Annotated in this window: 93 protein-coding genes (2 of these 93 cut by a window edge); 49 read left to right on the top strand and 44 right to left on the bottom strand. The window is 50.0% G+C overall.

All coding sequences use genetic code 11. The annotated features are described in order from the left end of the window. A protein-coding gene (locus ACTZWV_RS00980) for a TonB-dependent receptor domain-containing protein (RefSeq protein ID WP_444784738.1) crosses the window boundary here: on the top strand, positions 1-1,669 show its 3' portion. The gene continues 755 nt to the left of window position 1, outside the view; the window shows 1,669 of its 2,424 coding nt (coding positions 756-2,424); its start codon lies beyond the left edge, outside the window; its stop codon occupies positions 1,667-1,669. A 52-nt stretch (positions 1,670-1,721) separates the two neighbouring features. Here the strand turns inward: ACTZWV_RS00980 and ACTZWV_RS00975 are convergent, their stop codons facing one another. Continuing rightward, the gene (locus ACTZWV_RS00975; RefSeq protein WP_444784737.1) at positions 1,722-3,800 is read right to left on the bottom strand and encodes a M13 family metallopeptidase; all 2,079 of its coding nucleotides are present in this window, start codon (positions 3,798-3,800) and stop codon (positions 1,722-1,724) included. A gap of 222 nt (positions 3,801-4,022) precedes the next feature. On the opposite strand from ACTZWV_RS00975, the gene ACTZWV_RS00970 reads away from it, so the two are divergent. From ACTZWV_RS00970 to ACTZWV_RS00925, 10 genes are all read left to right on the top strand, one after another. Then, entirely contained in the window at positions 4,023-4,436 is a 414-nt protein-coding gene (locus ACTZWV_RS00970) for a DUF350 domain-containing protein (protein WP_444784736.1), read from the top strand. A 10-nt stretch (positions 4,437-4,446) separates the two neighbouring features. Continuing rightward, positions 4,447-5,094 carry a DUF1190 domain-containing protein gene (locus ACTZWV_RS00965; RefSeq protein WP_444784735.1) on the top strand — a complete coding sequence of 216 codons (648 nt, stop codon included), beginning with the start codon at positions 4,447-4,449 and terminating at the stop codon, positions 5,092-5,094. Between the two features lie 6 nt (positions 5,095-5,100). After that, a complete protein-coding gene (locus tag ACTZWV_RS00960) occupies positions 5,101-6,249 on the top strand; it encodes a glutathionylspermidine synthase family protein (RefSeq protein WP_444784734.1) in 1,149 nt (382 codons plus the stop codon). A gap of 365 nt (positions 6,250-6,614) precedes the next feature. Next, on the top strand, positions 6,615-8,765 hold the full coding sequence (locus tag ACTZWV_RS00955; protein ID WP_444784733.1) for a glycosyl hydrolase family 18 protein: 2,151 nt from the start codon (positions 6,615-6,617) through the stop codon (positions 8,763-8,765). A gap of 197 nt (positions 8,766-8,962) precedes the next feature. Next, on the top strand, positions 8,963-11,578 hold the full coding sequence (locus ACTZWV_RS00950; RefSeq protein ID WP_444784732.1) for a glycosyl hydrolase family 18 protein: 2,616 nt from the start codon (positions 8,963-8,965) through the stop codon (positions 11,576-11,578). Between the two features lie 158 nt (positions 11,579-11,736). Then, complete coding sequence (locus ACTZWV_RS00945; protein ID WP_444784731.1) at positions 11,737-12,963, top strand: lytic polysaccharide monooxygenase; 1,227 nt, start codon at positions 11,737-11,739, stop codon at positions 12,961-12,963. Positions 12,964-13,380: 417 nt separating this feature from the next. Next, positions 13,381-16,584, top strand: a complete 3,204-nt coding sequence (locus ACTZWV_RS00940) for a dockerin type I domain-containing protein (RefSeq protein ID WP_444784730.1) — start codon at positions 13,381-13,383, stop codon at positions 16,582-16,584. Between the two features lie 62 nt (positions 16,585-16,646). After that, a complete protein-coding gene (locus ACTZWV_RS00935) occupies positions 16,647-17,315 on the top strand; it encodes a hypothetical protein (RefSeq protein WP_444784729.1) in 669 nt (222 codons plus the stop codon). A 219-nt stretch (positions 17,316-17,534) separates the two neighbouring features. After that, complete coding sequence (argA, locus tag ACTZWV_RS00930) at positions 17,535-18,854, top strand: amino-acid N-acetyltransferase (RefSeq protein ID WP_444784728.1); 1,320 nt, start codon at positions 17,535-17,537, stop codon at positions 18,852-18,854. Between the two features lie 88 nt (positions 18,855-18,942). Continuing rightward, the gene (locus ACTZWV_RS00925) at positions 18,943-21,057 is read left to right on the top strand and encodes a DUF6351 family protein (RefSeq protein ID WP_444784727.1); all 2,115 of its coding nucleotides are present in this window, start codon (positions 18,943-18,945) and stop codon (positions 21,055-21,057) included. On the opposite strand, the gene ACTZWV_RS00920 is transcribed toward ACTZWV_RS00925, so the two are convergent. From ACTZWV_RS00920 to ACTZWV_RS00910, 3 genes are all read right to left on the bottom strand, one after another. Next, the gene (locus ACTZWV_RS00920; RefSeq protein ID WP_444784726.1) at positions 21,040-22,119 is read right to left on the bottom strand and encodes an FAD-dependent oxidoreductase; all 1,080 of its coding nucleotides are present in this window, start codon (positions 22,117-22,119) and stop codon (positions 21,040-21,042) included. The genes ACTZWV_RS00925 and ACTZWV_RS00920 overlap by 18 nt on opposite strands. 13 nt (positions 22,120-22,132) lie before the next feature. Then, positions 22,133-23,239 carry a glutamate 5-kinase gene (gene proB / locus ACTZWV_RS00915; protein WP_444784725.1) on the bottom strand — a complete coding sequence of 369 codons (1,107 nt, stop codon included), beginning with the start codon at positions 23,237-23,239 and terminating at the stop codon, positions 22,133-22,135. Positions 23,240-23,301: 62 nt separating this feature from the next. Continuing rightward, a complete protein-coding gene (locus tag ACTZWV_RS00910) occupies positions 23,302-23,820 on the bottom strand; it encodes a DUF4124 domain-containing protein (protein WP_444784724.1) in 519 nt (172 codons plus the stop codon). A gap of 200 nt (positions 23,821-24,020) precedes the next feature. Between ACTZWV_RS00910 and ACTZWV_RS00905 the strand changes: the two genes are divergently transcribed. Continuing rightward, the gene (locus ACTZWV_RS00905; RefSeq protein WP_444784723.1) at positions 24,021-24,659 is read left to right on the top strand and encodes an OmpA family protein; all 639 of its coding nucleotides are present in this window, start codon (positions 24,021-24,023) and stop codon (positions 24,657-24,659) included. An 81-nt stretch (positions 24,660-24,740) separates the two neighbouring features. Here the strand turns inward: ACTZWV_RS00905 and ACTZWV_RS00900 are convergent, their stop codons facing one another. From ACTZWV_RS00900 to speE, 4 genes are all read right to left on the bottom strand, one after another. Beyond that, positions 24,741-25,865: a M12 family metallopeptidase gene (locus tag ACTZWV_RS00900; RefSeq protein WP_444784722.1), complete on the bottom strand. Its 1,125-nt coding sequence runs from the start codon at positions 25,863-25,865 to the stop codon at positions 24,741-24,743. A gap of 90 nt (positions 25,866-25,955) precedes the next feature. After that, on the bottom strand, positions 25,956-28,544 hold the full coding sequence (locus ACTZWV_RS00895) for a TonB-dependent receptor (RefSeq protein WP_444784721.1): 2,589 nt from the start codon (positions 28,542-28,544) through the stop codon (positions 25,956-25,958). A gap of 184 nt (positions 28,545-28,728) precedes the next feature. Further along, positions 28,729-29,175 carry a DUF4124 domain-containing protein gene (locus tag ACTZWV_RS00890; RefSeq protein ID WP_444784720.1) on the bottom strand — a complete coding sequence of 149 codons (447 nt, stop codon included), beginning with the start codon at positions 29,173-29,175 and terminating at the stop codon, positions 28,729-28,731. 137 nt (positions 29,176-29,312) lie between these two features. Further along, entirely contained in the window at positions 29,313-30,167 is an 855-nt protein-coding gene (speE, locus tag ACTZWV_RS00885) for a polyamine aminopropyltransferase (protein WP_444784719.1), read from the bottom strand. A 135-nt stretch (positions 30,168-30,302) separates the two neighbouring features. Here speE and speA point away from each other — a divergent pair, with 135 nt between their 5' ends. From speA to ACTZWV_RS00865, 4 genes are all read left to right on the top strand, one after another. After that, positions 30,303-32,189, top strand: a complete 1,887-nt coding sequence (gene speA, locus ACTZWV_RS00880) for a biosynthetic arginine decarboxylase (protein ID WP_444784718.1) — start codon at positions 30,303-30,305, stop codon at positions 32,187-32,189. A 102-nt stretch (positions 32,190-32,291) separates the two neighbouring features. Next, positions 32,292-33,185 (top strand): acyltransferase, encoded by an 894-nt coding sequence (locus ACTZWV_RS00875; protein ID WP_444784717.1) that lies wholly within the window; start codon positions 32,292-32,294, stop codon positions 33,183-33,185. Beyond that, positions 33,185-34,114, top strand: coding sequence for an acyltransferase (locus tag ACTZWV_RS00870; protein ID WP_444784716.1), 930 nt, complete (start codon positions 33,185-33,187; stop codon positions 34,112-34,114). Before ACTZWV_RS00875 ends, ACTZWV_RS00870 begins: the two co-directional genes overlap by 1 nt. Then, the gene (locus tag ACTZWV_RS00865) at positions 34,108-35,322 is read left to right on the top strand and encodes a mechanosensitive ion channel family protein (RefSeq protein ID WP_444784715.1); all 1,215 of its coding nucleotides are present in this window, start codon (positions 34,108-34,110) and stop codon (positions 35,320-35,322) included. Before ACTZWV_RS00870 ends, ACTZWV_RS00865 begins: the two co-directional genes overlap by 7 nt. Here the strand turns inward: ACTZWV_RS00865 and ACTZWV_RS00860 are convergent. After that, complete coding sequence (locus ACTZWV_RS00860; protein WP_444784714.1) at positions 35,319-36,506, bottom strand: class I SAM-dependent methyltransferase; 1,188 nt, start codon at positions 36,504-36,506, stop codon at positions 35,319-35,321. The two genes, ACTZWV_RS00865 and ACTZWV_RS00860, sit on opposite strands and share 4 nt — an antisense overlap. Positions 36,507-36,581: 75 nt before the next feature. Between ACTZWV_RS00860 and ACTZWV_RS00855 the strand changes: the two genes are divergently transcribed. After that, entirely contained in the window at positions 36,582-38,441 is a 1,860-nt protein-coding gene (locus ACTZWV_RS00855; RefSeq protein WP_444784713.1) for an ATP-binding protein, read from the top strand. After that, the gene (locus tag ACTZWV_RS00850; RefSeq protein ID WP_444784712.1) at positions 38,438-38,824 is read left to right on the top strand and encodes a response regulator; all 387 of its coding nucleotides are present in this window, start codon (positions 38,438-38,440) and stop codon (positions 38,822-38,824) included. The genes ACTZWV_RS00855 and ACTZWV_RS00850 overlap by 4 nt, the downstream gene beginning before the upstream one ends. Positions 38,825-38,849: 25 nt before the next feature. On the opposite strand, the gene ACTZWV_RS00845 is transcribed toward ACTZWV_RS00850, so the two are convergent. Next, a complete protein-coding gene (locus ACTZWV_RS00845; protein WP_444784711.1) occupies positions 38,850-39,695 on the bottom strand; it encodes a co-chaperone YbbN in 846 nt (281 codons plus the stop codon). A 354-nt stretch (positions 39,696-40,049) separates the two neighbouring features. Between ACTZWV_RS00845 and ACTZWV_RS00840 the strand changes: the two genes are divergently transcribed. Both ACTZWV_RS00840 and ilvN read left to right on the top strand, forming a co-directional pair. After that, positions 40,050-41,819 (top strand): acetolactate synthase 3 large subunit, encoded by a 1,770-nt coding sequence (locus ACTZWV_RS00840; protein WP_444784710.1) that lies wholly within the window; start codon positions 40,050-40,052, stop codon positions 41,817-41,819. 1 nt (position 41,820) lies between these two features. Next, entirely contained in the window at positions 41,821-42,312 is a 492-nt protein-coding gene (gene ilvN, locus ACTZWV_RS00835; RefSeq protein WP_444784709.1) for an acetolactate synthase small subunit, read from the top strand. A gap of 131 nt (positions 42,313-42,443) precedes the next feature. Here ilvN and ACTZWV_RS00830 read toward each other — a convergent pair whose 3' ends face one another. After that, complete coding sequence (locus ACTZWV_RS00830) at positions 42,444-43,682, bottom strand: NRAMP family divalent metal transporter (protein ID WP_444784708.1); 1,239 nt, start codon at positions 43,680-43,682, stop codon at positions 42,444-42,446. A gap of 152 nt (positions 43,683-43,834) precedes the next feature. Here ACTZWV_RS00830 and ACTZWV_RS00825 point away from each other — a divergent pair, with 152 nt between their 5' ends. Continuing rightward, entirely contained in the window at positions 43,835-44,101 is a 267-nt protein-coding gene (locus ACTZWV_RS00825; protein ID WP_305551864.1) for a hypothetical protein, read from the top strand. Further along, positions 44,098-44,346, top strand: a complete 249-nt coding sequence (locus ACTZWV_RS00820) for a GNAT family N-acetyltransferase (RefSeq protein WP_444784707.1) — start codon at positions 44,098-44,100, stop codon at positions 44,344-44,346. Before ACTZWV_RS00825 ends, ACTZWV_RS00820 begins: the two co-directional genes overlap by 4 nt. Positions 44,347-44,367: 21 nt before the next feature. On the opposite strand, the gene ACTZWV_RS00815 is transcribed toward ACTZWV_RS00820, so the two are convergent. Together ACTZWV_RS00815 and ACTZWV_RS00810 are read right to left on the bottom strand one after the other, a co-directional pair. Further along, positions 44,368-45,027, bottom strand: a complete 660-nt coding sequence (locus ACTZWV_RS00815; RefSeq protein WP_444784706.1) for a GGDEF domain-containing protein — start codon at positions 45,025-45,027, stop codon at positions 44,368-44,370. Positions 45,028-45,041: 14 nt separating this feature from the next. After that, positions 45,042-45,188 (bottom strand): lmo0937 family membrane protein, encoded by a 147-nt coding sequence (locus ACTZWV_RS00810; RefSeq protein ID WP_305551861.1) that lies wholly within the window; start codon positions 45,186-45,188, stop codon positions 45,042-45,044. 203 nt (positions 45,189-45,391) lie between these two features. On the opposite strand from ACTZWV_RS00810, the gene ACTZWV_RS00805 reads away from it, so the two are divergent. From ACTZWV_RS00805 to ACTZWV_RS00790, 4 genes are all read left to right on the top strand, one after another. Continuing rightward, the gene (locus ACTZWV_RS00805; protein ID WP_444784705.1) at positions 45,392-45,703 is read left to right on the top strand and encodes a BON domain-containing protein; all 312 of its coding nucleotides are present in this window, start codon (positions 45,392-45,394) and stop codon (positions 45,701-45,703) included. A 90-nt stretch (positions 45,704-45,793) separates the two neighbouring features. Further along, positions 45,794-46,573, top strand: coding sequence for a Crp/Fnr family transcriptional regulator (locus ACTZWV_RS00800; protein ID WP_444784704.1), 780 nt, complete (start codon positions 45,794-45,796; stop codon positions 46,571-46,573). Between the two features lie 108 nt (positions 46,574-46,681). Next, positions 46,682-55,564, top strand: coding sequence for a GH36-type glycosyl hydrolase domain-containing protein (locus ACTZWV_RS00795; protein ID WP_444784703.1), 8,883 nt, complete (start codon positions 46,682-46,684; stop codon positions 55,562-55,564). A gap of 123 nt (positions 55,565-55,687) precedes the next feature. Further along, on the top strand, positions 55,688-56,446 hold the full coding sequence (locus ACTZWV_RS00790) for a Crp/Fnr family transcriptional regulator (protein ID WP_444784702.1): 759 nt from the start codon (positions 55,688-55,690) through the stop codon (positions 56,444-56,446). A gap of 78 nt (positions 56,447-56,524) precedes the next feature. On the opposite strand, the gene ACTZWV_RS00785 is transcribed toward ACTZWV_RS00790, so the two are convergent. From ACTZWV_RS00785 to ACTZWV_RS00765, 5 genes are all read right to left on the bottom strand, one after another. Beyond that, on the bottom strand, positions 56,525-56,899 hold the full coding sequence (locus ACTZWV_RS00785) for a hypothetical protein (RefSeq protein WP_444784701.1): 375 nt from the start codon (positions 56,897-56,899) through the stop codon (positions 56,525-56,527). Positions 56,900-57,006: 107 nt separating this feature from the next. Then, positions 57,007-57,969 carry an OmpA family protein gene (locus ACTZWV_RS00780; RefSeq protein WP_444784700.1) on the bottom strand — a complete coding sequence of 321 codons (963 nt, stop codon included), beginning with the start codon at positions 57,967-57,969 and terminating at the stop codon, positions 57,007-57,009. Further along, on the bottom strand, positions 57,966-58,385 hold the full coding sequence (locus tag ACTZWV_RS00775; protein WP_444784699.1) for a DUF4398 domain-containing protein: 420 nt from the start codon (positions 58,383-58,385) through the stop codon (positions 57,966-57,968). The genes ACTZWV_RS00780 and ACTZWV_RS00775 overlap by 4 nt, the downstream gene beginning before the upstream one ends. A gap of 127 nt (positions 58,386-58,512) precedes the next feature. Further along, positions 58,513-59,235: a diguanylate cyclase domain-containing protein gene (locus ACTZWV_RS00770; protein WP_444784698.1), complete on the bottom strand. Its 723-nt coding sequence runs from the start codon at positions 59,233-59,235 to the stop codon at positions 58,513-58,515. Between the two features lie 131 nt (positions 59,236-59,366). Further along, positions 59,367-60,209, bottom strand: coding sequence for a BON domain-containing protein (locus ACTZWV_RS00765; RefSeq protein ID WP_444784697.1), 843 nt, complete (start codon positions 60,207-60,209; stop codon positions 59,367-59,369). A 167-nt stretch (positions 60,210-60,376) separates the two neighbouring features. Here ACTZWV_RS00765 and ACTZWV_RS00760 point away from each other — a divergent pair, with 167 nt between their 5' ends. The 6 genes from ACTZWV_RS00760 to ACTZWV_RS00735 are packed head-to-tail and all read left to right on the top strand — an operon-like array spanning position 60,377 to position 65,836. Beyond that, the gene (locus ACTZWV_RS00760; protein ID WP_444784696.1) at positions 60,377-61,693 is read left to right on the top strand and encodes an APC family permease; all 1,317 of its coding nucleotides are present in this window, start codon (positions 60,377-60,379) and stop codon (positions 61,691-61,693) included. Between the two features lie 60 nt (positions 61,694-61,753). After that, a complete protein-coding gene (locus ACTZWV_RS00755) occupies positions 61,754-62,326 on the top strand; it encodes a diguanylate cyclase (protein ID WP_444784695.1) in 573 nt (190 codons plus the stop codon). Continuing rightward, positions 62,323-63,429, top strand: a complete 1,107-nt coding sequence (locus ACTZWV_RS00750) for a beta-ketoacyl-ACP synthase III (RefSeq protein WP_444784694.1) — start codon at positions 62,323-62,325, stop codon at positions 63,427-63,429. Before ACTZWV_RS00755 ends, ACTZWV_RS00750 begins: the two co-directional genes overlap by 4 nt. Next, entirely contained in the window at positions 63,430-64,116 is a 687-nt protein-coding gene (locus tag ACTZWV_RS00745) for an iron-containing redox enzyme family protein (protein WP_444784693.1), read from the top strand. Beyond that, entirely contained in the window at positions 64,106-64,954 is an 849-nt protein-coding gene (locus ACTZWV_RS00740; protein WP_444784692.1) for a DUF6999 family protein, read from the top strand. The genes ACTZWV_RS00745 and ACTZWV_RS00740 overlap by 11 nt, the downstream gene beginning before the upstream one ends. Positions 64,955-64,957: 3 nt before the next feature. After that, positions 64,958-65,836 carry a hypothetical protein gene (locus ACTZWV_RS00735; protein ID WP_444784691.1) on the top strand — a complete coding sequence of 293 codons (879 nt, stop codon included), beginning with the start codon at positions 64,958-64,960 and terminating at the stop codon, positions 65,834-65,836. Here ACTZWV_RS00735 and ACTZWV_RS00730 read toward each other — a convergent pair. The 3 genes from ACTZWV_RS00730 to ACTZWV_RS00720 all read right to left on the bottom strand — a co-directional run bounded on the left by ACTZWV_RS00730 (position 65,826) and on the right by ACTZWV_RS00720 (position 68,004). Next, a complete protein-coding gene (locus ACTZWV_RS00730) occupies positions 65,826-66,587 on the bottom strand; it encodes an ABC transporter permease (RefSeq protein ID WP_444784690.1) in 762 nt (253 codons plus the stop codon). The two genes, ACTZWV_RS00735 and ACTZWV_RS00730, sit on opposite strands and share 11 nt — an antisense overlap. Continuing rightward, a complete protein-coding gene (locus ACTZWV_RS00725) occupies positions 66,584-67,510 on the bottom strand; it encodes an ABC transporter ATP-binding protein (RefSeq protein ID WP_444784689.1) in 927 nt (308 codons plus the stop codon). The genes ACTZWV_RS00730 and ACTZWV_RS00725 overlap by 4 nt, the downstream gene beginning before the upstream one ends. A gap of 290 nt (positions 67,511-67,800) precedes the next feature. Further along, positions 67,801-68,004: a hypothetical protein gene (locus tag ACTZWV_RS00720; protein WP_444784688.1), complete on the bottom strand. Its 204-nt coding sequence runs from the start codon at positions 68,002-68,004 to the stop codon at positions 67,801-67,803. Between the two features lie 73 nt (positions 68,005-68,077). Between ACTZWV_RS00720 and ACTZWV_RS00715 the strand changes: the two genes are divergently transcribed. Together ACTZWV_RS00715 and ACTZWV_RS00710 are read left to right on the top strand one after the other, a co-directional pair. Next, a complete protein-coding gene (locus tag ACTZWV_RS00715; RefSeq protein WP_444784687.1) occupies positions 68,078-70,132 on the top strand; it encodes a S8 family serine peptidase in 2,055 nt (684 codons plus the stop codon). An 18-nt stretch (positions 70,133-70,150) separates the two neighbouring features. Continuing rightward, positions 70,151-70,705 (top strand): hypothetical protein, encoded by a 555-nt coding sequence (locus ACTZWV_RS00710; protein WP_444784686.1) that lies wholly within the window; start codon positions 70,151-70,153, stop codon positions 70,703-70,705. Between the two features lie 37 nt (positions 70,706-70,742). Here ACTZWV_RS00710 and envZ read toward each other — a convergent pair whose 3' ends face one another. From envZ to ACTZWV_RS00695, 3 genes are all read right to left on the bottom strand, one after another. Continuing rightward, positions 70,743-72,047 carry a two-component system sensor histidine kinase EnvZ gene (gene envZ, locus ACTZWV_RS00705; RefSeq protein ID WP_444784685.1) on the bottom strand — a complete coding sequence of 435 codons (1,305 nt, stop codon included), beginning with the start codon at positions 72,045-72,047 and terminating at the stop codon, positions 70,743-70,745. Beyond that, positions 72,048-72,773, bottom strand: coding sequence for an osmolarity response regulator transcription factor OmpR (ompR, locus tag ACTZWV_RS00700; RefSeq protein ID WP_444784684.1), 726 nt, complete (start codon positions 72,771-72,773; stop codon positions 72,048-72,050). 93 nt (positions 72,774-72,866) lie between these two features. After that, positions 72,867-73,073 (bottom strand): hypothetical protein, encoded by a 207-nt coding sequence (locus ACTZWV_RS00695; protein WP_305551839.1) that lies wholly within the window; start codon positions 73,071-73,073, stop codon positions 72,867-72,869. A gap of 258 nt (positions 73,074-73,331) precedes the next feature. On the opposite strand from ACTZWV_RS00695, the gene ACTZWV_RS00690 reads away from it, so the two are divergent. Both ACTZWV_RS00690 and ACTZWV_RS00685 read left to right on the top strand, forming a co-directional pair. After that, complete coding sequence (locus tag ACTZWV_RS00690) at positions 73,332-73,478, top strand: hypothetical protein (RefSeq protein WP_444784683.1); 147 nt, start codon at positions 73,332-73,334, stop codon at positions 73,476-73,478. A 184-nt stretch (positions 73,479-73,662) separates the two neighbouring features. Further along, positions 73,663-74,136, top strand: a complete 474-nt coding sequence (locus ACTZWV_RS00685) for a hypothetical protein (protein ID WP_444784682.1) — start codon at positions 73,663-73,665, stop codon at positions 74,134-74,136. 93 nt (positions 74,137-74,229) lie between these two features. Here the strand turns inward: ACTZWV_RS00685 and ACTZWV_RS00680 are convergent, their stop codons facing one another. Further along, a complete protein-coding gene (locus ACTZWV_RS00680; RefSeq protein WP_444784681.1) occupies positions 74,230-74,616 on the bottom strand; it encodes a helix-turn-helix domain-containing protein in 387 nt (128 codons plus the stop codon). Positions 74,617-74,672: 56 nt separating this feature from the next. Here ACTZWV_RS00680 and ACTZWV_RS00675 point away from each other — a divergent pair, with 56 nt between their 5' ends. Both ACTZWV_RS00675 and ACTZWV_RS00670 read left to right on the top strand, forming a co-directional pair. Further along, entirely contained in the window at positions 74,673-75,191 is a 519-nt protein-coding gene (locus tag ACTZWV_RS00675) for a hypothetical protein (RefSeq protein ID WP_444784680.1), read from the top strand. Beyond that, complete coding sequence (locus ACTZWV_RS00670) at positions 75,191-76,552, top strand: DEAD/DEAH box helicase (protein WP_444784679.1); 1,362 nt, start codon at positions 75,191-75,193, stop codon at positions 76,550-76,552. The genes ACTZWV_RS00675 and ACTZWV_RS00670 overlap by 1 nt, the downstream gene beginning before the upstream one ends. A gap of 63 nt (positions 76,553-76,615) precedes the next feature. On the opposite strand, the gene ACTZWV_RS00665 is transcribed toward ACTZWV_RS00670, so the two are convergent. The 4 genes from ACTZWV_RS00665 to ACTZWV_RS00650 all read right to left on the bottom strand — a co-directional run bounded on the left by ACTZWV_RS00665 (position 76,616) and on the right by ACTZWV_RS00650 (position 86,137). Further along, on the bottom strand, positions 76,616-81,151 hold the full coding sequence (locus ACTZWV_RS00665) for an AAA family ATPase (RefSeq protein ID WP_444784678.1): 4,536 nt from the start codon (positions 81,149-81,151) through the stop codon (positions 76,616-76,618). Between the two features lie 92 nt (positions 81,152-81,243). Further along, positions 81,244-82,809 carry an SAVED domain-containing protein gene (locus ACTZWV_RS00660; protein WP_444784677.1) on the bottom strand — a complete coding sequence of 522 codons (1,566 nt, stop codon included), beginning with the start codon at positions 82,807-82,809 and terminating at the stop codon, positions 81,244-81,246. An 18-nt stretch (positions 82,810-82,827) separates the two neighbouring features. Then, complete coding sequence (locus ACTZWV_RS00655) at positions 82,828-85,044, bottom strand: ThiF family adenylyltransferase (protein ID WP_444784676.1); 2,217 nt, start codon at positions 85,042-85,044, stop codon at positions 82,828-82,830. Next, entirely contained in the window at positions 85,037-86,137 is a 1,101-nt protein-coding gene (locus ACTZWV_RS00650; RefSeq protein ID WP_444784675.1) for a nucleotidyltransferase domain-containing protein, read from the bottom strand. The genes ACTZWV_RS00655 and ACTZWV_RS00650 overlap by 8 nt, the downstream gene beginning before the upstream one ends. 592 nt (positions 86,138-86,729) lie before the next feature. Here ACTZWV_RS00650 and ACTZWV_RS00645 point away from each other — a divergent pair. Together ACTZWV_RS00645 and ACTZWV_RS00640 are read left to right on the top strand one after the other, a co-directional pair. After that, positions 86,730-87,449, top strand: coding sequence for an AHH domain-containing protein (locus ACTZWV_RS00645; protein WP_444784674.1), 720 nt, complete (start codon positions 86,730-86,732; stop codon positions 87,447-87,449). Further along, positions 87,449-88,042 (top strand): hypothetical protein, encoded by a 594-nt coding sequence (locus ACTZWV_RS00640; RefSeq protein ID WP_444784673.1) that lies wholly within the window; start codon positions 87,449-87,451, stop codon positions 88,040-88,042. The genes ACTZWV_RS00645 and ACTZWV_RS00640 overlap by 1 nt, the downstream gene beginning before the upstream one ends. Positions 88,043-88,107: 65 nt before the next feature. On the opposite strand, the gene ACTZWV_RS00635 is transcribed toward ACTZWV_RS00640, so the two are convergent. Further along, positions 88,108-88,692: a hypothetical protein gene (locus ACTZWV_RS00635; protein ID WP_444784672.1), complete on the bottom strand. Its 585-nt coding sequence runs from the start codon at positions 88,690-88,692 to the stop codon at positions 88,108-88,110. Between the two features lie 502 nt (positions 88,693-89,194). Between ACTZWV_RS00635 and ACTZWV_RS00630 the strand changes: the two genes are divergently transcribed. The 3 genes from ACTZWV_RS00630 (at position 89,195) to ACTZWV_RS00620 (ending at position 91,402) form a co-directional block, all read left to right on the top strand. Next, complete coding sequence (locus tag ACTZWV_RS00630) at positions 89,195-90,106, top strand: hypothetical protein (RefSeq protein ID WP_444784671.1); 912 nt, start codon at positions 89,195-89,197, stop codon at positions 90,104-90,106. A 2-nt stretch (positions 90,107-90,108) separates the two neighbouring features. Next, positions 90,109-90,642: a hypothetical protein gene (locus ACTZWV_RS00625; RefSeq protein WP_444784670.1), complete on the top strand. Its 534-nt coding sequence runs from the start codon at positions 90,109-90,111 to the stop codon at positions 90,640-90,642. 97 nt (positions 90,643-90,739) lie between these two features. Continuing rightward, positions 90,740-91,402: a hypothetical protein gene (locus ACTZWV_RS00620; RefSeq protein ID WP_444784669.1), complete on the top strand. Its 663-nt coding sequence runs from the start codon at positions 90,740-90,742 to the stop codon at positions 91,400-91,402. Between the two features lie 144 nt (positions 91,403-91,546). Here the strand turns inward: ACTZWV_RS00620 and ACTZWV_RS00615 are convergent, their stop codons facing one another. The 5 genes from ACTZWV_RS00615 to gmtY form a co-directional block, all read right to left on the bottom strand. Further along, positions 91,547-95,158 carry a YobI family P-loop NTPase gene (locus tag ACTZWV_RS00615; RefSeq protein WP_444784668.1) on the bottom strand — a complete coding sequence of 1,204 codons (3,612 nt, stop codon included), beginning with the start codon at positions 95,156-95,158 and terminating at the stop codon, positions 91,547-91,549. 300 nt (positions 95,159-95,458) lie between these two features. Further along, positions 95,459-95,932, bottom strand: a complete 474-nt coding sequence (greB, locus tag ACTZWV_RS00610; protein ID WP_444784667.1) for a transcription elongation factor GreB — start codon at positions 95,930-95,932, stop codon at positions 95,459-95,461. A gap of 22 nt (positions 95,933-95,954) precedes the next feature. Continuing rightward, positions 95,955-96,575 carry a gamma-mobile-trio protein GmtX gene (gene gmtX / locus ACTZWV_RS00605; RefSeq protein ID WP_444784666.1) on the bottom strand — a complete coding sequence of 207 codons (621 nt, stop codon included), beginning with the start codon at positions 96,573-96,575 and terminating at the stop codon, positions 95,955-95,957. 1 nt (position 96,576) lies between these two features. Beyond that, entirely contained in the window at positions 96,577-100,032 is a 3,456-nt protein-coding gene (gene gmtZ / locus ACTZWV_RS00600) for a gamma-mobile-trio integrase GmtZ (RefSeq protein ID WP_444784665.1), read from the bottom strand. Further along, a complete protein-coding gene (gene gmtY / locus ACTZWV_RS00595; RefSeq protein ID WP_444784664.1) occupies positions 100,029-101,330 on the bottom strand; it encodes a gamma-mobile-trio recombinase GmtY in 1,302 nt (433 codons plus the stop codon). The genes gmtZ and gmtY overlap by 4 nt, the downstream gene beginning before the upstream one ends. 206 nt (positions 101,331-101,536) lie before the next feature. Here gmtY and ACTZWV_RS00590 point away from each other — a divergent pair, with 206 nt between their 5' ends. Together ACTZWV_RS00590 and ACTZWV_RS00585 are read left to right on the top strand one after the other, a co-directional pair. Then, positions 101,537-101,815, top strand: a complete 279-nt coding sequence (locus ACTZWV_RS00590) for a GreA/GreB family elongation factor (RefSeq protein ID WP_444784663.1) — start codon at positions 101,537-101,539, stop codon at positions 101,813-101,815. Between the two features lie 106 nt (positions 101,816-101,921). Beyond that, positions 101,922-104,240, top strand: a complete 2,319-nt coding sequence (locus tag ACTZWV_RS00585) for a Tex family protein (protein ID WP_444784662.1) — start codon at positions 101,922-101,924, stop codon at positions 104,238-104,240. A gap of 30 nt (positions 104,241-104,270) precedes the next feature. On the opposite strand, the gene ACTZWV_RS00580 is transcribed toward ACTZWV_RS00585, so the two are convergent. The 3 genes from ACTZWV_RS00580 to bioH form a co-directional block, all read right to left on the bottom strand. Continuing rightward, complete coding sequence (locus ACTZWV_RS00580) at positions 104,271-105,203, bottom strand: putative metalloprotease CJM1_0395 family protein (RefSeq protein WP_444784661.1); 933 nt, start codon at positions 105,201-105,203, stop codon at positions 104,271-104,273. Between the two features lie 5 nt (positions 105,204-105,208). Then, positions 105,209-105,514 carry an excinuclease ATPase subunit gene (locus ACTZWV_RS00575; protein ID WP_444784660.1) on the bottom strand — a complete coding sequence of 102 codons (306 nt, stop codon included), beginning with the start codon at positions 105,512-105,514 and terminating at the stop codon, positions 105,209-105,211. Positions 105,515-105,610: 96 nt separating this feature from the next. After that, positions 105,611-106,372, bottom strand: a complete 762-nt coding sequence (bioH, locus tag ACTZWV_RS00570; protein WP_444784659.1) for a pimeloyl-ACP methyl ester esterase BioH — start codon at positions 106,370-106,372, stop codon at positions 105,611-105,613. Positions 106,373-106,418: 46 nt separating this feature from the next. On the opposite strand from bioH, the gene ACTZWV_RS00565 reads away from it, so the two are divergent. Further along, positions 106,419-107,132 (top strand): ComF family protein, encoded by a 714-nt coding sequence (locus ACTZWV_RS00565; RefSeq protein WP_444784658.1) that lies wholly within the window; start codon positions 106,419-106,421, stop codon positions 107,130-107,132. On the opposite strand, the gene ACTZWV_RS00560 is transcribed toward ACTZWV_RS00565, so the two are convergent. After that, positions 107,129-109,666 carry a M14 family zinc carboxypeptidase gene (locus tag ACTZWV_RS00560; protein ID WP_444784657.1) on the bottom strand — a complete coding sequence of 846 codons (2,538 nt, stop codon included), beginning with the start codon at positions 109,664-109,666 and terminating at the stop codon, positions 107,129-107,131. The genes ACTZWV_RS00565 and ACTZWV_RS00560 overlap by 4 nt on opposite strands. Before the next feature lie 124 nt (positions 109,667-109,790). On the opposite strand from ACTZWV_RS00560, the gene nfuA reads away from it, so the two are divergent. Next, positions 109,791-110,369, top strand: a complete 579-nt coding sequence (nfuA, locus tag ACTZWV_RS00555) for a Fe-S biogenesis protein NfuA (protein ID WP_305551824.1) — start codon at positions 109,791-109,793, stop codon at positions 110,367-110,369. Between the two features lie 81 nt (positions 110,370-110,450). Further along, positions 110,451-111,473, top strand: coding sequence for a polysaccharide deacetylase family protein (locus tag ACTZWV_RS00550; protein WP_444784656.1), 1,023 nt, complete (start codon positions 110,451-110,453; stop codon positions 111,471-111,473). Here the strand turns inward: ACTZWV_RS00550 and ACTZWV_RS00545 are convergent. From ACTZWV_RS00545 to ACTZWV_RS00525, 5 genes are read right to left on the bottom strand one after another with little or no spacing between them, the layout of a single operon-like run. Further along, positions 111,460-112,101 (bottom strand): SCO family protein, encoded by a 642-nt coding sequence (locus ACTZWV_RS00545; RefSeq protein WP_444784655.1) that lies wholly within the window; start codon positions 112,099-112,101, stop codon positions 111,460-111,462. The two genes, ACTZWV_RS00550 and ACTZWV_RS00545, sit on opposite strands and share 14 nt — an antisense overlap. Then, positions 112,091-113,002 (bottom strand): heme o synthase, encoded by a 912-nt coding sequence (gene cyoE, locus ACTZWV_RS00540; protein ID WP_444784654.1) that lies wholly within the window; start codon positions 113,000-113,002, stop codon positions 112,091-112,093. The genes ACTZWV_RS00545 and cyoE overlap by 11 nt, the downstream gene beginning before the upstream one ends. Then, positions 112,999-114,003 carry a COX15/CtaA family protein gene (locus tag ACTZWV_RS00535; protein ID WP_444784653.1) on the bottom strand — a complete coding sequence of 335 codons (1,005 nt, stop codon included), beginning with the start codon at positions 114,001-114,003 and terminating at the stop codon, positions 112,999-113,001. The genes cyoE and ACTZWV_RS00535 overlap by 4 nt, the downstream gene beginning before the upstream one ends. A 17-nt stretch (positions 114,004-114,020) precedes the next feature. After that, positions 114,021-114,533 (bottom strand): hypothetical protein, encoded by a 513-nt coding sequence (locus tag ACTZWV_RS00530; RefSeq protein WP_444784652.1) that lies wholly within the window; start codon positions 114,531-114,533, stop codon positions 114,021-114,023. Further along, a complete protein-coding gene (locus ACTZWV_RS00525) occupies positions 114,526-115,257 on the bottom strand; it encodes an SURF1 family protein (protein WP_444784651.1) in 732 nt (243 codons plus the stop codon). The genes ACTZWV_RS00530 and ACTZWV_RS00525 overlap by 8 nt, the downstream gene beginning before the upstream one ends. A gap of 26 nt (positions 115,258-115,283) precedes the next feature. On the opposite strand from ACTZWV_RS00525, the gene ACTZWV_RS00520 reads away from it, so the two are divergent. Further along, a protein-coding gene (locus ACTZWV_RS00520) for a DUF2909 domain-containing protein (protein WP_444784650.1) crosses the window boundary here: on the top strand, positions 115,284-115,343 show its beginning. It continues 150 nt past the right edge of the window; 60 of the gene's 210 nt are visible here — the first part of the coding sequence; the start codon lies at positions 115,284-115,286; its stop codon lies off the right edge, out of view.

Below are 115,343 nucleotides of genomic sequence, written 5' to 3'. Positions count from 1 at the left end.
CGATAACGAAGTGTTCGGCGGCCGTTTAAGCTGGACCCCGGCCAGCAACCAAAGCATTTGGTTTGATATTGAAAGCTCTACGCAGCAGTACGACAACACTCCGGTAATTAACGACGACGGCTCCAGAGAATATCCGGTGGGTACCGTAGATAATATCGACAGCGTGTGGGCTGCCGGTGATTTTTGTAAGGGTGCTGTGGGCCGAAATCAGCAAGCCTGTATCGACGCCGGCGGTGAGTGGGCGCGCCGTGCTAACCCGCGCATCGGTTACAGCCCAACCCAGGAATTCAGCCGCGATACCTGGTCAATAACTCATGAGGGTAAATGGGATTTTGGTAACAGCTTTGTGTCGTTGTCTTATGTCGATACGCAAAACCACGGCCGTACCCTGCCCTTTACTACGGCAGAACGTGAACTGTTGCTGGCGATGTTTGATGGCACCGGTGTTTATGCCGGTATCAGTGAAGAAGAGCGTAAGGACTTAGCTGAAGCCACCTTCTTACCACGGGCGAAACGGGTTATGGCCAGCAACCAGTATACGCTGGATGCTAAACTGGATATGCCGTTTGAGCTGGCCGGCCAACATATTGCTGTGGTAGGTGCTCAGGTGATCCGCGGCGAGCTGGAAGACGGCGTCTTTGGCATGGAAAGCGGTACCCCTGGTGCTGTGCAAGAACACAATATGTGGTCGGTATTTGCTGAAGACACCTGGGATGCTACGCAAGATTTCTCTGTTACCGCCGGCTTGCGCCGTGATGATCATGAAGTATTCGGTAGTCAGCTTAGTCCGCGTTTGTATGGTGTATATACCCTAAGCGAAAGCTGGACCATTAAAGGTGGTGTCAGCACCGGCTACAAAACACCAAAAACTACCCAGCTGTACAATGGCGTAATTGGTTTTGGCGGTCAGGGCACCTCACCGTTTTTTGGTAACCCGGATTTAAAAGCAGAAACCAGCGTATCAAGCGAGATCGCCGCTTACTGGCAACACCAGAACGGCCATAACTTCAATGCCACCATCTTTAAGAACGATTTTGACGACAAAATTGCTTCGCAGCCTTGTGGCACCGGCACCAACATTGAATGTGTGCCAACCGGCGAATATGCCGATCTTGGCTATGCCACCAGCAGCAAAACCGTCAATATTGATAAAGTCACCATTCAGGGGGCTGAGCTCGCCGGACGCTGGCAAGCCACTGATAGCCTGGCAATGCGCGCTAACTACACCTATACCGACAGTGAGCAAAAAAGCGGTGCAAACAAAGGCCAACCGCTGGGTAACAGCGCCAAACATATGGCTAACCTGACGCTTAGCTGGGATGCGACTGATGAGCTGAATGTATTTTTAACCTCAGAGTACCGCACCAAGCGTTTCCGCTCGTGGGATGTCGAGCACGATAAAGCCCTACATTACAAAGCTTATAATGTGCTCCATTTAGGTGCATCTTATCAGGCCAGCGAGTCGGTTACCTTTAATGCGCGTATCAATAACCTGTTAGACCGTGATTTTACTACCTACAACATCGCCTTTACCGAATGTAGCGAAACAGCCGCGAGCTGTGTGTACGACGCCAACGGTGAAAACGGTTACTCCGCCAGTTTTGTTGATCACTACAACAACAAAGATAAGGCACGTAACTTCTGGGTGGGTGTAAACGTAAGGTTCTAACTGCACTTTGCAATAAAAAAGCCGCGATAAACGCGGCTTTTTACTGTCAGCTTTACCAGATTTTTACCCGCACTTTGTCGTCACGGTACATGCCGTCACCTGGTTTCACCTCGTACGCCTGGTAAAACTGCGGCATATTCGACAAGGTACCCAGCACGCGGTACATACCCGGCGAATGTGGCCCGGTAATGACTTGCTGGCGCAGTGCTTCGTCGCGGAATTTAATCCGCCATACCTGGGCCCAGCCTTTAAAGAAACGCTGTTCAGCACTAAAGCCATCAATAACCGCACCAGGCTTGCCTTGCAGCGAATTCTGATAAGCCCTGTACGACACCGTTAAGCCACCCAGGTCAGCGATATTTTCGCCTAAGCCCAGTGCGCCCTGCAGATGTAAATCGTCTATCGGGTTAAAGCTGCTGTACTGATCAACCATTAACTGGGCCCGGGCCTGAAACTGCGCCGCATCTTGCTCGGTCCACCAGTCACGCAGGTTGCCGTCACCGTCAGAGCGGCGGCCCTGATCGTCAAAACCGTGGGTAAACTCGTGGCCGATAACGCCGCCAATAGCGCCGTAATTTACCGCATCATCGGCGTCGACATTAAAAAACGGCGGTTGCAGAATAGCGGCCGGAAACACAATTTCGTTCATGGTAGAGCTGTAATAGGCATTAACCGTTTGCGGCGTCATACCCCACTCAGTGCGATCGACCGGTTTACCTAAGCGGTCAATAGTGCGCTGGTATTCGCATTCGGCACTGCGGCGCAAATTACCAATTAAATCAGCGGCATTAATTTCTACACAGCTATAGTCACGCCATTTATCCGGATAACCGATTTTGGTATTAAATTTGGCCAGTTTAATTTGTGCCTGTTTTTTCGTTACCGGGCTCATCCATTCCAGCTCGTCTATAGACTGGCGAAAAGCACCGCGCAGATTCTCAATCATCTGGTCCATCCGCGCTTTGGCTTCGGGTTTAAAGTATTGTTCAACATACTTTTTACCCACCATAAAGCCGAGGTTGTTGTCCACCAGGCTAACGGCGCGTTTCTCCCGACTGCGCTGTTCCTGCAGGCCGTTTAGTGTTTTGCCGTAAAAATCGAAGCTGGCGTCAACAAAAGCCTGGTTCAGGTTATTAGCATTGCTACGCAGCAAGTGAAACTTCAGATACTGCTGCCACTGCGCTACCGGTGTGTTTGCCTGCAGTTTGGCAAACTCAGTAAAGTAGGTCGGTTGACGTACTACCAACTCGTTAATGCTGCCAAGGCCGGCAGCAGTTAAAAACGCCTGCCAGTCAAAGCCCGGCGCCAATTTGCTAAGCTCAGCTACTGTCAGCTTATTGTAAGTCGCATTGCGGTCACGGTTTTGTACCCGGCTCCACTGCGCAGCGGCAAGCTGCTTTTCCAGAGCGACGATATCGGCCGCCACTTGCTCAGCGTTATCAAACCCGGCCAGGGTCCATAACTGCGCAATAAAGGCCTGATACTTTTGCAGCAGCTCAATTGAACGCGCATCATCTTTTAAATAGTAATCCCGGTCCGGCAAGCCTAAGCCGCTTTGCGACGCGCCGGTAATGTACTGATCGGATTGCTTTTGATCCTGGCCAACATAAACCGCTACCGGGGTGCCGACGCGATAACGCTGCCAGTTGCCCCACAAGGCGGTTAGTTCTTTATGGTTACTTACGTTTTCAATTGCTGCCAGCTCGCCGCGCAGTGGGTTCAGCCCCAGCGTTTCAGCCAGCTGTTGATCCAGAAACGATTGATATAAATCAGCAATTTTCTGCCCGTCAGAGCCTTTAGCATGCTGCTCAGCAGCCAGTTGTTGCACTATTGCCAGCACCTGCTTTTCGGCGTTTTCACGCAGTTCATCAAAGCTGCCCCAACGTGCTTTATCCGCCGGAATTTCAGTGTTTTCCAACCAATTACCGTTCACATAACGGAAGAAATCCTGCTGTGGCGCCACATTGGTATCCATGTTGGCCAGTGTAATGCCCGAGCTTAAAGCCGCCGGGTTTTGTACAACGGTAATTTGCTCTGCAGCGCTATTGCCGGAGGGTGTTGTGCTGTTAGAGCAGCCAACAACACCTAACGCCAACGCTATGCTTAGCGCAACGGTGGTGATTTTTTTCATTTTGGGTTCCTGGTTAGGTTAAACACTGTTGTTATTATTTAATACTGTTGTTCTGATAAATACAGCGCCAGTGTAGAGCGCGGATCAGCGCTGTCCAGCCATTAGCGGTTAAGCGCAGGCCCGGCTGCGATAAATAACCATGCGCCAACGGCCGATTTAACTTGAACTACGTAGTGTTTTTGCGCAGGATCAGCGCCAGACGTTTTAACTACAGGACTTACCATGTTAGATACCGCTTTAACTTCACTTGCCGGCTTACCCGCCTTTGCTGCCTATTTTGCGCTGGCCATCGTGTTATTGCTGTTGTTTATCCGCCTGTATACCTGGGTAACACCACATGACGAGTTTGGTCTTATTCGCGCCAATAACCCCGCTGCAGCCATTGCTTTTGGCGGTGCGTTAATCGGTTTTGCCTGGCCGCTGGCCAGCGCCATAACGCATTCGATGTCATTGCTCGATTGCGCTATCTGGGGCGGTGTAGCCTTAGTGGTGCAGGTGCTGACTTTTGTACTGAGCAGCGTCGCGCTAAAACAGCTGCCACAACGTATTACGCAAGGCGAGCTGGCTGCCGGCATTTTCTCTGCCGCCTGCTCTGTTACTGTCGGTATGTTAAACGCCGCCTGTATGAGTTATTAAGGAGTACTGCATGAGCAAAACTTTTAAGCGCAGCAAAACTGCCCGGTTGATTATGATGGTGCCGGCCGCCGGCATAGTACTGGCGGGTTGTGGTGAGAAACCGGTTGAAGTACAGGTATTTAATACCCCGGACGAATGCGCCGCCTTTTACAATCCACCGGCCGAATGTAAAGCGGCTTTTGCCGAGGCTAAAGCATTGCACCCGCAGGTTGCGCCGCGCTATGCCAGCAAACAGGAATGTGAAACTGACTTTGGTAACGGCCAGTGTGAAACAGCCCCGGCGCTGGCGGCAAATAATACCGCTGCAGTAAACGGCACTGAGCAAACTCAGCCACAAAGCCAGCAAAGCAGCGGTTTTTTTATGCCAATGATGATGGGTTTTATGGCCGGGCAAATGTTAAACCGTGGCGGTATGGCTGGTGCACCGCAGCAGCAAACGGCTAATGCCACGCGCAGCCCGGTCGCCAACCAACCGCTGTATAAATCACGTGATGACCGTGGCACTTTTCGCACTGCCACTAATACGCCGGTTGCGTCACAGCCCGGCGCCACCAGCATCCGTCCTTCTGCCGTGCAACCCAAACCGGCCACCATGGCACGCCGTGGCGGCTTTGGCGCTCAGGCGGCTAAGCGTAATGTTGGCAGCTATGGTGGTTAAAGCCTGATGAAACGCGTTAACAGTAACCCCAGACCGGGCTGGAAAGCCTTTGCCGAAAGTGTTGGCTTTAGTTTTCATACCTTTGACGGCGAACCCTACTGGGACGAAAGCGCTTATTATCAGTTCAGCATGCAGCAGATCGAGCAAGATCTGGAAGACCCTACCGAACAGCTGCATCAGATGGCGCTGGATCTGGTTGAGGACATCGTTAGCGATGAGCAAAAGCTGCAGCAACTGGCCATACCGCCGCAGTTTTGGGATGCCGTGCTGGCCAGTTGGCGCGCAAAAGACCCGCACTTATACGGCCGGATGGATTTTAGCTATAACGGCAGCGGCCCGGCCAAACTGCTGGAGCTGAACTACGACACGCCAACTTCATTGTATGAAACCGGCTTTTTCCAGTGGGTTTGGCTGGAAGATCAGCTGATGCGTGGCGAGTTGCCGCAAGGTGCCGATCAGTTTAACTCGTTGCAAGACAAGCTGCAGCAAGCCTTTAGCGAGCTTAGCCTGCCTCAGCCTTTCTATTTCGCCAGCGTAACAGAGAGCATTGAAGATAAAGGCACGGTAGATTACCTGATGGATATCGCGCTGCAGGCCGGGCTTAACTGCCGTTATATTCAACTGGAGCAACTGGGTGATATCGACGGCCAACTGGTGGATTTAGACGGCTTTCCCATTCACGGCTTATTTAAGCTGTACCCGTGGGAATTTATGTTGCAGGAAGACTTTAACAATACCATTTTAACCAGCCAAACCCGGTTTATTGAACCGCTATGGAAATGCTTGCTGTCAAACAAAGGCATACTGCCTCTGTTATGGCAAAAGCATCAGGGCCACCCTAACCTGCTGCCGGCGTTTTTTGATGATGGCAGTACGCTGCAAAACGGCTGGGTACGCAAACCGCTGTTATCACGTGAAGGCGCTAATATTCAGCTAGTTACCGCTGATGGCCAGGCACTGCAGCAAGACGGCCCTTACACCGACAGCGGCTTTATTCGTCAGCAACTGGCAGCGCTGCCAAAATTTGGCAATAACTATACGCTGATTGGTAGCTGGGTAGTTGGCGACAGCGCCGCCGGCATCTGCATCCGCGAAGATAACAGCCTGATCACCAAAGACAGCTCGCGCTTTCTGCCGCATATTATTCTCGACTAAGCTGCCGTTTTACGCGGAGTGCCGGCTACAGCACTTCGCGTAACTTTAACATTCTTCCCGATAAACGCCATTTTGGCCCGATAATATGTAAAATAACCGGGCACTATGCTGTAAAAAAATTTCGTCTTACTTCAGTCATTTAAGCTTAACTCAAAAAATTATCAGCAAAAAATCCGTTGTTATTTTTGACAACGCTGTCATTTTTGCCATAGTCAATACCGCTCATTTTCTAAACCACACGGAGCAGTAGCGTCAGGCGGACAATAAATAAAATGTGCCGAGCAATGCGTTGCCGTACTGCAGTAACTTGCAGCGCATCCTCAATAAAAAAGATAACAAAATAAGCAACACCATTGGAGGAAGTTATGTTTAAACAAGCAGTTAAAAGCTGTGGTGGCGTATCGCTACTACTGCTGGCAGCCAGTGTTCAGGCGGCCACACCCAATGCCCCGGTACTTAGCTGGATGCCGACAGATTATCAACTGCAGAACGGCAGCGTACAGGTACCTGTCAGTTGGGATATGTGGTGGGGCACCAACGGCAACAAGTGGTATTTGCATCAAAATGACAGCGTTGTCTTTGAAGGTGCGCTGACACCAAATGGCCAGAATGCGCAAACCGGCAGCACCAGCCTGACGTTCAACCAGCCAGGCAGTTATCAGCTGCAAGTCAGCTTATGTCAGGTTAGCGGCAGCACGGAAGAATGTGCGCAAAGTGGCGTTACCACAGTAAACATCAGCGGTACCGGCGGCACCAACCCCGACCCGGTTGAGCCAGACCCAACAGATCCGGATCCTGTTGAACCCGATCCGGTAGAGCCGGACCCGGTTGCACCCGATAACCCGGCCGCACCGGCCAAACCGGCTTTTGCCTGGAGCGAAAACAGCGTAGCGCTGAACGGCGGTACTGCCAGCCTGAACCTGGCGTGGAATATGTGGTGGGGCACTAACGGCAACCTGTGGCAGTTAAAACAAAATGGTGTGGTAGTACACAGCGCCAGCCTCAGCAGCGCCAGCCCCGCCGCGCAAAGTGGCAGCACCAGTGTGAGCTTTAACAGCACCGGCAGCTACAACTTTGTCGTTAGCCTGTGTCAGCAAAGCAGCGATGCCCTGCTGTGTACCGACAGTGATGTAAAAACCGTAGCAGTAACGGCCGGCTCCGGCGGCGGAGATGGTGGTGATGGTGGCGACGGCGGCGATGGCAGCTTCGACCCCTGGACCGATCTGGATATGACCGCCTGGCCTCATCCGCTTAAGCAAAATAATGTGGCTTACAACAACACCAGCGGTAAAAAAGTCGGTGCTTATTTTGTTGAATGGGGCATTTATGGCCGCGCCTTCCATGCTGCCGATATTCCGGCGCAAAACCTGACGCATATTTACTATGGTTTTATCCCGCTGTGCGGCGACAACCCGTCACTGCAAGCCGCTAATCCGGAAGGTTATGCCGCGCTGAACAGCCAATGCGCCGGCAAGCCGGATTATTCTGTGGTGGTGCATGATAAATTCGCCGCACTGGAAAAAGGCTATCCGGGTGATGTATGGGATCAGCCAATCCGCGGTATTTTTGCTGAGCTGTACCGGCTGAAGCAAGCGCATCCGCATGTAAAAATTTTGCCTTCCGTTGGCGGCTGGACCTTATCCGACCCACTGTATCAGGTTGGCGTAAATCCGGCAGCACGGGCGGTATTTATTGATTCCATTATCGATTTTATCCGCACTTACGACTTCTTTGACGGCATTGATATCGACTGGGAATTCCCGGGCGGCGGCGGTGCTACACCGGAGCTGGGTAGCCCACAGGACGGCGCCGGTTTTGCCACCTTAATGCAGGAACTGCGTGCTGCGCTGGATGCACTTGAAGTGGAAACCGGTCGCGAATACGAGCTGGCGGCGGCGATGTCGGGCGGCGTGGAGAAACTCAGCGTAGTGGACTGGGAAGATGCCGCACCCTATATGGATTACATCAACCTGATGACCTACGACTACTACGGCGCCTGGAATGGCGTACTGGGCCACCAAACCGGTCTGTATCCGTCGCCAAATTCACCTATTGTTGGTTTTAGTGCCGATGAAGCCGTGCAGTATCTGCTGAACCGGGGTGTACCGGCAGGCAAAATAGCGCTGGGTGCGGCGATGTATGGTCGCGGCTGGCAGAATGTGTCGGGCACAACAGGTGGTAATCCATTTACCGGCACTGGTGGCGATGGCATTAGCGGCGGCTGGGAACGCGGCATTATGGACTACAAGAAAATTGAAACCGACTTTATGGGCGGGCCGGAAGCGACAGGTGTCAACGGCTTTACCGTAGGCTGGGATGACACTGCCAAGGCCAGTTATGTCTGGAACCCGGCTACCAATACGCTGGTAAGTTTCGATACCAAGCGTTCGGTACGCGAAAAAGGCGCCTATGTTCTGCAGCACCAGCTGGGCGGTATCTTCGCCTGGGAAATCGATGCCGATAATGGCCATATTTTAAACGCGATGCATGAAGGCTTAGGCCATACGCAGCAATAACAACTATTGCCGCAGGCCCTATGCTACTTAGTTAGCTCGGGCTCTATAGCCTAAGTGATTGGCGTTGCAGTGAGGCGACAAGCGAGCGAGCCCCCATGAGCATAGACACACTATGTGATTGGGGCGAGCAAGCGAAGTCAACAAAGCTGCAGCTTCAAGCACGACGGCTATAGCAGGCATTTTGCAGGAACTTTGATATGAAACTCACTACAACTTTGTCGCTGCTGGCGTTGGCCAGCACAGCGGCATTTTCTGCCCGCGCCGTTGATTGCACGGCGCTGCCAAACTGGCAAAGCGATGCCGCCTATGGCGGCGGCGCTCAGGTACAACAGCAACAACAGGCGTTTCAGGCTAACTGGTGGACGCAGGGCAATGACCCGCTCAGCCACTCTGCACCGTATCAGGAGTGGAGCTTACTCGGCAGCTGTGATGGTGCTGAGCCGGAACCAGATCCGGAGCCCGAACCGGACCCTGAACCCGAGCCAGACCCGGAGCCTGAACCAGAACCTGAGCCCGATCCGGGCGTACCGGGTGATAACAGCTGCCGGCCGGATGGCCTGTATCAAACGCCCGGCGTCAATGTGCCTTACTGCAGTGTGTATGATGCCGACGGCCGTGAAATTATCAGCCCCGATCACCCACGGCGCATTATTGGCTACTTTACCAGCTGGCGTCATGGCAAGAATGGCCAGCCGGCCTATTTAGCCTCCGATATTCCGTGGGATAAAATCACCCATATCAACTACGCCTTTGCTCATGTTAATGGCAGCAACCAGATCTCCATCGGCGATGCAACCGACCCCGACAATGCCTCCACCGGCATGGAATGGCCCGGTATTGCAGGGGCTGAGCTCGACCCTGCCTTGTCATACAAAGGCCACTTTAACCTGCTGCAAAAATACAAACAGCAGCACCCGCATGTAAAAACGCTGATCTCGGTTGGTGGCTGGGCAGAAAGCGGCGGTTATTTTGACGCCGACGGCAACCGCGTTGCCAGTGGTGGTTTTTATACTATGACTACCAACAGCGATTTAAGCATTAACCAACAGGGTATTAATACCTTTGCCGACTCGGCCGTAGCCTTTATCCGCCAGTATGGTTTTGACGGCGTCGATATTGACTACGAATACCCTACCAGCATGAATGACGCCGGCAACCCGGACGACTTTGCGCTGGCAAATGGTTTGCGCGGCGGCTTGATGCGCTCTTATGTTGAGCTGATGAAGGTGCTGCGGCAGAAACTGGATGCCGCCGGGGCGGCTGACGGTAAGCACTATTTGCTGACGATCGCCTCGCCATCTTCCGGTTACTTACTGCGTGGTATGGAGGCATTTCAGGTAACCCAGTATCTGGATTACGTTAACATTATGAGCTATGACCTGCACGGAGCCTGGAACCAGTTTGTCGGCCACAATGCCGCGCTGTTCGACACCGGTGAAGACGCAGAGCTGGCAGCCTGGAACTACTACAACACCAGTCAGTACCAGCAAATTGGCTACCTGAACACCGATTGGGCTTACCGTTATTTTCGCGGCACTATGCCGGCCGGGCGGATTAACATTGGTATTCCGTATTACAGCCGCGGCTGGAAAGATGTGCAAGGCGGTAGCTTTGGCTTATGGGGCACGGCGGCGTTACCAAACCAGAGCCAGTGCCCACCGGGCACCGGTGGCAGCACGGTAAGTAAATGCGGCAATGGCGCTGTCGGCATTGATAACCTGTGGCACGATAAAAACACTCAGGGCAGCGAAATGCCGGCCGGTTCTAACCCATTGTGGCATACGATGAACCTGGCCGAAGGTATCAGTGCCAGCTACTTCAGCCTGTATGATCTGGACCCAACTAACCCTGAGCATCAACTAAGCGGCAGTTACAGCCGCCACTACGATGCTACTGCAGTGGCGCCCTGGTTGTGGAATGCGCAAAAGCAGGTGTTTTTATCGGTAGAAACCGAGCAAAGCATCGCCGCCAAAGCGCAGTACGTGATTGATAACGGTATTGGTGGTGTGATGTTCTGGGAGCTGGCAGGCGATTATGGCTGGGACGCCGCCAAAGGCGAGTACTTTATCGGCAATACGCTAACCACGCAGTTTTATAACAGCTTTAATAGCGCCAGCCCTTATGGCGCGGTTAAAGCTGAACGCACTATGCCAACCCAGGCGGCCGATATCCGCCTGAGTATCAGCGACTTTAAACTGGGCGATCAGAATTTCCCGATCAACCCCAAAATTACGCTAACCAATCACAGCAACAGCACTATTCCGGGCGGCAGCAACATCAGCTTCGATGTGCCGACAGCGATACCGGATAGCATCAGCGATCAAAGCGGTTTTGGCTTAACGGTAATTGACAGCGGCCGCAACGCCAGTGGTAATAATATTGGTGGCCTGGAGAATAACTTCCACCGTGTCGCCTTTACCCTGCCGGCTTACTTAACTGTCGCCAGTGGTGACAGCGTCACCGTGACGCTGAATTATCAGCTGCCGATGCCAATGCCATCGAACTGGGTGTTAACCGCTAATGGCAGCGACTATGCCTTTGCCGAAGAGTACCCGCAGTTGCCTGTGGTGGACATTGGTACCGGTGATGGCGGTGACGGTGGCGACGGAGGTGATGGCGGCGACAGCTGCGGTGGTATTACCGCCACTATCTACCCTTATCCACAGTGGCCGCAAACCGACTGGGCCGGCAACCCCAGCCATGCCACTGGCGGTGACCATTTGTCGTACCAGGGCGGCGTGTATAAAGCCAATTGGTGGACTAACTCGGTGCCCGGTAGTGATGGCAGTTGGAGTTTTATCTGTAATTTATAACGTGCTACAGAGTGCAAGGCGGTAAGCCGCAAACTTACCGCTTTTCCTTGCGAGGGTCGGGTTTGGAGTAATGCGGTGAGCGGGTAACGCTTGTCAGGCTCGTCACCAATGTCAACTAAGCTGCAGCCGGAGGGTTCTCTGGCTGTAGAGGAGATCCAATGATGAAAGCAAAATATGTAATGCCTGTATTACTGACAACCAGCCTGCTATTTGTCAGCCTGCAGGTCAGCAGCCATGGCTATGTTGATTATCCAAAAGCCCGACAACAAATTTGTAAAGACGACGGCGGCTATTGGTGGCCGGCCGATGGCAGCGGCATACCCAATGCCGCCTGCCGTGCTGCTTACCAGCAATCCGGCGGTTATATGCTGACCCAGCACCATGAGTTTTCCGCCAATGTCGGCGATTACCGCAATATGGCCGCGGTACAAAGCGTGGTCAGCGATGGCAGCCTATGCGCCGCCGGCGACAGTAACAAAAGCGGTATCGATATTCCGTCAGCCGACTGGCAGCGCACCACTATCGATCTGGCGCAAAGCAGCGAGTTAACCCTGCGCTTTCGCGCCACTACGCCACATAACCCCAGCTTCTGGCAAATTTACCTAAGCAAACCCGGCTTCGATGCCGCCGCAGAGCCACTTAGCTGGAACCAGTTGGAGCTTATTCACCAGCAAAGTGATGTGCCGGCTGATGCCGGTTACTACACCCTGCAGGTGCCGCTGCCCACTGATCGCAGCGGGCCGGCTGTGTTGTATACGCGCTGGCAACGGGTTGATGTGGTTGGCGAAGGCTTTTATAACTGCTCGGATATTGAACTGGTAAACGGCAGCGGCGATACCCCGCCACCGCTGTGGTTTGATAAAGGTGCTTACGTTAACTTGCAAACCCCTGCTGAAGTCGGCGGCTATGCTCAGCTACGGCTATTTAATGCCGATGGCCAGGAGCTGATAGACGAAAGCTGGCAAATTACCGACGCCAATATCGGCAATGCACTGTGGGCCACGGAACTGGCGGCACAGGTAAACAGCCAATACAGCAACCTGCTGCAACTTGGGCTGCTAAACGGCGATAATGTGGTATTTAGCAGCGATCTGGCAGCCAACCGCGCCTATGTGCGGGATAACAGCCATTTTTACAACCTCGACCTGCGTCCGGCGCCTGACGATGGTGGTGATGGCAACAATCCGCCCGGCAATTGTCCTGGTTATGATTTAACGCAGATAAACACTTACCCAAACTGGCCACAATTGGACTGGCAAGGTCAGCCCAGCCATGCGGCTGCCAGCGATAAGCTGATTTACCAAAGCGCGTTATATCAGGCCAATTGGTGGACGCAAAGCTTGCCAGGCAGTGACAGCAGCTGGACGCAGTTATGTAGTTGGTAATTGTCTAAAGCAAAACAGGCCGCAATTGCGGCCTTAAATTGTCAGTATGCTTTACAGGTATCTCCCCCACCCTTTTGGTTAACAATTTCAATTCAATGTTTTTATTAATGTTAATTCAAATGGTGTGATTATTGCTTGATTCGCACTCTTGGATCACCAGCCGGGGGCTCTATGCAGTACTTTCATCCGGCCATTTTCATCAGCAACTGTTTGCCTGCAGTATTAAGCAAACCATACTAGCGGAATCTGACGATGCTATATCAAACACTGGGTTTAGTGGCCGTTCTATTAACATCAGCTGTCAGCTTTGCAGCTGATCAACCTGCCCAAGACGGCGACAGGCAGGTAAAAGCAGGGAGTCAGTTTAGCATACTGTCCCGTTCTTCCCCGTTTGATCCGCCCACCGAACATAGTTTTGTGGCAGATTCCGGGCACGGGTTAGACACCGGTTGCACCTTTAATACCGATCCAGCCCATCCACTGTTAATCAATGTACTGATTGACAAAGCGGTGGGGCCGGTGGACGCAAACGGCTATCTGCTCAATGCCGATGCCCTGATTGCTCAAGGTATTATTCCCTCTACCGTAGGCATTTTGATGCCGGCTTATGATGTTGACGTTAATGGCACACCGCCGCCGGAGCGCAATGAAGTCATCTTTAACGGCGAATCTTTAGGCACCCTAACCGGCGACAACAATATCTGGATGCTGAATAACTTTACTGTTGATGTCCGTAAGATCAAGTTCCCGGTGCCCGGCAGCAATACACCCAGGGCTAATCAGGTGCAAATCAATATCGATACTTTATCCAGTGGCCGCTGGTGCACGGCTATTGATTGGGTAGCAGTTATGCTGGAAATTAAACCCGTTATTGCGCTGGAACTGACGCCGGACAACGGCAACCCGGTTTGGAAAGATAATACAACTCAAGTTACTGATATTTTCACACAAAGCCTCGATGCTAATTGTAACCTCACCGACGATACGTCATCTCCTGCAGATAAGCCGTTTTCTGCTGCTATTGATGCCGCACTGGTGGATGTGGATACCCGGCTAAGTTCCTGCCCCGGCGATTTACTCAACGATGCTGAAGTGCAGGCGCAATGGGCCATCCAGGGCGCGTCTAAGCAAGGTAGCACATCCTGGACCGGGTCTGCCGGTACGGTGTCTCTGGATGTGCCGGCACAAATAGGCGCCTATAACGTGACCTTTGACTACCAGGTAAACGGCGAGGCATTACCTACCGTCACCCGTACTTTGTATGTCACCAAAAGCGCACCTACCCTGCCTAAACCGCTGTCATATTGGTACGAACAGGCTACCACCTGGGCCAGCGGTGAATCTGATGACCAGCAGATCCTGAGCAAAGTATTGCAAGGACTATACGGCTATGGCAATAGCCATTGGGAATATGGCTACGGTGCTCATGCCGGCGCATTTGGGCCAGTGGTAAAATGTTTGTGGACAGAGCTGATGGCTGATCCCCTTAGTTGCAACTATTCTGATTGCTATGTATTCAGCGATGTGTTTGAAAATATGTCCGGTTTGCTTGGTGTAAGCGGTCTGGGCCCGGTCACAAAAATTGGTAATGCTGCCGATGGCTATTTTATTACCAAGGTAGCGCCGTCACTCGATCCGGCTTTTCCCGGCAGTGCCAGGCCGATAGGTGGTAGTTACGACAGATATTGGTTCAGCAGCCACAGCCTGCGCTTAAGGTCCGGTACTTACTATGATGCTACCTTTAATGGCCGATACAGCCAGGATAATGAATTTATTGCCTGGAATATCAACGGCTCAGCTGTCGATGGTAGGGGATGGCATGAAACCACTGTGGAAGGTGCGAAAATTTATCCTTATGCTCCGGCCATACCAAACAAGTATGAACAAACCTGGGGCGCTTATGAATATCTGGCACCGGTGCCTTTTGCTCCTGGTGTGCCGCTGGCAAACAATCCGCAGCAGAAAACTGTATCTGTGCAAGCTGAAGCCATATTTGAACCGCTGGATCAGGATGGCAATGGCGTGTTTGAGCAATTACAGGCCAGGCTGTTACTGGATTTCCCCGGCGCTGGTTTTTACTTTATCCGTGCATCACTGACTAAAAACGGCTTACCAATAGCCAACCGTGCCAGCGATGAGGACTCAAGACCGGTAAGTTTGTTTTTTGATGTGCCGGCAGCGGGTTCACACGAAATCAGCCTGCGTTTCTCCGGCCAACAGATCCTCGAATCCGGTGTTGATGGCCCTTATGAACTCAATCTGCTGGCCGTAGGACCAGGTGGTGGCCACTTTGAGGTATCTGTAGTGTCACCGGCACTGGATCATAGCCTGTTTGGCGAACGGCCGTTGTCTATACTGTCTGGTACCGATCAGGGTATTGATACCGACGCTGACGGCTTATTTGATCTGCTGCGCGTTCAGGTTGAGCTGAATGTTGTGACAGCAGGCGAGTATCAGGCCAAAGCCACGCTGCTCGGCGCCGGCAACGGTGTGCAAAATATCCTGCAGCCGGTAATCCTGGCACAGGGCAAACAAAGCCTTAGCCTGGATTTCTCCGGGGTTGCCATCTACCGCGCCCAAACGGACGGGCCTTTTGAGATTGTCATCAATGTCACCGATCTGAACGACCGCACGCTAGCCAGCAAGGTCCTGACCAGCCAGCCCTACCAATACCTGCAGTTTGAAGGGCTGATTGAGTTCGACGGCAACCTGCAGGCGCAAGGAATTGACAGCAATGGCAACGGCAAGTTTGAGCAGTTGCAGGTGGATATTCCGGTACTGGCCCGAACCACAGGGAACTTCCATATTCGCGCCACGCTGAAGGACAACAGCGGCAATAAAACTCTGGTAGCAGAGCAAAGCATCCTTTTTGACAACAACAACCTGAACCTGAGCTTCCTGTTTGACGGAGCTGCTATTCACGGCCTGCAAATGGATGGCCCCTATGCGTTAACTCTGGTGCTGGTCCAACAAGCCAATGATTATGTCTCTGACGTAGTGCCGGTGCCCCAGCTCACTCAGACCTTCAGCCATGAGGAGTTTGAAAGTGCTGGCCAGACCCGATTGTTAACGCTGAACGGCAATAACAGCGATCAGGGCGTCGACACCAATGGTAACAACCTGTTCGACAACCTGCAGGTGAATATCGGTATTGAGGTTGCGCTGGCCGGCAGCTATAGCTGGACAGCCAGTTTAGTCGATGTTAATGGCAGAGTACTGTCATTGGGCAACAGCCAGGGCTTTCTCGGGTCAGGTACTCAGTCGCTAAGCCTGAATTATCCCGGCCAGGCTATTGGCAGCAATGGTGTGGCGGGGCCTTATTTCGTGCGGGACCTGCTGGTATTCGGTAACACCGGTGCCAATCTGGTTTCCACTGTAGGTGCCACGACTCAACCTTATGCCGCCAGCCAGTTTGAAGGTTATACCGGCCAGCTTACAGGCGATTTCGATGGTGACGGAGATGTAGACCGCCAGGACCTGCAACTGCTGATGCAACAGTTAAATCAGCCTGTTAATGCCGGCAATGCGGCTATGGATCTGAATCAGGATGGCGTTATCAACATACTTGATGCGCGCCTGCTGAGACTGCGCTGTAGCCGGCCTCAGTGTGCTGAGGAATAAGCAAGACCAGGGAATCGGGGCAATCCCCCTATATTCAAAATCACATGGATAAGGACAAAAAGATGAGTATCAACCGAGTAACATCCTTGCTGGCCGTATTGGCGTTGCTGGCCTCTGCTTTTAGCCAGGCGGCGCTTATCAGTATCGTACCTTCACAAAGCGCTGTGCTGCCCGGACAAAGCTTTACTGTAGATATTATCATTGACCAGCTCGCCCCCGGCGGTGCGCCGTCGCTCAGCGCTTTTGACCTGGTATTTGTATTTAACGGCGTAAGCCTGGGATTAGACAGCACAGATACTGATGCTAACGGCATACCGGATGATGTCATTATTGATCCAACCGGCCAGTTAGATGTCTTCGGCCTGGGTTTAAACATGCAAGGCGCTGAGCTGCTGGCGCCCGGCCTGTTGCGGATTTTCGGGCTGTCTTTCGATCTACCCGGTGATTTGGACACTTTTCAGTCTAACAGCTTTGTACTCGCCAGCCTGACCCTGACAGCCCTGGCCCCGGGGCTTTCCGATTTGGCGCTTAACATCAACGGCTTGGCAGATGGTTTGGGCAATACTCTCAGCAGTCAGATTATTAATGCTGCAATACAGGTAGAAGGTACCGCCGCTATTGCAGAACCCCATGCATTGTTGCTGATGTTGCCCGGCCTGCTGTTTTTAAGCAGCATACGACGCATAGCGTCCGGGCAGAGCGCGAAAACCAAGACTATTTTCCGCGTTTAGTACAAACATAACCGGCCGCATCTGCGGCCTTTACCTGTTCTGCAACATAACTCTTGCCTGGCTGAACAATTACGAATAAATATGCCAAAAAAGTGGATACAAACCCACTTATCACCTAAAATGCCGCCTTTGCCGCAGCTATAGTTGGCATTTTGTCATACAGCTGCCATCTTTATATCCTATATAGCTATTGTCTTATCAGAAGGAAGCCCAACGCCCGTGCGCACTACTGAACTTGTTTCCGGTTTTCGCCAGTCTGCCCCTTACGTTAACGCTCACCGCGGCAAAACCTTTGTGGTAATGCTCGGTGGTGAGGCCATTATGCAAAGCGGCTTTCGCAGCATTATTAATGACATTGCTCTGCTAAACAGCCTGGGTATCAAAGTGGTATTGGTGTATGGCGCACGGCCGCAAATTAACGCCGCGCTGCAACAAGCCGGGCTGGAACCCACTTACCATAACCGTGTACGGGTTACCGATGATGACTCGTTCAAGCTGATTAAGCAGGTAGCCGGTGCACTGCAGCTGGATATCACCGCGCGCTTGTCGATGAGTTTAAGCAACACACCGATGCAGGGCGCACAAATTAACGTGGTCAGCGGTAACTTTGTGATTGCCCAGCCACTTGGCGTGGACGAAGGCATAGATTATCACCACAGCGGCCGCGTGCGCCGCATTGACGCCGCCGGTATCCGCCGCCAGTTGGATAACAACGGCATAGTATTAATGGGGCCGATAGCCGCCTCGGTTACCGGTGAAAGCTTTAATTTAACCGCCGAAGATATTGCCACCCAGGTAGCGGTAAAACTGAAAGCCGACAAGATGATTGGTTTTAGTGAAATTGGCGGTATTGTTGGCGAAAATGGCGAGATAACCGCCGAATTGATGCCCAATGCCGCAGAAAAAATTATGCTGCAGATGGAACAGCAACCTGATGCCTGCCCGGGCACGCTGGCGTTTTTACATGCCGCCATTACCGCCTGCCGCGCCGGTGTGCCACGTTGCCACTTAGTCAGCTATGACGAAGATGGCGCCCTGCTGCAGGAGCTGTTCTCTCGCGATGGTATAGGTACACAAATTGTTACCGAGTCGGCGGAAAAACTGCGTGCTGCCAGCATTTCTGATATCGGCGGTATTTTGGATTTGATCCGGCCGCTGGAGCAACAAGGACTGCTGGTGCGCCGCTCACGCGAGCAACTGGAGATGGAAATTAACCAGTTTACCTTAATTGAACGCGATGGCCTGGTCATTGGTTGTGCCGCCTTGTATCCGTTTCCGGAAGAAAATGTCGGCGAATTTGCCTGCTTAGCGGTGCATCCGGATTACCGTGATGCCGACCGTGGCAGCATCTTACTCAAAGCCGTGATCCAGCAAGCGCGGCAACGCAAATACGACAAGCTGTTCGCCTTAACTACGCGCAGCATTCACTGGTTTTTAGAGCAGGGTTTTGAACTGCTGACGGTAGATGATTTGCCGGCGCAGAAGAAACAGCTGTATAACTATCAACGCCGCTCGAAAATTCTTGCCATCACCCTGTAAAACTCTGCCGGTTGCGCTGCTATGTCGCGGCAACCGGCACATTCTTTAGCTAAGCTTAACTGACCGCAGCCGGCAACGGAGCAGTCAGATGTTTTCTTCACGCAAACGCTATAAAGCCGGCTGGCTGCTGTTGATATTGCTGCTGCTCTACCTGCTGTACCACAGCAGTGCCAGCCCGGGCCAACGCTGGCGTGAACCCAACCCGGTACAGGGTATAGCGCCGGCGCAGCCTGGCCCTTTGTTGCAGGTTAGCCGGCATATCCGCTTTACTGCCAGGCCAAAAGATCCTTACCCCTACCCGATACCACTTGGCGAACCCGGCCCGCTACTGCCGTTATACAGCGGCGGCCTGAGCTACCCGCTGTATTGTGATTTTGTCAGACAGGGGTTGGATGCGCCGCTGGCAGACAACCAGCAAGGTTACGGCATCGCAATAGTGCAACCGGGCAGCACCACGGGGTTTAGCAAAGATTGCCAACACCCTGCGCAGCTGCAGTTTTATCTGTTGCACAGCAACGGCGATATCACGCCTTACGAAGGTGGTAGTGTTGGCGCTGAGCAACAGCTGATAAGGCTGGAGCTTGGCAGTATTAACCGGTTTTTTTACTACATTTTAATGCCGGTAAGCGGCACAGAATATGGCCGGCGTGAGGCGGCGTCACAGTGGAATGGCAAGCTGATTTATCAGTTTTACGGTGGTGTCGGTATTGGTTATCGTCAGGGCTATTTTCGCCCGGAGCGGTTAATCCGAGATCGCAGCGCAGAGCTGCGCAGTGGCTTTGCCGTGATCAGCGCCAGCATTAACAAAACCAGTTATGGCTATAATTTTTTACTGGCTGAAGATACGGCCAGCCGCGTTAAACGCCAATTTGTCAGTTTATACGGGCCGCCGGCGTATACCCTTGGTATTGGCGGCTCCGGTGGTGGTATTGCGCAATATTTACTGCTGCAAAACCATCCCGATTTATTGGATGGCGGCATAGCGTTGTACAGCTACCCGGATATGCTCAGCCAAACCTTATATGCGCTGGATTGCGATCTGTTGCACAACTACTACTACTTTAATGCCGCGGATAAAACCCGCTGGCGGGATATTACCCAGCGTCAGCTGACAGAAGGCTTAAGTGTATCGCGGCAACATAGTCTTACATTTGCCATGCAGGTGGCTTGGGCGCAACTAAGCAGCGGTATCTGGCCGACACTGCCAGATGGCGCTACCCAATGCCACAATGCCTGGTTGGGTTTATCATCGCTGGTGCATAACCCGACGCAAGGCAAGCTGAAACGGCTGACCACAGATAGCTTACTGCCACAGGTAAACTGGAGTTACTGGGGCAATCTGGCTCTCATCTACGGCAAAGACCCGGATGGCTTTGGCCATAGTTTGTGGGATAACCGCGGCGTGCAATATGGTTTAACGGCCTTAACCAGCGGCCAATTAAGCCCCGCTGACTTTATTGCGTTAAATCGTGCCATTGGCAGCTGGCAGCCGCAGCATCAGATGCGCCCTGAGCACATTCGTTACCTACCGTTTATTGATGCGCCGCTGTGGCAAACTGCCTTTAGCCGGCAGAATATTGTCAGCAGCCGTGGCAACTCAGCGGCGCCACGCTTTGCCGCCAACCGCGATGCAGTCGGCCGCGCCTACCGCTACGGCCAGCTGTTTCTTGGCATGACAGACAAACCCATTTTGGATTTGCGCCACTATTTGGATCCGCAGCTGGATATGCATCACCTTGAGCCGTCATTTGCTGCGCGCGAGCGCCTGCAACAGCGCAATGGCCATGCTGATAACCAGCTGATTTGGGTTAGTCACCCCGACTATACGCCACTGCCGCAAGCTATAGCGTTGATGGATCTATGGTTAAGCCAACAGCGAAAGCCGGCGCAGGCAATAGATCAATGTTTTGCCGCCGATGGCAGTGTTATTGCCGGCGGTGCGGCTGTCTGGCAAGCCGGTGAGCCTTGTGCATTGACCTATCCACCGCTGAGTAACAGCCGGTTGCAGGCCGGAGCGCCCAAACATGGTCTGATGTTTAACTGTGCTCTAATCGACGTAAATGATGCCATAGGCAGGGGCGACTATTTACCGCTGGATATGCAACCCTATGCAGCGCAGTTGCGGACGATTTTTCCGGCTGGTGTTTGTGATTACACCCGGCCCGATCAAGCGCTGCCGCCGGATTTAGCTTTTCCCTACTGACTGTGTTACCTGCTGACTAACCTGTTGCCCCAATGCCCGCGCCGTGGTCCATTTACCGCCGGACACTGTTAACAAACGGCCCTGCCAGTTCAGTTGATATTCGCGGCTGGCTTTGCTGGCATTGGCCGTACCGCCCAGTAAAGGCCGTACTCCGGCAAAATCAGCTAACACCGCAGCGCTATCACAAGCCGGTTGAAAATAATGGTTATACACCGCCAACAGATAATCCCGCTCTGCCGCAGAGCACTGAATCGGCTCATCCAGTTGCTGACGAACCTCAGTGGTGCCAAGCAGCGTTTTGCCCTGATACGGCAATACAAACACAATGCGCGCTTCGCCGGGCACTTCCAGCATATGACCGTAGCGACTGATTGGCGGTAATAACAGATGGCTGCCGCGCACTAAATCCAGCGGCTGCTGCGCCAAACCGGACTGCTTAAGCAATTGCTGGCTCCAGGGCCCGGCAACGTTAACTAGCCGATCAAATTGCTGCCAGCCGCTGTGCAGCAATAGCCGCGCATCAGCAGCCACCTGCAGCACCGGATTATGCTCAAACAACGCAACGCCGGCTTTAGTGCATTGCTGTGCCATCCACAGACCCAGCTTTTGGTCGTCCATCTGGCCATCAAAAAACAGGTAAGCTCCGGTTAAACCCTCAGCCTTTAACTGCGGCGAGCAGCGTAATGCTTGCTCTGCAGTCAACCAGCGATGGCGGCCAATACCTTTTCTGCCGGCAAAGGCGTCGTACAGCCAAAGGCCAATTTTCAACTGCCAACGGGCACGGCGTGAGTCCTGATAAAACGGATATAAGATTGGCAAGCGCCGCGTTAACTGCGGGGCTTTTTTCAGCCACCAGCGGCGCTCTTGCAGCGCTTCACGCACCAGACGAAATTCGCCCTGCTCCAGATAGCGCAGGCCGCCATGCAGTAATTTAGATGATGCGCTGCTGGTCGCCTGCATCAGGCTGTCGCGCTCAAACAAGCTAACCTCGTGTCCGGCCAGCGCCAATTGCCAGGCGCTGCTTAAACCGTTAATGCCACCACCAATTACCGCAATTCTCATTCGCTACCTGCCTTTAGCTTGTCAGCGCAATATCATCCCGGTGTACCACTTCTTCACTGGGGCAAAAACCCAGCGTATCAGCAATCTGCTGGCTGTGTAAGCCTTTGATCAACTGCAGCTCGGTCGCGCTGTACTGACAAATGCCCTTGGCCAATTGTTTACCGCCGCTGTCGCACAGCCAAATAGCATCACCTTTGTCAAAGCGGCCATCCACCGCGGTAATGCCTCTGGCCAACAGCGAAGCGCCTTTGTGTAACAAGGCCTGCACTGCGCCGCTGTCGAGCATGATACTGCCCTGGCTTTTCAGGCTGTTAAGCAGCCAATGCTTCTTCGCGCTGAGCCGGTCCTGCTGGCGGACAAATAAGGTACCGGCCTGCTCGCCACGCAGCAGGGCATCAAAGGCAGCAGCATTCTGGCCGTTAATAATCAGCGTATCGACGCCCAGCTTAGTGGCTTTTTCTGCTGCCTGAATCTTGGTTAACATACCGCCGGTACCGATAGCATGATGGCTGCCACCGGCCATGGCATAAATGCCGGCGTCTATCTGCGCAACTCTGGGTATAAAGCGGGCGTCAGGTGTGCTTCTGGGGTTGGCACTGTACAAGCCGTCAATGTCCGAGCATATAATCAGTGCATCGGCATCCACCAGCACAGCCACCATCGCAGCCAGGTTATCGTTGTCGCCTACCTTTAGTTCCGCCGTGGCCACACTGTCGTTTTCATTGACGATAGGCAGCACCTGGTTGGCGAGCAAGGTGCGCAAGGTGTTATCGACATTCAGGTAACGCCGGCGGTCGGCTAAATCATCATGCGTCAGTAAAATTTGCGCACAGCGAAAATCAAACAAATGGCTCCAGGTCGCCATCATCTGCGTTTGCCCCACGGCAGCCATCGCCTGCTTGATATTGATCGGCAGCGGCTGATGGGCAAAGGCGATAGCAGAGCGGCCGGCGGCAACACTGCCGGATGATACCAATACCACTTCGGTACCTTGTTGGCGGCATTCGCTGATAAAACGGGCAATCGCCAATAAGTAACGGGTAGAACACCCTTTGGCATCGGGGGAAATCAGCGCACTGCCAACCTTAATGACAATGCGCCGCCAAGCTGAATTCAACATAGACACACCTTGTACGCTGCGGTATTGTCAGCAGCTTAAAGTTTAGGCGTCTATATGTCTATTCAATTCTTTGTACTGGCCATAGCAATTTCGCAATTGCCGGCAGACAAATGGGTAAAGCCGCCGTAAGCGGCCAGTACCAGCTGCTCATCGGTCAGTTTTTTTACTTGCCAGCTTACCTGGCCACTACCAAAAGCCGGGTGATCGATAACAAAAGAGCCGGGCGTCTGGCGGATAGGATATTTAAAGGTGTCCAGCCGCTGCTCCTGGCTAATGTGCTGCACCATTTGGCGCTCGCTGAAAATCCAGGTTTTACGCATAGCCGTATCTTGTTGCACCACGCCATCCGGTATATCAGATGTACCCACTTCGCACCAACTGCCGGCGATCAGATTATTTACGCTTTGCTGAGGCTGCTCGGCAAAGCGGATATCTAACTTCACTTCATCGCCGCTACGGCACGGCTCGCCCTGAAATATTACTTCACCGCTGCTGTCTGTACATTTATATACTTCTGCTACAACAGGTTGCATCATGCAAGCACTGCCCAGCACCATTAAAATGCGCGCTATTATTTTCATTATTCAATTCCTTTTATTCGCTTCAGCTGTGCTGAGCGCAACTAAACCGGCCTACAATACAAAAAAAAGCTGACAAAGTGAACAAATCACACAGAAATATACAAAAAAACAACAAAACAGCAAAGCTAAAGCCGTTATAGTTCAGCACGAATTCAGCTGGTTAAACTAAGCTGACAATAACCAACATTCCGGAGTGTCTTATGCGCCGTTCCTCATTACTGATTTCTTTAGTTTCTGCCAGCCTGGTTATTGCAGGTTGTGCATCCAATGAATATTCCAACACCACCAAAGGCGCCGCCATTGGTGCAGTAGCAGGTGCCATCGCCGGTAAGGCAACCGGCAACCACAAAGATAAGCGTTTGGTTATCGGTGCAGCGGTAGGTGCATTAGCAGGCGCTGCCGTTGGCAGTTATATGGACAAGCAGGAAAAGGCGCTGAACGAAGAACTCAGCGGCAGTGGCGTTAAAGTGATACGTGAAGGCGACAAGCTGCGCTTGGATATTCCGGCCCAGTTAACCTTTGATATTAACCGCTCTGATATCCGTTCTAACCTGTACCCGGTATTTAATGATATTGCCAAAGTACTGCGCGATTATGAAAAAACCATGTTAGTGATTGCCGGCCATACTGATGATACCGGGCCTTATCAATACAATATGAATTTGTCACAAGCGCGGGCCGACAGTGTAAAACAATATTTGGTTGCACAAAATGTGCAGGCAATCCGGCTGGAAACTCAGGGTTACGGCCCGAACTATCCGGTGGTACCAAACAGCTCAGAGGCCAACCGCACGGTGAACCGTCGGGTAGAGATTCATATAGAGCCGATAGTGGAATAAACCTACGACGGATACGCCACCTCCTAAGGCAGTGGCGTCCCGTTCTTTAATAACTACTTATGTAGTGAATAAATGGCACTATCAAAGTCCAGACCTACATGGAACATATTGGGACAGGTTCAACCAAGACCCTTCATTCGTGCCGTTTACTGCCCGTACCCGATAAAGCACTGTCGTACCAACGGATTCTCCGACTGTAAAAAATGCTGAAGTACCTGTATACATGCGATACCAATGATAACCTTGCTTCTTTTCCAATTGATAAAGCATACCGCTACCTAGATTAGTCCATTCCATTAGTCCTCTTGCATGCCAACCAGAAGTGCAACCAACCCATTCCACTGCCACTCTACTCACATAAGGGACTCTGGGTGTTTCCCCGTACATTTCAATTAATCCGTTAATATCACCAAGAGATAATGAATATCCTCCCAGAGTGGGAGCAGAAGATGATTTCGCACTAAGGACTGTTTTCCCGTCCCTTGTACCTCTATAATGCATTACGGATGAATAATCATATGCCCCTGTTACCGCGATATTCGCAGTCAGCTTGTTATAATCTACTTGATACTCAGAAGAAATATTGTTCCAATGAACGGTGATAAAATCGTCGCGATCAGGTCTAGTATGTTCATGAAAAAATCCTAAAGCATGGAGAATTTCATGAAAAATCGCGTGAGAGCTGGGATAAATACATGAATCTTTTAACCAAACATTCTGCTTTCCTCCCTGTTTACCTATATAGGATCTGCCACACACACCTTTTTCACTTGTGAATTCAAAGTGCAAATAATCGCGCTGATTTGAACGAGGCACGAATCTAATATTAGCGATCGCTTCAAATTGACGCATCACACCAAGGATATCTGTTCTATTGGCCTCAGTGAGTGCCGTATTGAAGGCGTACGGAATAGTACTCGGCCATTTTCTTCCAACAACAGGTGTGTACATAGAAAGTGGGGTATAGTCATCCGTTTCAATTTTTTTACTGGTATTCCCCAGCTGAACCACATCTGTATCACCAAGAACAATATCACCCTCAAAAATCGCAGTTCCATTGTCATTTACAAAAGAAACGTATTCCACCACAATATTCCCATCGTTATCCAATAAGGATATAACTCCTTGGCGAGTATCAGGCAAATCACCCGCTGCCCTCGCTAGCAAAGGCAGTGCCATTATCAATAAAATGATAAAAATCTTCATGAAGATCTCCAAAAGTAAAACTATTTTAAATAGTGTGCGCACTCAATAGACTAAACTTCATAGAAAGCCTATAGAAAGCCACCTAATCACCTAAAATTTATAACTCACTTTGCCATAAATAAAACGCCCTCTGGGGTTGTGCACTTTTGATACATAACCGTACAAGTCGTCATCACCATTACCGATGGCAAATGGCGGATCTTCATCAAGCAAGTTGTTGATACCCAGAGTTAATCTCAAGTTGGCATTTACGTCGTAATAACCTTGTAAATCCGTCAACACATGCGCTTTTACGGTACGGCTGGTGTTTTGATCGAAATCCAGATTGCCGTCAAAATCAATATCTGGTGTATCTTCAAACTCGCCGATATAACTGAAAATCAGGCTGGCACCAAAATTGTTCAACGACCAATCAGCTGACGCGACCCAACGATGTTCCGGGTACTGATACTCGCCCAGATAATTGCGCCTGTCTTTCTCAAATTTCTGCGTGTAAGTCCATTCTAAGCCAAACTTTAACGCACCATATTCGTTTGCATCCAAACGGTAATGTGTTGATAAGTCTATGCCGGCAACATCCTGTGAGCTGACGTTACGTAAGCTGCCATCAAGCTGTTCAAGCACACCCAAGCTCTGACCAGCCACCGGAGGCAGACGGCGACATACCGTTGAATTCTGGTTGTTACATTCCGCTTGATAGGCCTCCTCAAAAGAGATATCAATTTTGTTATCTTGGGTAATACTCCATACATCAAAGCCAATATCAAAGCCTGAATCAGACGCATAAAACACACCTATATTCCAGGATTCCGTCTCTTCAGCATCTAAATCCGGATTACCACTAAAAGACACGTTATAGTCAAGAACGCCGCAATCAGCACCGGTCGCCTGACAACGATAAGTATCGATAAAGAAAATAGATGATTCTGACGGACCCAAACCAATCTGCGCCAGAGACGGCGCCCTGAACCCTTGCGCCCATGAAGCGCGCACTGTGACATCATCAGTTAGGGTGTAACGAAAAGCTACTTTCGGATTAAAAGTACTGCCAAAATCGCTGTAGTCGTCATAACGGCCGGCCAACTGCATTTCGAGTTGATCTAACAGCGGCACGGCAAATTCAACATAGGCCGCCCATTGACTGCGGTCTGCCGATGCTGACACAGCTTCAGTGCCAAAAATAAGCCCACGTTGAAACTGCTCATCCGGAATATCTGAAACCTGCTCTTTACGATACTCAATACCTGACGCCATTAGCACAGTGCGCTCAGCAAGAGTAAAAGCTTCGCCGCTGATACTGAAATCTGCTGATGTCATGCGGGACTCACCACGCCGTACCAAGCTGGTACTGATGTCATCAATGACATCTTGAGGGTTCAACACGCCACCAAAAGGATTGTACCGGCCGTTATTGATTTCACGTTGCAGATAATCAACCCGTACCCAACCCTGACCACGGCCGCCGGTTTGTAATGATTGGCTCCGTGCCTTCTGAGCCGCCAACTCCCAATCCCAATTATTAATTTCACCCTTAAGCCCGGCAAGTAAGCGCATGGTATTGGACTCGATATCCCAACGTCTTGGCCCACCATCTACCGGACGGAAGCGACCAATCTCGATATCCTGACCAAAGGGATTATTCGGATGAGTTCCCGGTACCGTTAAGCCGGCAGACTCATCCAGTGGTGTCGCTGCGCCGCCCGCTTCTGAGGTATTGTGTTGAAATGAAAACTCGAAAAATGCGTTAACATCATTTTTAAACGTTTTATCAAACTGGAATATGGCGCCGACACGCTCTGCTGCCGGGATAGTAATACTGTCCGGACCGTAGTCGTATACACAAACCTGTGCTGACGCTATCAATTGATCGGCAGGACAGGCAGGGTCCACTGTTTTTACACCATTAACATAGAAATAGCCGGGGAAACCACGGGATGAACGGAAGTCTAATCCGCCGTAAGGCTCTTGATTAGAAGTACCAAAACGCCCCATTTCATCGTTACCTAAACGGCTATTTTTAAAGTAATCGAGAATAAATGAAGCATTAGAGCTGCTTGTACTGCTGCCCCACAACAAGCTAACGTGATGCTCGTCATAACTACTGTCACCTGTACGACCTGTGCTGGCATTTAGTTCAGTACCATCAAAATTCTTCTTTAACACTACGTTAACCACACCAGCAACCGCATCAGAACCATAGATCGCTGAAGCACCGTCTTTCAGAATATCCACCCGCTCAATCGCTGAAACGGGAATACTGTTTAAATCTACGAAAGAGTTAGTAATACCTTCAGCAAAAGCACTGATACCCACACGACGGCCGTTAATAAGCACTAAAGTTGCATCAGGACCAAGCCCGCGTAAACTTACGGCAGCCGTGCCGTTGGCACTTGAATCCTGGCTATTATTTCGGGTAGAAAAGGTACCGCTGCCTGTTACCGGCAGACGTTCCAATATTTGTTGTAAATTCTGAAAGCCCGAGCGGTCTATCTCCACCCGCCCTATGGACTGGATCGGAGAAGCTCCTTCCAAATCATTGCGTTTAATACGTGAACCGGTAACTTCAATCCGTTCAACCTGCGCAGTTTGCTCCTCGCTCTGCTGAGCTAAGGTGACATTGCTATAACCCAGAGAACTTACCGCCAGCGCACAAAGTGAGTATTTAAATGACGTTTTCATATGCATCCTTTTTGTTATTTGTATTGTCATCAACTGCTTAAGCAGCAATCAAGGTGTAGCACAAATAGCCAAAAATTAACATCACAAGCATAAATTTATCATGATGATAAATTTATGCTTGTTTTGAACCAATACAGAAACAAAAAAGCCCCGCTATGCGGGGCTTTTTTGTCGAAAGGGATACTTAGTTTTGTGCGTATTGCCGTTCAAGGTTACCGGTTTTTAACTTCAGGTTGGCAAGGTTACTGCGCTCAGCTTTAATTTTGTCGTCGTACTGCTGCTCCAGTCTATCAATCCGTTGCTGCAAAGTAGCCAGTTCTTCTGCTTTAGGATAACTGCGGCGTAACTTGTACAAATCTGACTTGAGTAAATCCAGCTGCTGTTGTTTTTCCTGCTCCAGTTTGCTGATTTGGAACTCAACAAAACGGCCCTGACGTTTCAGTGCATCTACCTGTTGTTTAAATTCGCTGCGGGTGCCGATCATCGCGGTACCGAGTGGTCGCATGTCTACCTGCTCGGCTTCATCAGCACAGGGAAACTGGCTAAACTCAACTACGCCGTTCTGCTCACATTTGTACACCGCAGCTTGTGCGGAAAATGCACCTAAAAACAACAAGTAACAGTATTTCATGATTTTCCACCCCACATATGAGCAATAAATGTACAGAAAGCTTGCCAAATACGCAAGCTGGCTTAGCAATTTATTTCTCTGTTCAGCCTGAATTTAGTGTAGCAGTTTCATCAGGCTGATAAAGCTGTCCGGCAAATTTAAACTAATAACGCCTTTTTCATAAAATTTGGCCAGGCAGAGGCGGCTTTATGCACATCAACATTGTAATATTCTGTACTGAATGGCGCGGCGGCGGCATCTGCTTCACGGAAACCGTTAAATGCTGCGCCTTTACGCGCCAGGGTACAGGTCCACCAACCGGACGGATACACCATTTGCGGGAACAACAGCGTTTGCAAGGCATCAAAGCCGGCATCCAGCATAGCGCCGCGCATGTCTTTGAGCAGTGGCATATGGATCAGCGGTGACTCACTTTGTTGCACTAAAATACCGCCATGGCGCAGCGCCTTACGGCAGCTGTCATAAAACGCACGGTTAAATAAGCCTTCGCCCGGGCCGATAGGATCAGTGGAGTCCACGATGATTACGTCAACCGACTCCGGTGCGGCTTCACGCATAAACTTAATGCCGTCATCAAACTTCAACGTAGCGCGCGAGTCATTGTTCGAGGCACACAGCTCCGGGAAGTACTTTTCTGCCATCCGCGTCACTTGCTCATCAATATCAATTTGCGTCACGCTTTCTACGCCGGGATGCTTTAACACTTCACGCAGGGTACCGCAGTCACCGCCGCCGATAATGACCACGTTTTTCGGGTTGGCGTGGGTAAACAGCACCGGGTGGCTAAGCATTTCATGGTAGAGGAAATTGTCACGGCTGCTAAGCATAATAACGCCGTCAATTACCATCAGGTTACCAAAGTGAGTGGTTTCAAACATTTCGATATGCTGGAATGGCGACTGCACTTCATCCAGTTTTTTGCTGATGGCCAGGCCAAAGGCGCTGCCGCTGGGAGCGAAAATTTCAGTGAACCAATTGTTGTCGCCAGACATAGTATTACCCTCAAAACAAATTAGCCGCATATTTTGCCCTCTTGCGCCGCTAAGGACAAATATTTCGACGTTTTTTGCTGCAGCTTTACAGCATTGGCTTTAAACTATGCACATCTTAATTTTAAAGGAACGACAATGGCCGACTGGGGTACTGAAAAAGCACGCTCTATCTATAACGTAGCAGTGTGGAGTGAAGGGTATTTTGATGTCAATACTGACGGTGATCTGGTGGCTTATCCGGATCAGGACCACAGTAAACCAGGCATCAGTTTTCCTGAGCTTACTGCACGTTTTAAAGACGAAGGCTTAACCCTGCCGGTGCTGGTACGCTTTACTGATATTCTGCAGCACCGCGTTGATACACTGATTAAGTCGTTCCAGCGGGCCAAGGCAGAAAAAGATTATCAGGGCCAGTACACCGCGGTTTACCCGATTAAAGTAAACCAGCAATTCTCGGTGGTAAAACGGCTGATTAGCCACGACAGCGGCAAAGTGGGCCTGGAAGCCGGTAGTAAACCGGAGCTGATGGCCATTTTGGGTGTTACCGACCAGCCGCTGCAAATAGTCTGTAACGGTTATAAAGACAGCGAGTTTTTGCGCCTGGCCACTATCGGCCAGATGATGGGCCATACGGTTTATGTGGTAGTAGAAAAACTGTCTGAGCTAAAAACCCTGCTGCGTGAAATTGATAACTTAGGCACTGCGCCACGCATTGGTATCCGCATCCGCTTGAACTCTGTGGGTAAAGGTAAGTGGCAAAACACCGGCGGCGAGAAAGGCAAGTTTGGTTTAACCGCTACCCAGGTGTTGCAAGCCATTGATATATTGCGCGAGGCCGGCAAGCTTGAGCTGTTGCAACTGGTGCACTTTCATATCGGCTCGCAAATTGCCAATATCCGCGATATTCATAACGCTATTCGCGAATGTGCCCGCCACTACGCCGAGCTGCGTACCTTAGGCGTGCCTATTACTACCGTTGATGTCGGCGGTGGTTTAGGTGTGGATTACGAAGGCTCAAAATCACGCTCAGCCTGCTCGATGAACTACACCATGTACGAGTACGCCCGTAACGTGGTCAACGGTTTAAAAGAAGTGTGCGACGAGTACGATTTACCGCACCCGAACATTATTACCGAGTCCGGCCGTGCCATGACAGCCCACCACGCCGTGCTGGTAACCGATGCGATTGATATTGAACGCGCGCCAGGCCTGGTAAATTTACCGGAACCCGGTGAAGACTCCCCCACCGTTATCCTCGGCCTGTGGGAAGCGTACCAGAATGTTACACCGCGCACTGCGGTTGAAGCCTACCACGATGCGGTGCATTATTTTACCGACGCGCATGCCCAGTATGTGCATGGTTTGCTGACGTTACAGGACTGGTCGTTATTGGAGCAAATTTACTTTGCCACCATTAACCGCGTAAAAGCCAATCTGGATTTATCCGCCCGGTCACACCGCGCTATTCACGATGAGCTGAATGAAAAGCTGGCCGATAAATTGTTTGTTAATTTCTCGCTGTTTCAGTCCATGCCGGATGCCTGGGGTATTGACCAGCTGTTTCCGGTGATGCCGCTGGAACGGATGAACGAACCATTGAACCATCGCGCCATTATTCAGGACATTACCTGTGACTCCGACGGCCAGCTGAAAAGCTATGCTGACGGCAATGGTATTGAGTCCAGCTTACCACTGCCGCTGTATAAAGAAGATGAGCAATACCTGCTGGGCATGTTTATGGTGGGTGCTTACCAGGAAATTCTCGGCGACCTGCATAACCTGTTCGGCGATACCGACTCGGTGCATGTGGAACTGACTGATGACGGCAGCTACAAGCTCACCAACATTATTAAAGGCGATACGGTAGCCGATGTGCTGCGCTACGTGCAGTTTGATGCGAAAAAACTGATTGCCTCTTACACGCGGCAGCTGGCAAAGTTAGAGATGACCGACAGCAAAAAAGACGACATGCTGGATGAACTGAAAGCCGGCGTTTATGGTTACACCTATTTCGAAGATTAAGGTAAACTGGTAGCTGATCGGATGTGTTAACAGCAGGCTCGCCTGCTGTTATTATTTTTGCCGGCCGCTAACAACACCGGTAACAGATATCAGGTACTTATTATGTTGCATTTTTTGCCCCGCCCGTTAACCGGTGCACTCTCTCTGCTGTTGTATATCGTTAATACACTGTTCTGGTTTGTGCCGGTAATGCTGTTAGCTATTTTGAAGCTACCACCGGTGACGCGTTGGCAAAGCTGGATGACCTATTTGCTCGACGCCTGTGCTGTGTCCTGGATCAGCGTGAATAACTTTACCACCCGCTTATTTACCCGTATCCGCTGGCATGTGGCGGGGTTGGAAAAACTGTCACGCAAAGACTGGTATTTGGTGCTGGCCAATCATCAGTCCTGGGCCGATATTCTGGTGCTGCAAAATGTGTTTAACCGCAAAATTCCGTTTATTAAGTTCTTTTTAAAAAAGGAGCTGATTTACGTACCGTTTTTAGGCCTGTGCTGGTGGGCGCTGGATTTTCCTTTTATGAAGCGCTACAGCAAAGCCTTATTACAGCGTAATCCGCAGCTGCAGGGCAAAGATATCGAAACCACACGCAAAGCCTGTCGCAAATTCCGCTTTAAACCGGCAGCCATTATGAATTTCGTTGAAGGCACCCGGTTTACCGCAGAAAAACACAAACTACAGCAATCACCCTTTGCGCATTTGCTAAAGCCCAAAGCCGGCGGCGCAGCTTTTGTGCTGGGCGCCATGGGCGAACAACTGCATAAAATTCTGGATATTACCATTCACTATCCGCAAGGCATCCCCAGTTTTTGGGATTATATCTCCGGAAAAGTTCGTGATATAACAGTACAGATTAACGTATTGCCGATTACCCCCGAGCTGTTGGGTGATTACAACGATGCACAATATCGCGAGCGCTTCCAACAGTGGATAAACCAGCTGTGGCAGCAAAAAGATCAACAACTGGCGTTGTTGCAGCAGGGAGTTAAGCAGTAATGTTACATTTTCTACCCGGTTGGTTGTTATTGCCGTTCAGTTTTAGTTTGTTTGCGTTAAATCTGGCCCTGTGGGGCTTGCTGGTTACGCCGCTGGGGCTGCTGAAACTGCTGCTGCCGTTCAGCGCTGCCCACCGTTTGCTGGCCTATGCCGGTAAAGGCTGCTATCGCGGCTGGACCGCGGTAAACACCGCCCTAATCAACCTGTTTAATCAGGTAGACTGGCAAGTAAGCGGTGCGCAAAGCCTGGATAAACACAGCTGGTACCTGCTGATCTCCAACCATAAAAGCTGGCTGGATATTCCCATTGTCAGCACAGTAGCGCACAGCCGCATTCCCGAGCCGAAGTTCTTTTTAAAAGACGAGTTAAAATGGCTGCCGTTTTTAGGCACCGGCTGTTGGGCATTAGATATGCCCTTTATGAAACGCTACAGCCCGGCGGTACTGGCCAAACGGCCGGAGTTGAAAGGCAAAGATATAGAAACCACCCGCTTATCGTGTCAGAAATTTAAAACCGTGCCCACCACCATTATTAATTTTGTTGAAGGCACCCGCTTTACGGCAGATAAAAAAGTACAGAAGCAGAGCCCGTTTCAGTACCTGCTGCCCCCCAAGGCCGGCGGCATCGCCTTTACACTGGCCAGTATGGGCGAGCAGTTTAATGCCATTTTAGATTTCACCCTGCTGTACCCGGACAACCCACAGCATGTTGCCATGGATATGTTAATGGGTAAGTTGAAACGGGTGGTGGTGCAGATAGAGGTGCTGCCGGTAGACCAACAGGTTATCGGTGATTATTTTAATGACGAGCAGTTTCGTGAGCAATTTCAGCAGTGGCTGAACCAGCGCTGGCTGCAAAAAGACCGTAAGTTGCTGCATTACCTTCAGACAGACACCCCGGATCGCAGTACGGAGCAATTGCCATGTTAACCGACGTCCTGACGCAATTGGCGCAGGTGCTGCAATTGCCGCAGCAATGGCATGCCGTGTTTCTGCTGGGCTGCAATATGTTGCTGGCAATTGCGGTGGTGACAGTGTGCTTCCTGCTCAGCCGCGCTTGGCTGCGGCCGGTGCTGGCGCAGGTATTGGATAAACTGGACGGCCGCCTTACCGATGAAACAGCCCGCGAGCGGCGCAAGTTAGCCAGCCATATGGCGCATTTGGTGCCGGCGCTGGTGTTGCAGGCCGTGTCGCCGTTGCTGTTTAATCAGGCGGAACATTTTGCCGTTGTGCTTGGCATTATAGTCTGGCTCTACCTGTACCTGTTTATTGGCCTGGCAATCTCCGCCGCCATTACCCTGATCGCTAAAGGCTATGCTTATCTGGCGCCTAATCCTACCATTCCGTACCAGGGTATTTCGCAGCTGTTGAAACTGCTTACTTTTATTGTATTCAGTATTCTTATTATCAGTACAGCGCTGGACCGATCACCTACCCTGCTGCTAAGCGGCCTGGGTGCGTTAACCGCGGTGTTGTTGCTGGTGTTTAAAGACGCCATTCTCGGCTTTGTCGCCAGCATCCAGATTGCCGTAAACAATATGGTGAATGTCGGCGACTGGATAGAAATGCCTAAATACGGTGCCGACGGTGATGTGCTGGAAATTGCCCTGACCACAGTAAAGGTGCGTAACTGGGACAATACCATTACCACTATTCCTACCTATGCATTGATTTCTGACTCGTTTAAAAACTGGCGCGGCATGCAGCAATCCGGTGGCCGGCGCATTAAAAGAGCCATCAATATTGATATCGGCACTATCCGTTTTATTAAAGCAGACGAGTTGGAGCAATTGCAGCAAAGACGCCGCCTGCAAACCTTTTTTCAGCAGCAGGATGTGCTGGATCTGCTGGCCAGTGACGACGTAACCAATATTGCATTATTTCGGTTTTATGTGCAGTGGGTATTGCGCCGGCACGAAAAAATTAACCAACAGATGACATTAATGGTGCGCCAGCTGCAATCAACCGAAGTGGGCTTACCGGTTGAGATCTACTGTTTCAGTGCCGACAAAAACTGGCTGAATTACGAAGCCATACAAGCGGATATTTTTGATAAGCTGTTTGCTATTCTGCCGGTATTTGACTTAGCAGCCTTTCAGCGTATCAGCTCGCGCCAGGAACTGCCGGCTAAACACTAAGGCTGTTTTGACGCCCGCAGCAGCAAGTTGCGCGGCGTAACCTGATACTGACAAAACTCACTGATACTAACCTGATAGCCATGCTGTTGTAAGTACAGCGCTTTATCTAACGCCAACCACAATTCCAGCGGCCGGCGAAACAAATGCCGCACCAGTTCAATGCGCTGCACCAACGCCGCCCGCTGTGTCGCGCGCTGCAGGTAATGCGGCCAATTCACCAGCGCCGGCAAGGTTAGCTGATGCTGCGCAGCGGCCCAGTGTGCAAAAGCGGCAAAGTCTGCGCTAAACCAGTGTTTAGCCACCGACGCCAGCGGCCGGTAATGCGGCTGTCCGCTAAGCTCTGCACGCAGTTCATCATAAGCCAGCCGCCACAGCACTTCAGTACCACGCAGCTTCTCAACCCGTTCACCGGCAGTAACCTGGCCCTGCACCACCAGTTTTAAATCATCTTTACTCAGGTGCAAATCCAGCTTTGCCCCCGCGTCCGACAGCGGCTGATACTGCGCTTGCGGGATCAAATGATAGCAGCAGGGCACCAGGTGTAATTGCTGACAACCGGCCTGTACAGCCTGCTGCAGCATAGTAATATGCAATTGGCCGCAGGCGTGCAGCGCCACTATATGCTGCTGCGGTTGCAACACCGCAGTTAGCGGTGCGGCCAATACATCGGCGCAAACAAACTGCTGCGCCAGCTGATACTTTGCCGCCAGGGCGCTGCCGTCATCACACAGCTGTTGTTGCCATTCTACACTGGTTACCGGCTGGCCGAAGCGATGCACTAAAATGCGGCCTAAATGGCCTTTACCGGCACACCACTCCAGCACCGGTAAGGCACTGTCCGGCCATTGCCGGCACAGCGCATCAATTTGCTGCAATTTACGTCCGCCAATGCCATTGGCCAGCCAAAACGGTAACGGCACCAGCGCTTCGCTGTCCGGCATTGCAGTTAACTCAGGCAAGGCAAATAAAGCCGGAAAAAATTCAGCGAAATACTGCTGCTGTAGTGCACCGCTGCTATCAATCTGCTTTATTTGTTGCTCATCTAACGCCAGCAGGCATTGTTGCAGCTTTTTATCCGGCCATGGCAGGCTGTCGCAGCTAAACGGCAGCAGTTGCCAATAGTGGCGGTACTGCTGCAATAGCGTACTGAGCTGCTCAAACTGCTGCTGTAACGAAGTGCCCATAAATAACTTGTCCGCCGTTTTGCCAGGCTTGCGCTTGTGCTTTATAGTAAGGCTGTCGCTTAATTTAAGGCCGCTATGATAATTCAACGCGTCAGCAGTACCAGCAATTTTATCACCTGGTTTGGCAGTGCACTGCTGCTGGCACTGTTTGGCTGGCTTGGTTGGCGTGGCTATCAACTTAATCCTTCTGCTGATGTACTGCAGCGATGGGCGCTGGCTTTTTTGGTCAGCGAATTGCTGCTGTTGTTGCTGCTGTCTGAGATGCAGCGCGTTACCCGGCGCCTGATGCGTGAACTACAGCAATCTCAGGAACTGAAACAACAACGCGACAACTTGCACAGCCAAAATTACCAACAGGCACTTAGCACGCTGAACAACATTGCCGCCAGTTTCAACCCCGATTGGCGCGAGCAGCTGCGCCAGGCATTGCAGGTCGCGGCAGATTATCTGCAACTACCCATCGCCATCCTGAGCCGGATCAAAAACGAAGATTATCAGGTGCTGGTGCACAGCGCACCTGCCGGTTTGTTGCAGGACGAAGCCCATTTTACCCTCGGCCAGACTTACTGCAGCCTGACGTTGGCTGCCGATGATGTGTTTGCCGTAAACCGCATGAGCACCAGCAACCATGCGGCTCACCCCTGTTTCAGGGCCTTTGCATTGGAAAGCTATATCGGCTCAGCAGTGCAGGTAGACGGTCGCCCCTTTGGTACCGTCAGTTTTTCCTCCGCCATCGCCAGAATTCAGCCGTTCAGTCAGCTGGAGCGCGACTTTGTCAGCCTTCTGGCACGTTGGATTGGCAGCACTATTGAGCGTCGGCGCTATCTGGAGGCGCAAATTGAAGCGGCCGAGCGGCTGAAAAAAATTGCCGGCCAACTGCCGGGCATGGTGTTTCAGTTTAAACTGACGCCGGATGGCAGTAGTTGCTTTCCGTATTGCAGCGAAGGCATCCGGGAGATTTATCATTTAACGCCGGAGCAGGTAAAGCACAGTGCTGCAGCGGCGTTCGCGCTGATACACCCCGACGATCTGCAGCGGATGCAGGACAGTATTGCCTTGTCAGCACAGCAGCTGTCGTTATGGAAACTGGATTACCGCGTACGCTACAGTGACGGTGAAGTGATCTGGGTTACCGGCCGCGCGGTACCGGAATTGCAAAGCGATGGCTGCGTACTGTGGCATGGCTTTATCAGCGACATTACCGAGCGTAAAAAAATTGAGCGCTTAAAAGACGAATTTGTTTCCACCGTTAGCCATGAACTGCGTACGCCGTTGACCGCCATCAGCGGCGCCATTGGTTTACTGCACGGCGAAGTGTTCGGTGCTTTACCGGAGCAGGCCACGCAGATGACGCAACTGGCACAAGCTAATGTGTTGAAATTGCAGTTACTGATTAATGACCTGTTGGATATGGATAAGCTGATTGCCGGCAAAATGCAGTTTGATATTCAACCACAACCGCTGCTGCCGGTGATTGAAAAATCCTTAGCCGACAACCAAAGCTATGCCAGGCAATACAACGTAAGCTATCAATTGCAGGTTGACGACGCTGATTTATGGGTAAATATTGACAGTATGAGATTACAGCAGGTAATGGCCAATCTGTTATCCAATGCTGCCAAGTTTTCACCAGCGGATACGGCGGTAACTATTAAGGTGCAGCAACAAGGCCAACAGGCGCTGGTGCGGGTCATTGACCGGGGTCCCGGTGTCAGCGAAGCCTTTAAGCCGTATATTTTTGATCAGTTTTCCCAGGCGGACAGTTCCGATATTAAAAGCAAAGGCGGTACCGGGCTGGGGCTGGCTATCAGTAAACAATTAATGACACGGATGCTGGGTGAAATTGGCTTTCACTCAGAAGCCGGCAAGGGCGCAGAGTTTTATTTATTATTGCCGCTGATCAGTACTGCAGACACCACGGAGCTAACGCTATGACAGAATTACAGCGCATTATGCATGTAGAAGATGACCCTTCCATTCAACAGGTGGCGAAAATAGCCCTGGAGGCGGTAGGAGGCTTTACCGTGCATACCTGCAGCAGCGGCCAGCAAGCGCTGACCGACTACCAAACCTTTGCACCGCAATTGATTCTGCTTGATGTAATGATGCCGGGAATGGACGGCCCCACTACCTTGCAACAATTGCAGCAGCAGTATGACCTGAGCCGGGTACCGGCCGTGTTTATGACCGCCAAGGTACAAAGTAACGAAGTGGCGTCTTATAAAGCGCTGGGCGCCGCTGATGTAGTGGTAAAACCCTTCGATCCGATGACATTGTCAGACCAAATCCGGCAGATCTGGTCTGACTTTCAGCAATAACCCGGCCGTGCTCAGCGCGGTAGAATCAATACAGTAAGCTGTATAATTTGCGCCGGTACTGGCTGGCGACACTGTCGCCTTTGGGCAAGGCCGCCAGAATATCCAGATACAACTTCTTGCTACTGCCGTAGTTTAAATCCTGCTGCAAAATACCCAGTAACAGCGCCAGCGCATCTTCGCTGCGCTGTACTGCCTGATACTGCAATGCCAGTTTTTCTTTTAACTCGTTATTGGCCGGCTCTGCCGCCAGGGCCGCTTCTAACGCTTTAATTTCCGGCGTATCTGCCGCTTCTTTGGCCAACTGCAGTTTCGCCAGTACCGTTTTGTACAGCGCATCCTGCTCCGCCAGTTTTATCTCGCCCAACAGCGCTTCGGCCTGGGGTAACTGGCCTAAACTGACAGCGGCGTCGGCCAGCCAGAGTTTTATTTCTGTGCGCTGTGGCGCTAATGTCAGCGCGTCTTTTAGCAGCGGATAAGCGCCGGCATAGTCCTGCGCGGCCAGCAATTGTTCGGCCTGCGCCAGTAATTCATCTTCCGGTTTAGGTAAATACGGTGCCAGCTTGTCACGAATGGCCTGCTCGGTTTCTACCCCGGCAAAACCATCTACCGGCCGGCCTTGTTTAATCAGCATTACCGTTGGCAGCGACTGCACACCAAACTGCATCGCCAGGTCCGGCTCTTTGTCGCAATCGACCCGCGCCAACAGCAGTTGTTGCGGATACTGCTGCACGATACGCTCCAGCAGTGGGCTTAGTTGTTTGCAGCCTTCGCTGCGCGCCGACCAGAACTGGAACAGCACCAGTTTTTGCATCGAGGCATCCAGCACCTCGCGGGCATTATTCAGTGACACATCAACGATAGCGTGTTGCATAAAAAGGTAAATCCTTTGCTGGGGTAATCAAAATCTGTCAGCTACTACTATGTGGGCACTGCCATAGCTTTGCAAGCCTTGTGAATGCTGACAAAAGCAGCAAATTCAGCGGAAAAAGCATCGACATCCGGCCGTCTATCACGTAAATTAACTCTGCGCATAAAAAAATGACTGCACAGCAGCGAATAACCATAGCGCCATAGTTTGAGTTTTACAGCCTTGCCTGTTTAACCCGTCCACGTAGCAAACAGTATAAAGCTGCCGTAAGGCCGCTTTTAGTGACATTAAGCCGCGACTTTGCCTGCAAAGCCGTGACCTGTTTTATTTGCCACAGCAAACTATGAGACACAAAAAATGACCAGCCAGACCCAGCCAGACGATAAGTCAGCCGAGCAAAACCGCAGCACAGAAATGTTGTCCGGTGCCGCCATGGTAATCCGCGCCCTTGCCGATGAAGGTGTGGAATACCTGTACGGTTACCCGGGCGGCGCTGTACTGCATATCTACGACGCCCTGTTTCAGCAAAATAAAGTTAAGCATGTGTTGGTGCGCCATGAGCAGGCCGCCACCCATATGGCTGATGCTTATGCCCGCGCCAGCGGCAAGGCTGGGGTAGTGCTGGTAACCTCCGGCCCCGGCGCCACTAACGCGGTTACCGGCATTGCCACCGCCTATATGGATTCAATCCCGATGGTGGTATTAACCGGCCAGGTAATGAGCCACTTAATTGGCGGCGATGCGTTTCAGGAAACCGATATGCTCGGCATCTCGCGGCCAATTTGTAAGCACAATATGTCTGTGCGCCGCCCCGAAGATATTCCGTATTTAATCAAAAAAGCCTTTCATATCGCGCAAAGCGGCCGGCCGGGCCCGGTGGTGCTGGATATCCCTAAAGATATGACCATGCCAAACCAGAAGTTCCCGTACCATTACCCTACTGAAATTAACCTGCGCTCCTATCAGCCGAAACAGCAGGGCCACAGCGGCCAGATTAAAAAAGCCGTTACAGCATTACTCGGCGCAAAAAAGCCCATTTTATACGCCGGCGGCGGGGTAATTATGGGCAGCGCGTCCAATGAACTAACCGAACTGGCGCAGCTGCTGAACCTGCCGGTAACCAATACACTGATGGGCCTGGGCGCTTACCCCGCCGGAGATAAGCAGTTTATCGGCATGCTGGGTATGCACGGCAGCTATGAGGCCAACCAAACTATGCACCACGCCGATGTGATCCTGGCAGTGGGTGCCAGGTTTGACGATCGGGTAACTAATAACACCAGAAAGTTCTGCCCCGACGCGACTATTATCCATATAGATATCGACCCGGCCAGCATCAGTAAAACGGTAAACGCGCATATCCCGATTGTTGGCCTGGTTAAGCCGGTGCTAAGCGATATGCTGGCGTTACTGAAACAGAAAAAGAAAAAGTTGGACAGCGCAGCACTGGCACAGTGGTGGCAGCAGATAGAGCAGTGGCGCGCTGTGCACGGCGGCCGTTACGACACCACTACAGCGCTGTTAAAGCCGCAGTATGTGATTGAACAGGTAAGCAAAATCACCAAAGGTGAGGCTTATGTCTGCAGCGATGTTGGCCAGCACCAGATGTTTGCCGCCCAGTATTATCCGTTTAACAAACCCAACCGCTGGATCAACTCCGGTGGCCTTGGCACCATGGGCTTTGGCCTGCCGGCAGCGATGGGCGTAAAGCTGAACTACCCTGACGCCGATGTGGTGTGCGTGACCGGGGAAGGCTCTATTCAGATGAATATTCAGGAGCTGTCCACCTGCAAACAATATGGCTTGGGCGTAAAAATTATTAACCTGAATAACGGCTATTTAGGCATGGTTAAGCAGTGGCAGGATATGAACTACGAGTCGCGCTATGCCAGCTCCTATATGGATTCCCTGCCCGACTTTGTCAAACTGGCCGAGGCCTATGGCCATGTCGGTATCCGCGTGACCACACCGGAAGAGCTGCAACCGGCACTGGAGCGCGCCTTTGCGCTGAAAGATCAGCTGGTGTTTTTAGATATTCATATCGACCCGAAAGAGCACGTCTACCCGATGCAGGTGCCGGGCGGTGCCATGAACGATATGTTTTTAAGCAAGACAGAGAGGACTTAACATGCGGCATATTATTTCTGTTCTGCTGGAAAACGAATCCGGCGCTTTAGCGCGTTTAGTTGGCCTGTTTGCCCAGCGTGGCTATAACATCGACTCCCTCAACGTAGCGCCGACGGACGATGCGACCTTATCGCGTTTAACCCTGGTTACCCATGGTAATGATCAGGTGATTGAGCAAATCAGCAAGCAGCTGCATAAGCTGATTGAAGTGGTTAAGGTGTCGGATATCAGTGAAGCGGCGCACATTGAGCGCGAGCTAATGCTGGTAAAAGTAAAAGCCAGTGGTAATCAGCGCGAAGAGGTAAAACGCTGCGCCGACATTTTCCGTGGTCAGATTATCGACGTTACTCCAGCGACTTACACCATTCAATTGGTGGGCACCAGCGACAAACTGGATGCCTTTATTCAGGCGCTTGGCAGCACACCGATAATGGAAGTGGTGCGCAGCGGCGCCTCCGGCATTGCCCGTGGTGAGAAAACCCTGGCGCTGTAAAAACACAGCTTTAGTTGTAATAAACCGGGCTGCAATACTCCCCCCGGCTCGCCACAGCAACTCGCTCACGCGTACGCGTGCGCTCAGACACTCTGTGACGACCGGGATGAGTTTCCAGCCCTGTTCTTTGATCAAACCATCCCGCTAAACCAGGCCAGAAACAACAAGGCAAAACCAATCAGGTACGCCAGGCCAAGCCAGCTCAGTAATTTCAGCGGCGTGCTGAGCACTATGGCGCCGTCACCGCGCATCAGGCTGTAATTTAACCAGGCAAATACCGGGGTGGTTAAAAACGCCAGTGTCATGGCAAAGGTTAACATCGGCGATAGTGCGGCTTTAAAAAATAAAATCAGCGCCATAGCGCAGCCGGCCTGTGCCAGCAGCCAGTAGTTCAACGCCGATTTATGTTTAATCCAGCCCAGTTGTTCAAACGACGCATGTAAGGTGCGGGCATAGCCGTCCAGCACAGTAATGGTAGTGCCAAACATACATAAAAACGCAATTAACGCCACCAAAGGCCTGGCCCAATCACCGATAGTGCTGGCATACATTGTCATCAGCTGCTGGGCAAAGGCGCTGCCGGCCAGGGCTATTGGCTGCTCGCTGCCGTATTGCACCAGAGCGCCCAAGGATAAAAACACCAGCGCTAAGGCGGCAGTAAGCCAATAGCCGAGGTTAAAATCGAACAGGCCCTGGGCGCGGGTAATATGGGTATGGCGCTGCTTGGCCTTGAGCCACAGCGAGCTGATGGCAGAGATTTCTATCGGTGCCGGCATCCAGCCCATTAATGCCACCAAGAAGCCTAAACCGGCCAGGGTCCAGGGCGATGGGCCAACATAACCGGTCGGTGCCTGAGCGCCGTTGTACCAGGCAATAACAGCCGCAACTACCGTGGTAATGGTCAGCAACAGCATGATCAGTTTGGCAACATTATCCAGCGCTTTATAGTGGCCCAGCAGCAAGATCAGCAAGCAAGCCGCCAGGATAAGCCAACACAGCAAAGTAAGTGATAACTGCCCGGGCAACGCATACTGCAGCAAACTGGCGGTCAGCAATAACACCCCAGCGGTGTTAACCACAGCAGCAATAATATTCAGCACAATAAAGCTGTAAAAATAACCGCGGCCCTTGCGCTGATAACCGGCCAGCAGGCTTTCTTTACGCGTCAGGGTGTATTCCACACCAAAGCGGAAAAACGGATACTTCAGCACATTGACCAACAAGATCAGCCAGGCCAGCTGCCAGCCAAATAAGGCACCGGCCTGCGTTGACGCCACCAGATGCGAGCCGCCGATAGCGGCCGTTGCCATTAACACCCCGGGGCCAAGTGCCTGCAGGCGGCCACGCCAAAGGCTAATGTGTTGTTGCATAGTTATTGTTCTGTATGGTTATTTTTACTGTGCTCCAGCTTAGCCAAAGCGCCGGTTAAATACTATTGGCGTAAGCTATTTTCTGCGGACGATTGGCAAGCGACGGCAATTCTTTCATACTGGCGCTACGGCATTGCAACACTGAGGCATTTATGAGCGACGACCTGCTCGACCAGGCCATGTTATTTGAAGTGGTAGAGAACCAACTGGCTGACAATTACCCGAAACAAGTTACCGAAACCTTATTGCGGCTGCGCATGACCGGCCATAGCCGTGAAGACGCCATAGAGCTGATAGCTTGTGCGCTGGCACCGGAAATGGTGGATGTAATTGAACATCAGCAGAGCTTTAATTTAGACCGTTATGCCGCGCATTTAGCACAGCTGCCGCAAACGCCCTGGCTGGAGGATGACGTATGACAACGCCGCTGATCCAACATCAGGCTGAGCAGCAACGCTTTGTGCTGCAATTAGATGGCGCAGAGGCCGTGCTGGATTACAGCCTGAGCGGCAACAGCATTAATTTTCACCATACCTTTGTACCACCGGCGTTTCGCGGCAAAGGCCTGGCAGAAAAACTGGTACGCCACGGTTTGGCGTGGGCCAAAACAGAGCAGTACCAGCTTAGTGCCAGTTGCTCTTATGTGCAGAAGTTTTTACGTTAATGATGTCAGGTATTGTGTCCGCTAACGCAGCAACGAAAACTGATTGCCGCCACAGCTTTGCGCATGCAGTAAGGCTGCGGCTGCTCTTTCAATTAATAAGGCCGCTTCAGTGCCATCTTCCGGATAGCGGCTGATACCGATACTGACCGACAGTGCCAGTTGCTCCTGAACCAGCCCGTTTAATAATGCCAGTTTTTGTATCACCTTTTCTGCCACCAATACTGCATCATAAATACGTGTTACATCGCTTATCAGCAGCAAAAACGCATCATCGGCTTGCCGGCACACACTGTCACAATCACGTACTACTGCGATCAGCCGCGCCAACGTCAGGTCACTCACCTGTTTAGCAAGCTGCACGCCATAATTGTCGCGGATCGGCTTATAATGGTCCAATTGCACAAACAGCACAGCAAAGCCGTTGTTGTAACGCTTGGCCTGCTTCAGCATAAAGCGCAGCAGTTGCTCTGCCTGCAGTGTGTCTGACGTATCCGTATCATTGCCCGACTGCTGGCTTTGCCGCAGCGCCAGCAGTTCACACAAGGTGCGTTCGGTTATGCTTTCTGCCCGTTGCAACGCCTGCTGCAACTCGGCATAGCTGCGCCGCGGCGGCCTGAGTATCTTTGGCTGCTGCGGCAGCATGCAATGAATATGACTGATCGCCCCGGCTTTACTCTGCATATCCGCTCTCCCGCTTAGATCCGCCGGCCACGAATTAACCGCACGGCCACTATCACCAGCGCAATAATCAGCAATATATGAATAAAGCCGCCCATGGTGTAAGAAGACACCAGCCCAAGCGCCCATAGAATAATCAGCAGTACAATGATGGTTTCCAACATAAGGTTCTACCTGTTAACGGTATAAGGGAATTAACTATGCGACAGGGTTGCACTGTTGTATGTGCGCTACACAACACAACAGATTAAAAAAATACCTGAGCAAGCAGCTTAGTGTCGCGAAACTGCAACTCCGTGCGCTGACGCACAGAACTGCCGGCCGCGCTGCCTTAAGCTTGAACTTCAACCCCAATGAGGATCTAACCATGACAGCACGTAATATTTATGCCCTGATTTTTATCGGCCTGTTCGGCCTGACACTGGCAGGCTGCGGCGCCACCAGCACCCGTGAAGGTACCGGTGAATATATAGATGACACGGTAATCACCACTAAAGTAAAAGCGGCTATCTTGAATACGGCGTCACTTAAGGTAAGTGAAATTAATGTCGAAACCTTTAAAGGCGTAGTGCAGTTAAGCGGCTTTGTCAGCTCAGCAGACGATATTAATACCGCTATGCGGGTAGCACGTGAAGTTACCGGCGTTACCTCAGTAAAAAATGCGATGCAGGTAAAGTAAGGCTTTTGTCGTTATGTTCGGTAGCGAACAGAGTTAACAGTCTGTTCAACTATACTGATAATTATCTGATACCACGATAAGGATAACCTTATGCCGCAACCGGCACCACAGCAAAGCAGATCCACTACGTTACATCAGCCTACGCAGAATCACTTGCTTAATGCCCTGTCACCCGAAGTACAACAGCGACTGTTTCCGCACCTGGAACTGGTCGCTATGCCGCTGGGTAAGGTGTTATATGAATCCGGCGATGTGATGCGTTATGTGTATTTTCCTACCAATTGCATAGTGTCATTATTGTATGTGATGGAGAACGGTTCATCGGCTGAAATTTCAGTTGTCGGCTATGACGGCCTGATCGGCGTAGCGCTGTTTATGGGCGGCGAAAGCACCACCAGCCGTGCGCTGGTACAAAGTGCCGGTTTTGCTTACCGTTTACTCGGCCAACGCATGAAAGACGAATTTAACCGCCACGGCGAGCTGCTGCATTTAATGTTGCGCTACTCCCAGGCGTTAATTACGCAAATGGCGCAAACTGCGGTATGTAACCGCCATCACAGCATTGATCAGCAGCTATGCCGCTGGTTATTACTGTCACTGGATCGGTTAAAAGACAACTACCTGGTGATGACCCAGGAGCTGATTGCCAATATGCTTGGCGTGCGCCGCGAAGGTGTCACCGAAGCTGCCGGCCGCCTGCATAAACAAGGTGTGATTAACTACAGCCGAGGCCATATTGTCGTAACCGACCGGCCAAAACTGGAACAGCTAAGTTGTGAATGCTATGAAGTGGTAAAAGCAGAAACCGACCGCTTACTGCCACCTTACCGGCAACAACCGGAATGTGAAAAAAAGCTTTGTACGCATTAGTTAAAGTGAACCCCGCCGCGGCCCCGCTTATGTACGACATCGCACCGACAACAGACTAACCGCCCTATAGGCTAAGCCACTACCGCTTAAGTCATACTGCAGGTTGCTATGTCTGTTTCAGTGTTGTTATTTTTCCGTACCACTTATCGTACTTTTTGCCGCTTTATTTCCGGCCGCTTGTTAACGCCGTTGACTAAGCTGCGCCTGGGTGCCGACAGCTGGTTTTCTGCTGAATTATGGCAGCAAACCCGGCCGGTGCGCGCCGAACTGTTTAGTGTTGAACGGCTGCAGCTGCATGCGCAGAGCCTGGCGACGGCGCAACCTGTTGTCAGCGATACTACGCTGTTGCAGCAGCTACGCCAGTATTGCCGGCCGGCATTACAGCGCCGGCTAACCGCTAACGCCGATACCCTACTGGCTGCTTACCGCGTCAGCGCCGCTGAATTGCAGGCCGGCCACAATATAGTGCCTGCCGCCGAGTGGCTGCTGGATAACTATCATATTGTCGAGCAGCAAATTCGTGAAATCCGTGATGATTTACCGCCGGGTTATTACCGCCAGTTGCCCAAATTAGCCAGGGGCCCTTTTCGTGGTTACCCGCGGGTATTGGGTATCGCCTGGGCTTATATCGCCCATACCGACAGCCATTTTGATCCGGTTATTTTGCAGCGTTTTCTCAGCGCTTATCAGCAAGTACAGCCGCTGAGCATTGGTGAGCTGTGGGCAGTGGCTATTACGCTGCGCATTGTGCTGATTGAGAATCTGCGCCGGTTAACCGACCAGATCAGCTTAGGCCTGCGCGAGCGCGCAGCGGCCGATCAACTGGCCGATGCCTTATTGAACGGCGCAGACTGGCAACATGCCGTGGCTCACTACAGCAGCACCTTAACTGATAACTTTGCCGCCCAGTTGGCCAAACGCCTGCGCGATCAGGACCCTGGCGTAACGCCGGCGTTAAGCTGGCTTAACCGGCAACTGAGCGCGCAGCATGATAATATTGATGATGTGGTACTGCGCGCTCAACAACGGCTGGGCGCGTCCAATGTCAGCGTGCGTAATGTTATAACCAGCATGCGGCTGATGTCTGCCATCGACTGGACAGAATTGTTTGAAAGCGTCAGCCTGGTAGATCAGCAACTGGCCGGCGGCAGCCGCTTCAGCGAAATGGACTTTGCCAGCCGCAACCTGTACCGCACCGCCATTGAACAGCTGGCACGCCGCGCTAAATGCAGCGAACTGACCGTTACCACAGCAGTATTGCAGACGGCACATAGTGCCGCCACAGGTTGCGATAATCCGGTACAGGCAGCGCGCGAAGCCGACTGCGGTTACCATTTACTCGGCAATGGCCGGCCGGCGTTTGCGCAGCAGTTGGGCATAACACACAGCACCGGCTACCGGTTGCGCCATGGTATCAGCAGCCGCGGCATTAAGGGCTATATCAGTCTGTTTATACTGCTTAGCGCTGCTTTACTGCTGTTAGCGGGCGCGTTGTTGGATGTCAGCGCTGCAGGCTGGCTCTGGCTGCTGTTGTTGGCCGCTATACCACTAAGCGAGTTGGCCGGCGCCCTGCTGCAAAATATGACCAACCGTTACAGCACAGCCAGGGTGTTACCGGCGCTGGCATTGCAACACGGCGTTCCGCCCGAACTGCGCACCTTGATTGCCGTGCCGGTATTGCTTAGCGATGCCACTGAACTGCGCCAGCATCTGCAGCGGCTGGAAGAACACTATCTGGCCGCCGGTAATGGCGATATCAGCCTGGCCTTGCTGTCTGATTTTGCCGACGCTCCGCTGCAACAATTACCCACCGACAAAGCGCTGCTGCAACAGGCGATAGCAGGTATTGCCGGCTTAAATTCGCACTATGGCGCAGGTCCGGCCGGGCCGCGTTTTTTATTATTACATCGCCAGCGCACCTATAACCCCGGGGAGCTCTGCTGGATGGGCAGAGAACGCAAACGCGGTAAGCTGAGTGATTTAAACGCTGCCCTGCGCAGCAATGCGGATGCCGCTGGCAATAACGGCGGCCCAAACCCTTTTTCCGGCGCCAGTGCAGAGTATCCGCTGTTATCCAACGCTGTGCCGCCGCAGGTACGCTATGTTATTACGCTGGATGCCGATACGCGCTTGCCACGCAATGCGGCCGTTAAGCTGGTTGGCAAAATGGCGCATCCGCTGAACCAGGCGCAATTTTGCCCGCAGCAGCAACGTATTATTGCCGGCTATGGTATTTTGCAGCCGCGGGTCACACCGGCGCTGGCACTGGCAGAGCAAGGCTCACGCTATTTGCGCTTAAGCTCCGGCCCGGCCGGTATCGACCCTTACGCCGGCGCAGTATCGGATTTATATCAGGATTTATTTGCCGAAGGCTCCTTCACCGGCAAAGGCATCTACGATGTAGATGCTTTCAGTGCCGCCTTAAGCGGCAGAGTGCCGGACAACAGCATGCTAAGCCATGATCTGTTTGAGGGCATCTTTGCCCGCGCCGGCCTGGCTTCAGATATCGAAGTAGTAGAGGATTTCCCCAGCCGCTACGACGTGGCCGTAAAACGCCAGCACCGCTGGACCCGCGGCGACTGGCAGTTACTACCCTGGCTGTACCGTGCCACAGTCGATCGCGCCCCGGTTAACCGCCACGGGGCTGCAACGGCAAAGCTGCCATTGCTGGGCTGCTGGAAAATACTGGATAATCTGCGCCGATCCCTGCTGGCCCCTGCCGGCTTTGTCGCCTTAACCGCAGCACTGCTGCTGCCCTGGCCGACAGCACTTAACGCCACCTGGCTGCTACTGGCCGTGTTGCTGCTACCTGTGTTACTGATGCGTCGCTTCAGTGTGCTGCCACGGCACAGCATTTTGCAACATGGCGGCGCGATTCAGCTACGCAGCTTATATGGCAACCTGCTGGCAGACCTGGGCCAAACGCTGAGCCAAAGTTTGCTACAGCTTATCTTACTGGCCGATCAAGCCTGGCGCATGAGCCACGCTATCAGCGTTACCTTGTGGCGCTTACTGGTCAGCCGTAAGCACTTGTTGCAATGGGTTACCACGGCGCAAAACAGCGCTAAGCGGCCGCTCAGCCTGGCCGGCTATTACCGCCAAATGGCGCCGGGCTTAATACTGGCCTGGCTAAGCAGCGCGCTGGTGCTGTGGCTGGCGCCGCATAATCTGCCGCTACTGCTGCCATTATTGCTGCTGTGGCAGCTGGCACCGGCGCTGATGTACTGGCTTAGCCTGCCAACTAACCTGCGGCAAACGCAGCCACTGTCCGGCGCTGACGCAGACAGTCTGCGGCTGGTGGCGCGCCGCACCTGGCGTTTTTTTGAGCGTTTCGTCAGCAGTGATGACAATTGGCTGCCGCCGGATAATTTTCAGCAACTGCCACAGCCGGTAGTTGCCCACCGCACCTCGCCAACCAATATTGGTATGTATCTGCTGTCAATCGTTACCGCGCGGGATTTCGGTTGGCTGGGTAGCCATGCCGCTGCCGGCAAACTGGAGCAAACCTTTGTTACCCTGGCCCAACTTGGCCGCCATCAGGGCCACTTTTTTAACTGGTACGATACGCAGACTTTGCAGCCGTTAGCGCCTGCCTATATATCATCGGTGGACAGCGGCAACCTGGCCGGGCATCTGTTGGCCCTGGCCAACAGCGTGGAAGACTGGCAGCAACACTTATCAGCACCACTGGCACTGCAGGGGCTGAACGATACTCTGGCCTTGGCGCAGCTTAGTCTGCAACTGTGCGACCACAGCCTGTTACATAACCGGCAGTTGCGCAGCAAGCTGGATAAAATATCGCAATTACTTCATGCTACGCACCGGCCGGCGCCATTGCATAAAGCCTTAATTCAGCTGGCCGCAGAGGCGCACGCAGAATACCAAAGCGCGGCCGCACAACAACCGGCCGGCGTAACAGAACAAGCGCATTGCGACAACCTGCAGTTTTACCTGCAGGCGTTACTGCATACGCTGCAGCAACATCAGCACGATAACCTCGCCGACGCTGCGGCGCAGCAGCAATTGCGCCAACGCTTTGCCAACCTGGCAGCAGACAGCCGCGCGCTGGCACTGCAAATGAACTTTGCCTTTTTACTCAATACCGAACGTAATTTATTGTCGATTGGTTACACCGTCGCCGATAACCAACTTGACAGCAGCTGTTATGACTTACTGGCGTCAGAAGCCCGCCTTGCCAGCCTGTTTGCTATTGCTAAAGGCGATATCGACAGCAAGCACTGGTTCCGCCTGGGCCGGGGCGCTACGCCGCTGGGTAAGGGGGCAGCCCTGTTGTCCTGGTCGGGTTCAATGTTTGAATACCTGATGCCGTCACTGGTAATGCGCGCTGCTGCCGGCAGCCTGCTGGAGCAAAGCAACCGGCTGATCGTGGCGCGGCAAATCCAATACGGCCGGCAGCACAATATCCCCTGGGGTATTTCTGAGTCGGCCTACAATGCCCGCGATCTGCATTTAACCTACCAGTATTCTAACTTTGGCGTGCCGGGGTTGGGCTTAAAACGCGGCCTGGCGCAAAATCTGGTTATAGCGCCGTACGCTACAGCGCTGGCCGGCATGGTCGATGCGCCGGCGGCTTGTCGCAACTTTGCCAGGCTGGAGCAACTGGGCGCGCTGGGCGATTACGGCTTTTTTGAAGCGCTGGATTATACGCCATCGCGCTCACCCGACCCGGGCCAACCGGTGTTGGTACAAAGTTTTATGGCACACCACCAGGGCATGACGCTGGTAGCCGTGCTTAACACCCTGCAACAGGGCCTGATGCGCAGCCGTTTTCACCGCGAACCGATGATCAGCGCCTGCGAACTGTTGCTACAGGAGCGGGTACCGCGCGATGTCCTCAATGCCCACCCCAGGGCAGAAGCGGTAACCACTGCTGCCGGCAGCAGCGAATCGCTGATTGAGCTCAGCCCCGACCCGGCTGCCGCCGGGGCGCCACACACCCACATTCTCAGTAACGGTCACTACAGTGTAATGCTAAGCGCTGCCGGCAGCGGCTACAGCCACTGGCGCGGTGTTGCCATTACCCGCTGGCGCGCCGACAGCAGCCTGGACAATTGCGGCAGCTATATTTTGCTGCGCGAGCGCAACAGTAAACAGTTTTATGCCACCAGCCTGCAACCTTGTGCCCTCAGCCAGCCGGCAACGTCCGCCGCACCGCCCTCCGGCCATGCAGTAACCTTTAGCGAAGAGGCGGCAGAATTCAGTATGCAGTTCGGCGAACAACAGCAGATCAGCGCGCGGCTAACTGTGGTGGTATCGTCTGAACACAACGGTGAGGTGCGCTGCGTAACCTTGTGCAACCATAGCCGGCGCGGGCAGGAACTGGAGCTAACCTCATACGCCGAACTGGTGCTTGGCAACGCCGCCGCTGACAACGCCCACCCGGCCTTTGCCAAATTATTTGTGCAAACAGAGTTTGTCAGCGAATGCGGTGCCATTATTGCTACCCGGCGCCCGCGCACCCCGCACGAAACACCGCTGTGGCTGGCACATTTTGCGGTGGTAGAAGGCGGTAGCAGCACAGCCTTGCAATATGAAACCGACCGCGCGCAGTTTTTCGGCAGCGGCACCAGCCTGCAACAGGCACAGGCCATGCAGCGCCATCAGCCATTGAGTAACAGCAGCGGTACCGTGTTGGACCCGATCTTATGTTTGCGCCCGACAGTAAGCCTGGCCGCCGGCAAGCAAGTGAAGGTGGCATTTTGGACATTGCTGGCCGGCTCGCGGGACGAACTGCTGCAACTGATCACCCAACATAACGAATACAGTGCCTTTGAACGCGCCGCCACCCTAGCCTGGACGCTGGCGCAGGTGCAGTTGCGTTATCTGGCCATCACGGTGGCTGAAGCAGCGTTGTTTCAGCGCCTTACCGGGCCGTTATTGCACAACGACAGCCGGTTTCGCTCGCCGCCGGCGGCCATCCGGCGCGGTGCCGGCCTGCAGTCGGGTATATGGCAACACGGTATATCCGGCGATTTGCCGGTATTGCTGCTGCATATCGACGACATTGAAGATATCGACAGCGTACGCCAACTGCTGCGTGCGCACGAGTACTGGCATTTGAAACAGCTGCCGGTTGATCTGGTGATTATTAACGAGCGCGCCAGCTCTTACGTGCAGGACTTGCAACAAGCAATAGAGGCTCTGGTACGCAGCAGCCGCAGCCGGCCAACGCCACAAACGGCGAGCGGCCCGCAAACGGCCAATGGCCCGCAATTAACCCGCGGTAATGTTTACACCCTGCGCGCCGACTTAATCAGCGTCGCCAGCCGCAGCTTGCTGGCCGCTATTGCCAGGGTAGTGCTGTATGCCAGACGCGGCACTTTACAACGCCAGTTACAGCGTTTGGCACCACTGCCGGTTGCTATGCCGGCACGGGCGTTACCGCAAACAACAGCCCCTGCATCCCCCTTGCAGCCTGCCGCCGTTGTCAGCGAGGTTAACGCCGGCGTGGTTACACACAGCGTGGTTAAAAACAGTGCCACCGGCAATAGTGACAGCAGCGATAATCAGTACATTGCTTATGTCAGCAGCGAGCTGGAGTTTTTTAACGGCTTGGGCGGCTTTGCCAATAACGGCCGCGAATACGTAACCTTGCTAAACGACAACCAGCGCACACCCATGCCCTGGTTGAATGTGATTGCCAATCCGCAGTTTGGCTTTCAGGTATCTGCCGGCGGCAGCGGTTACAGCTGGGCGCAAAGCAGCCGTGAAAACCAGCTGACGCCCTGGTCAAACGACCCGGTGACCGACCCCTGTGCCGAAGCCATCTATGTGCAGGATATGGCAAGCGGCCAGCTGTTTACCGCCACCAGCGCACCGGTAAATGACGGCGGCCATTACAGTGCCTGCCATGGCTTTGGCTACAGCCGGTTTCAACATCAGGCGGCGGGCCTGCAATTAAGCCTGTTGCAATATGTGCCGCTGCAGCAACCGGTTAAAATTTCCCGCCTGACGCTGTGCAATACCTCAGATAAACACCGGCAGTTGCAGGTAACCGCCTATGCCGAATGGGTGTTAGGCCGTGACCGCGCGGCCTGTGCGCCCTATTTAATCAGTGAGTTTGAACACGAAGCTGCGGTATTGCTGGTACAAAACCCGTGGCAAACCGCTTTTGCCGGCAAGGTCGCTTTTGCCGCACTGGGCGCCAACACGCCGTTGTCGGGCTGGACCGCCGACCGTACAGAGTTTCTCGGCCGCAACCGCAGTACGCAAAGCCCGCAGGCGCTGGTGCAACAGCAGGAACTCAGCGCTGCGGTTGGCGCCGCACTGGACCCCTGCGCCGCCTTACAGCACAGCGTTAGCCTGGCGCCCGGCGAGCAAATTGAGCTGGTGTTTTTGCTGGGCCAAACCGACGATAAAGCCGGCGCGCTGGCACTGGTGCAGCAGTATCGTGCGGCTGATTTAGCAGCAGAGTTGCAACAGGTACAGCAGCATTGGCAGCGGCTGTTGCAGGCCGTGCAGGTCACTACCCCGGATCGCGCCATGGATATTATGCTCAACGGCTGGCTGCTGTATCAAACCATTGCTTGTCGTATCTATGCCCGCGCCGCCTTTTATCAGGCCAGCGGCGCTTATGGCTTTCGTGATCAACTGCAGGACACAATGGCACTGAGCTTTGCCGCACCCGGGCTAACCCGTGCGCATTTATTGCGCGCGGCACAGCGCCAGTTTGTCGAAGGCGACGTACAGCACTGGTGGCTGCCGCACAGCGGCCAGGGCGTGCGCGGCCGCATTTCTGATGACAGAGTCTGGCTGGCCTTTGCCTGTGTGCGCTATCTGGATACCTCAGGCGACAACGCGGTACTGGATGAGAGCGTCAGCTTTTTGCAGGGCCCGCAGTTAGAACCCGGCCAACATGACGCCTTTTTCCAACCCATGCCCACCGACGCTGCCGCGCCCTTGTATGAACATTGCGCCCGCGGCCTGGATCAGGCCATTAGCCTGAGCAGTGAACGCGGCTTACCACTGATTGGCAGCGGTGACTGGAACGACGGTATGGATCAGGTTGGCAGCGCCGGCAAAGGCGAAAGTATCTGGCTGGGCTGGCTGTTGCTTGCCACCTTACGCCGCTTTATCCCGCTGGCGCAAACACGCGGCGACCCGCGCGCTGACGTATGGCAACACCACAGCGATATGCTGCTCAGCGCCATGGAACACTATGGCTGGGACGACAACTGGTACAAACGCGCAACCTATGATGACGGCAGCTGGCTGGGCAGTCAGCACAGCGACGAGTGTCAGCTTGACTCACTGAGCCAGTCCTGGGCCGTACTGTCGGGTATGGCCGACCCACAGCGCGCCGCTACAGCGATGGCGGCCGTCGAGCAGCACTTAGTGCAACGCCGGCAACAGTTGCTGCTGCTGTTTACCCCGCCGTTTGACACCGGCACACACAACCCGGGTTACATTAAAGGTTATCCGCCCGGGCTGCGGGAAAACGGTGGCCAGTACAGCCATGCCGCTATGTGGGTAGTAATGGCCTTTGCTAAACTGGGCCAGGCGGACCAGGCGCAGCAGTTATTCAGCATGTTAAATCCGCTCAACCATGCGTTAACCCCGGCCGGCGTTAGCCGGTATAAGCTGGAGCCTTACGTGGTGGCCGCTGATGTGTATTCGGTGGCGCCACATATTGGCCGCGGCGGCTGGAGCTGGTATACCGGCGCCGCCGGCTGGATGTACCGCGCCGGCGTAGAAAGCCTGCTGGGCTTAACCCGGCATGGCAGCCATATTCATCTTGCGCCTTGCCTGCCGCCACACTGGCCGGGGTTTAGCGCCAACGTAACCATTGGCAACAGCAAGTATGCGCTGCAGATTAACCAACAGGCTAACCCGGTGCCGCAGCAAGCGACATTGACACTGGATGGCGACGAAGTTTCGGCTGACTCAGCAATATTTATCAGCGCCAACTGCATAGCCCTGGCGTTAGATGACAAGCCGCATCAGCTTAGCTGGAATAAGCGCAGTGCTTAAGTGTTGGCAATGAGTGCCTTAGCGCACAGACGCTGCCCGGAGCGGCCACTATGCTGACAGTTCAAGGCTGCACGGCACCTGTCTTGCGCCATAGTGGCAACGCCAGTGCCGGGGGCTCATATTATGTCTGTTTCAACCGTACCACTTATCACCAATCATCTGTTGCAGTTGCTCAGCAGCAAAGAGCGCCACATCCTGTTGCAATACTGCGATGTGGTGCAACTGGAGTTTGCCGATATTTTGTGCGAGCCGAATCAGCGCTATCGCTATCTGTACTTCCCGCTCAGTGGTTTTATTTCGCTGGTGAGTAAACTGGCCGGACACAAGCCGCTGGAGATGGGACTGATAGGCAACGAAGGCATGCTGGGGGTAACCCTGGCGCTGGGCATGACCACAGCGCCGATGCAGGCCGTGGTGCAAGGCAAAGGTACGGCCTGGCGTATTGATGTTGCCGATTTACAGCAATTTTTGTTGCAGTGTCCGCAGTTACAACATGTGCTGCAGCAATACCTGTTTGTGCAACTGGCCCAGCTGTCGCAAAGCGCTGCCTGTGCGCACTTTCACGAACTAAGCCCACGGCTGGCACGCTGGCTGCTGATGAGCCATGATCGCGCTCACAGCAGCCGGTTTTATCTGACGCATCAGTTTCTCGCCGATATGCTCGGCGTACGCCGCAGTGGCGTTACGGTGGCCGCCGGCATTATGCAACAACAACAATTTATCAGTTACAGCAGAGGCATGATTAGTATTTTAGATCGCCCTGCTTTGCAGAATATGGCCTGCGAATGTTATCAGGCCGGGCTGGATGAGTACCTCAGCGTGCTGGGACAACCGCGCACAGAAGACGATATCAAACAATTGCTGCAGCAAAGCGTGCCCTAGCGTAGCAGCAGGAGTGTAGCAGCAGGAGCCCGGCAGCGGGGCAAAAAAACACCCGCAGCTGCGGGTGTTTCGGTAAGCTTAGCCGGCGTCACGGCCGGATGCATCACGCTGCACAGTGCGACGACTTAACCACCAGCTAAATAACGCACCACCGGCCAATGCGATACCAATCGCTAACAGTGGATGGCTGCGTACTTGCGTGCGGGTGTCGCCGGCTAACTGCTGTTGCAGCTGATGCAGTTGTGCCCCCTTTGTCGAGATGGCCTCCGCTGCATGGTGGGCACCATTGGCCATTTTATCCACCGAGCTGTGAGCGCTGCTTGCCATCTGTTTCAGTGCCGGAGAGGCGGCATCAGACGCGCTGTTAATGGCGTTGTGCATAGTAGTGGACGCAACGTCCACGCCACGGTTAAAGGCGTTATTGGCCGTATTTGTGTCTATTGGCTTGTCCATAATTAATCCGCTGATAAGTGACAACCGCCGGATTGCAGTTGTCTTATCTCCAGCATACCTGCCGTTGCGGCGTTAATCGGTGCGCCAGCGCGCTTAGCCGCGAATAGTTACTTTTCCGGATTGGCAATTATCACTTCCACCCGGCGGTTTTGCTGACGCCCGTCCGGCATAGTATTGCTGGCCAGTGGTGTCGTTTCGCCTTTGCCGGACGCGTCCAGCCGGCTACCCGCTACACCCTGCGCCACCAGAAATGCTTTTACCGTATCAGCACGGCGTTGCGACAACAGCATATTGGCCGCGTCAGAGCCGACATCATCGGTATGGCCTTCAATTTGCGCGCTGCGCTCAGGATAGGCATTTAAAAACACTGCCAGTTTATCCAGATGATTACTGCTGCCGTTTTTCAGGTTGGCTTTGCCGGTGTCAAACAGCACATCACCCAGGGTAACAACCAAACCGCGATCGGTGGGCCTGGCATTCAGCTCGGCTATTTGTGCCCGTAAGTCAGTTGCGGTAGCCGCCGACGTGGCAGCTTGTTGCCGTGCGCTGGCAGCCGCAGATAAGGCGGCGTTTTCACGGCCCGCCGCGGCACTTTCTGCCAGCCGTGCACTGCTGGCATCGGCTCTGGCGCTACTGGCCTGAGACCGCGCAAATTCCGCGTCACTGCGGGCACTACTGGCGTCGGCCCGGGCACTGGCAGCCTCGCGGGTACGGGCGTTTAACCGCACATCATCGCGTTTTTGGCTCAGCGCATCACGTTGTAATTCCAACTGCCGGGTTTGCGCCTGAGTGCCGGCCATATTAACTTTGCGCTCAGCCATCACCACGCGGTGCGCCGCCAGCGCGGTGTTTTTCTCCGGTTGCTCGGCCAGCCGGACCGCCTGTTCAGCATCTTTAATCGCCAGTGGTGCTAACATAGCCAGTTGTTGATCGGCCTGCAGCTGTGTCAGTTGCATGCGCACATTGGCGGCGCCATCGGGACTTTTCGGTGCGGCCGCACAGCCGGCCAGTAACGCCGTGGCCAGACTCAGGCCCAGCAGGTTTTTCGTGAAGTATGTGGGTGCTTTCATGGTTTTACTCCTGACAGGTTGCGCTGCGCTTCCTGCTGCAAGGCATCAATGCTTTGCTGCATGTCCTGATTTACCGCTTGCGCTTTAAGCAGTTCAGCCCGCGCTAATGCTAATTCAGCACTGAGCTGAGCCTGCAAGGCTAACCGCTGTGCTTGCGGCATATTTTCCGCCGTAACGGCACTGCGGGCGGCAGTCAACTCGTTGCGGGCGGCGTTCAGTTCAATGCTGGTATAGCGGATCACCTGAGCCCGTTCTGCGTTGGCAATAGCCCGCTCCGCGGCCAGCAATTCAGCTGTTGGTGCCCCGGGCGCAGCGGCGCAGGCGGCCAGTAACACTACTGAGCTCAACAGCAGCACAGCGCGCTGTTGCAGCCTGGTAAAAGGCAGTATTTTGGTTTGATTGATGGAAATATTCATCTGAAACTCCTGCTGGTACCGGGCTGCAGCAAAGGTGCGCCCTGCGCTACTATGACGCAGTACTGCCGGGTTATCAGTGCGCTGGCGCGCATAGCGGCCGGAATTTCAGCAACGAAAGCCGGACGGCCTACCGCGCGCCGGCACCACCTTGTTGCTTTACCCGATACATAGCAGCATCGGCATAGCTGATCAGAGCCTGAGCATTGTCGGCATCAAAGGGGTACTGTGCAATGCCAATGCTGGCTGACAACGATACCGTACCCTGCGCCAGCTGATACGGCTGTGCCAGCAGCTGCACTAATTTGCCGGCAAACAGCGCGGCATCGCGGCCGTGCTTAATATTGTTAAGCAGCAGCAGAAATTCATCACCACCATGGCGGCTAACCGCATCGCTGTCACGTATCGCAGCGGTTAAACGCGCACTGACTTGTTGCAGCACAGCATCACCGGCGGCATGGCCATAGTGGTCATTTACCGGCTTAAACTTATCTAGATCAATAAACAGCACAGCAAAACGGCTGTGTTGGCGTGTTGCCATACTGATAGCCTGGCTAATGCGGTCCAGCATAATGCTGCGGTTGAGGGTTTGCGTCAGCGTGTCGCATTGGCTACTCAGCGTCAGCTGCTGCAGTTGAGCACTGGTATTGACATTCATGGCTCCGGCCTGCAACAGCGCGACAGATAACAATTGGTTATCGCGCAGTAATTTTTGTTGTTGCTCGTTCCAGATATTCTGTTGCAACAGTACTTCGCAGCGCATGCGCACCATTTCGAAGCTCAGCGCATCAAAATGCAATTGCAATACGCTATGGCGCATTATATGCGGATTAGTATGCTGAGGTTCATTCATAACAGCCTCCGTCCTTTTTTGCAGTTCAGGTAGCATAAATAACAGCCGGGTTAAATTGCAGCAGCCAACTTAACCCGAAATGTCACATAACAATGTGCGCTAACCCACATTGATGACTAAAAAGAAACAAATCAGAAAATAAGCTGTTTCGATGACACACTTTTTACGCCGCGGATATTCTGCGCCAGCTCAATCGCCAACGCCTGCTCCACGCCGCTGTCGACTTTACCGGACAGCGTAACTATACCTTTGCTGGTGTTAACAGAAATATCGGCACCGGCCACATTGCTGGAATACAAAAAGGTGGATTTAACCTTAGTGGTTATCCAGCTGTCGGCAATTACGGTGCCTTTTTCCGCATCGGCTTTTTTATAGCTTTTGCCGTCAGCGGTTTTATCACTGACACGCAACTTGTTATCTACCGAGCGCACGCCGTCTGTATTTTTCGCCAGCTTTTCCGCCTGCTGCTTCGCCTGCTGTGTTGCCACAGTGCCGCTTAACTCAACCTTGCCATTGTTGGTTACCACCTTAGTGTCCATGCCTTCGGTGTGCTTGCTCCACAGCAGCTTAGATTTCACGGCGGTGGTAATAGTGACATCATCCACCACATCGCCGTAACCGCGGGTGTTGCTGCGATCTGGTGCTTTATAATCGGCATCTACGCTGATTTGGTTATCAACATCATCAATACCCTTGACGCCCTCAGCAATAGCACCGGCCAGGTCTTTGTGCACATCTTCTGCCACATTACCGCTCAGCGTGGCTTTGCCATCTAACACGGTAACACTAATGTCATTGGCCCGCAGGTAAGGGCTCAGCGCATAGGTGGTCCAAATTTGCGCTTCCTGCCTGGCGTTAACAATGGCCCCGGTTTGTGCTTTGACGGCCATTTTGTCATCAGCCAGCACAGTGCTGCTGCCCAGCGCCAGAGTTATGGCCATGGCCAGTAATAACTTGCGGTTTAATGTTTGCATTTTCGTCTTCCTTTATCAGGTTAGAAGGTAACGCCGGTAGCGAACTACACTGGCGGGAAGCTTACTGTAGCGCGATGTTAAGCCAGGGTCGGTGCGGCAACGCGCATAGGGTGCATGTCAGCGGGTTTCACTCTATAGTAAGGCCTTGTTTAATCCGGATAACCGTTATGTCTGACGCCAACACTGTTGTATCTGAGCGCTCCCTGCCGCGCCATCTGGGCTTATTTGGCCTGTGGTTGCTGGTGGTTAATGGCTTGATCGGCGCCGGCATTTTTGGTTTACCGGGCGGGGCGGCGAAACTGGCCGGTGAATACAGTCCGTTAATTTATCTGTTTTGTGCTTTGCTGATTTTGCCGATATTGCTGTGTATGGCCGAGCTGGCCAGCTACTTTCGCGGCAGCGGCGGCCCGGTACGTTATGGCACAGCAGCGTTTGGCCCCTTTATCGGCTTTCAGGCCGGCTGGTTGTATTACATAGCCCGCTTAGTGTCGTTTGCCGCCAACACGGCCTTACTGGTCGACAGTATTGGCTATTTCTGGCCGGCAGCATCTGCAGGCTTACCCCGTGTTGTGCTGCTAAGCGCTATTGTCGCCGGCCTGACATTAGTTAACGTGCTGGGCTCGGTGCGCGCTATGCGCTCGCTGGCCCTGCTAACCCTGGTTAAATTTGCCGTACTGTTGCTACTGGTGATTGCCGGCGCAAGCTTGCTGGGCAGCGGGCTGCTGCCGGCGTTTAATCCGCTGACGGTACTTAGCAGCCCGTACGATATCGGCGGCGCCACCTTATTGCTGATTTACGCCTTTGTCGGTTTTGAATCGGTAGTGGTACCGGCCGGTGAGGCGAAAAATCCGGCGCGGGATATGCCACGCGCTTTAATCTTCGGCTTATTGATGGTGACTTTGCTATATATCGGCATTCAGCTGGTCAGTGTGGCGGCGGTGCCGGATATTGCCGGCTCCGCCAGCCCGTTACTGGATGTCGCCGCCAGCCTATTTGGCCAGGCTGGCTCTTTTCTGCTGATGCTCGGCGTTGTTGCGTCAGTTGCCGCTAACCTGCTGGGCGCAATATTTTCCACCCCGCGCGCCAGCTTTGCCCTGGCCGAAGATGGCAGCCTGCCGCGCTGGTTTGCCGCGGTACAGCCGCGCTTTTTAACGCCGGCCAACTCGATCATGTTTTTTGGCGCCCTGGCGCTGCTGTTAACCTTATATGGCTCATTTTTATGGCTAGCCGCCGCTACCGTAGTATCGCGCTTGCTGCTGTATGGCCTTACCTGCGCCGCCGTACCGCTGCTACGGCCCAAACTGGCCAATGCCGACAGCTTTGTGCTGCCGCTGGGTTACCTGTTTCCGTTGCTGGGCATTGCCGCCTGCGTTTGGCTGGCACTGCAGGTCAGCTGGTCTGCCATTCTGGCGACAAGCTTATTTGTACTGCTGGGTAGCGCGCTGTATTTTCTGGCGCGGCATCAGGCAAGGCGCACAAATTAATCTACAAACCATTAACCTTGCGCTATAGTACGCCGCAGTATTAGCACCAGAAGGAGTGCGGTGTTGCAAACCAGCCAGTTGCTTATTCAGTTAATGTTGTATGTGTTTCTGCCATTGTGGGGTATTGCCGGTTTTGTTGACTGGTGCTGCCACCGCGCCACCCGGATTGAACATACCTCGGGCTTAAAAGAGTCGCTTATTCACTCGTTAATGGGCATCCAAATGGCGGTGCCGATTTTGCTCTGCCTGTTGTTTAAGGTAAATGTGCTGATTATGCTGATTTGCCTTGCCGCCTGGCTGGCGCATGAAGCGGTAGCCCACTACGACGTGCATTACGCTGCACCCAAGCGCCATATCAGCTTGTGGGAGATGCATGCGCATAATTATTTAGCTACCTTGCCGCTGTATATGTTGCTGTTAATTGGTGTGATTAACTATCCGGTAGTGGTGAAACTGCTGACATTTAACTGGCAGGGCGAGTTTTATTTCCAGCGCATGCCCTACGCCCATGGCGGCGACACTTACCTGCCGTATTATCTGGGCTTTATGGCGATAGTGTGTGTACTGCCCTATATGGAAGAAAACCTGCGCTGCTTAAAGGTGGCACTGCAGCAGCGCAAGGTGAACGCATGAGTGTGTATATCAACAGCACAGGCCACTTTTTACCCGGCCCGGCCATCAGCAATGACGAAATGGAGCCGCTGCTGGGCTACGTGCATGGCAAGCCCAGCCGGTTAAAGCGGCGTATTTTGCAATCTAACGGTATTCATACGCGGCACTACGCTATCGATGCCAACCACAACACTCTCTTTTCTAACGCCGCAATGGCAGCGCGGGCGGCAGAGCATTGCTTAACAGGCAGCTTTATCGGCAAGCGCCAGATTAAGATGCTCAGCGCTGCTACCAGCCAGGGCGATGTAGTGCTGCCGGGCTTTGGCTCTATGTTGCAGGCCGAATTGGCTTTAAGTGATATCGAGCTGCACAGCAGCCACGGCATTTGCTCCGGAAGTATGATGGCGCTAAAAGCGGCCTTTACTAACCTGAAAGCCGGCGAGCAGCCCAATGCGTTAGTGGTGGCCAGTGAGTTGACCTCGCGCTTATTTAAAGCCAGCCGTTATGAAGCCGCCGGCACAGAACTGGATTTTAACGCCGAGTTTCTGCGCTGGATGCTATCCGACGGCGCCGGTGCCCTGCTGCTGGAAACCCGGGCGCGCGGCCGCTGTTTTCGTATTGACTGGATCCGCAGTTTTTCGCATGCCGATGCCTATCCGGTGTGTATGAGCGTGGGTTACCCAACAGATAGCAACCATAGCCAAAGCTGGCAGGATTACGCCACTTATGCCCAGGCTGAAGCGGCCGGCGCCTTGCTTATTCGCCAGGATGTGCGACTGCTGGAAAATATCGTTAAGCTGGGTGTCGATGGTTACCTGCGTTTAATCAGTGAGGGCCGCGTGCAACCGGACAAGGTTGACCACGTACTGTGCCATTACTCATCGCATTATTTTCGCGGCAAAATTTTCGACATGCTGCAGCGCGCCGGCGTTGGCATTGCCGAGCATAAGTGGTACAGCAATCTGTACAGCCGCGGCAATACCGGCTGTGCCTCTATTTTTATTATGCTGGACGAGTTTCGCCGCACACAAAACTATAAAACCGGCGATACCATAGTATGCATGGTGCCGGAGAGCGGCCGCTTTAATAATGCCTATATGCAACTGACTGTAGTGGAGGCCTGAATGACAGCGCACCTATTAAACCCGCAGGGCCAACAATGTTTACAGGCGCTGATGCGGGTGTGGTTTGAATTTGAGCGCCAGCTGGGCCGCGTGCCGCTGTTGCAGCGCTTAGAACGTGGCCAGTTTAGTAAAGCCGATTATTGCCAACTGCTGCTGAACTGGCGCCAGCAGGTAATAGAGGGCTCGCGCTGGATCAGCCGCTGCGCCTCCGGCTTTGACCGCGATTACAGCGATGTGCGCTCAACCATTATCGGCCATGCCCGCGAAGAGCACCGTGACTATGAAATGCTCGAGCGTGATTATGTTGCCGCCGGCGGCAGCTTAAGCGACATCCAAACCGCGCCGCGTAATATCGGCACCGAAGCGCTGCACGGCTTTTTAATGTACCGTGCCGGCCAGCCTAACCCGGTCGATTTAATTGGTGCCATGTGGATCATTGAAGGCCTGGGCCAGAAAATGGCCAACGACTGGGCCGCGCAAATAGATAAAACCACAGGCGGCGATGGCAGCTTTACCCGCTTTATGCGCTACCACGGCGCTAACGATGACGACCATATGCAAAAGCTGTATCAGTTGATCGACCGCTTATGCCAAAGCCCGGCGCAGCTAACGGCCATAGTGCGCACCGCCCGTGTTACCGCCAGGCTATATTGCCTGCAACTGGAAGAAGTAGAGCATGACTATTGAAACCGGCAAGGGCCCAAGCGCCTATTTAAAAGCTATTGCTAAGGATAACTCGCTGCCAATCGAACAAGCAGCGCTGGATCTATGGTTAAAAGATTTACAAAACCCGCTGCGCTGGGGCGTACGGCCATTGCTGCAGTTTATCTTTGCTATTTTGCTGCATATTACCTGGTTGTTTAAGCGCCTGCCGTTGCCGCAATTTAGTGCGCATAACCGCTTACAACAGCTGATTTGCTGGTTTTGCACGCATTTTGTCAGCAAAGAGGCCAATTTACTGATTTTGCGCCACTATGCTACCGAATCTAATGTGCTGAATTTTCTGGCTGCCAATAGCCCCAATAGCGGTGTTAACCCGGTGCAACTGTACCCCAAAAGCATTGCCGATATGCAGCACGCCAGCTTTGTTGAGCACGACCAACAGCTGTTTCGCTTGTTCGCTGAGCTGGGCAGTTGGCACCACCCGCAGCAGCCGTTAACCCCAAACGAGCTTAACTGGCAGCACTGGCAACCTATCGAGATGGCACAGTTTTCATTTACGCAAAAACGTACACAGTGGCTGGATTTTGAAAGCGCCCATGCGCTGTTTATGTGTTTATTCTGCTTATTGCTAACACGGGAAGAATACCGCGATGCGATTAACGGCTTTAACCTCGACCAGTCGATTGCTATCCGCATCGGCGATTTGGTTGGCGATAAGTCTTTGAGCGAAATGGCCTATAACAAATACCCGCATTATTTAGTCGGGCCGTGGAATTTAGGCCAGCGCTTTTTAATGCACGGTTTTTTTACCGAGCAGCTGTATGCGTATCTGGAGCAGCAACGCAAACAACAACAGGCCTGAGCGATGAAGAATGTGGCGCTGGTTACCATTCATGGCATGGGCGAAACCCGGCCGGATTATGCTGATAAACTGTTTAGCCAGTTGCAACAAGCGGCTGGTGCTAACGCAGCGCAGCTGTATTACGGCACCGTGTATTATCAGGATTTGCTGCTGTACAACGAGCAACGGGTATGGCAAGCGGTGGGCTCACGCTTACGCTGGAGCAAACTGCGGCGTTTTATGTTATTTGGTTTTGCTGATGCCGCCGCGCTGGAACATCGTAAAGAGCAACCACATAGCCTGTACCATTACAGCCAACTGAAAATTGCCCGCGCGCTGTATCTGGCAAAACAACAGTTAACCGCCGATGGCAAGCTGGTGTTGCTGGCACATTCGTTAGGTTGCCATGTGTTGTCCTGCTACCTGTGGGATGCGCAGCAAGCCAAAGCCGGCATTAAACCCGCCGCCGGCATCTGGCGGGATATCAAACGCTATCAGGCCGGCATCAGCGGCGATAACCCGCTAACGGATGAGGATATCGCGTTTTTACGCGGCGATCGGCTGCTAAGCCTTATTACCACCGGTTGTAATATCCCCATCTTTGTTGCCGCCCATGCGATGGAACAAATTGTGCCGTTTAACAAACCAAACCGCGGCTTTATCTGGCATAACTACTACGACAAAGACGATGTACTGGGCTGGCCACTGGCCGATTTATCCCCCGGCTACGGCCAACTGGTGACCGATATCGAAGTAAACGCCGGCGGCGGCTTTTTTGGCTGGCTCGCTGCCAGTTGGAACCCGTTATCGCATAACCAGTATTGGCAGGAAAAAAAGATTATCGCAGCGCTAAATACGCAGCTGACAACTTTGCTGCCAGCTGCGATAGGGCTTACACCTTAACCTTGTAACCGCTGTGGAAAATCCAGCAAATCACGCCAATACAGCTGGCCATAAACAGCAAAATCATCGCCAGACTAAAACCGACATTAACATCGGCGACACCGTAAAAACTCCAGCGAAAACCGCTGATCAGGTATACCACCGGGTTAAACAGCGTAATTTGCTGCCACAGTGGCGGCAGCATACTGATGGAATAAAAGCTGCCACCTAAAAAGGTTAGCGGCGTGATCACCATCAACGGCACAATTTGCAGCTGTTCAAAGCTGTTGGCCAGCACGCCGATAATAAAACCAAACAAGCTAAAGCTGATGGCGGTAAGCACTAAAAAGGTTAGCATCCATAGCGGGTGCATTATGCTGAAATCGACAAAAAACTGCGCCGTAAACAGGATAATTAACCCCAGTAAAATAGCCTTACTGGCTGCCGCGCCAACATAACCGAGGATAATTTCTACTGCCGATACCGGTGCCGATAAAATCTCGTAAATGGTGCCGGAGAATTTTGGCATATAGATACCAAAAGAGGCGTTCGACGTGCTTTCTGTCAGCACCGTCAGCATAATTAAGCCAGGCACTATAAAGGCGCCGTAGCTGACGCCGTCTATGGCCACCATGCGGGAACCAATGGCAGAGCCAAACACAATAAAATACAACGAGGTAGATAACACCGGTGAGGCAATACTTTGCATCAGCGTGCGCCAGGTACGGGCCAGCTCAAACAGGTAAATGGCTTTAATGGCGTAGAAATTCATGCGGCATCTCCCATCAGGCTGATAAAAATATCTTCCAGCGAGCTTTCCCTGGTGTGCAGATCACTGAACTCTATGTCCAGACTATTAAGCTGACGTAACAAACCGGCAATAGTGGCCTGCTCCTGCTGCGCATCAAAGGTGTATATCAGCTGGTTGTTATCGGCGGATAACTGCAACTGATAGGCCGACAGCGCAGCCGGGATTTGCGCTAAAGGCGCGGCCAACTGCAACAGTAACTGCTTTTTGCCCAGTTTTTGCATCAAGCTGGTTTTATCATCGACCAATATCAGCTTGCCGGCACGGATCACACCAATGCGATCGGCCATATCTTCAGCTTCTTCAATATAGTGCGTAGTAAGAATAATAGTCACGCCACTGTCGCGCAGCCGGCGGATCATCTGCCACATATCACGGCGCAGCTCTACATCGACCCCGGCAGTGGGCTCATCCAGAAACAAAATTTGCGGCTGATGCGCCAGCGCTTTGGCAATTAAAACCCGGCGTTTCATACCACCGGACAATGTCATAATCTTGCTGTCTTTTTTATCCCACAGTGACAAGTCGCGCAGCAGTTGCTGCAAATAGGCCGGATCAGCCGCTTTACCAAATAAGCCACGGCTAAAGCTTACCGTATCCCACACCGTTTCAAAGATACTGACCGACAACTCCTGCGGCACTAAACCAATCCGCTGCCTGGCCTGACGATACTGCTGCACTATATCCTGGCCATCGACCAACACAGTGCCCTCGCCCGGGTTAACAATGCCGCAAATAATGCTGATTAAGGTAGTTTTGCCGGCGCCGTTCGGCCCCAGCAAGGCAAAGATTTCACCACGGCGAATATCCAACTGAATGTTTTGTAACGCTTGAAAACCGGACGGATAGGTTTTGCTTAAGTTATTTACCTGAATAATAGATTGCACTTTACCCCCTCTGTTTAGCATTTTGTCGCTGTTAGTCTAGCTTAACCACTGCCAGAAGCTGGCAGTAGTAAAACACAAAGGCAAGGTTAATATCTTAGGTTAACTTGAGGTCAAGTGTTACAGCCGCTTCTGCTATTGGAACTATATCAACGCCCTCTCGCAGCCCAATGTTCTGTCCATTTTTTATACAAAACTCATTCAAAAGGTTATTAAATATTTACAATAAGACTAATAAATCTGCTACTAAAGCTTAAAAAGCTCTTTTACTAGCTACTTTTTGAATATATGCTCTATAAATCGTCATGATTTTTTACATCTGTAATATTTTGTGATGATGATAATAATAAAGACATTTTAATAATCAGGAAGAACATGTTGAACGCAAATAAATACAGATTAAGCGGCATTGCAGTAGCCGTTGCTTTATCTGTCACCGCATGCGGTGGTAGTAAGAATATTGCACCCGAAGCCTTGAACGTATCTGTTGCTGCCACACAAAGCTGGATCCCTGTGCAGGGCAGCTTTGCAGTAAGTGATGTCAATAGCAAAGATACTCTGAATATTACTGTGATCACTGAAAACGGCGTGACAGTGCAACCAACACAAGGTGCTTATCAGCTAAGTAACGGCGTACTGACAGTACAGGGTACAGACTTTACTTACTTGCCGGTACTCGATCACGCCACCAATATTGAATATACCGTTAGCGACGGTGCGCTAAGTAATAAAGCCACATTAACTATCGCCGCCCCGGTATCAGATCCACTGGCCTATCAACAGTGGCACCTTAATAATACCGGCCAGGCAGCTTTTGCACTTAACCTTGATGCTATAAGAACGTTCCTGATAGAAGAAGCCGGATTCACCGCAGAGCGTGCCGACGAGTGGCTTACCGATCGGGTAGATACAACCATTCTGGCGCCAGGCGAAGATATGAATGTGATAGCCGCTTATCAACAGGGCGTTACGGGCGAAGGCAGCATTGCCGTTGTAGTAGACTCCGGGTTGGAGATTTCGCACGAGGATTTAGCCGCTAACGTACTTGCCAATCGCTCACTGAATATGATGCCAGGTGCATTGAATATCACTGACCCTACCTCGACCAATGAAACCGGCGATCATGGTACCAGCGTCGCAGGTCTCATAGCCGCAACCGGTTGGAACGGCTTAGGTGGTCGCGGCGTGGCACCACATACCAAATTAATAGGTATGAACTACCTTAACGCTCAGTCTGATTTAAACAGTGCCTTAAGCCATGGTATTCCCGGTAGCGGCATTACGGAGAATGAACCGCTAACTGTGTTTAACCGCAGTTATGGTATTAGCTATCCTGCAGTAATTGCCTACGACGAACTGGAAGAAGCAGTACAAAGTTACTCCACGAACTCCCTGCGCAATGGTCTTGGCGCTGTGAACACAAAATCTAGCGGCAATAGCTTCCGTCGCCCAGGCAACAACAGCTGGGCAGGTTCAGTTTGCGCTGATGCTAATGCACTTGGGCTGACATGCCTGAACGGTAACTTTGAGCCATCACAGAACACACCGTTCTATTTCTCCGTTGCGGCAGTTAACTCAAACGGCAAACATACCAGCTACTCTACCGCAGGTGCTAACGTATTGGTATCTGCACCAGCTGGCGAATATGGCGAGTTGGCACCGGCAATGGTCACCACTGACCAAATGACCTGTTTACGTGGTTACAGCGGTTTCCCTGCGGTAGATGCGGGCGGTTGGGCAGAATATGACGCAGCTTTTACCCCGTTTAACTTTCCGGGACACCCTGAAAACGCGAGTTGCAACTATACCAGCACTTTTAATGGTACGTCCTCGGCAGCCCCCAATGCAGCTGGCGTGATAAGTTTGATACATAGTGCTAATCCGCAGCTTTCTTACCGCGATATTAAAGACATCCTGGTAAAAACCAGCACTAAGGTTGACCCTGCTAACGACGCGGTAGAACTTGAAATAGGCGGAAGTAAATTTATCGCCCATGCTGGTTGGGTAGAAAATGCCGCAGGCTATGCACACAACAACTTATACGGTTTTGGCCGGGTAAATGCGGGCGCAGCAGTCACAATGGCGAAGACATACAGTACCGCATTACCAGAGCAGGTTGTTACTGAATGGACTGCTGTTGGCACCACAAATGGTACGGATTCACTAGCTCTTACCATTGCAGACAATGACGCAACAGGTGCTGTACAGACTCTTGAAGTAACCGAAAAGGTAACCATCGAAGGAGTTCAGTTCGCCTTTGATGTGGCAAATGCCGAGCTGCTGTCGACTTCCTGGCCCAGTCAAACAACAGCGGGTATCGATTTGGCAATAGAAGTTACATCGCCAAGTGGCACCCGCAGTGTACTGTTGTCATCCAAGCAAGCGATTGTAGAGCCGACGTTTGACTTTGCCAGCGGCTATCAGGAAGGTTATATTTTGAAAAACGTTATATTCTTGTCCAACGCTTTTTATGGTGAAGAGGCGCAAGGTACATGGGCCATCAGATTGGTAGATACCAACGGTGCCGATTTAAACGTAACTGACTCACAATGGCAGGATGGCTATAAAAACAATGCTGTGCCGTCAGTATTGGAAGGCGTAGGCATCCGGATTTTCGGTCATTAACAGTCAAAGGAATATGTTATGAAGTATAGTTTATCAGTATTATCGGTTGCCCTTTGTCTGTCTGTCAGCAGTGTAAACGCGCAATCACTAAAAGCTGGGTTACAGCAAAATAATGTGCCGGCAGAACAGAAGGTTCGCGTGAATAAAGCCGCTTCGCAATACGGTGTCTATCAATTAAAAACAGAACTGGTCGCAGTGCCACAGGCGCTGGCAGATCGTTCGGTCAGCTTGGCCGATGTAGGCAACATGACGTTAGTTAACCGGGTATCAGCTAACGATGTCGAGCAGTTTATTGATTTCCGCCGCAATGCGGTAGTGCAAAATAGTCTGACCGGCGAACTGGGCGTTGTTACCGGCAATATCAGCTTGCTGCACAGTAAAGGCAGCGACATTCAGAATTTACTACAGCAGTTTAATCTGAAAATCGTGCGTTCGGCCGGCAGTACCGGAGTCTACATAGTGCAGCCGCAGCAAGACGTTGACCTGCTGCAGTTGCTGACACAAATCAAGGCGTCAGGCCTGGTTAAAACGGCCAGGTTGGATATTCTGGAAAAGAAATACTCTAACCAGTAACGTTAATCAAGCCCTGCATTGCAGGGCTTTTTTCTGCCTATCGCACCGGTAAATACACCGTTACCACCAAACCACCATAGGCGTGGTTGTGTAAGGTGATATCACCATGATGCATATCGACAATTTTCTTGATAATGGCCAGGCCTAAGCCGGAGCCACCGCTGCCGCGGGCAACATCGCCCTGGGTGAAGGGTTCAAACATGGCTTTCATCTGGTCATCCGGAATGCCCGGGCCATGGTCACGGATCTGCAGGTAAATACGCTTGCGGTTACGCTCGAAGCCGGTGGAAATTTCAATATCGCCGTCACTGTAGCGCAGCGCATTCTCCAGTAAGTTATTCAATAAGCGTTTAATAGCGATACGCCGCAACATAGTGTCCGGCAGGTTCTCTGCCAACTCAGTCGCTATATGCCGCTGCTGCAAATGTTCGGCCTGCACCAGCTCGCGCACTAAGGTATTGAGGTTTTCTTTTTTGCCCGGCTCTTCTTTATGATGGCGCAGGTAGTCAATAAACTGGTCGATAATGGCATTCATATCATCAATATCATTAATAATGCCGTCACGGATCCAGTTATCCGGCTCCTGCATCATTTCAGACGCCAGCCTGATCCGCGTCAGCGGTGTGCGTAAATCGTGCGATACCCCGGCCATTAACAGGGCCCGGTCTTGCTCTAATTGTCTAATGCCGCGCGCCATATAATTGAAGGCCTTGGTTACGGCAATAATTTCGGTTGAGCCTTTATGTTCAGCCAACGGTGGCGGAAATTCGCCGCGCCCTACCTGTAATGCCGCTTGTTGTAAGCTTTTCAACGGCCGGTTTAGCTGCCGGGCAAATAACCAACCGCCGCTGACACTGAGCACACCGATTAACAGCAGGTAAAAGGTCAGCGGCGAAAAGTCAGTTTCATCCAGCCCGGTTAGCGGCACCTTGACCCAGTACTGCGGCGCTTGTGGCGGCCGCACCCAAAAGGCATAGGTTGCGCCTTGCGCCACCCGCACTTCAGCTTCGCCGCCGAGCTCACGCGACATTAAATCAGAAAAATAAGCATAGTAACTGGCTTCTGCCAGCCCTTGCTGCAATGCTTGCTGCTCAGTATAAACCTCAATGCCGGTGGCCTGCTGAAAACGCTCAGTCAGCTCCGTTGACAGCACCGACTGCTGATGACCGACATCGATAAACACCACTTTAATTTGCTTAGCAATAAGGTGGTTAATTTGTTGGGTGGTGGGCTTGATAACATAAAACGCCACCGACAGGTAAGACACCAGTTGGTTGATCAGTAACAACAAGCCAATCAGAAATACGGTTTGGCCAAAGGCACTGCGCGGAAAACAGCGCATCTACGTCACACTGCCATCCGGCACAAACACATACCCGAGACCCCACACCGTTTGAATGTAGCGCGGGTTAGCGGCGTCGTCTTCCAGCATACGGCGCAAGCGGGATACCTGCACGTCGATACTGCGCTCCATGGCGGAGTAATCGCGGCCGCGCGCCTGGTTCATCAGCTTATCGCGTGATAGCGGTTCACGCGGATGGCTTACCAGCACTTTTAACACCGCATATTCGCCACTGGTTAACGGCAACAGCTCATCGCCCTTACGCATCTCGCGCGTGGCGAGGTTAAATTTAAACGGGCCAAATTCCACCATGCCTTCCGCCTGGCTGGGCGCTCCGGGTAACTCCTTGCTTTTGCGCCGCATGACGGCGCGAATACGTGCCAGCAATTCGCGTGGGTTAAAGGGTTTGGGCAGGTAATCGTCGGCGCCCATTTCCAGGCCGATAATACGGTCGACTTCGTCACCCTTGGCGGTAAGCATAATAATCGGAATTTCATTTTCCTGCTGGCGCAGCCGGCGGCAGATAGATAAACCGTCTTCACCGGGCAGCATTAAATCCAGCACCACCAGATGAAAGTTCTCCCGCTCCATCAACCGTTGCATTTGCTCATAATTCGCTACGCTGCGCACTATATAACCTTGCTCAACCAGATAACGTTCCAGCAAAGCACGTAAGCGCATATCGTCGTCTACAACCAGAATTTTCGGCGTTTCTGAACCGGCCATAGTGAAGTCTCCATAATATTTGCTCCACTATAAACGAAAAAACTGCCTTGGCGAAAAACCACGGCAGTTCTTTATGTTACAAAGTTTGTCAGTTTATTTTTGTTCGCTTACCGGTACCCGTTTCATCGGCGGATTTACCCACACTACGTGGCCGTTATGGGCACTGGTACGGGTAAGGTTGTCGGCTTGTTCGGTTAAATCCGGGTCAACTACATAAGTATATTTTGCCGGCGCGGTTGAACAGCCGGCCAGTGCAACAATCAGCAGTGACGCCGCCAGGCTAAATAATTTTGTTTTCATGCGCTGTTACCTCTTTTATCTGGTAAACCAACTATAGCCAGGAGCGGCCCAGCGGGCTAGCATATTTTTGTTACACCTAAATGACAGTGTTGAAATATTTTATAAATTTTTTAATTTATTGATTTTATTCAATTTAATTATTTAAGCGGCCTTAGCCCGGTAACGAAGTCGTCAAACTTATGACGGCCACATAGCAGTAACTACATAAAAACTGCTACCATTCAGGCCGGAATTCACCCTGATATAGCCCTGTAAAAGATGCGCACCGATTTAATTACCCGCGAAGGCTTCGAAGCCCTGCAACAAGAGCTGAACTATTTATGGCGTGAAAAACGCCCGGATGTCACCGCTAAAGTCGCCTGGGCCGCCAGCCTCGGTGATCGCAGTGAGAATGCCGATTTGTGATTAGTACCACAAAAATAATACTATCTGAGCGCTAGTCTCCATTAAACATGGCCACTACTAATAGTACTGATACTATTTACTACGTACTAATTGTTCCTAAATTGATTGAAATGTCATATGTTGCTGATAATATGCGATAAAACCTTATGGCTTACTATTCATCAATCATTTAAGGAGCTGAAATTTGAAGTTTATTTGGAATACTTTGAAGTCTGGAGCGTTATGTTTCTTTTTCACGCCAGCCCTCATGGCAATTACTGTAGCATTGGTTAAGCTGGAAAAAGTAAATTCAACTACTGAACTCCCCCCTTGGCTAGAAAGCGCGATAAACTGGCGCTATTCTTTTGAAGGTTTTTTCTTGGTTTTTTTTGTGAGCCTTATTGTTTGCTTACTCCTATCTGGAGTCCTTAAAACACAGAAAATTCCGCGAAATGAACAAGTTAAACTTGCAAAATATTTCAATTTCTATGGAGTATTCATTGCGAAACTTCTTCTATTTTGGGGGGGTATGCTTTTTGCTTGGTCATTCGGCAGCAAGTTTGTTGATTTTATCCCACCGGTTGCAGGACAGGAAATAGCAGTATTATATTGCGTTGTCATGGCAATATTATGGCGATATGGTGCTTTAAAATTTAAACACTGGCTGTTAGAGCGATAACGTCACTTTTTTATTGGCTTACTGAGAGGGGAAATAGAGCTTAGTTGGATTTTCTCTCTTTGCAATCAGCAATTTCGAACAAGGCTCGAGATTTTAACCTTTAATAAGCTGATTATTGATGAAATCCAGAACACGCTGCTTTTGCTCTGGAGAAAGGTTGTGAAATGACATTAATAATTGCGCCATATCTTCCGAATCGCAATAAAAGTACGCAACCGGAACGCCAAGCTCATCAGCCATTTTTTTTGCCATGTCATAGTCAGGCAAGTGTCGGCCTTTCTCATAATGGTTCATACGGCTGCTGGCTACACTGATATCCAAGCCAATCCGAAGACCAAGCTCCGTTTGTGTAAGGCTTTTCGCCTCTCGAGCTTGTTTGAGTCTTGCTGGGAAGGGATGAGTTGATGCCAAAAGATAGTCATATTTGATACCTGAATACTTAGATTGTCTAAGTTTTTGATAGTGGAGTATACTTAGCATTCCTAAGGATTGCCATTGCGCTGCTCCCCCTTCCAAAACTGCCAGGTATAAGAAGTATGTCAGTTCGTAAAACCTTGTTAAGTCTCATCCAAAAACATCAATTAAACCATTTTAGAATTAACGACCTGAAGGAATTATGTAGGGGTGTTATTCCTGCTGACTCTGCAGAGCATTTTGGCAATAAAATTTACAAGGGCGTTTGGAATTTAAAGCAGGAAGGTATTTTAGAAGTGGGCAAACACCCTGATGATCCGAAGCAAAACACCTATTTTCTGACGAGACCAGGCAAAGAGTTATACCAATCTGTATTGCCAAAATCAGCTTCCGATGTAGAGTCGCTGCCTGCTCAACCTTCGAAAAAAATACACATCGAGTCACTAAAGCGCAAAATAAGTGACTACAGCAGCGCTCTTGCCTCTGCCAGTGCAGAGGCGCAGGAATATCAGGAGTTGTCCCAGGAATTTCCTGAGCTTAAGCAGAGCCTGCAGACAAAGTTCATGGCGGCAAAAGAGCGTGCCGTAATGTATCAAGGCCGACTGTTTGCAATTGAAAATGTCTTAAAGGATTTTGATTAATGCAGCTTCGTCACTGGCAGGAAAGTTGCGCAACGCTGGCAGTTAAAAAGTTTAAACTGCAAAAACATTTCATGGCATTGGCCACCCCGGGGGCGGGTAAAACAGTAATGGCGGCGGCCGTTGCAAAACGCCTATTTGATGCTAATAAAATTGATTATGTAGTTTGCTTTGCCCCATCAGTTGCCGTACTTAATAGCATGCGCACAACATTTTCTTCAGTACTAGCTAAGCCTATGCATGGCCAACTCGGCGCAGCCGGCGGAGTTTATACTTATCAATACCTCGCGAGCAGTAAGAAAGCTGACTGGAGCTTTTTGAAAACAAGCCGGGTGTTAGTCATTTTTGATGAAATTCACCACTGTGGTGGTGATGAGCCAGAATTGGCTAATGCTTGGGGTCGAGAGGTATTGCGTAATCTGGGTAGTCATGCGAAGTACATATTGTCTATGACTGGCACGCCGTGGCGTAGCGATTTAGCGCCAATTACTCTGGCGAGCTATATCGACCCAGATAAGACGATTCACTGTGATTATGTCTATGGCATTGCCGACGCCATAAATGATGGTGTATGCCGGCTGCCTGAAGTCGTGTTGATCGACAATGACAAGTTGCAGGTAAACGAGGAAACCTACGGCTCGCTTAAGTCGGCGATCGAGCATTCTGAGCTAAGGTATTCAGAGCTCCTGGCAGACAGCCAGGCTTTGCGCTATCTGTTAACTAAAGCGGTACAGCAGCTTAGCATCGCAAGACAAGAGCAAGCGAATGCTGCTGGTTTAGTTGTCGCCAGTTCAGTACGTGAGGCCAGGCGAATAAAACACATATTGCATAGTGAGTTTAATCAAACAGCCGTAATGGTGACCTACCGGGAACCATCTCCTCAAGCAGTTATTGAAAACTTCAGAACATCCGACACTCAATGGATAGTCAGTGTATCAATGGTCTCAGAGGGCACAGACATACCCCGGCTTAGGGTATGTGCACACCTTAGTTTGGTAAGAACCGAATTGTTTTTCCGCCAAGTACTTGGACGGGTACTACGATTAATGCCAAGGGTAGCAAACAATAAAGCATGGTTGATAAGTTTCGCAGAAAAATCCCTACTGGAATTTGCACAACGGCTTCAGCAAGACATTCCGGAAAAAATAATTCGCTTTGAAAAGGAAGATTCGCCGGCAAGCCCTGAGCCGCCTTTGAGTATAGGAACTGGCATTAACTCCTCTCAAAACACTAAATTTCAGGCTTTGGGTGAAAGTTGGAATTGCTATACCTCAGAGCCTGAAGAGAGCTTGGCCAATTCTGCATTACTATTTAGCTTAAAAGGCAGTTACAGGCAGCAAGTTTTCTCGATATTTCAAAAGTGACTAGTAGCGATTCATAATTTGTCATTGGGCTTGTGAACTAAGACTGCCTTTTCAGTTGAATATTCACAACCTAAGAGCTTGTTCTGCGGCTTCTTCCGCGTGGTAAACACCTGCATCTAGCAAGGTTTCGTAAAGTTGCATTGCTCTCTCTTTCAATGGGCCAGGGCTTCGTTGGAGAGTGACAGCAAGCTGCACTAACCCTTCACTATGTTCAAAAGATTGATGTGTTGAATTATCTGACTGCTTCGCCTCTATAAATTTTTGCGCAAGATTTAGAACACATAACTGCAATTTTGGTGAGAAGTTTATTTTCACTAAACAACTGAAAAGTCGATACTTATCAAGTTCTGCAATAATACTGGGGTTTTCTGCAAGCCAAGTAATTACTTCAAAGGTTAATTCATCATTAGGTATCCGTTTATCAAACGGAAATGCCGCATTCAGTGCGATACCCAAACCATCAACTTTATCTTTCAAACTAGACATTAGAATGTTGTGAGAATCTCCACGGATTTTACCGGTTTCGTTCCAACCAGCACACGCCGCATAGACTACTCCACGTCTAAAATTAAAATCTCCGCTATCAAAGCTACGTTGCCAAAATGCTTGCAGATCTTGGTTGGCTTTACCTAATATTATCAAACCCGTCGTCAATTCCCCTGCAACTTGACTTAATGCAGGTGATTTCATGGAAAACCAATAGTCTATTATTTTCAAGACCAGCGCTGGCTGCAGTAGGTCGAAAAGCTCCCAAATTGTCATAGCGATTTTAGGTTCAGAGAACACAGCGATGCTTTCATCCAGTAGCTGCCTCACCAGAGTATTGCATTTCTGTTGATCAGCCCAGAGTAAAGGGTGTGCTTGAAATAGAAGCAAACATTTCCAAGTTTCTACCTCTTTTGAAATGTCAAAAAAAGACAACAGCGCGTCAGCCCAAATATCGCAGTCTGTTGGCTGGCGGCATAGTATTCCATGATAAATTGCAGACATCAGGGCATAGTTCCCGCCTGGTACCAATCGAGAACCATTATTATGACCAAACAACAAGGCTCCGCCTAGCTCTGCACTTGCAGAATCCTTCTCTAATTCGTTTCCTGTATATAGTTCGACATTTAAGTAGCTTTTAAGTAGTTGAATGTCATCCTCTTCCAGCCCATTTTCCCTTATTGCAATTTCTCTAAAAGCCCTTGCGACGGCATTTATCCACTCTTTAGAGTTAAAGTTTCGCTGATTGAGTTCTAAGATAAGGCCTCTTATCTCTGAAGGTGACGCATGCTCTGACTTGGCCATACTTTCTATAGCTTCTGAGACTGAACGCTCATGGACACTAGATTTAAATTTACCAGTAATGATTTTGATTGCGCGCTGAGGACACTTAGCAGCAAACGCACCAAATTCCTGAGCAATTCCTGAATATCTGCGGCGCCACTCGTTGACGTGATTATTTTGGTCCGTTGTTTCATTAAAAAGGTTGATAATATCTGAGTCCTTGGCCTTCATCATCTGTTCTGCTGACATAGGCGAACGGGTAAAAGAGGCTAACCCTACACCGCTTGGTCTCTCACCTATTGCAGGTTCAAAGGTTCGATTTCTTTCTGAGATTTGTCTATGTCTTCGGGAAGAGAAAATTTTTGATGGAAGTCTGGCAAGTAACTTTAGCCGATATTCTTCACAATCGCGGATATTTTGACGTCGCATGTCGACGGAAGCTCCTGACACAGGCTCAGAGACTTCAAATCTTTCAATAGAATCTTTTATGTCATTGAGCTGATCTTCGCTCCAGAAGGCTACAACCTCTTCGATAAGCTGCATTGTGCAACTTCCACTAACTGAGAACATGTAATTATCCGGGCCAGTGAAGTAGCTCTCACCAAGTTGCATTCGATAGTCATTTTCCAGTAAGAAGTCGTAAATGTCGTTTCTAAAATACTCCGCGTTTGCTGCCAGTGATGTTGCAATCATAACCTGTACGTCATCTATCTGAACGGTCATGAATTGTCGTATCAACTCGAGCAATTCATCAGGAGAATTTTTAGCGGCTGTTGTTAATGCTTGGCGCAGTGTGCTAAGTAAATATCCATTTTCGGACTTTTCATCCCAACCATAATCCAGTCTGAGCATACGCCTGAAAGAGCGGTATGAAGTTGTATAAAGATCAGATTGGCCTATCAACTTTACGGCCCAAGGAAGTAGGGCATGAGCTACCTCAATCGAATACTGCTTAGCGAATTTTTCTAGACCATACATTTGCAGAGACATCGCTGTTTTTATATCGACGGAGTCCAGCCAAAGCACGAGTAGGTCTATAGCCTGCTTTGCATGACCCAATTTGAACAACTCTCTGACGTATCTACTTACATAAGATTCATCGATCTTAGTTCTGGATAAAACCTTATCAATTAGCTCAAAAGCTGCTTTGGACGACGGAACAGCTTTTAGCAACACTCTTAAAACATCGCAATCGTAAGTATCGTCTGACCAAAGTCTAGAGATTAGAGACAATACATGATCTTCGTTATGCTTAGCTTCTGCCGCCAGCCACTCAATAGCGCTCTCTGTATGTTCAAACGATCCCATGAGCTCAGGTAAGGTCTCAATCAAAAGCTCGCGCCAATTGTGCCAATTTAATGCAATTTTCCAAAATGCCCGCTTTGCCAACACAGGTTCACCGTGAATTAAACGCAAAACCCGTTGAGCATCATAAAAACTGGGGACGGGAGATATGGCTAATATATCAACCAATAGATGTTGGATATGCCGTCTAGTTTGCCCATTAAATAACAGTTCATCTAAGGTTGAAAGGTATTCTATCGGATTGTATTCGCGCAAGAATTCAATCCCTCGCAAGATTGTGCTTCTGGAAAAAAGCCCATCCTGCTTACGATATACAAACGCACACATATCAGCTGAGCATCTAAAACTTTGTGCTTGAAAATCATCCAGCCAAGTTTGATGATTAAAACCAATATTATCTTCAGACCGTACTATTATTCCCGCAGCCTCTAGGGCAGTAATTGTGGGGCCGTATTCAAGTTGATAAACACTTACTGGACGCCTCAGGACCTCGTGGTTAACCATGTCTTTGGCTAGAAGTTTTAGAAAGTCGAGTTGTCGTGCTCGAGACGATCTATCAGTCAGCTTTTTTTCTAACCAATAATGCAGTAGGTTATTGGAAGTTATGCTGTCGGGAGACTCACCCGCGGTAATCAGACTTATATAGAGGTTCAAAGCAAATGGCACCTGGAGTGCCGGATACATGCTTCTAGGGACCGATGATTTATCGATACCAATATCAGTCAATAGTCCTTCAACCATTTCTCTAGAGGGCAACGACAATTGAATCAGCTTTGCTCCTAACTGAGTAAATCGAGTATCAAAACTGGCTTCGAAAGGACGTGAAGAAATGATGATATGAATAGACTTCCTATTGCTTAGCTCAGAAGCCTCAAATCTGCTTTTAAGCGACAATACAAGGTCAACAAGCACCCTAAAACGGTTTGAGCTTTGGTCCATTACTTCACTGACTGCATCCATCTGGTCAATCAAAAGAACCACTGGCTTAGTTTGCGCAAGTCCAAGCAATGCGTTGGTAATACTTCCATTTAATTTAAGATTTTCAGCAAGATCAGCCAGATCATTGATACCCACATCTAACTCGTCTGCCTTGACAGCTAAAACAGAGTATTCCGTGTCTGACAAGCGTTCATAAAGTGTAGATAACAGCGATGATTTGCCGGAGCCAGCTACACCAGTCAGCAAATAACAATTGCTCTCTCCAGAAGACACTAAGTCTAACAACTGTTGCAACTCAGCCCGCTCAATAAACCTGTTTTCGATCGTCTTTTGCCAGCAAGCAAGCTGACGGCTTGCATGCTTCAGATCATCTTGAGTAATAGTATTAGTGGGCAGTAAAAGACTTAATGGTCTCAGTAGTGAACCTGGAAATTTGAAATGGCGATCTCGAACATCGTTGTGAATACTCAATGCACGATTCAGCTCGTGCGGTCTGAGGAGCTTAAATTCCATCAACATTAGCTTTTGCAACAAAGACGGTAGTGCGTGAGCAAGAACTATTTTTCTTAGTTTGGAATATTTGTTGATGACAACAATCGCTTGTTTTTCAATCTCAGATTGATTGTCTTTTAACCAGGTTTTAGGTGTGCTGAAAAACTCGTCCACTTCACCACTTGGGTCACTGCTAAGCGACAAGTAGAATGTAAAGCCCTCTGGCTTTGGTAAAAGCTGTCGACTTATATCAGTGTATAAAACAAACTTAATAATTTCTCTGAGTGTTTCAGCTAGGCTGATTTTATGAGCATATCGTTTACACTGGACTAAACCAACAGATTGTTCATTCCTAGTTAACCAGACATCACGGCCTTGATCAGCACCACTAATCATAAGCCGTGAGTAATCATGTCCGAGTTCACTCTCGTAGCCACTGCGAAATAAGTCCCATAGCAAACACTCGAATTGCTCAGCAGTCATCGACTGATATGGAAGCGTTTGAGAGCCAGTCTCGATGACAGCTATCAGATCATGCCCGTCAATTTCCTTCTTTATTTCTGACGGTTCGACGAGCTCCATAGTGTTAAGCATTGGCACTCTCACTTCTTCTAATCTCCGATTCATCAAAGCGGGTTGTAATCTCCTAAACTCTCCCGCTCTAAGCTAGAATATCGATATATCAACTATGGTAATGATAATTCCACTCTATTATTCACATTTCTGATTGTCAGCCTCGGCACCATATCCTCGTCTGAGAAGTCGTAAACCAATAGTTCCGGCTGGTACAAATCAAACGCCTGTCCAACAAAAACGCAGACAGCATTTGACGCACATATCAGCAAATGTATTCGCTTAATGGCATAACTATCATGGAGGGCCTGCAATAAGGTATGTAACTCGGTTTTTAACTCAAGTCCGTTATGAGGATGTGGGATCGCAGCGTTACCCATTTGTTTTGCCTGCACCTGAATGACGGGTAACCCAAGCTTACCCAGTTTATTCTTCATTGAATCTGGGTAATTTGTCATCGCAATACTGAGAACCAGCTCATTTACACCCGATAATTGCTTCTCATCCCAATGAATTTGGTAAGGCTTTTCGATTTTTTTTTCTTGTGGCCACATCCAACAACTTCCATCTCTGTAGCGAAGCATAGGTATGATCTCACATTTATTGCCCAGACACGCTCCCAACCCAACCAATGCCGGCATAGGCCCAAATGCAAAAAGCGCTGCTTTGTGGGAAGTATTTTTTGTTTGCTGAATAATAGAGTTAGCTTCTTGCTGAACAATGTCATCCATGTCTCGTATAAAGTTTTCAGGTCTTGCACGATAACTCTTATCATTGCTACTCAATATGTTAAGTGTGCCGAAAATGCGAGCTTTAATATGTGACAGACAAATTGCTATGTCACGCTCATCTGGTTCTGACGAGACATGACCTCCAATCGGCCAAAGGATTGAGAACACCGGAAGGGGTTTGAAGCTTAAACCCTGCAGTAACTTCTCTACATTCCTTTTGAAAGTTTCTCTCATTCTTGATAGGCGACTCGCATCGAAGTCTACTGTAGCAATCTTATCTACCAAGCGATGATGCTTGTCGCACAACATCAAAACATTACTAGACTCATCTGACAACAGTGCAGATAAATACGGTATACCCCTAGGTCCTGATTCAGAAGACGCGACGATATGTGCATTGTAACCATAATTGCCAATGTAACCGGTTAAATCATCAACACTTAGTTTCTCTCCACACCCCTCGAACATGCAATAACCATGACTGTCACGCGCTACTTGATCAAGTGTCTGCTTTGAGAAACCTTTACCTCTCCCTTTTTCGTTTCGAGATTCCAATAGCTGGTTGAAAAATGCTTCATACTGATTAAAAGTTAATTGAGTTGATTGTTTGGCACACGCCTCCCATAAACTCATCAAGTTTTCAATGGTACTGAGGTCACCTGCAGTTACCTGCTTTCCCTGTAAATGACGCACTTCAATTCCGTCATCTGCTCCGAGAGTTGAAAAAGCTTGATTTTTTTCATCACGAGGAAGGTTAAGCCGAAGGCTTATCGTAATATCCGTAGCCTGAAGGAGAAGAATTTGATTTTGACCAGCATCATCAGTTAAAACACCGAGTCTACTTGGCTTTGGCATCTTACCTATTTTAGACAAGAATTCGTTAAGCTTTTCGAGAGACTCAATTGGTTCGAATGCCGCTTGGTGAAAAAGTAAATTTTGCTGAGTCATATACGCTCCATCGTTTTTCTAATCGTTTATCTCAAGCTTTAACTCGGAGATATTCCCTTCATTCAACGTATAGACGGATACTTTCTGTAAACCTACAACAATAAAGAAAAGGGGGCGGTCGGGATTGTCAACCTCATGTTCTCGCCAATCTGTTCTATCTATATTGGACGGCACTGGCTCGGCCTGCGGGTGCGTGTGCCAGGTGCCAATGTATCCAAGTAAGTGATCTGATTCTTCGTAAGCACTGTCCACCTCAATTTGGTGTAGTTTTGCATCCAATCTGAAACTTGTTCTGGTTCTAATATCTGAAGGTTTCGGGATTGTTATTTTATCTACGAGAACATCTCCGTTTTGAAGATAACATCCGATAAGTAATCCCGCTGACTCAACTGATTTAGGCGTGATCTGCCGAAAACTACATAATTCTTGATTAAGCTCCGTTGATATATAAAGGCGCTTACCGTCCTTGCATATATAACAAATAGGCTCTTCTCGATAGCAAACATCACACAAAGGGTGTCTTAACGATAAACTTTTCAACGAGGATTTAAAGTGTTTGTAGCGAGGAGTAACTCTAAGCCCCTCTGATTCCGAATCAGCACTAGCACCTTTCCAGCTCAATTTCTTCGATTCTGATACTTTCCCCTCTAAAAAGTTGACTGATAAATTTGCAGCTATTAGCGCGGTTTGTGCTGAGCTTATTGCACCATATGGAATAAACATCTCACCGCAACCGGCATAGTTTTTAACCACGTTCTGATCTGAAGCAAGGAAGTTCAGGTTAGATGCAAGACCTCGAGTTCCGGTACTGGGCTCGACATATGCACAACGTAAACATCCTTTTGAGTTGGGGATGTCCAAAATAGCATGCCCACCTATACCATATCCCTCTAGCCAGGTGTACACCACAGGTACGTGGATGTTTTCTTTTGTCAGGAATTCATGAAATAAACGCTCATGCGTGGGTGAACCAATCGCAATGATAATAAGGTCATAACCTCTTAGTAGCTCAGCATTTCGATTTTCCAACAATGAGGTAGTCAAACTATTCACACTCACCCAAGGAAACCTAGCCTTTAATTGTAAGGCTACAGCATAAGATTTTGGCCAGTCGGTATAGTGCCTTTCAAGAGTATGTCTGTATAAGTTAGAGGTTGTGAATTTATCAGGATCAGCAATGTCAATGTGACCAACACCAGAGGAACCTAGCTTATGTGCTATTTCACTGCCAACGGAGCCACACCCAAACAGTATAATTTTCTTTCGATCGAGCGTCGGGTTTGCTCCGCTTCTTGGTAACATTAGTTTTTTATTAAATACTTCTACAAAGAATGGCTCAATTTTCCATTGCTCAATTTTCTCGACGTTATTGGGAAACTCCCTCTTTTTATCTCTTCTCAGTAGCACACCAACCCAAGCTTTTCCTGACGATGTTAAAACGTTTAATACGATCCAGAATTCCTTGGCTCTGCGAGGATAAAACTCTCTTTCAAGTTTAGTTTTCAATTCTGATGGAAGAAGTTTGAGGTTATTCAACAACCAAGTTTTTAACCCTGCAGCATCACGGGGTATTTCTGGAGTTACCGATTGCATGGGTATAATACAGCCAGATGCGTCCTGGTGAGCCTTACGCTTATCTATTTGGAAAAATCGGGCTACATTGTCATCATTAACTGAGGCAGGTTGGGCAACAAAAGATGCTGTGATACTCATTACGCTATCTGGCGATAACGGCCTAAATAGGTCAAGTCTCATGTAGTCCGTTGACTCTACTGTGCAATACAACGTTTTCGGGCTTTTGAGACGTAGACATTTGGTATTGGCATACCAATTAGTTCTGAACTCTCTAAGCAGCTCGTTTTGATTGAATTCAGTATCAGTAATAAGCTTTTCTAGCAGTTTTACATGCCGTTTAATAGACTCCTCAAATGCCAATTCTGGTCTTTCAAAGTTTACAGACACGGAGTCCATTTGGTTAACACATATGGAGCCAAGTTCTTCAACGCCTTCAAATGGCAATACATGCGCTAATACTCCGTAAGAAGTGTAATCTTTCAGGAAAAATTGGGGTAGATGCAATATCTCATTAACACAGAAGTGTAACAATGATACAACACGCCCATTGATGTCTACGCTAACTAGTAGAGCATCTAAACTTGCATAGCAAACTGGTTGTACATCAAACTCACTGTCAAGGAAATGTTTGATTACATTAGTATAATCCAGCTTATGCACCTTGTGATGTCCCTGACGCTCCCGATGAGCTCAGAGCAGCAGCACCAAAAGACCTTGTTGCCGACTTTACTTGTGAAGATTGCTCCTCGACTCTAGCTGGCACTTCAAAATCGTCACCAAAAACACTATTTAAAATAATACATTGCTTGATTTCGTCAGTCTCATCTAATGCTTTCTGAAGTTCGGTCTGCAGTTTTAGTAGCTTATTTCGAAACTGTGTACCCACATTTAAGTCGCTACCGTCTGCATAGCCGCCATTCACTTTATGTTGGAATATATCTCGTTTAGGTATTTTGGGTAATCGAACATAAACACGGTATTCGGTTGTTCCCCAGGGAGCCGTAATGTAATCAGCGTTGAGAATCGAATCTATTGTGTTTTTCAAAGCTGTTAAATCATCATCCACTTCTGATGAAAATGAGTTAGGAGCATACTGCTCCTTAATCATTACTGTGAGCCCGATTGAGAAAATTTTCTTTTTAACGTCTGCAGAAAAATTAACATCTCGCCACCTTTTTATATATCGAATTAGGCGCTTCAACTGTTTACGTTTTATAACAGCGCCAAATACATACTCATCAACGCTATCGATCCACTCAATTAAACCTTTTTGATCAGACTCTGACCATGACTTATGATTATCACCTGAACCATTCTTGCCTACTGCAAGGTAATGAGTGTCACCAAAGAACGATGCCTCTTTCTTGTACACAGTATAGTCAATATGCAAGTTAACCGATTGATAATCGGCTGTAACACAAGGTTTTTTAATACGAGGTTCTTTAAAATTACGCTTTACCAGAACATTTTTGATAATTTGTTTGGGAGCTACTGGATCGGTGGGGGCCGTCTCTGAATCAATTACAATGGCACGATCTATATCAAAGTCACCATCCAAACTATTTATCGCAGTATTCACTGCAAATGAGCCCTGCATAAATGTGTCAATAATAGGGTATCCAGCCTCTTTAAACGCAATTTTAATGTCATCGAAAATGCTTAGATCTTTCTCTTTAGCCTTTTTATACCCTTCAGAGTGGCTGGTTAAGTAAATTTTATTATCAAATTTATTGAAGTGGGTTTGTATAGGCATAGATCAGATATCTCCACAGGGCTGATTTTTTAATAGTGGGGACTGTTTCATTAACATGCAACTGGCAGTATGAAAAATGTTCAGCACCTTTGCTTCCAAGAAAAATGCCTTGGTATAAGTAGCATGCAAGGTTTCTGCTGCGCTCGGCAGAGTTGTTTAGTTTAGTTGTCGTTACAAAGTCATTTTCAGCATTAATATTATCTAATGCCAGCTCCTAGCCTTCCCTAAATTCTGAACTTAGCTCGTAAGTTTTATCAAGCAATTCACCAACACAAATCATCGCATCACGGTAGGCTGAAAAAGATTGTCCAACCTGATACCACTTGTTACATCGATACCCAGGTATGAGTACTATGATGTTATTAGAAGCTTCCGCCCTATTTAGTTTCGCTAGAGTAGGTAAGTCATGGCCTATCTCTCTCCATTCACACAACAGAGCTATTGCCTGCTTCTCAGATACTGACGAATATTCCATATTCAGCCCTCAAGGTTAACTTTTGGTAAAATTTAGGTGTTTATATGGTTGATGTAAAGGCGGTGTGAATTTAAAATCGTTGCAAACACCGCAAAATACGCAGGAGCAATTTTTAGCATGAAGCCGAGCCAGTCAAATCAGTATATGAATTTTCCACGACCAGTGAGACCTGAAAACCCATCGCCACTTGAGATGATTATTTATCAGTACGAGCTTAAAGCCAGCGAATTTCATAACGGCAGAAACAGCCAGGCTCCGGCTAACGAGACAACAAAGCAGAGGGCTGATCGCATAGCAAAGCGGGATAAAGATTGGCAACACTTGCGTTTAGAGCGCCGCAAAATTGCTGCGCACATTATGTACCAGGAAAATCTAACGGCTTATCGCAAATCTAATGAGTCCAAGTCTGTTCGAGAACTGGCAACCGAAAACCATCATCCAACAAAGATGTTGGCCAGAAACTTACTTGCCGTGGGTGAGCCGAAACCAACTCCAATCCATGAGGCTCACCATATCATCCCAGGCTCAGGTAAGCACCGCAAAGAGTTGATTATTAGAAGTCGCCTGAATCTGCATGCATTTGGGTTCGGTATCAATGACCCGCTAAATGGCATCTGGCTGCGTAACTTTGCTAAGAACACTGCTGATGACTGGGCAACACCTGAATCGCCGGCACACAGACCAATCCATACCTACAACTATGAAACCTGGATTGCGTCGAAGTTTTCAAACGATAATCTGCCGGAGCGTGTATTCTTGTCACGGCTACAAACAGTAAAGCGTGAACTTCGTACAGGGTCTCACCCGGCTGATATTCTTCAGAGGAAAGCCGGCTGATGGAAAATGAATTAATGGAAAAGACAACAACAGTATATCGGCTAAAGCCTGTCGAAAATTCTTATCAAGTCCCCGAGCTGGATTTATTTGGATTTGCTGACATCCTTGGCGATGAAGATTTATCGCTAGTAAGGCGCCAACCCAGAACCAACGAAAGTTTACTGGAGAAATGGACACCGAGCAGGTGTGAACTGGCTTCAGAATACCATCAAGGATTACCGGTACCGGATGTGTCCTTCTGGGGCTCATACTTGCTGTTGTCAGAAGAGGCTTATAACGCTTTTAAAAACCTGCTGGCTGATGCCGGAGAGTTTTTAGCGCTTCAGGTCGGCTATATGCAGATGTACATTTTTGTCCCGCTGCAGTTTGCAAAAGAGGACACCTCGAAAACCTTACGTCACTATGAAGACGGGTTTGAGTGTGGCGTGGAAACATTGGTATTTGAGCAGTCATCATTGGCAGACAAGTCCGTATTTAAGTCAGAAATGTATGGTACTCATGGCCTGTTTGCAACGGGTAGCTTTAAAGAAGCTTATGACAAGCATGACTTTACTGGTATCGAGTTCGACAAGGATTTAGCTGGCATTTTCTAGCGATTAACTTGAGCGAGCTGTCAATAACGCCCGGTATAAGACCGGGCGCTGCATTAACAATACAGTTAGAATCGAACACCTATAGTGTTGCCGCTGTCGTCTTCAACTGGAAGATTATGCGTATCGAACAGTTCGCCCTTTATCCAAATATAATAAGGTGGCCAAAAGCTATATTCTCTGGCTAGTATCAAAACGTCTTTAAGAGATTTATCTGTGGCATCTTTCAGTCGAAAAAACATAAAGGTAGATTCATCGACGAAATTTTCCCTGAGCTCGTCATCGGGGTAAATCTCTTTATATGGCCTGCGCTTTTCGTCCTCCTCATCTATGAAATTACTGTAGATTTCAAATAACTGATGTTGGGTCAGCATTTCCAGTAGATGGTCTTCTATCAGAACGCCATCAGACGTATCGATATCCATGCCATCCTTGGTGTCAAACGCCAACACATAGCCTTCAGCAAAAGCAGTTTCAGCTGGTATAAAATGAGCATTAGCCTGAACCACTTCATGCCAGTGATTAAATCTGGCCGCCTTGGCTACTTCGTCTAGGGCTTGGGTGTGAGTAATAGCTTTTTCGCGTTTGAGCTTGCGAGCCTTTCGCTTCATCCGCTCGACATTTTGAGTAGAAATAACTTTGATTAATTGCATGACTTAGTTCTCCAATACGCATCTACGGTGCCCACTGCCGCGGTTGCTGAAAAACCTAAGCATTGATAAAAGGTGGTTTGGAGCCGTCATCCCATCCGGGTTTGCTAAAGTGGGCAGCTGGCCATGACTATGCCAATGGCCTAATAATATCTGGGGCGATAAGAATGTCAAACATCTAATGAATTACCACTAACAAAATTGACACCTCTAAGCGATTTCAATTACTTGAGCCTGTTGATATCTTCCTGCGGCGTTCTGATTTGTGCCAATAGCGGGCGTTTCAAAGTGAATTGCAAGTCGGTTCTAATGCTAATGCCAGAACTTTAAGAGCATCAACTGTGTTACTGAGACTTCTCAGTAACGCCCTATTGTAAAAGGCGTGTACACGCTGTAATTTGTTGAAATTAGGGGCGATGTGTAGTCAATCCTCAGTAACGCATCAGGTGTTACTGAAAAGTCTACATAATAACTATTAGAATTCAAAGAGCACTAAGGAGTTGATGTGAAATCCTGCTATATATCAATACCAAGAAAAAGCTGGGTCATCGAACTCGCAGAAGAGCTCAAGCTTCGGGGCATAAAAGCTGTTTTTGCTACTGACCTTGAAGAGTTTGAAGGAAGCTACGCATCTACTGTTGCATCAGTCATAAAATCGTGCGACATCACTTTATGTATTGCGGACGACGAAGAATCTCTAAAGACGGTTCTCTTTGAGGCAGGCATTGCGTTCGGTATTGGTAAAAAGGTCTTGCTTGCAACATCCTACGAAGCTGGAAATATTCCGATAAATTACTCCGAGTTCCCAATTATTCGTTTGGACTCATCTAGGTACATAGAAATAGCCAACTATGTCGAAGAGTTAATGAAATATGGGAAGAGACCCATATCCAAAAAGAAATATAACTTTACACCTAGCAAGCCTATCGGTGAATACTCAAATAAATACCTAGACTCTTTGCGAAAAATTGAAGCAAATCTTACCGAAGGTTCTGATAGAGGAAAAGTATCTCAAGATTTCGAAAAAATAGTTGCAGACGCTATAAGAAAATCTGGTGTAAATATCGTGTCAGAGTTTAGATCTAGAAGATATAGGCCAGACATTGCAATCTGGAGTGATGAGCTTACGTATATTGGAGCAAATCCATTAATCGTTGAAGTAAAGTTAACAATAAAATCTGTCTCGGACGTAGATAGGGTCGCAGATAAGCTAAACCACTACCTTCATGAATCAAACTCTAAATACGGCCTACTTGTTTATTTGAATGGTCCAGATCGTTCTGAGTACTTTTATGAGTTGCCATCAAATATCATTGCTATCTCTGGCTACGAGCTGCTTGAATTACTAAAAAATGAGAGCTTTGGTGAGGTTATTAGAAGTCTGAGAAATCAGCGTGTACATGGCATTAGGAGATAAAGATGGCGACTTTATCTCAGGCAAGAATGCAAGGGTACATTGTGCAGGGCCAATCTGCTACAACAACCAAAGGAAAAGGTGATGCATTTGAAGAACTACTTTCTTACGTAATTGGGAAAGTTCCTGGAATATCTATTACAAGAAGAAATGTACTGAATGACGCCCACTCAGAAGAGGTGGATATCGCTTTCTTTAATGAACAGAAGCAAAAGGGATTTTTCTTTCTTCCTAACTTCATCTTGGCAGAATGCAAAAATTGGTCACGGCCTTTGGGAAGTATCGAAGTTAATTGGTTTGACACAAAGCTAAAAAATCGAGGCTTGAGTTTCGGAATTCTGTTCGCTGCAAATGGTATCTCGGGAGATGCGCCAGAAAGGACAGCAGCAAGAGATGTTATTTCAAATTCCCTCAAAGAAGGGCGAGATATTGTTGTCATAACTCAAGCCGAGTTGTTGGCCGTCCAGGATACTGATGAGCTATGCCAAATGATCAAAGAAAAAATATGCGATTTAAAGGTCAGTGGAACAGTCATTTGAATTCTAACAAGGCCAGCCATAGCGAATGCTTTTTCGTTTCGGCTGAGCGTCCACTGCAAAGCTGCGCAAGCTGGCAACGTTATACATAAGGCAAAACATGGACATCCACACCAATATTAATATTATAAATAATTACAGGTTGAGCTCCTTTCCTGAAGATCGAATTAACACGTTAGTAAGCGAGCTAAATGTCCACTACCAGAAACTAAATGGATATATAGAGCATGAAATATCTGGAGAAAAAATCGATATTGAGCTGATTGATGCCATCTCAAAGCTTTCAGAGATTTCAAGACTTGCCCCAGTAAGAATTGAAAAGAGCGTATTCAGCGGTGATTATAGATTTGCAGTTGAAGTTCTAGAGTCTGCAATAGCCTTGGCTCAATGTTCATCCCAAAGTCCAAGCATCCGCAAAAAAATTATTTCTTTCGGCTGGGAGATGCTTGAAAAAATATACGATTACTCTTTTGAATCCTTAGTAAATGAGTCACTAACCTACCATTGGCTGAAGAAGAGAAACCTTATCACTACTCATGCCATACGATCTAGGTATTCACAACTTCACAAGAATGATAATGCAATAAGGTTTGAGCCAAGCGCGTCAGACCTAGAGGACTTCTACCAAAAAAACAAACAGAAACTCTATGAGTTCATGGTCTTCAACTTGAATCGCTCCACAGAGTTACACGATCCCTTTTCAAATCAGCATGAGTCTGACTACTATCACTACTACAAGACCTTAGAGGGTCTTAATGTATAACAAATCGCTCAAATCGTTCGCTCCGCTCACTGGGGCGGGCTAAAGCCCGCCCCTTAGTCTCGCTCGAAGCGAGCGTTCGATGTGTAGCGTTCAAAGCAGAGTGCCGGCGACGCTGAGACCACACAGAATTTTGGATGCTGCCTATCAGCGTCTATAGAGATTCACTTTTATATCGTTACTAATCAAGCTACCCTCGCTCCATGATGAAATAATGTTTCTTGAGTCAAGCCACCTAACCAATTCTAAATTATCTGAATTGTTTTTCAGCCTAGGCGTAGTAAACCCAGTTTTTATTTCGGAAAATGGCTTTGGTAGATTGACTAAGACCTGACGGACTTCGTCATCCGTCAAAAGAGATTGATATTTGTTGAAGAGTGAAATTTGTGTCGCTGTTGGCGCAGAATACGTTATCAATGCTTTAGCAATACCCCCATTAAGGTTGGATATGTTGGCGTTGGTGTTGTTAATAATTTGGCCGATAAGTGCTGCTCGCTTGGGGAGGTTCACGAGCAGTTCTAGGTCCATTAATTCGACTATCCCTAACTTGGCTACAATATCAATCTCAGACCGAAGGAGTTCCTCTCGGAAGCCATCGTCAAGTCCAAAATTGTCTGGGTTCGCCAAATATGTGTCGATGTTAGCTGCGACAAATAGTACTTCCAAATCCCTATGGTCAGCGAGCGCATCAAGACTCTCCTTGGTGAAAGTAATTTTTCCTTCAACGATCAGGATTCGAAGCTTGGTGGATTCGAGTACTTTGGGTGGGAGATTGAGCGACTTCGGCAATGCTTTAACATATTCTCTGTAGGAGGAATCAGACAGCGAACCCGCATTGAAGAGGAACAGACGCAGTTTCTGTGAATCCGAATCGCTAGGTATAGTGTGTTCGAGAATAACCTTACGAACGTCATCTCGATCCAAATATTCGGCTAAGATACCCGCTTCGAACACGTTTCCTTCAATGAAAGTAAGACAGTTTAACCAAGTTGGTTCAATCTTACTTAACTGAAACAGCATCGAATGAACCCTCTCAGGCACATCCTTTAGAGCTGGCAGCAGTGTTGTCTGGCGTTCAAGAAATACACGAATATCATCTAGAGCAAACGTATCGTGGTGAATCACAGCGAGGATGGCAGAAGCATCCTCTTTAGAATTTTCTTCATGCTCCAAAAGTACATTGCTAAAGTAGCGGTCGAAATCGCGTTCGACCCGTTTCATCAAGGCTGCGTTATTTGTCGCTCGTATAGCCGTGAAATTACTCACACGTATTGGCTCGAGATCGCTCTCTCCCAAAAGCGCTTGATACACGTATTCCAGGTTCGCCATCGTTATTTCGAAAAGGCCCTCCTCGAACATAAATCGTACAATCTCAGAGTGTTCTTTGATTGCAGCCAGATCTCTGACTTCAAAGTTGAGGTATGCAAGTCGTTCCGGTGCTAGTTCAGGTAAATTCACCAGAATCTCCGGAAGATTCGCCGCAACAAATTCTGGTAGCTCGTCAAAATCTCTTGCGAATTTTTTGAGCGAGTTCTCCGGTAAGCTCGCGACTAATTGTGTGACGTGGGAGATATCGTTATCGCTGGCTAAGGCTGTTGGAATTAGACTTTCCCATGCGTTGGCTAGTCCCGAAAGAAGTCCGGCAACATCGCTGCCGCTGGTGTAATAGGCATCGAAAAAGCCCTCGCAGCTCTCAAATTTGGTAGATAGAAACTCTAACAGCTTCTTTGCTTGCCCGCGGTACCTGTTCTGGTCACTTAAGAGACTATCGACGAGCTTGACGTTTAAGATGTAGCTTTGCCCGAAGTCCTCGTATCGCATTGCAGCGATAACTTCTTGAGGATTATCGATCGGAAATCCTGGCTCTGGCGTAACGAATGCACGTATCTGGATCAGAAACTTATTGTCATTAGGCGACAAACGGCCTGAGTGAAAGAGTGAAGTGTATTGGTAGTAGGTATCGTCGAGATGGCCTTCCAAGATCAGAAAGCGGGCAAGCTCTCCGTTCTCCCCAAAGTTCTCTAAAATATCCTGCATGCTTTCCGCATTCAAACGCAACAGCTCGTTGAGTTTGGTCGTGCGAAGCGTTGCGATCTTTGATCTTAGGTCGCGTATTTGACGCAAGCTCTTGTTCTTATTATCAGCCGCCTTATTTTCGATCTCTTCCTTACGTTGCTGATAGGTTTTCTGAGAGTGCACCTCACTTTGCAACTTGGAAACATCGACATGTTGATGGTAATTATAGCCATTGTGATAGAATAGGCGCGTAGCACCAATCAGTTGCTCGAAAGCATCATGGTTCGCAAGCTGAGTAAGCGATATCCATGTACCCTGATCAAGACTGACACTGTTAACATTCGCTGGAATCTTTTCAATTAGAGCCATAGCATAGATTTGCCGCAACTCTTTCAGGTCTGATGGCGTCTGTCGCTCGGCTAATTCAAGTCGCTTTTCGAGTTCTGCGATTTCAGCCCTATACGTAGCTTCACCAGTCCTAATGAGCTCGTCCTGGCGGTTCAATATTTCGGCGAGATTACCTGCGCCGCGGTGCAATTGTTCAAAGTCGCTCGGATAGACATTTTTATAGATCAGGATCGCGAGGAGCTTGTTGGCGTTGAGCAGAACCTCTCCATCAGTTTCCAAGTTAGCCACATATATGGCGTACTCATTAAAGATATTCTGAATCAACCTCAGATCGTTCAGATATCGTGAGACTTCTCTCAGAAACTGCCGATCCAAGCGTCCATCAAGCTCTAGTCTTCTTCCCTGTTCCAATACCATGTCAATCGAATTAGATGTATTTATGATAGGGATGACCGGAATAATGAATTCAAAGAACTTGGTTCGATCGGTGTTGACAAACATGTCGTCGCGCAGCGCATAGAGGAATTTGATGGAGCGCTTCACGCCGGCATTCTCGTTTACGAGCCTATTAATTTCGCGCATAGTTACGAATATTTCAGCATCGTTAAATCTATCTAAATCTTCAATGATTACGAGATCGTAATCTGTTGCTTGGAAGAAGTAGACTATTTCGTCTAGGTGGCGATTTAATATGGACGTCTGGTCATCAAATGCAGGTCGTATCTCAACATCCTTCAACGAGAGACTCTTAAGTGACAGTCCGAAGCTCGCGACATAAAAATGATGCAAAGTCCCCCATAAGAATGTTGCCGCCAGCAAGAAGGCTCCCAGATGGAACCAATTGCTGAGTGCTAACGGCACGAAGAAATTGCCGCTGATGATGTATTCTCTCTGATGGAAAACGTACCAAAGCGCTAGAATTCCAAGCATGATGTAAAGAGATTTAAAGGCCGACCAAACGCCAGGTGACTGAATTCTTTTAAACCTGGACAGAGGAAGCTTGTTTGCGTCAGCACCATACAGCATTTGTTGCAGAATACTTCTTTCAATCTCTTGACGGCTTACCTTCTCGCCTTCCGAATCAGCCTCCGACACGAACGCAGCGAGAGATATATGAAGCGCGGAGCGCCGATATTTCTTCAAAAAAGATTGAATGATGCTGCTCTTTCCTGATCCGTAGGGACCCGTTAGGGCAATATTGGATACCTTCGCGTTGTTTGTCGCAAACAGAATGGCTTCGGAATAAACGCCAGTCTTGTCCGCATCATCAGTTGGCGCAAGGTCTACAAACTTCGATTTCACCTCGGCGGAATGCTCTTTGCTTTCAAGCCAAGACACAAAGTTAATGAGGCTATTGGCAAGCCAGCGTGTTAGGGAGGTGATGGTCTTTATCATAGGATGTTGAACTAACCTCTAATAAACGAAAGGCTGACTTAGATCTGCCCAATTTTGACTGGGCACCAATGCTTATTTAAATTCTATGTTTGGACTCGGATGTCAGATTGAAACTAAGGTTTCATCTCAAAGCATTCAAATCACCAGTGACTATTGAATCAAGATTTTGGGTCGGTGGCTAATCCGTCCGCTATGTGCGAAAAAGCTGCTTCCAAAACCAATATGTAGTGCGTTGTTTAACTTAATAAAAACTATAGTAAGACAACTTAGCTAAAATGGAAACCTATGGGAGAACCACACTTATGTTGCGTATGAAATAGTTAAGACAAACCATTCTTTTGGCCCTGTTGGAGTTGGAACTATAGCATCATCCCCTTCCTCCTTTTTTAACAGAGCTCGTGCCATTGGCGAGTCAATAGAGATGTAATCATTACGGCCATAGATTTCATCAGGGCCGACGATACGGAATTTCTTGGTCTCACCATTAGCATCCTCAACTTCGACCCAGGCACCAAAAAAAACCTTTCCATCTTGCTGGGGTGAGTAGTCGACTATTTTGAGAACCTCTAAACGCTTACGAAGAAAGCGAACACGGGAATCGATTTGTCGAAGTAACCTCTTATTCTCCTTGTAATCGGCGTTCTCTGATCTATCACCTAAGCTTGCTGCCCATGCAACTTTCTGCGTGATTTCAGGCCTATACACACGCCAAAGATGGCTCAGCTCTGCATTTAGCTTTTCGAAACCTTCGCGGGTGATCAAGTTTGTCTTCAAGATTATTCCTACAACTGATTAATCAAAGAAATTGTAAAGCCTTTTTAATGGCATCTATGGTTGCCACAGGCAAAAAGGACTCATTACTATCGGCCGATAATATACTTCCATTTGGCCCTATCACCAATTGATGCCGGCGCTTAAATTCATTAGATAAAAGATATTCAAGCGCATCTCTTTCAAGGCTTGTAAGCCTTTTGGAGAGAGTATCTGATGACTTTCCATCAAAAATCTCTATCACTCGATCGATAGGTGCTATTTCATTAACTAGCCTTTCTGCTGCGACTTTTTGTGAATAAAGGATTCTGGCTTGAAGTTTTACCACCGGATCTTTCAGCTCATCTATCCACGCATAATTTTTGCCATAGCTTGGTTTATTGATGTTTGAAGGTTTCGGGGATTGGTTGGCAAAGCTTGATATTAACGTGCGATAGGCTTCACCTGTTTTATTTCGAATGCTTTGTGCAGCAGGGACACCTCTCCCTTTACCGAGCCGGGCAATGGTAGTGTAGCTAAATTCATCCAACCCCCGCTGCTTTTGCTCATTACAAACTTCATAGATAGCTTGCAGAGTGTGGTGGACTCGCTCTGAAACCTGTGATTTCAGTTGTTCCAAGACGATATCTGGAGATGCTTCATTCATATTATTCGACCAGTTTAAGTGGGGTTGCACCCATGAATAGTTGTTTCAATTCATTCTTAGAAATTCGTTCACTTTCTTCAAAGTCATTTAACGCCAAGCCCCCATCAATAAGGCGGTCGATTTTTTCCCAGCTTTTTAACCTTGTGAGCATCAACTGAGTCAGTTGGTTACCCACTACAAGTTGTTCAGTTTCGTTTAAATGTAAAAAGTGTGGGGCAATACCGTTCTTCACCAACAACTTATCGAGAGCTTGACTCCTTCTCGTCACCGCGTGCTCATCTGTACAACTGTGATAAAGCTCGGCGTTTTCACATATTTCAGATAGTTGTTGAAAACCGCTTACTTCACTGATTTCAAAATTCAGTGAAAAGTCCCTAGGAACAATTAGTTGAAGCTTGGCTCCTTCAGGTGATGAGTCTTGATTAATGATCGATTGACAGTTTAATAAGTATTTATGAAGCGCCTGCATATCACTCATGTACAAATCCATTTTTTTCGCTTTGACTTCAATTTCTGAGTTCAGTTTTCGTCGTGCAGATTGGAGTTTAAGTTTTTCACTCTCCAAATTTGACGCTTGAGAGCTTTGTGATTTCTGCTGATATATTTGATGTGAGATTATGTCTATCTTAGTAACTGTGTTGTCGAGCTCTTTCTCTAAGAGAGTGTAGCGTTGCGATTGAGTATTCATTGCCAAACACAGTTCGTTGAATAAAGCAGCCAATCCCGTCATAAATGCAGGGCCAGTGACAAAAAACCTGCATTGAATACAGTTTTGCTCTCCAAGATAGCCAGCCATTACAGGGTGAAAAATATTGGCTTTCATAGCGACAGCTTCGCCCCCTTCGCTACAAAACCCCCCGCCAACTGGGCATATGCCAAAGTCTCTGAAAAGATAACTGGATGCAGGCCTGGAATTATTAATAGTTGAGAGAAAATCAGCATTGTTAGCGACGAGTTGGCTCTTGCATTGCTCAATTCGTTGGGATTCAATAAAGCTTTTTAGGGTGTCAGTCGCTTTGTTTAATGCTTGCTTTTCACCAAGAGTAACTTTCTCACGGATATTGGCTCCTGACTTGTCGCTCTTAATGTAGTAAATAGACATGATGATCGAAGAATGACCAACCAGTTTCATAATAACTTCAATAGGCAAGCCAAATTCATAAGCGTAGGCATTTATCAGGCTAACCCGCATAGCGTGTGGTGTGTAGACTGATTTAAATGGTGAAAGGGCAATTGATTGCTGTTGCTTGAGTTGAGAAGCACACTCGTTATGATTCTGCCCTGCGTATGTAGCTGAAACGAGTTGGTCGTCAGATGAAAAAAATAACGCAGCCGCGAGTCTAGACGCTAATCTTCCACCAAATATACCGGGCTCACTATCTTGAAAGTCACGAAATAAGAAACAATTTTTCCCCTTTTGTTTCTTTTGGATTTCGTTCAAAGTTACTCTAGTGCATTCTAGCCACTCTGCAGGCCTTACTATTGGGTTGTATTTTTCTTGCCATTTCCTTAATTTGATTAGCCAATACGCTAACTCAATAGGCATAAATGGAATTGCGTAGCCTTTACCATCGAAACTCGTTTTGTTCGAGGTATAATAAACACCAAAATCTCCATCCTTAGTTTTGTTTATCATGCATTGGCAGCTGGTTAAACCTGCCAATTTATTTCTATTTGGGGACCAGATTATTTTCCCATTCTGAAAATCTGGAACTTCGAGGTCTGCTTCTCCAGAGTCGCAATAGACAATTTGCCTTCCTCTTGCAGGTAATTGCATTAACGCATAGGTATAGGTCCAATAAATAGGAAGCCACAGATATGTTTTACCTCCCTCAGTTTTGGTAACACAATCAGGATCTGATGGGTCAATAGCAAAGGAGTCATCAACTTGAATCCAATCGGCCGAAAATTTATGCAGATGGATAAGTTCTGAATAACTAATTTTTTCAAATTGCGCTTGAGGGAAAGCCCACTCGCGACCGCCTTTTACATATTGATATGGCAACGCCAACTTGTTTGTTTCATTAATTGAAGCGGGTGTTTGTTCATCATCAAAATTGATGTGAGAAAACGGATTTTTTGCTCCCTTTATGCGGGAAACTTCACCTGTATCATCGTCCTCTATTGTCAAAAACTTTTTGATGATCCAGTTTAAAAATTCACTGATTGAGAAAAGCCACTTTTTCTTCCGAGTGATAGACACAGATTCAAACAATTCAAGCATGGGTTGAATATTTGTTTTACCGCGAGTGAGGTAATCAAGTGGAGAAGTTTCGAACATATTTGGCTCAATATACTCCCGAACAAACTCACATAAGTCCTTGACTTTAGTACCTCCCCCTTTTGCCATTTTCAAAAACTCGGTTATCAAATCACCCCACTGCTTCCAATCAGGTTCAAAATATTTCACTTGATATGGTCTTTTTAGACCAAAAAAATCATAAGTATTGGTCCAACCTTTGCCATCGTAATATTCAATCGGAGAAGCAGGAATCTTGGGGTCGTTAAGTTTGACTCGCATAACTTTATAATCGTACAGCGATGTGCAACCGTGCAACTTGACTATTTTTATTAATTCATGAAGTTCATAAGGTTTTGGAATATCTAACAAATCGTACCAATCAATCCAATCCTTAAATTTCTTATCAGGTTTTGAGGGGAGTTGAGCATAGTTTTTCTGAATATGGCGGTATTGTTGCGAGTCGCGAATCCCCAGCACTTTGCATGCATTCTTTAATTCTAGAAGTGTATTTATCCAAATAGGCAGTAAAAACTGAGGCCAGGATTGCCAGTCGGCGGCATAGCTCACTTCAGGAGTACTGGGTAAATACGGGTCTTTACGGTATCGCTGCGAGTATCCTGCCTTTGTGGTAATGCCAAGGGCTTGGGCAGCCTGCTGGGCTTCGGCGTAGGAAGCGTACAGAGCTTTCGCTTCCAGGCCTAAAAACTGAGGCCAAGATTTCCAGTCGGCGAAATATACCTTATTCGGATTGCTGGGCAAACGCGGGTCTTCACGGTATCGCTGTAGGTATTCTGTGCTTGAGGTAAAAGCAAGGGCTTGGGCAGCCTGCTGAGCGTCGGCGTAGGTGGCGTATAAAGTTTTCACGTCCCGGCCTAAAAACTGAGGCCAGGATTGCCAGCCGGTAGAATAAGTTGTAGCAGGACTACCGGGCAAACACGGGTCTTCACGGTATCGCTTTAGGTATTCTTTGCGTGTGGTAAAGCCAAGGGCTTGGGCAGCCTGCTGAGCCTCGGCGCAGGAAGCGTACAGAGCTTTCGCTTCCTGGCCTAAAAACTGAGGCCAGGATTGCCAGTCGGTGGAATAAGTTGCAGCAGGATTACTGGGCAAACGTGGGTCTTCACGATATCGCTTTAGGTATTCGGTGCTTGTGGTAAAGCCAAGAGCTTGGGCAGCCTGCTGGGCTTTGCTAAGAGATGCATAAAAACGTTTCCTCATAGACCCAATTCCCTCGCTCTTTCTCTGATTTCATCGTCCTGGGGTTTTATATACACCAAACAACTATTAGGGTTTTTATGGTGCATAGCTTTTTGGATTTCTAATTGGTTGAATCCCGATATCGCGAGCCTATACCCATAAGAGTGCCTGTGAGCATGGGGACTGGTTCCCTGATGCTTATTTGAATCTAGCCCGATACGTTTAATTGCTTTTCTATATTTTTTAATGAAATTTTTCTTGGATTCGGGCTGACCTTTACTGTTGGTAAATAGAAACGGGTGATCACCATCAATTCTTGATGTCAGATAGTCTCTCAGCAGATCAGTAAATTCGACGGCTTTAATGTTGGGAAAAATCATGACATTGAACGAAAGATTGCGGGCTGTAAGTAGTGCGCCTTTCCACCCAGAATACAGTCTGTGCGAGCGGTGATATTCATTTCGCGGTTTAAGGTGAAACTGTCGATTTAAAAAGTCGCGACGATTAGTAAAATCAGACGAAGGACTTGCTCCGTCACTTGGGTGAAATACAGAGATAATCGCTGCGCCTGTTTTATTATCAATCGCAATATCATGGGTATAGATGTGGAAGCATTCGGATAGTCTTAAACCACCATAATGCATAAGCATTACTATGAGTATGCTGCTTAAATCGAATTCTCCATCTGGACTTATAAATCCATATCTTAAAAACCGTTCAAAATGTTCATCTGGAAATCGAGATACAGACTCAACCGAAAGTAAATGGGAGTTTGGAGCTTTTACCCTGCGACTCATTGCAAATTTGTTCGGTGACGGGTGGTTTAAGTGGTTTAAAAAGCAGTTCGATTGACGTTTGTAGTAGGCACACCATAGGATTCTTTCTTCCGCCTTAGTTGATCGCCTTAAAGGATTGAGATTGGGTAATTCGTACCCATAAAGACCATCAATGTAATCACAATACAAATTGACATGACTGAGCAAAACATTCACATCTGCAACTTTTCGAGGGAACCAGTATAGGTTCAATTCATCAGTTTGATTGCAGTCTACAGTTCCAAAGTTTAGGGCATCTACGAAAGTTTCGAGCATCTCTGTCGCTGACATGTCTGAATGTTGATTAGCATTGATAAATTTCAAAAGTAGCTGAATTGCAAACGTATTTCGTTCGAGCCAAGATTGGGATTTATTGCGTTTTGTGTAAAGAAATCTTAAATGGGATATAAGAAGACCATTTTCAGTGAACAGAGCGGGTAGCCTTTTCGCTGAAGCAGCTTGAGAGGCCGTAAACTCAACATTTAGCTTCAGAACAGCAGGCATATTTATACCAACTTATGAATAGTATAGGGTATATAGTCAGGGGTTCTTATTATGTCAAAGTGATAAAGTTTATTAAGACATATGACCCCGCTGAGAAGATAAAGGTATATTTAGTATGATTCTCTTAGGGGTTCTAATATCAATATAATAAAAAGCTGCTGCGCGAAACCGATCGCCGCATCCGTTTTTTACGTAAGCGGCTGGAAGTGCTGCGGGTAGTCGATTACTCACCACAGCAAGATGGTCGGGTGTTTTTTGGCGCCCGGGTTGAAATTGAAAATGAGCAGGGCGAGCAGCTGAGTTTTCGCATAGTCGGGCCGGATGAGATTTACGGTCGTAAAGATTACATTTCCATCGACTCACCGATGGCACGGGCACTGCTGAAAAAAGCTGTTGATGACGAAGTGCTGGTGAGCACCCCTACCGGCAACAAACTGTGGTTTATAAACCATATCAGTTATACCGCGGTGCCTGCTGAGCGTTAAGCAAATTGGATTTTTTGCCGCTTAAAGTGGACAATCAGCTTATCTTATTGTCTTTAGACTGACGTTTATCACCCACCCGGGTGCTTTTATCAGGAATTTTTTCTTTATGTCTATCATTATCAAGCAAATTGCTGCAGAGATCGCGGCCCGTCCGGAACAAGTCGCCGCTACTATAGCGCTACTGGACGAAGGCGCGACCGTGCCTTTTATCGCCCGCTACCGCAAAGAAATTACCGGTGGTTTGGACGATACGCAATTGCGTCATCTGGACCAGCGCTTAATTTATCTGCGTGAGTTAGAAGATCGCCGGCTGGTGATTTTAAAAACCATTGATGAGCAGGGCAAACTAACGCCGGAACTGAAACAGGACATTCTGGCGGCAGACAACAAAACCCGGCTGGAAGATTTATACCTGCCGTACAAAGCCAAACGCCGCACCAAGGGCCAGATTGCCATTGAGGCCGGCCTGTTGCCGCTGGCAGATGCGCTGCAGGCCAACCCGGCACTGAACCCTGAAACCGAAGCGGCGGCTTACCTTAACGCCGAAGCCGGCTTTGCCGATATAAAAGCAGTATTGGATGGCACCAAGTATATTCTGATGGAACGTTTTGCCGAAGATGCCAACCTGCTGGCACGCTTACGCCGCCACCTGGCACAAAACGCCGTACTAAAAAGCACCCTGGTCGCCGGTAAAGAGCAGGAAGGCGCTAAATTCCGTGACTACTTTGCCCACACCGAAAGCTGGAAAACCACGCCGTCGCACCGCGCGCTGGCGATGTTCCGCGGCCGTAATGAAGGCTTTTTACAACTGCAACTGCTGCCGGATGCAGACGAAACCACAGCACACAGTGTGTGCGAACAAATGGTCGCCAGTCACTTTAATATTAAAGACGAAGGCCGCGCCGCCGACGCCTTTTTACGCACCGCCGTACAGTGGACCTGGAAAGTAAAATTACACCTGCAGCTGGAAAACGATCTGTTAAGTGAGCTGCGCGAAAAGGCCGAAGAAGAAGCCATTAAGGTGTTTGCCCGTAACTTAAAAGACTTATTAATGGCGGCACCGGCCGGCATGCGTACTACGCTGGCGCTGGATCCCGGCCTGCGTACCGGCGTTAAAGTTACCGTGATAGATGAAACCGGTAAGCTGCTAAGCCAAAATACTATTTTTCCGCATGCGCCACAGAATATGTGGGATAAGTCTGTGCGTACCCTGGTGGCACTGTGCCAGCAACACAAAGTGGAACTGATTGCCATTGGCAACGGCACTGCCTCGCGTGAAACCGATAAACTGGCCGCTGAGGTGATCAAAGCCCTACCGGCACAAGCCTTGCAGAAAATTATGGTGTCTGAAGCCGGCGCCTCAATCTATTCCGCTTCTGAGCTGGCCGCGCTGGAGTTTCCGGATCTGGATGTGTCGCTACGCGGTGCAGTCTCCATTGGCCGCCGCTTACAGGATCCGCTGGCAGAGTTGGTAAAAATTGAACCTAAAGCCATAGGTGTGGGCCAGTATCAGCATGATGTAAACCAAAGCCTGTTAACCAAGTCGCTCGATGGCGTAGTAGAAGACTGCGTAAACGCGGTCGGCGTAGATTTAAATACTGCTTCAGTGCCGCTGTTGGCTCGGGTGGCCGGGCTAAATAAAACCCTGGCACAAAATATTGTGTTTCACCGCGACAGTAATGGCCGCTTTAATGAGCGCAAAGAACTGTTAAAGGTGCCGCGGCTGGGGCCCAAGGCTTTTGAACAAGCCGCCGGCTTCTTGCGCATCAATAATGGCAAAAACCCTTTGGATGCCTCAGGTGTGCACCCGGAAGCTTACCCGCTGGTGGAAAAAATACTCAGCGCGCATCAAAAGAGCGTGGAGCAAATCATCGGTAACAGCAGTTTTTTAAACAGCATTGATGCCAAAGCCTTTGCTGATGAGCATTTTGGCGTGCCTACCATTACCGATATCTTAAAAGAACTGGATAAACCCGGCCGCGACCCAAGACCGGAGTTTAAAACCGCCAGCTTTAAAGACGGTGTGGAAACGTTAAAAGATCTGAAAACCGGCATGTTGCTCGAAGGGGTCGTCACCAACGTGACCAACTTCGGCGCCTTTGTTGATATCGGCGTGCACCAGGATGGTTTGGTGCATATTTCCTCATTGACCGACAAGTTTGTCAGTGATCCGCACCAGGTAGTAAAAGCCGGTGATGTGGTAAAAGTAAAAGTGCTGGATGTCGACATTGAGCGCAAACGCATTGCACTCACCATGCGTATGGACGAGCAACCGGCCCCCAAAAATGCAGACAGAGCTGCGGATAAAGCCGCACCGCGCCAGCAAAGTAATAAAACCGCAGCGCCACGTCAGGCCAAGCCGGTCGACAACAATGCTGCTATGGGTAATGCCTTTGCTGAGGCCTTTGCCAAACTGAAGAAGTAAGGTAGACGACGCTGATAGCTACAGCAGGTGCTAAGCCTGCTGCAGCGACTGTCTGACTTGCGGCTCGGTGGCGCGCTGATAAAAACCGGCGATAACATCACGCCGCAGCTGCATTTGTGCGCTGATGGCAAGAGTATCGCGTTGCGGGTAGACAATGGCATTGCTGCTGTCATCTGATACGCGGTAGCTTATTGCTGTTTGCTGCACTTGTTCTGCAAAGCCGGCGCGGCCACTTCCGCTGTCAGCCGCATCCGTTGGCTCAGTATCAACCGGTTTAGCATCAGCAGGCTTAGTTTGCGCTGAGGTTTGTTGCACCAGCTCAGCTTGTGCCTGAATTTGCCGCTGCGCGGCTTCGGAAGCTATGCGGCGGTCTGCTGAGGACGGTTCTGCCGGCGCCAATGCCGCTGCCCGCACCTGCTGCATTTTTTGCACCGTGGCCTGCGGATCGCCGGCTACCGGTGAAATATCAATCGATACTTCCCCACCGACAGCATATTGCTTACCATCCGGACCTAATTCATAGGAGTAAGATGGGGCTCCGGCGTAACGCCCACCCACCGCAGCATGGGCTTGCTCGTGGGTTTTTACTTCCTGGTCGCGCGCTTTAAGCTCGCGTATTTCTGCTTGTTCTTGTTGTTCGGCCTGTTGCTGCTCTGCCTGCTGTTGTTTTGCATCTTGCTGTTCGCGCTCAGCATCCTGCTGCTCTGCAGACTCGTCGCCACGACCTTCTACCGCTTGCTGCGTCTCAGTTTCTTTGCCGTTAGCATCGTATAAATTTACCTGAGTCTGGTTGCCATTAGCACTGCGGACTTTTTCATCGCTAACCAGCGGCTTTTCCGCCGACGATTTTTCAAGTTCTTTTACCGGTTCAAATAAATCCCTGCGCAGCGCATCACGCCGCGCCATTTCAGTCGGCGGATTCGCCGTATTGATACTGACATTAGGATAATTTGATACCAGCATAGTCATCAGACGCGAATATCAATCACGCTGCCGAGCACATCGTCGGCAGTTTGAATACTTTTTACATTCGCCTGAGCATTACGTTGCTCTTGCCCCAGCTGCACTAAGCTATTGGTTAACGATCCCGGTTGTTCCGCGGTTTGTAATGTACGTGGTTGCTCCGTAGCTGCGGTTTGCGCTACAGCTTGCTCAGTCTCATTTTGCCGGTTGGCACGGGTTTGACGGTTGATATCCAGCGTAGCATCCGTTACCCCGGCGCTGGCGCGGGAGAAACCCTGCATACCCGAATACAAAGCAGATTGAATATCCATGATACAACTCCGGTAACCTTAGCAAATACCGGTCAATTATTAACCAAAACGCCGCTAAAAGGAAGCACCGCCTTAGGCTAAAAGGTTTTAACAGCCTTAGCTTTGCTTAACCGACAGGCCTAACCACTGCAATAACCATTGCATAAATTCTGCCGGATGCGAAATAAAAGGCGCATGTGAAGCATGTGCCAGTACAGTAAAATCTGCGGTCGGCTGCAGCTGTTGCAGCTGCGCCGACACCGCCACCGGCACCAAAGAATCCAGCCGGCCAAAAATACCTCTAACCGGCTGCGTTAAAGCCGCGAAGTCTGCGCGTAAGTCGGATTGACTCAGCAACTGCAAAGCACCGGCCACTGCCGCCGGTTGCGCCATCGGGTAGGCCATGATCGCTTGTTTCAACACTTTGGTATCATTACGGGCACTGCTGCTACCCATTGCCTGGATAGCTAAAAAACGCTCTATCGTTTGTGGCAGGTTTTCGCTTAACGCCCGGGCAAACTGCTGCATTACCTGCTCTGCCATACCAGGCCAGCCTGGCCGGGCAATAAAACAGGGCGACGCGGCAACCAGACCAAGCTGCTGCACTTTGTCAGGGTAACGCCCGGCTATCGCTATAGCCAACAGCCCGCCCAGTGACCAACCGCAGACATAACTTTGCCGCGGTATTTGCGCGGCCAGCGCTTCGACCACCACATCCAGCTGATAAGGCTGCGGGTAGTTTTGCTGCCGGCCAAAGCCCGGTAGATCCGGCGTCAGCAGCTGAACCTTATCCGCTATTTGCTCTGCAATACTTTGCCATACGCCCTGGTTTACCCCCCAGCCATGCAGCAACACCAGTGTTGGTTTGTCGGAATTCATTTTCTCTGCCATAGTTACAAAAATGTAAATTAAAACGGAATTTGATTTGCTTAGTGCTTTAATGCGTCAGCTGCAACAACTGTGGCACTTGCTGTTGCCTACGCCCTGCCTGTGGTGCAGCTTACCGGTGCAACGGTTCGACCGCCAGCTGTGCACTGCTTGCCAGCAAACGCTGCCGCAATTGCCACTGGCATTATGCCATTACAATCTTTTGTGGTTGCCGCAAGTAGCACGCGGCTTAACCAAGCCGGGGTTTGATGAGCTGCTCAGCGTCTGCTATTACCGCCAGCCTTATCAGCATTGGTTGCAACGCTGGAAATTTGCCCGCGACTATAGCGCCGGAGACTTACTGCAGCAACAATTTGCCGCCGTATTGCAACAGTATCAGCAGTATAAACACACACTGCCGCAAGCTATTGTGTATGTGCCTATGCACAGCCGTAAGCTGCGGCAGCGGGGCTTTAATCAGGCGGAACTATTAGCCGGGGTAGCGGCGCGGCAGCTACAGTTGCCGATATTACCGCTGTTGCAACGCCGGCAATACCACACAGCGCAGGTTGGCTTAACCCGCAAGCAGCGCCAGCGTAATCTCAAAACTGCCTTTAGCCTGCCAAAAACCACTATGCTACCGGAGCGTATCGCACTGGTAGATGATGTTGTCACCACCGGCGCTACGGCTAACGAAATATGCCGTTTGTTGCGCCGTCACGGCGCCCGCCATATCAGTTTATGGACAGTCGCCGTCACCTTGTTTGATTAATCGGCTTTAGTGCTGAAACTGCTCCCCAGGTACAGCGCATTAACCAGCAAGCGGCTGGAGCCGTAAAAATAGCCACGAAATACCGGGTTGTCGGTCATGCCGATAACCCGGCCGCGACCAACATTATGCGCCAGCAATAGCGCGCTTTGGCTGATTCGCGGTATATATTCGGCAGCAGTATAGCCCGCCAGCTGCGGAGCACGGCTATACAGGGCCACATTAACAAAGGCAGCACTCGCCGGTTGTAATAACAGGGTACTGTTTTTAAACACCGGTAGTTTGGCGTTGGTAATACCAAAGGTCAGCGGGTGGCTTAGATCCAGCTCGGCCTGATAAATCGCTCCGGCAATACGTTGCTTGCCGGCCAGCAGCTCTTTATCGGCATAGCGCAGATTATCTGCGCTGATCAGGCTGCTCATCTCCTCCGGCTGCCACAGCGTCGCTTTTAACAACCCGGCTTTTGCCAGCAAGGCTGCGCCGCGCTTATGTCCCCACAACACGCCGCCCTGTTCCAGCCAGGCTTTTAGTTGGTTAATTTCTGTGTCCTGCCAGTCGGCATAGTTGCCGTCCGGCAACAGAATATGGCTGTAATGGCTCAGATCTAACCGACGCAAGCGCTGCGGTTCTGCCATCGACGGCGAAATACCGGCCAGGCGCTCAAGGTTATACCAAACTTCGCCGGCTTCGGTTGAATTAATACCGGGCCCCGCCAGCAATAGCACCCGCGGCAATGTCACCGGGGTAAATTTATGGCTGCCCAGATCACTGCCTTGCACTGTTAAGCCACTGCTGATGGCATAAAGCGGCAGGTTAAACTGTTGTTGCACCCGTTGCAGCCTGGCAAACCAATCGCTTTGCTGTTGCAGTGCCGCCGGGATCAACATAGCGCCGGCAGTAAGGCTGACATTGCCGGCATGGGTTTGCGCAGTGAAATCATCCAGCGCAGCGCGCACCTGTAACTGCTCTGCCAGCAGAGCCTGCAACAATAACGGTGCTCGTTGATCGCGCCAGTCGAAGGCATAGGCATAGGCGCCTTCCGGCAGCAGCTGGTTTGCCGTAGCTGGCAACCACTGCGCGGTCAGCTGGCTTTTGCCCGGCTCACGGCCAAGCGCAGTAAAGGCAATATTGTATGCGTAAGGCAGAGTCCATGCCGACACATCGTAAAAGGTGTTATCCGGGAAGGTTTTTTCTGTGCTGAACATCGCTTTTATCAGCCGGTATTGCGGCTGTTGCAGCGGTACATAGTAGCTGCTGCCGGCGACAAATTTTTTGTCGTCGTCCTGCCAGTCGCGGGTCAGTTGCAACACTTCAACATGGTGGCGCTGCAACACGTCCAGCAACGCCGCTAAGCGGCTGCTGTCTGCCGTTTCTGTCAGCATATAACCTTTGATCTTGTCGCCACGCGCCTGTTGCCGGGCACTGCTGTAAAATTCCTGCTGATAACTGAGCAGCGCCTCCCGCTCAGCCACGGCGCCGCGGATAGTCGACAGCGAGGCTGTCAGCTGATTTTGAATGGTGGCGGCAAAGCTCAGCGGGCCGTTAATACTGTCCTGCAAATGGCCGCGGCTGCTGGCTTGCTCAAACAGAATACCGACACTGCCCTGTATATCCGGATAGGTCGAGCCTTTACCAACATAAAAGTCGTCAAAGCTCTCTTCGGTGTAATACAACTGCTGTGCCTGGTCAAAGGCTGCGGCATGATAGCCAGCCAGCTTCGCAGTCAGCTCGAAGTTGCGCTGCGGTGTCAGTGGGTAGTTGCGGCTGGGAATGCCGGGCTGAAAAAAATAGCTGCTGTTGGTGCCCATTTCGTGGTAATCACCCACCACATTGGGCAACCACTGCTGATACTGCGCGATGCGGGCGCGGCTTTCCGGATGTTGCAGCAATAACCAGTCGCGATTTAGATCAAACCAGTAGTGATTCGGCCGGCCATTAGGCCAGGGTTCGTTGTGCTCGCGATGTTGCGGATCGGCCACCGGCGCGGCACCTTTATGCATATTTGCCCATAAGGCAAAACGATCATGGCCGTCCGGATTCAACACCGGTTGCAGTAAAATAACCGCATTATCCAACCATTGCTGCACTTCGTCATTGTCGGCTGCGGCCAGGTAATGTGCCAGCAACAAAGCCGCATTGGCGCCACTGGGCTCATTGCCGTGCACGCTGTAACCCAACCAGATAATTACCGGCGCATCTGCCTGGCGTTCCTTACCGGAGCGGGCTGCAGCCACATGCTGGCTGCGTATATGCTCCAGCCGCTGTAAATTCCGCTCTGAAGAAATCACTAACTGTAACAACGGCCGCTGCTCATGGCTGTAGCCGATCACTTCTAACTGCGCCCGGTTTGAGCTTTGCGCTACCTGCTCAAAATAACGCTGGATCTGATCATGCCGTGCATGCCATTGCCCTACCGTAAAACCCAACACCTGTTGCGGTGCCGGCAGGGTTGAATCTTTAACCTGCGGCACATATGTAATGTCTGCAGTGGCGAAACAACTCAGCAGCAACAGCGCCACCGAAAGACAATATTTCATAGTTTAATTCCTCTAAGCTGCCGCTAAGTTAGCCAGATCAAGCGCAAAACTCAAGCGGGACTGGCATCAACGAAACAGGAGGAGTATTATAGCTATTAACCTAGTAATTTAGTCAGGTACTCTTATGATTACGATTTCCGAACAGGCACAACAGCATTTTGCCAAGCTGTTGTCGAAGCAACCGGCCGGCACACACATTCGGGTGTTTGTGGTTAACCCAGGCACGGCACAAGCAGAATGCGGCGTATCTTACTGCCCACCGGACGCAGTGGAAGACACCGATTTAACGCTGAATTTTTCCGGCTTTGATGCTGTGGTTGATCAGGAAAGTCAGCCGTTCCTGGTGGATGCTGATATTGATTTTGTCACCGATCAAATGGGGTCTCAGCTGACATTAAAAGCACCCAACGCCAAAGTACGTAAGGTAAACGACGACGCCTCTTTAATAGAGCGCGTACAGTATGTTATCGACAGCGAAATTAATCCGCAGTTGGCTAACCATGGCGGACGCGTGTCGGTAATGGAGCTGACACCGGACGGTGTGGCAGTACTGCAGTTCGGCGGCGGTTGTAACGGCTGCTCGCAGGTTGATTTAACCTTAAAAGAAGGTATCGAAAAAGAGTTGCTTAACCGCTTCAGTGGCGAATTAAACGGCGTGCGCGATATTACTGAACATCAACGCGGCGAACACTCTTACTATTAAGCTATACCTGACTAAAGCTGCGTTTAGTGCCCGCTTGTGTTATAAAACCGCGTTGTTTTATTAGCTTGCGGGTCAGTGCTTATGAAAATCACCACCTTATGCAGTATTATTATGCTCAGCCTGTTACTGCCGGCTCAGGCTGCTGTAATGCTGATTTATCATCATGTTGCCAGCGACACACCACGGGTCAGCAGCGTCAGCGCCGACGAGCTGCGTGGCCATTTACAGTACTTTAAAGACCATAATTTTCAGGTCATTGGCCTGGATGTATTAATACGCCAGTTACAGCAGGGCGAAGCAATTGCCGATAATGCACTGGTGATCACCTTTGATGACAGCTACGAAAATAATTTCACCACCGCCCACCCTATCCTGCAGGAATTCGGTTACCCCTATACCATTTTTATCAGCCCGGGCAGCATAGATAAGCGTGATGGCCCGTTGTTAAGCTGGGCCCAGGTAAAGCAAATGTCGGACGACGGCGTGCTGGTAGCCAACCATGCGATGTGGCATGAGCATATGGCCAAACCGGACGCCGGTGAAAGCCATAAGCAATGGCGCGAGCGCATGAAACAGAGTATTTTGCAGGCTGAGGATGCGATAGAGCGCCACACCGGCCAGCGCCATCAGTGGTTGGCGTACCCTTATGGTGAATACAGCCGCGAGCTGGAACAGTTGGTCAGTGAATTAGGCTTTATAGGTATTGGTCAGCAATCCGGTGCCATTGGCAACCATACCGTATTAACACGGATTCCACGCTTTCCGGCCGCAGGCCAATATGCCGATTTAAAAGATCTGGCGCAGAAACTACGTACATTGGCGTTTAATATTACCGATGACCATAAGGTTGACCCGGTGATTAGCGCAACTAATCCGCCAAGCTTAACCCTGTCAGTGCAAGTAGCCGATTTCCGTCCGGCGCAGTTGCAGTGTTTTGCCGGCAGTGAGGTCATTCAGCCGCAGTGGCAGAACGACAGCACTTTTAGCGTGACAGCTACAAAGCCCCTGCCTAAAGGCCGCAGCCGTTATAACTGCACGGCACCTTCGGTTAGCAAGAAAGGTTATTATTATTGGTATTCACAGCCGTGGCTTAACCAACCTTAAGCTTTTTCAACACCAATGGAAAATCCGCCAATAGCTGCTCGGTATCAATCACCGGCAGCTCACCCGGTTGCATCGGCGGCTTAAACATCGCCACCAGTTGGCCCTGCGGATTTATCAGCACCACAGACGCACTGTGATCGACCAGATAATCCTCTGCTGTGGTGCTGCTTAAAGCGTACATCAACCCCAACTGGCGCACAAAGGGAAACAGCTGTTCATGCCCGGCTGTCATGCCGACGACATCGGCTTGCTCAAAGTAGCTGACGTAATTATGCAGCTGCTCTGTGTTGTCGCGTTTCGGATCTACCGAAATAAACCAGACTTTTAACGGTTGCTCTACCATCGCAGCCAGCTCCGGCTGCACCCCGGCCAGCTTTGCCAACGTCAGCGGGCAAATATCCGGGCAATAGGTATAACCGACAAATGCCAGCGTCCATTGGCCGTACAGGCGCTCGCGATTTACTGCCTCGCCGAACTGATCAGTCAGGTTAAAATCGGCCAGCACCCTGGCCTGCGGATAAACCAGCGCCAGCTTGGGCTCGGCATTGTATTGCGTGACCCGGAACAACAGCACACCGGCAATCAGCGCGGCGGCGGCAAGCAGAATAATATTCAGGTTACGGAACATAAATCGGCGACACCTTAAAATAATGATCAACCAGCAATAACAGGAACAATAGCATTAAATGCACAATGGAAAACTTAAAAGTAGCCATGGCGGTGCCGCTATCGGCGTTAAACTTCAGTTTCCAGGCATATTGCATAAAGCGCAGATTTAACAGCGCACTGCCAACCAGATAAATAGCCCCGCTCATGCCCACCAGATACGGCATTAAACAGACAATAAACAATAACACCGTGTACAGACAGATCACGCTTTTGGTGAACTCTATGCCATGGGTTACCGGCAGCATCGGCATATTCACTTTGGCATAGTCGTCGCGGCGGTGAATCGCCAGCGCCCAGAAATGCGGCGGCGTCCAGGCAAAAATAATCATCACCAGCAACAGCGCATGGCCATGGATCTCGCCGGTAATGGCTGTCCAACCCAACAGCGGCGGCATAGCACCGGCCAGGCCACCAATCACAATATTCTGCGGCGTGGCGCGCTTTAAAAACATGGTATACACCACGGCATAACCAAATAAACTGGCCAGGGTTAACCAGGCCGTTAATGCATTTACCGCCAGATACAGCAGCACAAAGCCGCATAACGCCAGGCTAAAAGCGAAGGTAGTAGCCTGCGCCGTGCTGATTCGGCCCTTTGCCACCGGCCGGCTGTAGGTACGGGCCATTTGGGCGTCAATACGCTGATCCACCACATGGTTCATCGCCGCTGCAGCTGCCGATAACAAGCCGATACCAAAGGTTGCAGCCACTAAGGTGAGTAAATCCGGCAAGCCGGGTACTGCCAGCATCATGCCAACCCAGGCTGTCAGCACCAGCAATGCCACCACCTTAGGTTTGGTTAGCTCAAGGTAATCCCGTGCGCGGCTGATACCGGTTTGTGATCTGAGTATGGCGGTCATAGGCTCTCCTTGCTTGTCGGTATGCTGCTGTGGCGTAACTGCAGATAAATTACCACCAGCAACATTAACAAGTTTGCTGCAACAAAATTATGTGCCACCGCATTGGCCAACGGTAAATGCAGCACGACATTAAGCACACCCAAACTAAACTGTAGCAGCAATAACGCCGCCGCACCGAGTGTCAGGCGTTTTAATATTTTACTGCCGGCACGGCGCCACAGCTGTAGCAAAAAGCCGGCCAGCACCAGCAGGGTTACCACGGCACCGATGCGATGAAATACATGCACGGTTTGCCGCGCCTCGGCCGACATTACGCCGTACTCGTAATCATCATGGCCCAGATGTAAATCAAAGGCTTCGCTGATATTCAGCCGCTGCTGCCAGCCTGCTTCACAAATGGGCAGATCAATACAGGCCAGCGCAGCATAATTGGCAGCTGTCCAACCACCGAGCGCTATTTGGCCCAGCAGCACAATAATAGCCAGCATGGCAAACGGCTTTAACGGTGCTAACTCTGGCTGTTGCACATAATATTGCGGGTGTAACCTGAGCCAGTGCAATGCTAACAAACTTAGTAAGGTAAAACCGCCCAGCAAATGCCCCATGACCACCAGTGGCAACAGGTTCAATGTAACGGTCCACATGCCAAGTGCAGCCTGAAATACCACCAGCGCCAGCAGTACTGCCGGCACTGCTTTAGCGCTTTGCCGGCTAAACAGCGCGATAAAAAATATAGCGGCAATTAACAAACCCAAACTGCCGGCAAAATAGCGATGTATCATTTCGTTCCAGGCTTTATGCGGCTCCAACGGCCGTTCAGGAAAGGCTTCGAGCGCAGCCGCAACATGGTGCTCCTGCTGCGGGACTTTTAAGAAGCCGTAACAACCGGGCCAATCCGGGCAGCCCAGACCGGCATCGGTTAACCTGGTATAAGCGCCGAGTAAGATCACGCCCATAGTGAGGAAAATAGCGATAGTCGACAGCCATTGTTGCGTTTTCATGCGCTGGTCCGGTGTTTTCATACGCTGGTCCGATCATAGTTAAGCAGTTTAAGTAAATCCTGGCGGATGGCTCTGGCAGTGCTTGCCATATCGGCTTCAACCACCGGCATCGGATAGCTGAGTAACACCAGCCCTTGCTGATCAATCAGTAATATTCTGTCTTGCAAGCTTTGCGGTGCGGCAGCGATTGCCAGCTGTTGCGTAAAAGCGGTAAATTCTGTTGCCGCCGGCTGTGTACTGATAAAGACCGGCTGCACCTGCACTTGTTTACGGCCCAGGCCAACATAGAGTTGCTGTACGGTATGCAAAGCACTGAGACATTGTGCAGCACAATCAGCAGCCGGCATTACGCCGATACGCCAATGCGCTTTTTCAGCGGTAGCGGCCAGCAAAAACACTTCGTTTTGTTGCCACTCGCCGTTACTTGATACACCGCGATTAAACCAGCCGAACTCTAATACCAACTTGGCTGCCAACAACGGCAAAGCGCAGCACAGCACAAATAACCACAGAAACTTCTTCTTATTCATAATTTGCTTTTCCCTGATGACTGGCTGCCAGCGCGACACCCAGTACCGCAATACCCAGTAAAAACCATTGCAGCGCATAACCACGGTGTTTCTCCGGCGACAGTACCACCGGCTGATAGTGCGCGATAAAAGCGCTGTCGTGTTGCTGATAAAGTAGCGCCGGATAAAGCTGCAATGAACTCTGTTCCGATAATTGTGCATAATTAACCTGCTGAATACGCATTGGCCATTGGCCGCTGTCTTCGGCGTTTTGTCCCAGCAGCAATAAACCGTCTACTTCGGTTCGCAGTAACCCATCCAGGTTAAACTCTGCGGCAATTTCAACCTGCGGTAACATATCCCGCCTCTCAGGCGCGGCCAGCCAGCCTAAGTTCACCAGCAGTGGCTGTGCCAACCCTGCAGCCTGTACCGGCACTATTACGTCATAACCTACCCTGCCGCGAACAATCTGATTGTCCAGTAACCAGATATACGGCGCCACCCAGCGACCGCGGCCCTGCAGCGGGGCCGCATCAATATCAGTTGCAGTTAATAAGGTTAATTGCGACGGCTGCAGCGCACCAGCAGCCTGCAATTGAGCAACACGGGCTAACTGTGCGGTTTTATCCGCAGCCCGGTTTAACTGCCACCAGGACAAGTTGATTAATATGGCAAAAGCAGTCAAAGTGAGGATCACCCACAGCGTATTGAACGCAAAAATCTGCTTTGCCAGCTTAATGCGCATCAATCAAACTCCGGAGCTTGTTGCAGATGTTAGTTAAACTTATTGTCATCGCACTACTACTGTTTATTGTTATTAACTTGTTCCGT

This window comes from Rheinheimera sp. NSM (assembly GCF_052380015.1).
GTDB lineage: Bacteria > Pseudomonadota > Gammaproteobacteria > Enterobacterales > Alteromonadaceae > Alishewanella.
Note: the sequence above shows the minus strand (reverse complement) of the source record. Positions and strands in the feature narration are given on the sequence as shown.

Coding starts and splice junctions, on each gene's coding strand:
- ACTZWV_RS00580 (WP_444784661.1), bottom strand. CDS start 105,203: ATGCTGGTATCAAATTATCCTAATGTCAGTATCAATACGGCGAATCCG.
- ACTZWV_RS00815 (WP_444784706.1), bottom strand. CDS start 45,027: ATGCAGAGTAAAGCCGGGGCGATCAGTCATATTCATTGCATGCTGCCG.
- ACTZWV_RS00730 (WP_444784690.1), bottom strand. CDS start 66,587: ATGAATTTCTACGCCATTAAAGCCATTTACCTGTTTGAGCTGGCCCGT.
- envZ (WP_444784685.1), bottom strand. CDS start 72,047: ATGCGCTGTTTTCCGCGCAGTGCCTTTGGCCAAACCGTATTTCTGATT.
- ACTZWV_RS00740 (WP_444784692.1), top strand. CDS start 64,106: ATGACTATTGAAACCGGCAAGGGCCCAAGCGCCTATTTAAAAGCTATT.
- ACTZWV_RS00850 (WP_444784712.1), top strand. CDS start 38,438: ATGACAGAATTACAGCGCATTATGCATGTAGAAGATGACCCTTCCATT.
- ACTZWV_RS00790 (WP_444784702.1), top strand. CDS start 55,688: ATGTCTGTTTCAACCGTACCACTTATCACCAATCATCTGTTGCAGTTG.
- ompR (WP_444784684.1), bottom strand. CDS start 72,773: ATGGCCGGTTCAGAAACGCCGAAAATTCTGGTTGTAGACGACGATATG.
- bioH (WP_444784659.1), bottom strand. CDS start 106,372: ATGAATTCCGACAAACCAACACTGGTGTTGCTGCATGGCTGGGGGGTA.
- ACTZWV_RS00840 (WP_444784710.1), top strand. CDS start 40,050: ATGACCAGCCAGACCCAGCCAGACGATAAGTCAGCCGAGCAAAACCGC.
- gmtZ (WP_444784665.1), bottom strand. CDS start 100,032: ATGAGGAAACGTTTTTATGCATCTCTTAGCAAAGCCCAGCAGGCTGCC.
- gmtX (WP_444784666.1), bottom strand. CDS start 96,575: ATGAATGAAGCATCTCCAGATATCGTCTTGGAACAACTGAAATCACAG.
- ACTZWV_RS00855 (WP_444784713.1), top strand. CDS start 36,582: ATGATAATTCAACGCGTCAGCAGTACCAGCAATTTTATCACCTGGTTT.
- ACTZWV_RS00770 (WP_444784698.1), bottom strand. CDS start 59,235: ATGAATGAACCTCAGCATACTAATCCGCATATAATGCGCCATAGCGTA.
- ACTZWV_RS00535 (WP_444784653.1), bottom strand. CDS start 114,003: ATGAAAACGCAACAATGGCTGTCGACTATCGCTATTTTCCTCACTATG.
- ACTZWV_RS00680 (WP_444784681.1), bottom strand. CDS start 74,616: ATGCTAAGTATACTCCACTATCAAAAACTTAGACAATCTAAGTATTCA.
- ACTZWV_RS00575 (WP_444784660.1), bottom strand. CDS start 105,514: ATGGATATTCAATCTGCTTTGTATTCGGGTATGCAGGGTTTCTCCCGC.
- ACTZWV_RS00950 (WP_444784732.1), top strand. CDS start 8,963: ATGAAACTCACTACAACTTTGTCGCTGCTGGCGTTGGCCAGCACAGCG.
- ACTZWV_RS00820 (WP_444784707.1), top strand. CDS start 44,098: ATGACAACGCCGCTGATCCAACATCAGGCTGAGCAGCAACGCTTTGTG.
- ACTZWV_RS00975 (WP_444784737.1), bottom strand. CDS start 3,800: ATGAAAAAAATCACCACCGTTGCGCTAAGCATAGCGTTGGCGTTAGGT.
- ACTZWV_RS00845 (WP_444784711.1), bottom strand. CDS start 39,695: ATGCAACACGCTATCGTTGATGTGTCACTGAATAATGCCCGCGAGGTG.
- ACTZWV_RS00825 (WP_305551864.1), top strand. CDS start 43,835: ATGAGCGACGACCTGCTCGACCAGGCCATGTTATTTGAAGTGGTAGAG.
- ACTZWV_RS00925 (WP_444784727.1), top strand. CDS start 18,943: ATGTTTTCTTCACGCAAACGCTATAAAGCCGGCTGGCTGCTGTTGATA.
- ACTZWV_RS00895 (WP_444784721.1), bottom strand. CDS start 28,544: ATGAAAACGTCATTTAAATACTCACTTTGTGCGCTGGCGGTAAGTTCT.
- ACTZWV_RS00530 (WP_444784652.1), bottom strand. CDS start 114,533: ATGAATAAGAAGAAGTTTCTGTGGTTATTTGTGCTGTGCTGCGCTTTG.
- ACTZWV_RS00865 (WP_444784715.1), top strand. CDS start 34,108: ATGTTAACCGACGTCCTGACGCAATTGGCGCAGGTGCTGCAATTGCCG.
- ACTZWV_RS00830 (WP_444784708.1), bottom strand. CDS start 43,682: ATGCAACAACACATTAGCCTTTGGCGTGGCCGCCTGCAGGCACTTGGC.
- cyoE (WP_444784654.1), bottom strand. CDS start 113,002: ATGACCGCCATACTCAGATCACAAACCGGTATCAGCCGCGCACGGGAT.
- ACTZWV_RS00615 (WP_444784668.1), bottom strand. CDS start 95,158: ATGATAAAGACCATCACCTCCCTAACACGCTGGCTTGCCAATAGCCTC.
- ACTZWV_RS00945 (WP_444784731.1), top strand. CDS start 11,737: ATGATGAAAGCAAAATATGTAATGCCTGTATTACTGACAACCAGCCTG.
- ACTZWV_RS00805 (WP_444784705.1), top strand. CDS start 45,392: ATGACAGCACGTAATATTTATGCCCTGATTTTTATCGGCCTGTTCGGC.
- ACTZWV_RS00550 (WP_444784656.1), top strand. CDS start 110,451: ATGAAAATCACCACCTTATGCAGTATTATTATGCTCAGCCTGTTACTG.
- ACTZWV_RS00955 (WP_444784733.1), top strand. CDS start 6,615: ATGTTTAAACAAGCAGTTAAAAGCTGTGGTGGCGTATCGCTACTACTG.
- ACTZWV_RS00670 (WP_444784679.1), top strand. CDS start 75,191: ATGCAGCTTCGTCACTGGCAGGAAAGTTGCGCAACGCTGGCAGTTAAA.
- ACTZWV_RS00710 (WP_444784686.1), top strand. CDS start 70,151: ATGAAGTATAGTTTATCAGTATTATCGGTTGCCCTTTGTCTGTCTGTC.
- ACTZWV_RS00875 (WP_444784717.1), top strand. CDS start 32,292: ATGTTGCATTTTTTGCCCCGCCCGTTAACCGGTGCACTCTCTCTGCTG.
- ACTZWV_RS00965 (WP_444784735.1), top strand. CDS start 4,447: ATGAGCAAAACTTTTAAGCGCAGCAAAACTGCCCGGTTGATTATGATG.
- ACTZWV_RS00800 (WP_444784704.1), top strand. CDS start 45,794: ATGCCGCAACCGGCACCACAGCAAAGCAGATCCACTACGTTACATCAG.
- ACTZWV_RS00665 (WP_444784678.1), bottom strand. CDS start 81,151: ATGCTTAACACTATGGAGCTCGTCGAACCGTCAGAAATAAAGAAGGAA.
- ACTZWV_RS00650 (WP_444784675.1), bottom strand. CDS start 86,137: ATGCCTATACAAACCCACTTCAATAAATTTGATAATAAAATTTACTTA.
- ACTZWV_RS00860 (WP_444784714.1), bottom strand. CDS start 36,506: ATGGGCACTTCGTTACAGCAGCAGTTTGAGCAGCTCAGTACGCTATTG.
- ACTZWV_RS00625 (WP_444784670.1), top strand. CDS start 90,109: ATGGCGACTTTATCTCAGGCAAGAATGCAAGGGTACATTGTGCAGGGC.
- ACTZWV_RS00750 (WP_444784694.1), top strand. CDS start 62,323: ATGAGTGTGTATATCAACAGCACAGGCCACTTTTTACCCGGCCCGGCC.
- proB (WP_444784725.1), bottom strand. CDS start 23,239: ATGTTGAATTCAGCTTGGCGGCGCATTGTCATTAAGGTTGGCAGTGCG.
- ACTZWV_RS00745 (WP_444784693.1), top strand. CDS start 63,430: ATGACAGCGCACCTATTAAACCCGCAGGGCCAACAATGTTTACAGGCG.
- ACTZWV_RS00545 (WP_444784655.1), bottom strand. CDS start 112,101: ATGTTCCGTAACCTGAATATTATTCTGCTTGCCGCCGCCGCGCTGATT.
- ACTZWV_RS00960 (WP_444784734.1), top strand. CDS start 5,101: ATGAAACGCGTTAACAGTAACCCCAGACCGGGCTGGAAAGCCTTTGCC.
- ACTZWV_RS00560 (WP_444784657.1), bottom strand. CDS start 109,666: ATGAAATATTGTCTTTCGGTGGCGCTGTTGCTGCTGAGTTGTTTCGCC.
- ACTZWV_RS00870 (WP_444784716.1), top strand. CDS start 33,185: ATGTTACATTTTCTACCCGGTTGGTTGTTATTGCCGTTCAGTTTTAGT.
- nfuA (WP_305551824.1), top strand. CDS start 109,791: ATGATTACGATTTCCGAACAGGCACAACAGCATTTTGCCAAGCTGTTG.
- ACTZWV_RS00775 (WP_444784699.1), bottom strand. CDS start 58,385: ATGAATATTTCCATCAATCAAACCAAAATACTGCCTTTTACCAGGCTG.
- ACTZWV_RS00905 (WP_444784723.1), top strand. CDS start 24,021: ATGCGCCGTTCCTCATTACTGATTTCTTTAGTTTCTGCCAGCCTGGTT.
- ACTZWV_RS00735 (WP_444784691.1), top strand. CDS start 64,958: ATGAAGAATGTGGCGCTGGTTACCATTCATGGCATGGGCGAAACCCGG.
- ACTZWV_RS00785 (WP_444784701.1), bottom strand. CDS start 56,899: ATGGACAAGCCAATAGACACAAATACGGCCAATAACGCCTTTAACCGT.
- ACTZWV_RS00640 (WP_444784673.1), top strand. CDS start 87,449: ATGGAAAATGAATTAATGGAAAAGACAACAACAGTATATCGGCTAAAG.
- ilvN (WP_444784709.1), top strand. CDS start 41,821: ATGCGGCATATTATTTCTGTTCTGCTGGAAAACGAATCCGGCGCTTTA.
- ACTZWV_RS00760 (WP_444784696.1), top strand. CDS start 60,377: ATGTCTGACGCCAACACTGTTGTATCTGAGCGCTCCCTGCCGCGCCAT.
- speE (WP_444784719.1), bottom strand. CDS start 30,167: ATGTCTGGCGACAACAATTGGTTCACTGAAATTTTCGCTCCCAGCGGC.
- ACTZWV_RS00695 (WP_305551839.1), bottom strand. CDS start 73,073: ATGAAAACAAAATTATTTAGCCTGGCGGCGTCACTGCTGATTGTTGCA.
- ACTZWV_RS00795 (WP_444784703.1), top strand. CDS start 46,682: ATGTCTGTTTCAGTGTTGTTATTTTTCCGTACCACTTATCGTACTTTT.
- ACTZWV_RS00970 (WP_444784736.1), top strand. CDS start 4,023: ATGTTAGATACCGCTTTAACTTCACTTGCCGGCTTACCCGCCTTTGCT.
- ACTZWV_RS00890 (WP_444784720.1), bottom strand. CDS start 29,175: ATGAAATACTGTTACTTGTTGTTTTTAGGTGCATTTTCCGCACAAGCT.
- gmtY (WP_444784664.1), bottom strand. CDS start 101,330: ATGCCTGCTGTTCTGAAGCTAAATGTTGAGTTTACGGCCTCTCAAGCT.
- ACTZWV_RS00910 (WP_444784724.1), bottom strand. CDS start 23,820: ATGAAAATAATAGCGCGCATTTTAATGGTGCTGGGCAGTGCTTGCATG.
- ACTZWV_RS00585 (WP_444784662.1), top strand. CDS start 101,922: ATGTCTATCATTATCAAGCAAATTGCTGCAGAGATCGCGGCCCGTCCG.
- ACTZWV_RS00810 (WP_305551861.1), bottom strand. CDS start 45,188: ATGTTGGAAACCATCATTGTACTGCTGATTATTCTATGGGCGCTTGGG.
- ACTZWV_RS00765 (WP_444784697.1), bottom strand. CDS start 60,209: ATGCAAACATTAAACCGCAAGTTATTACTGGCCATGGCCATAACTCTG.
- ACTZWV_RS00900 (WP_444784722.1), bottom strand. CDS start 25,865: ATGAAGATTTTTATCATTTTATTGATAATGGCACTGCCTTTGCTAGCG.
- ACTZWV_RS00635 (WP_444784672.1), bottom strand. CDS start 88,692: ATGCAATTAATCAAAGTTATTTCTACTCAAAATGTCGAGCGGATGAAG.
- ACTZWV_RS00525 (WP_444784651.1), bottom strand. CDS start 115,257: ATGCGCATTAAGCTGGCAAAGCAGATTTTTGCGTTCAATACGCTGTGG.
- ACTZWV_RS00780 (WP_444784700.1), bottom strand. CDS start 57,969: ATGAAAGCACCCACATACTTCACGAAAAACCTGCTGGGCCTGAGTCTG.
- speA (WP_444784718.1), top strand. CDS start 30,303: ATGGCCGACTGGGGTACTGAAAAAGCACGCTCTATCTATAACGTAGCA.
- ACTZWV_RS00920 (WP_444784726.1), bottom strand. CDS start 22,119: ATGAGAATTGCGGTAATTGGTGGTGGCATTAACGGTTTAAGCAGCGCC.
- ACTZWV_RS00690 (WP_444784683.1), top strand. CDS start 73,332: ATGCGCACCGATTTAATTACCCGCGAAGGCTTCGAAGCCCTGCAACAA.
- ACTZWV_RS00660 (WP_444784677.1), bottom strand. CDS start 82,809: ATGACTCAGCAAAATTTACTTTTTCACCAAGCGGCATTCGAACCAATT.
- ACTZWV_RS00620 (WP_444784669.1), top strand. CDS start 90,740: ATGGACATCCACACCAATATTAATATTATAAATAATTACAGGTTGAGC.
- ACTZWV_RS00935 (WP_444784729.1), top strand. CDS start 16,647: ATGAGTATCAACCGAGTAACATCCTTGCTGGCCGTATTGGCGTTGCTG.
- ACTZWV_RS00645 (WP_444784674.1), top strand. CDS start 86,730: ATGAAGCCGAGCCAGTCAAATCAGTATATGAATTTTCCACGACCAGTG.
- ACTZWV_RS00675 (WP_444784680.1), top strand. CDS start 74,673: ATGTCAGTTCGTAAAACCTTGTTAAGTCTCATCCAAAAACATCAATTA.